Annotated in this window: 106 protein-coding genes and 1 pseudogene (2 of these 107 only partly in view); 42 read left to right on the top strand and 65 right to left on the bottom strand. The window is 75.3% G+C overall.

Annotated features, from left to right (window positions below):
* Together HDA31_RS12235 and HDA31_RS12230 are read right to left on the bottom strand one after the other, a co-directional pair.
* Positions 1–369 carry the 5' portion of an undecaprenyl-diphosphate phosphatase gene (locus HDA31_RS12235; protein WP_178065149.1) on the bottom strand. The gene continues 468 nt to the left of window position 1, outside the view, so the window shows 369 of its 837 coding nt (coding positions 1–369); its start codon is at positions 367–369; the stop codon falls past the left edge of the window.
* Positions 366–1418, bottom strand: coding sequence for an LLM class F420-dependent oxidoreductase (locus HDA31_RS12230; RefSeq protein ID WP_178065148.1), 1053 nt, complete (start codon positions 1416–1418; stop codon positions 366–368). Before HDA31_RS12230 ends, HDA31_RS12235 begins: the two co-directional genes overlap by 4 nt.
* Before the next feature lie 181 nt (positions 1419–1599).
* Between HDA31_RS12230 and HDA31_RS12225 the strand changes: the two genes are divergently transcribed.
* A complete protein-coding gene (locus tag HDA31_RS12225; protein WP_043968769.1) occupies positions 1600–2571 on the top strand; it encodes an aldo/keto reductase in 972 nt (323 codons plus the stop codon).
* A gap of 109 nt (positions 2572–2680) precedes the next feature.
* Positions 2681–2872: a DUF5703 family protein gene (locus HDA31_RS12220; RefSeq protein ID WP_074473406.1), complete on the top strand. Its 192-nt coding sequence runs from the start codon at positions 2681–2683 to the stop codon at positions 2870–2872.
* Between the two features lie 67 nt (positions 2873–2939).
* Here HDA31_RS12220 and HDA31_RS12215 read toward each other — a convergent pair whose 3' ends face one another.
* Together HDA31_RS12215 and HDA31_RS12210 are read right to left on the bottom strand one after the other, a co-directional pair.
* Positions 2940–3620, bottom strand: a complete 681-nt coding sequence (locus HDA31_RS12215) for a hypothetical protein (protein ID WP_178065147.1) — start codon at positions 3618–3620, stop codon at positions 2940–2942.
* A gap of 60 nt (positions 3621–3680) precedes the next feature.
* On the bottom strand, positions 3681–5009 hold the full coding sequence (locus HDA31_RS12210; RefSeq protein ID WP_178065146.1) for a M20/M25/M40 family metallo-hydrolase: 1329 nt from the start codon (positions 5007–5009) through the stop codon (positions 3681–3683).
* A gap of 227 nt (positions 5010–5236) precedes the next feature.
* Between HDA31_RS12210 and HDA31_RS12205 the strand changes: the two genes are divergently transcribed.
* The 3 genes from HDA31_RS12205 (at position 5237) to HDA31_RS12195 (ending at position 7244) form a co-directional block, all read left to right on the top strand.
* Positions 5237–5851 carry a hemerythrin domain-containing protein gene (locus tag HDA31_RS12205; RefSeq protein ID WP_178065145.1) on the top strand — a complete coding sequence of 205 codons (615 nt, stop codon included), beginning with the start codon at positions 5237–5239 and terminating at the stop codon, positions 5849–5851.
* A gap of 123 nt (positions 5852–5974) precedes the next feature.
* Positions 5975–6988, top strand: coding sequence for a LysR family transcriptional regulator (locus HDA31_RS12200; protein ID WP_074473400.1), 1014 nt, complete (start codon positions 5975–5977; stop codon positions 6986–6988).
* A 19-nt stretch (positions 6989–7007) separates the two neighbouring features.
* Positions 7008–7244: a hypothetical protein gene (locus tag HDA31_RS12195; protein ID WP_074473398.1), complete on the top strand. Its 237-nt coding sequence runs from the start codon at positions 7008–7010 to the stop codon at positions 7242–7244.
* Positions 7245–7341: 97 nt separating this feature from the next.
* Here the strand turns inward: HDA31_RS12195 and HDA31_RS12190 are convergent, their stop codons facing one another.
* Genes HDA31_RS12190 through HDA31_RS12180 form a run of 3 tightly spaced genes read right to left on the bottom strand, consistent with a single transcriptional unit; the run spans position 7342 to position 10438 of the window.
* Complete coding sequence (locus tag HDA31_RS12190) at positions 7342–7692, bottom strand: DUF3140 domain-containing protein (RefSeq protein WP_074473396.1); 351 nt, start codon at positions 7690–7692, stop codon at positions 7342–7344.
* The gene (locus HDA31_RS12185; protein ID WP_176734791.1) at positions 7692–7865 is read right to left on the bottom strand and encodes a hypothetical protein; all 174 of its coding nucleotides are present in this window, start codon (positions 7863–7865) and stop codon (positions 7692–7694) included. Before HDA31_RS12185 ends, HDA31_RS12190 begins: the two co-directional genes overlap by 1 nt.
* Positions 7866–7882: 17 nt before the next feature.
* On the bottom strand, positions 7883–10438 hold the full coding sequence (locus HDA31_RS12180; protein WP_178065144.1) for an ATP-dependent Clp protease ATP-binding subunit: 2556 nt from the start codon (positions 10436–10438) through the stop codon (positions 7883–7885).
* A gap of 142 nt (positions 10439–10580) precedes the next feature.
* Between HDA31_RS12180 and HDA31_RS12175 the strand changes: the two genes are divergently transcribed.
* The 5 genes from HDA31_RS12175 (at position 10581) to HDA31_RS12155 (ending at position 15823) form a co-directional block, all read left to right on the top strand.
* Positions 10581–10958: a PIN domain-containing protein gene (locus HDA31_RS12175; protein ID WP_178065143.1), complete on the top strand. Its 378-nt coding sequence runs from the start codon at positions 10581–10583 to the stop codon at positions 10956–10958.
* 210 nt (positions 10959–11168) lie between these two features.
* Positions 11169–11429, top strand: coding sequence for a hypothetical protein (locus HDA31_RS12170; protein ID WP_007076395.1), 261 nt, complete (start codon positions 11169–11171; stop codon positions 11427–11429).
* An 8-nt stretch (positions 11430–11437) separates the two neighbouring features.
* Positions 11438–12484 (top strand): hypothetical protein, encoded by a 1047-nt coding sequence (locus HDA31_RS12165; protein WP_246383905.1) that lies wholly within the window; start codon positions 11438–11440, stop codon positions 12482–12484.
* Positions 12477–15161 carry an FtsK/SpoIIIE domain-containing protein gene (locus HDA31_RS12160; RefSeq protein ID WP_178065142.1) on the top strand — a complete coding sequence of 895 codons (2685 nt, stop codon included), beginning with the start codon at positions 12477–12479 and terminating at the stop codon, positions 15159–15161. Before HDA31_RS12165 ends, HDA31_RS12160 begins: the two co-directional genes overlap by 8 nt.
* Positions 15158–15823, top strand: a complete 666-nt coding sequence (locus HDA31_RS12155) for a hypothetical protein (RefSeq protein WP_178065141.1) — start codon at positions 15158–15160, stop codon at positions 15821–15823. Before HDA31_RS12160 ends, HDA31_RS12155 begins: the two co-directional genes overlap by 4 nt.
* Before the next feature lie 121 nt (positions 15824–15944).
* Here HDA31_RS12155 and HDA31_RS12150 read toward each other — a convergent pair whose 3' ends face one another.
* The 3 genes from HDA31_RS12150 to HDA31_RS12140 form a co-directional block, all read right to left on the bottom strand.
* Entirely contained in the window at positions 15945–17219 is a 1275-nt protein-coding gene (locus HDA31_RS12150) for a cupin domain-containing protein (RefSeq protein WP_178065140.1), read from the bottom strand.
* 9 nt (positions 17220–17228) lie between these two features.
* Positions 17229–17534 (bottom strand): hypothetical protein, encoded by a 306-nt coding sequence (locus HDA31_RS12145; protein WP_074473379.1) that lies wholly within the window; start codon positions 17532–17534, stop codon positions 17229–17231.
* A 156-nt stretch (positions 17535–17690) separates the two neighbouring features.
* Entirely contained in the window at positions 17691–19175 is a 1485-nt protein-coding gene (locus HDA31_RS12140; protein WP_178065139.1) for a glycoside hydrolase family 10 protein, read from the bottom strand.
* A gap of 209 nt (positions 19176–19384) precedes the next feature.
* Here HDA31_RS12140 and HDA31_RS12135 point away from each other — a divergent pair, with 209 nt between their 5' ends.
* Positions 19385–20665 carry an MFS transporter gene (locus HDA31_RS12135; RefSeq protein ID WP_178065138.1) on the top strand — a complete coding sequence of 427 codons (1281 nt, stop codon included), beginning with the start codon at positions 19385–19387 and terminating at the stop codon, positions 20663–20665.
* 64 nt (positions 20666–20729) lie between these two features.
* Here the strand turns inward: HDA31_RS12135 and HDA31_RS12130 are convergent, their stop codons facing one another.
* Positions 20730–21158 (bottom strand): DUF2267 domain-containing protein, encoded by a 429-nt coding sequence (locus HDA31_RS12130; RefSeq protein WP_091284136.1) that lies wholly within the window; start codon positions 21156–21158, stop codon positions 20730–20732.
* Positions 21159–21201: 43 nt separating this feature from the next.
* Positions 21202–21366 carry a hypothetical protein gene (locus tag HDA31_RS12125; RefSeq protein WP_176734790.1) on the bottom strand — a complete coding sequence of 55 codons (165 nt, stop codon included), beginning with the start codon at positions 21364–21366 and terminating at the stop codon, positions 21202–21204.
* A gap of 292 nt (positions 21367–21658) precedes the next feature.
* On the opposite strand from HDA31_RS12125, the gene HDA31_RS12120 reads away from it, so the two are divergent.
* Genes HDA31_RS12120 through HDA31_RS12105 form a run of 4 tightly spaced genes read left to right on the top strand, consistent with a single transcriptional unit; the run spans position 21659 to position 25125 of the window.
* A complete protein-coding gene (locus tag HDA31_RS12120; protein WP_074473371.1) occupies positions 21659–22573 on the top strand; it encodes an ABC transporter ATP-binding protein in 915 nt (304 codons plus the stop codon).
* Positions 22566–23447 carry an ABC transporter permease subunit gene (locus tag HDA31_RS12115; protein ID WP_178065137.1) on the top strand — a complete coding sequence of 294 codons (882 nt, stop codon included), beginning with the start codon at positions 22566–22568 and terminating at the stop codon, positions 23445–23447. Before HDA31_RS12120 ends, HDA31_RS12115 begins: the two co-directional genes overlap by 8 nt.
* Positions 23444–24409, top strand: a complete 966-nt coding sequence (locus tag HDA31_RS12110) for an ABC transporter ATP-binding protein (RefSeq protein WP_178065136.1) — start codon at positions 23444–23446, stop codon at positions 24407–24409. Before HDA31_RS12115 ends, HDA31_RS12110 begins: the two co-directional genes overlap by 4 nt.
* 5 nt (positions 24410–24414) lie before the next feature.
* Positions 24415–25125, top strand: a complete 711-nt coding sequence (locus tag HDA31_RS12105; protein ID WP_074473365.1) for an ABC transporter permease subunit — start codon at positions 24415–24417, stop codon at positions 25123–25125.
* Between the two features lie 436 nt (positions 25126–25561).
* Here the strand turns inward: HDA31_RS12105 and HDA31_RS12100 are convergent, their stop codons facing one another.
* From HDA31_RS12100 to HDA31_RS12065, 8 genes are all read right to left on the bottom strand, one after another.
* Positions 25562–26437, bottom strand: coding sequence for a DUF72 domain-containing protein (locus HDA31_RS12100; protein ID WP_178065135.1), 876 nt, complete (start codon positions 26435–26437; stop codon positions 25562–25564).
* Positions 26438–26487: 50 nt separating this feature from the next.
* The gene (locus HDA31_RS12095) at positions 26488–26886 is read right to left on the bottom strand and encodes a TraR/DksA family transcriptional regulator (RefSeq protein WP_074473357.1); all 399 of its coding nucleotides are present in this window, start codon (positions 26884–26886) and stop codon (positions 26488–26490) included.
* Positions 26887–27106: 220 nt separating this feature from the next.
* A complete protein-coding gene (locus HDA31_RS12090; protein ID WP_178065134.1) occupies positions 27107–27745 on the bottom strand; it encodes a nucleoside/nucleotide kinase family protein in 639 nt (212 codons plus the stop codon).
* Positions 27746–27834: 89 nt separating this feature from the next.
* A complete protein-coding gene (locus tag HDA31_RS12085; RefSeq protein ID WP_074473354.1) occupies positions 27835–28440 on the bottom strand; it encodes a winged helix-turn-helix domain-containing protein in 606 nt (201 codons plus the stop codon).
* Between the two features lie 329 nt (positions 28441–28769).
* The gene (locus tag HDA31_RS12080; RefSeq protein ID WP_178065133.1) at positions 28770–29477 is read right to left on the bottom strand and encodes a winged helix-turn-helix domain-containing protein; all 708 of its coding nucleotides are present in this window, start codon (positions 29475–29477) and stop codon (positions 28770–28772) included.
* Between the two features lie 52 nt (positions 29478–29529).
* Positions 29530–30027, bottom strand: coding sequence for a rhodanese-like domain-containing protein (locus HDA31_RS12075; protein ID WP_178065132.1), 498 nt, complete (start codon positions 30025–30027; stop codon positions 29530–29532).
* Between the two features lie 86 nt (positions 30028–30113).
* Complete coding sequence (locus tag HDA31_RS12070) at positions 30114–30575, bottom strand: cysteine dioxygenase (RefSeq protein WP_178065131.1); 462 nt, start codon at positions 30573–30575, stop codon at positions 30114–30116.
* 112 nt (positions 30576–30687) lie between these two features.
* A complete protein-coding gene (locus HDA31_RS12065) occupies positions 30688–31071 on the bottom strand; it encodes a cupin domain-containing protein (RefSeq protein ID WP_074473346.1) in 384 nt (127 codons plus the stop codon).
* Between the two features lie 93 nt (positions 31072–31164).
* Here HDA31_RS12065 and HDA31_RS12060 point away from each other — a divergent pair, with 93 nt between their 5' ends.
* Positions 31165–32115, top strand: coding sequence for a DUF3500 domain-containing protein (locus HDA31_RS12060; RefSeq protein WP_074473344.1), 951 nt, complete (start codon positions 31165–31167; stop codon positions 32113–32115).
* A gap of 123 nt (positions 32116–32238) precedes the next feature.
* On the opposite strand, the gene HDA31_RS12055 is transcribed toward HDA31_RS12060, so the two are convergent.
* Positions 32239–32973, bottom strand: a complete 735-nt coding sequence (locus tag HDA31_RS12055) for a TetR/AcrR family transcriptional regulator (RefSeq protein ID WP_074473342.1) — start codon at positions 32971–32973, stop codon at positions 32239–32241.
* Positions 32974–33096: 123 nt separating this feature from the next.
* Here HDA31_RS12055 and HDA31_RS12050 point away from each other — a divergent pair, with 123 nt between their 5' ends.
* Positions 33097–34143, top strand: a complete 1047-nt coding sequence (locus HDA31_RS12050; protein WP_178065130.1) for an amidohydrolase family protein — start codon at positions 33097–33099, stop codon at positions 34141–34143.
* Here HDA31_RS12050 and HDA31_RS12045 read toward each other — a convergent pair.
* The 6 genes from HDA31_RS12045 to HDA31_RS12020 all read right to left on the bottom strand — a co-directional run bounded on the left by HDA31_RS12045 (position 34138) and on the right by HDA31_RS12020 (position 40909).
* Positions 34138–34914, bottom strand: coding sequence for a methyltransferase domain-containing protein (locus HDA31_RS12045; RefSeq protein ID WP_178065129.1), 777 nt, complete (start codon positions 34912–34914; stop codon positions 34138–34140). The genes HDA31_RS12050 and HDA31_RS12045 overlap by 6 nt on opposite strands.
* A 43-nt stretch (positions 34915–34957) precedes the next feature.
* Positions 34958–35458, bottom strand: a complete 501-nt coding sequence (locus tag HDA31_RS12040; protein ID WP_074473336.1) for a DUF2231 domain-containing protein — start codon at positions 35456–35458, stop codon at positions 34958–34960.
* A 122-nt stretch (positions 35459–35580) separates the two neighbouring features.
* Entirely contained in the window at positions 35581–36321 is a 741-nt protein-coding gene (locus HDA31_RS12035) for a GAF and ANTAR domain-containing protein (RefSeq protein WP_246383902.1), read from the bottom strand.
* Between the two features lie 143 nt (positions 36322–36464).
* Positions 36465–38759 carry an accessory Sec system translocase SecA2 gene (secA2, locus tag HDA31_RS12030; protein ID WP_074473332.1) on the bottom strand — a complete coding sequence of 765 codons (2295 nt, stop codon included), beginning with the start codon at positions 38757–38759 and terminating at the stop codon, positions 36465–36467.
* A 43-nt stretch (positions 38760–38802) separates the two neighbouring features.
* Positions 38803–39891, bottom strand: a complete 1089-nt coding sequence (locus tag HDA31_RS12025; protein ID WP_178065127.1) for a zinc-binding dehydrogenase — start codon at positions 39889–39891, stop codon at positions 38803–38805.
* Positions 39884–40909: a Gfo/Idh/MocA family protein gene (locus HDA31_RS12020; RefSeq protein WP_178065126.1), complete on the bottom strand. Its 1026-nt coding sequence runs from the start codon at positions 40907–40909 to the stop codon at positions 39884–39886. Before HDA31_RS12020 ends, HDA31_RS12025 begins: the two co-directional genes overlap by 8 nt.
* Before the next feature lie 229 nt (positions 40910–41138).
* On the opposite strand from HDA31_RS12020, the gene HDA31_RS12015 reads away from it, so the two are divergent.
* From HDA31_RS12015 to ctaD, 5 genes are all read left to right on the top strand, one after another.
* On the top strand, positions 41139–42119 hold the full coding sequence (locus HDA31_RS12015) for a glucosyl-3-phosphoglycerate synthase (protein ID WP_246384691.1): 981 nt from the start codon (positions 41139–41141) through the stop codon (positions 42117–42119).
* Complete coding sequence (locus tag HDA31_RS12010; protein WP_178065124.1) at positions 42116–43270, top strand: glycosyltransferase; 1155 nt, start codon at positions 42116–42118, stop codon at positions 43268–43270. Before HDA31_RS12015 ends, HDA31_RS12010 begins: the two co-directional genes overlap by 4 nt.
* 164 nt (positions 43271–43434) lie before the next feature.
* Positions 43435–43887, top strand: coding sequence for a DUF4383 domain-containing protein (locus HDA31_RS12005; protein WP_178067500.1), 453 nt, complete (start codon positions 43435–43437; stop codon positions 43885–43887).
* 100 nt (positions 43888–43987) lie between these two features.
* On the top strand, positions 43988–44719 hold the full coding sequence (locus tag HDA31_RS12000; RefSeq protein ID WP_178065123.1) for an ATP-binding protein: 732 nt from the start codon (positions 43988–43990) through the stop codon (positions 44717–44719).
* Between the two features lie 134 nt (positions 44720–44853).
* Positions 44854–46860, top strand: coding sequence for an aa3-type cytochrome oxidase subunit I (gene ctaD, locus HDA31_RS11995; protein ID WP_178065122.1), 2007 nt, complete (start codon positions 44854–44856; stop codon positions 46858–46860).
* A gap of 79 nt (positions 46861–46939) precedes the next feature.
* On the opposite strand, the gene HDA31_RS11990 is transcribed toward ctaD, so the two are convergent.
* The 4 genes from HDA31_RS11990 to HDA31_RS11975 all read right to left on the bottom strand — a co-directional run bounded on the left by HDA31_RS11990 (position 46940) and on the right by HDA31_RS11975 (position 52595).
* On the bottom strand, positions 46940–47794 hold the full coding sequence (locus HDA31_RS11990; protein WP_074473317.1) for a SigB/SigF/SigG family RNA polymerase sigma factor: 855 nt from the start codon (positions 47792–47794) through the stop codon (positions 46940–46942).
* 285 nt (positions 47795–48079) lie between these two features.
* Complete coding sequence (locus HDA31_RS11985; RefSeq protein ID WP_178067498.1) at positions 48080–49468, bottom strand: hypothetical protein; 1389 nt, start codon at positions 49466–49468, stop codon at positions 48080–48082.
* A 249-nt stretch (positions 49469–49717) separates the two neighbouring features.
* A complete protein-coding gene (locus tag HDA31_RS11980; protein WP_178065121.1) occupies positions 49718–51478 on the bottom strand; it encodes a thiamine pyrophosphate-binding protein in 1761 nt (586 codons plus the stop codon).
* The gene (locus HDA31_RS11975) at positions 51471–52595 is read right to left on the bottom strand and encodes a baeRF2 domain-containing protein (protein WP_074473311.1); all 1125 of its coding nucleotides are present in this window, start codon (positions 52593–52595) and stop codon (positions 51471–51473) included. Before HDA31_RS11975 ends, HDA31_RS11980 begins: the two co-directional genes overlap by 8 nt.
* A gap of 226 nt (positions 52596–52821) precedes the next feature.
* On the opposite strand from HDA31_RS11975, the gene HDA31_RS11970 reads away from it, so the two are divergent.
* Positions 52822–53358 carry a hypothetical protein gene (locus HDA31_RS11970; RefSeq protein WP_074473309.1) on the top strand — a complete coding sequence of 179 codons (537 nt, stop codon included), beginning with the start codon at positions 52822–52824 and terminating at the stop codon, positions 53356–53358.
* 78 nt (positions 53359–53436) lie between these two features.
* Here the strand turns inward: HDA31_RS11970 and HDA31_RS11965 are convergent, their stop codons facing one another.
* Positions 53437–53775 carry a DUF3817 domain-containing protein gene (locus HDA31_RS11965; protein WP_074473307.1) on the bottom strand — a complete coding sequence of 113 codons (339 nt, stop codon included), beginning with the start codon at positions 53773–53775 and terminating at the stop codon, positions 53437–53439.
* A gap of 180 nt (positions 53776–53955) precedes the next feature.
* Between HDA31_RS11965 and HDA31_RS11960 the strand changes: the two genes are divergently transcribed.
* Together HDA31_RS11960 and HDA31_RS11955 are read left to right on the top strand one after the other, a co-directional pair.
* Entirely contained in the window at positions 53956–55434 is a 1479-nt protein-coding gene (locus tag HDA31_RS11960) for a glutamate-cysteine ligase family protein (protein WP_178065120.1), read from the top strand.
* A gap of 327 nt (positions 55435–55761) precedes the next feature.
* Positions 55762–56184 carry an SUKH-4 family immunity protein gene (locus HDA31_RS11955; RefSeq protein WP_219824909.1) on the top strand — a complete coding sequence of 141 codons (423 nt, stop codon included), beginning with the start codon at positions 55762–55764 and terminating at the stop codon, positions 56182–56184.
* A 99-nt stretch (positions 56185–56283) separates the two neighbouring features.
* Here HDA31_RS11955 and HDA31_RS11950 read toward each other — a convergent pair whose 3' ends face one another.
* The 4 genes from HDA31_RS11950 to HDA31_RS11935 all read right to left on the bottom strand — a co-directional run bounded on the left by HDA31_RS11950 (position 56284) and on the right by HDA31_RS11935 (position 60237).
* Entirely contained in the window at positions 56284–56847 is a 564-nt protein-coding gene (locus HDA31_RS11950) for a hypothetical protein (protein ID WP_178065119.1), read from the bottom strand.
* A 177-nt stretch (positions 56848–57024) separates the two neighbouring features.
* Positions 57025–58689 (bottom strand): pentapeptide repeat-containing protein, encoded by a 1665-nt coding sequence (locus tag HDA31_RS11945; RefSeq protein ID WP_178065118.1) that lies wholly within the window; start codon positions 58687–58689, stop codon positions 57025–57027.
* Between the two features lie 221 nt (positions 58690–58910).
* Positions 58911–60086, bottom strand: a complete 1176-nt coding sequence (locus tag HDA31_RS11940; protein WP_178065117.1) for a helix-turn-helix domain-containing protein — start codon at positions 60084–60086, stop codon at positions 58911–58913.
* Entirely contained in the window at positions 60073–60237 is a 165-nt protein-coding gene (locus tag HDA31_RS11935) for a hypothetical protein (protein ID WP_178065116.1), read from the bottom strand. The genes HDA31_RS11940 and HDA31_RS11935 overlap by 14 nt, the downstream gene beginning before the upstream one ends.
* A gap of 390 nt (positions 60238–60627) precedes the next feature.
* Here HDA31_RS11935 and HDA31_RS11930 point away from each other — a divergent pair, with 390 nt between their 5' ends.
* Positions 60628–60864 (top strand): GntR family transcriptional regulator, encoded by a 237-nt coding sequence (locus tag HDA31_RS11930; RefSeq protein ID WP_178065115.1) that lies wholly within the window; start codon positions 60628–60630, stop codon positions 60862–60864.
* 86 nt (positions 60865–60950) lie between these two features.
* Positions 60951–61184, top strand: coding sequence for a GntR family transcriptional regulator (locus HDA31_RS11925; RefSeq protein ID WP_178065114.1), 234 nt, complete (start codon positions 60951–60953; stop codon positions 61182–61184).
* 164 nt (positions 61185–61348) lie between these two features.
* On the opposite strand, the gene HDA31_RS11920 is transcribed toward HDA31_RS11925, so the two are convergent.
* The 4 genes from HDA31_RS11920 to glgX all read right to left on the bottom strand — a co-directional run bounded on the left by HDA31_RS11920 (position 61349) and on the right by glgX (position 68107).
* Positions 61349–61723 (bottom strand): hypothetical protein, encoded by a 375-nt coding sequence (locus HDA31_RS11920; protein WP_178065113.1) that lies wholly within the window; start codon positions 61721–61723, stop codon positions 61349–61351.
* A 171-nt stretch (positions 61724–61894) separates the two neighbouring features.
* Positions 61895–63628, bottom strand: coding sequence for a malto-oligosyltrehalose trehalohydrolase (treZ, locus tag HDA31_RS11915; RefSeq protein WP_178065112.1), 1734 nt, complete (start codon positions 63626–63628; stop codon positions 61895–61897).
* Positions 63625–65982 carry a malto-oligosyltrehalose synthase gene (gene treY, locus HDA31_RS11910; RefSeq protein WP_178065111.1) on the bottom strand — a complete coding sequence of 786 codons (2358 nt, stop codon included), beginning with the start codon at positions 65980–65982 and terminating at the stop codon, positions 63625–63627. The genes treZ and treY overlap by 4 nt, the downstream gene beginning before the upstream one ends.
* 4 nt (positions 65983–65986) lie before the next feature.
* The gene (glgX, locus tag HDA31_RS11905; protein ID WP_178065110.1) at positions 65987–68107 is read right to left on the bottom strand and encodes a glycogen debranching protein GlgX; all 2121 of its coding nucleotides are present in this window, start codon (positions 68105–68107) and stop codon (positions 65987–65989) included.
* A gap of 322 nt (positions 68108–68429) precedes the next feature.
* Here glgX and HDA31_RS11900 point away from each other — a divergent pair, with 322 nt between their 5' ends.
* Complete coding sequence (locus HDA31_RS11900) at positions 68430–69848, top strand: glycosyltransferase family 4 protein (RefSeq protein ID WP_178065109.1); 1419 nt, start codon at positions 68430–68432, stop codon at positions 69846–69848.
* 72 nt (positions 69849–69920) lie between these two features.
* Here the strand turns inward: HDA31_RS11900 and HDA31_RS11895 are convergent, their stop codons facing one another.
* The 4 genes from HDA31_RS11895 to HDA31_RS11880 all read right to left on the bottom strand — a co-directional run bounded on the left by HDA31_RS11895 (position 69921) and on the right by HDA31_RS11880 (position 75095).
* The gene (locus tag HDA31_RS11895; protein WP_178065108.1) at positions 69921–71204 is read right to left on the bottom strand and encodes a citrate synthase; all 1284 of its coding nucleotides are present in this window, start codon (positions 71202–71204) and stop codon (positions 69921–69923) included.
* Positions 71205–71445: 241 nt separating this feature from the next.
* A complete protein-coding gene (locus HDA31_RS11890) occupies positions 71446–73506 on the bottom strand; it encodes a sulfatase-like hydrolase/transferase (protein WP_246383899.1) in 2061 nt (686 codons plus the stop codon).
* Positions 73499–74929, bottom strand: coding sequence for a class I SAM-dependent methyltransferase (locus HDA31_RS11885; protein WP_178065107.1), 1431 nt, complete (start codon positions 74927–74929; stop codon positions 73499–73501). Before HDA31_RS11885 ends, HDA31_RS11890 begins: the two co-directional genes overlap by 8 nt.
* A gap of 16 nt (positions 74930–74945) precedes the next feature.
* Positions 74946–75095, bottom strand: coding sequence for a hypothetical protein (locus HDA31_RS11880; RefSeq protein WP_176734789.1), 150 nt, complete (start codon positions 75093–75095; stop codon positions 74946–74948).
* A 205-nt stretch (positions 75096–75300) separates the two neighbouring features.
* Here HDA31_RS11880 and HDA31_RS11875 point away from each other — a divergent pair, with 205 nt between their 5' ends.
* Positions 75301–75702, top strand: a complete 402-nt coding sequence (locus HDA31_RS11875; RefSeq protein WP_178065106.1) for a VOC family protein — start codon at positions 75301–75303, stop codon at positions 75700–75702.
* Between the two features lie 91 nt (positions 75703–75793).
* Here the strand turns inward: HDA31_RS11875 and HDA31_RS11870 are convergent, their stop codons facing one another.
* The 5 genes from HDA31_RS11870 to HDA31_RS11850 form a co-directional block, all read right to left on the bottom strand.
* Positions 75794–76474: a helix-turn-helix domain-containing protein gene (locus HDA31_RS11870; protein WP_178065105.1), complete on the bottom strand. Its 681-nt coding sequence runs from the start codon at positions 76472–76474 to the stop codon at positions 75794–75796.
* Positions 76475–76580: 106 nt separating this feature from the next.
* On the bottom strand, positions 76581–77870 hold the full coding sequence (locus HDA31_RS11865; RefSeq protein ID WP_178065104.1) for a bifunctional glycosyltransferase family 2/GtrA family protein: 1290 nt from the start codon (positions 77868–77870) through the stop codon (positions 76581–76583).
* Positions 77871–77874: 4 nt separating this feature from the next.
* Complete coding sequence (locus HDA31_RS11860) at positions 77875–80019, bottom strand: ArnT family glycosyltransferase (RefSeq protein WP_178065103.1); 2145 nt, start codon at positions 80017–80019, stop codon at positions 77875–77877.
* A gap of 45 nt (positions 80020–80064) precedes the next feature.
* Complete coding sequence (locus tag HDA31_RS11855; RefSeq protein WP_178065102.1) at positions 80065–81558, bottom strand: sensor histidine kinase; 1494 nt, start codon at positions 81556–81558, stop codon at positions 80065–80067.
* Complete coding sequence (locus tag HDA31_RS11850) at positions 81536–82276, bottom strand: response regulator transcription factor (RefSeq protein WP_141723685.1); 741 nt, start codon at positions 82274–82276, stop codon at positions 81536–81538. The genes HDA31_RS11855 and HDA31_RS11850 overlap by 23 nt, the downstream gene beginning before the upstream one ends.
* A gap of 163 nt (positions 82277–82439) precedes the next feature.
* Between HDA31_RS11850 and HDA31_RS11845 the strand changes: the two genes are divergently transcribed.
* From HDA31_RS11845 to HDA31_RS11830, 4 genes are all read left to right on the top strand, one after another.
* Positions 82440–83273 (top strand): FAD:protein FMN transferase, encoded by an 834-nt coding sequence (locus HDA31_RS11845; protein ID WP_178065101.1) that lies wholly within the window; start codon positions 82440–82442, stop codon positions 83271–83273.
* A 134-nt stretch (positions 83274–83407) separates the two neighbouring features.
* On the top strand, positions 83408–84379 hold the full coding sequence (locus tag HDA31_RS11840) for a serine/threonine-protein kinase (protein WP_178065100.1): 972 nt from the start codon (positions 83408–83410) through the stop codon (positions 84377–84379).
* 11 nt (positions 84380–84390) lie between these two features.
* Positions 84391–84816, top strand: coding sequence for an OsmC family protein (locus HDA31_RS11835; protein WP_074473275.1), 426 nt, complete (start codon positions 84391–84393; stop codon positions 84814–84816).
* A 296-nt stretch (positions 84817–85112) separates the two neighbouring features.
* A complete protein-coding gene (locus tag HDA31_RS11830; protein ID WP_376701379.1) occupies positions 85113–85955 on the top strand; it encodes a hypothetical protein in 843 nt (280 codons plus the stop codon).
* A 6-nt stretch (positions 85956–85961) separates the two neighbouring features.
* On the opposite strand, the gene HDA31_RS11825 is transcribed toward HDA31_RS11830, so the two are convergent.
* From HDA31_RS11825 to HDA31_RS11805, 5 genes are all read right to left on the bottom strand, one after another.
* Positions 85962–86498, bottom strand: coding sequence for an ATPase (locus tag HDA31_RS11825; protein ID WP_178065099.1), 537 nt, complete (start codon positions 86496–86498; stop codon positions 85962–85964).
* A 167-nt stretch (positions 86499–86665) separates the two neighbouring features.
* Positions 86666–87112 carry a response regulator gene (locus tag HDA31_RS11820; protein WP_074473272.1) on the bottom strand — a complete coding sequence of 149 codons (447 nt, stop codon included), beginning with the start codon at positions 87110–87112 and terminating at the stop codon, positions 86666–86668.
* 68 nt (positions 87113–87180) lie between these two features.
* Entirely contained in the window at positions 87181–87528 is a 348-nt protein-coding gene (locus HDA31_RS11815) for an STAS domain-containing protein (protein ID WP_074473270.1), read from the bottom strand.
* A gap of 85 nt (positions 87529–87613) precedes the next feature.
* Positions 87614–88666, bottom strand: a complete 1053-nt coding sequence (locus HDA31_RS11810) for a cobalamin B12-binding domain-containing protein (RefSeq protein WP_178065098.1) — start codon at positions 88664–88666, stop codon at positions 87614–87616.
* A 126-nt stretch (positions 88667–88792) separates the two neighbouring features.
* Positions 88793–90553: a PP2C family protein-serine/threonine phosphatase gene (locus HDA31_RS11805; protein ID WP_178065097.1), complete on the bottom strand. Its 1761-nt coding sequence runs from the start codon at positions 90551–90553 to the stop codon at positions 88793–88795.
* Between the two features lie 224 nt (positions 90554–90777).
* Between HDA31_RS11805 and HDA31_RS11800 the strand changes: the two genes are divergently transcribed.
* The 6 genes and pseudogenes from HDA31_RS11800 to HDA31_RS11775 all read left to right on the top strand — a co-directional run bounded on the left by HDA31_RS11800 (position 90778) and on the right by HDA31_RS11775 (position 95241).
* Positions 90778–91179 (top strand): STAS domain-containing protein, encoded by a 402-nt coding sequence (locus HDA31_RS11800; RefSeq protein WP_246383896.1) that lies wholly within the window; start codon positions 90778–90780, stop codon positions 91177–91179.
* 46 nt (positions 91180–91225) lie between these two features.
* On the top strand, positions 91226–91579 hold the full coding sequence (locus tag HDA31_RS11795) for an STAS domain-containing protein (RefSeq protein ID WP_178065096.1): 354 nt from the start codon (positions 91226–91228) through the stop codon (positions 91577–91579).
* A 124-nt stretch (positions 91580–91703) separates the two neighbouring features.
* A complete protein-coding gene (locus HDA31_RS11790; RefSeq protein ID WP_178065095.1) occupies positions 91704–92351 on the top strand; it encodes a maleylpyruvate isomerase family mycothiol-dependent enzyme in 648 nt (215 codons plus the stop codon).
* A 210-nt stretch (positions 92352–92561) separates the two neighbouring features.
* Positions 92562–93221, top strand: a pseudogene (locus HDA31_RS11785) (DUF2267 domain-containing protein); the annotation flags it as partial.
* Positions 93222–93306: 85 nt separating this feature from the next.
* Positions 93307–94098: a spermidine synthase gene (locus HDA31_RS11780; protein WP_178065093.1), complete on the top strand. Its 792-nt coding sequence runs from the start codon at positions 93307–93309 to the stop codon at positions 94096–94098.
* 108 nt (positions 94099–94206) lie between these two features.
* On the top strand, positions 94207–95241 hold the full coding sequence (locus HDA31_RS11775) for an AI-2E family transporter (RefSeq protein ID WP_178065092.1): 1035 nt from the start codon (positions 94207–94209) through the stop codon (positions 95239–95241).
* 132 nt (positions 95242–95373) lie between these two features.
* On the opposite strand, the gene HDA31_RS11770 is transcribed toward HDA31_RS11775, so the two are convergent.
* A complete protein-coding gene (locus HDA31_RS11770) occupies positions 95374–96675 on the bottom strand; it encodes an NAD(P)/FAD-dependent oxidoreductase (RefSeq protein ID WP_074473257.1) in 1302 nt (433 codons plus the stop codon).
* Between the two features lie 98 nt (positions 96676–96773).
* Positions 96774–98450, bottom strand: coding sequence for an L-lactate permease (locus tag HDA31_RS11765; protein ID WP_178065091.1), 1677 nt, complete (start codon positions 98448–98450; stop codon positions 96774–96776).
* A gap of 163 nt (positions 98451–98613) precedes the next feature.
* Here HDA31_RS11765 and HDA31_RS11760 point away from each other — a divergent pair, with 163 nt between their 5' ends.
* The gene (locus HDA31_RS11760) at positions 98614–99936 is read left to right on the top strand and encodes an FAD-dependent oxidoreductase (protein WP_178065090.1); all 1323 of its coding nucleotides are present in this window, start codon (positions 98614–98616) and stop codon (positions 99934–99936) included.
* Between the two features lie 49 nt (positions 99937–99985).
* Here HDA31_RS11760 and HDA31_RS11755 read toward each other — a convergent pair whose 3' ends face one another.
* The 4 genes from HDA31_RS11755 to HDA31_RS11740 form a co-directional block, all read right to left on the bottom strand.
* Positions 99986–101185, bottom strand: coding sequence for an alpha/beta hydrolase-fold protein (locus HDA31_RS11755; protein ID WP_178065089.1), 1200 nt, complete (start codon positions 101183–101185; stop codon positions 99986–99988).
* A 280-nt stretch (positions 101186–101465) separates the two neighbouring features.
* On the bottom strand, positions 101466–102725 hold the full coding sequence (locus tag HDA31_RS11750; RefSeq protein WP_219824908.1) for a hypothetical protein: 1260 nt from the start codon (positions 102723–102725) through the stop codon (positions 101466–101468).
* The gene (locus HDA31_RS11745; RefSeq protein WP_219824907.1) at positions 102722–103879 is read right to left on the bottom strand and encodes a HesA/MoeB/ThiF family protein; all 1158 of its coding nucleotides are present in this window, start codon (positions 103877–103879) and stop codon (positions 102722–102724) included. Before HDA31_RS11745 ends, HDA31_RS11750 begins: the two co-directional genes overlap by 4 nt.
* Before the next feature lie 149 nt (positions 103880–104028).
* Positions 104029–104904 carry an endonuclease/exonuclease/phosphatase family protein gene (locus tag HDA31_RS11740; RefSeq protein ID WP_178065088.1) on the bottom strand — a complete coding sequence of 292 codons (876 nt, stop codon included), beginning with the start codon at positions 104902–104904 and terminating at the stop codon, positions 104029–104031.
* A 146-nt stretch (positions 104905–105050) separates the two neighbouring features.
* Here HDA31_RS11740 and HDA31_RS11735 point away from each other — a divergent pair, with 146 nt between their 5' ends.
* Positions 105051–106079 (top strand): glycoside hydrolase family 43 protein, encoded by a 1029-nt coding sequence (locus HDA31_RS11735; protein ID WP_178065087.1) that lies wholly within the window; start codon positions 105051–105053, stop codon positions 106077–106079.
* Positions 106080–106182: 103 nt separating this feature from the next.
* On the opposite strand, the gene HDA31_RS11730 is transcribed toward HDA31_RS11735, so the two are convergent.
* The 4 genes from HDA31_RS11730 to HDA31_RS11715 form a co-directional block, all read right to left on the bottom strand.
* Complete coding sequence (locus HDA31_RS11730) at positions 106183–106467, bottom strand: DUF6510 family protein (protein WP_178065086.1); 285 nt, start codon at positions 106465–106467, stop codon at positions 106183–106185.
* 19 nt (positions 106468–106486) lie between these two features.
* The gene (locus HDA31_RS11725; protein ID WP_178065085.1) at positions 106487–107233 is read right to left on the bottom strand and encodes a ferredoxin reductase; all 747 of its coding nucleotides are present in this window, start codon (positions 107231–107233) and stop codon (positions 106487–106489) included.
* Complete coding sequence (locus HDA31_RS11720) at positions 107230–107829, bottom strand: sulfite oxidase-like oxidoreductase (protein WP_178065084.1); 600 nt, start codon at positions 107827–107829, stop codon at positions 107230–107232. The genes HDA31_RS11725 and HDA31_RS11720 overlap by 4 nt, the downstream gene beginning before the upstream one ends.
* A 66-nt stretch (positions 107830–107895) precedes the next feature.
* Entirely contained in the window at positions 107896–108915 is a 1020-nt protein-coding gene (locus HDA31_RS11715) for a TerC/Alx family metal homeostasis membrane protein (protein WP_178065083.1), read from the bottom strand.
* A gap of 258 nt (positions 108916–109173) precedes the next feature.
* Between HDA31_RS11715 and HDA31_RS11710 the strand changes: the two genes are divergently transcribed.
* Complete coding sequence (locus tag HDA31_RS11710; protein ID WP_178065082.1) at positions 109174–110373, top strand: CaiB/BaiF CoA transferase family protein; 1200 nt, start codon at positions 109174–109176, stop codon at positions 110371–110373.
* A 102-nt stretch (positions 110374–110475) separates the two neighbouring features.
* Here the strand turns inward: HDA31_RS11710 and HDA31_RS11705 are convergent, their stop codons facing one another.
* On the bottom strand, positions 110476–110837 hold the 3' portion of the coding sequence (locus HDA31_RS11705) for a DUF2267 domain-containing protein (protein WP_178065081.1). It continues 52 nt past the right edge of the window; only the last 362 of its 414 coding nucleotides appear in the window; its start codon lies off the right edge, out of view; it ends in the stop codon at positions 110476–110478.

The raw sequence follows: 110837 nt of genomic DNA, 5'->3' as shown, positions 1-110837 counted from the left end.
CAGCGTGGTGGCGACCACCCACAGGTTGCGCCCGGCGGTGCGGATCTGGTCCTTGAACAGGAAGCCGAACAGCCCGATCGGGATCGAGCCGACGATGACGTACCAGCCCATCCGGTAGTCGAGGCTGGACCGCACCGAGCGGTCCCAGAGCCCGACGATCCAGGTCCGGGTGATCCGCCAGATGTCCTTGGCGAAGTAGATCAGCACGGCCGCCTCGGTGCCGAGCTGCGTGACGGCGGTGAACGACGCGCCGGCGTCCCGGCCGAAGAAGATCGCCGAGGTGATCCGCAGGTGCCCCGACGAGCTGACCGGGAGGAACTCCGTGAGCCCCTGGACGACGCCCAGGACGATGGCCTCGATCCAGGTCACTCGCCGACCCCGGACATCTCGAGGGCCTCGGCGACGGTGCGCAGCGTCTGCACGCCGCTGTCGCGGTCGGCGACGAAGAGGGTCACCGACAGGGTGGTGACGCCGGCGGCGGCGTACTCGCGCAGCCGCTCGGCGATGCGCTCCTTGGGGCCGAGCAGCGAGGTGCGGTCGATGAACTCCATCGGCACGGCGGCGGCCGCGTCGCGCTGCCGCTTGGCCAGGTAGAGGTCCTGCACCTCGCGGGCGGCGTCGCCGTAGCCCATCCGGGTGGCGAGCTGGTTGTAGAAGTTCTGCTGCCGGCTGCCCATCCCGCCGACGTAGAGGGCCGCGTACCAGCGGACCAGCTCGGCGCAGGTGGCGACGTCGTCGCCGACGACCACCGGCACCGACGGCACGACGTCGAAGCCGGCCAGCTCCTTGCCGGCCTTCGCCCGCCCGGCGGCCACGGCGGCGAGCTGCTCGTCGGCGAACTCGGGGGCGTAGAAGACGGCCAGCCAGCCGTCGGCGATCTCGCCGGCCAGCTCCAGGTTCTTCGGGCCGACGGCGGCGAGGTAGATCGGGACCTGCTCGCGCGGCGGGTGGAAGCCCAGTCGCAGCGCCTTGCCGGGGCCGTCGGGCAGCGGCAGGGTGTAGAACTCGCCGTCGTACGCGACCTCCTTGCGGGCGACGGCGAGCTTGACGATGTCGACGTACTCGCGGGTGCGGGCGAGGGGCTTGGCGAAGCGCACCCCGTGCCAGCCCTCGGAGACCTGGGGGCCGGAGACGCCCAGGCCGAGCCGGAACCGGCCGCCGGAGAGGGCGTCGATGGTCGCCGCCGTCATGGCGGTCATGGCCGGGGTCCGGGCGGGGATCTGCATCACCGCGCTGCCGATGTCGATCCGTTCGGTCTGGCCGGCGATCCAGGCCAGCATGCTCGGCGAGTCGGAGCCGTACGCCTCCGCCGCCCACACCACCGAGTAGCCGAGCCGGTCGGCCTCCTGGGCGAGCGCCAGGTGGTCGGCGGGTGTGCTCCACGCCGTCTGGTATCCGAGACTGAGCCCGAGTCGCACTGGTCCTCCCCCATCGGCGCACCACAGGTCGCATCAGGTTACGCAATGCGGGCGGCCCGGCCGATCACCGGCTCACCCCGAACGCGCCGCGCGGCCGGGGGTGGGTGTCGCCCGGAGGGCGAGCAGGAACTTGACGGGAGCGAGGATATCCGTGGCGGCGGGTTCGAAATAAGGTTCACCCATGCAACAGCGACCGCTCGGCCGAAGCGGGCTGGCGGTTTCCCGGCTCGCGCTCGGCACCATGACCTGGGGCCGGGACACCGACGCCGACGACGCGGCCGCCCAGCTGAAGAGCTTTCTCGACGCGGGCGGCAACCTGGTGGACACCGCCGACGTGTACGGCGACGGTGACGCGGAGTCGGTCATCGGGTCGCTGCTGGGCAGCCTGGTCCCCCGCGACGAGCTGCTGATCGCGACGAAGGCGGGGCTGCGGCCGGGCAGCGGCCGACGCCGGGACGGCTCCCGGGGCCACCTGCTGCGGACCCTGGACGCCTCGCTGCGCCGGCTCGGCACGGACCACGTCGACCTGTGGCAGGTCCACGGGTACGACCCGGACACGCCCCTGGAGGAGACCCTCGCGGCGTTGGATCACGCGGTGGCCAGTGGCCGGGTCCGCTACGTCGGGGTGTCGAACTTCTCGGGCTGGCAGACGGCGCGGGCGGCGGCCTGGCAGGCGGCCTGGCCGGGGCGGGCCCCGGTGGTGGCCGCCCAGGTGGAGTATTCGCTGCTGGAGCGGGGCGTCGAGCGGGAGGTGCTGCCGGCGTGCGCGGCCCTGGGGCTGGGGGTGCTGCCCTGGTCGCCGCTGGGCCGGGGAGTGCTCACCGGCAAGTACCGGCACGGCCGGCCGGCGGACTCGCGGGCCGCGTCGCCGCACTTCGAGCCGTTCGTGGCGACGTATCTGGAGCCACGCTGCTCCAGCATCGTGGAGGCGGTGGCCACGGCGGCCGGGGGGCTGGGCGTGTCGCCGCTGGAGGTGGCGCTCGCGTGGATCCGGGACCGGCCGGGCGTGACGGCGCCGATCCTGGGCGCGCGGACGGTCGGGCAGTTGCTGGGCGCGCTCCAGGTGGAGCGGATGACGCTGCCGGCGGAGATCATCGTCGCGCTCGACGACGTGTCGGCGGTGCCGGTGGGCTATCCCGAACGGGACGGCTGAGCGGGCCCGGCCGGGCCCGGGGCGCGACGGGCCGGGCAGGGCGGGCCGGGCTGGCGGGACGGGCCGGGCGGGGTGGCGGACGGCCGCCGGGCTGGGCAGCATGGAACGCATGGACTACGAATACGCGCCGCTGCGGCTGCCCTCGAACGTCGACCGGCTGACCGCCGCGGCGCAGTTGGCGATCCAGGCCGAGTTCTCCGGGTGGGAGCTGGCCCGGGTGCGGTTGTACCGGGACGGCACGCGGCAGGTGGTGCTGCGTCGCCGCGTGGTCAGCCAGCCGCAGCCCGGCCTGTCGTACTGACCCGGGGCGCGCCGCGCCCGCCGTCCCGGGGCGCGGCCGGCGGGCCGGGCCCCGGGACGAGCCCGGCCTAGTGGCGGTGCCCCGCGTGGTCGTGGCCCGCGTGGTCGTGCTCCTCGTCGGCCGGGTCGAGGAACGGGTGCTCGTCGAGGCGGCCCACGAGGCGGTCGTCGGCGGCCGGCTGGAACGGGCCGACCGGGTCGTCGTCGTCGAAGGACTCCAGGTCGACGGGGGTGCCGACCTCGCTGACCATCACCACCCCGTCGAGCGGTTCCAGCTCCGGCACGTCCAGCGCGGACAGCGATCCGTCGCCGCTCTGGAGCAGCTCCAGCACCGCCTCGCCGACGCCCTCGACGGGGGCGGGCTCGTCCTCCTCGGGGGTGCCCTCGCGGCGGGCTGCCTCGGCGGCCCGGATCAGCGCGGCGACGCTGGGCACCCGGTAGTCGCGGCGCTGACGCACCGAGATGACCCGGGGGTGCGGGTCGGTCGCCTCGACGCCGTCGGCCGCGCCGAAGCGCTCGTCGGCCTCGTCGGGGTCGATGGACTCGACGTCCCACGGCGTGACCTCGCCGAACGCGTCGAGCAGCTGCTCGTCGTAGGCGAACGAGGCGTTGTTCAGGGCGACGTACGCCTGCCAGACGTCGTCGTCGTCGATGCGGCCCTGTGCGGCGCGGACGGCGGCCAGGTGGTGGCGGGCGGCGTCGATCACCCGCTCCAGGGCGGCGTCCAGCTCACCGTGCTGGTCGGTCATGTGCGTTCCCTTCGCGATGGGGGACGATCCGTGCCGGGCGGGATGGGGCGGCGGACACGGTCAGCAATTCCGGAGGAAGCGGTCGAGAACCCGCACGCCGAACTGTAGTCCGTCCACCGGCACCCGCTCGTCGATGCCATGGAACAGGCCGGAGAAGTTGAGGTCGGGCGGCAGCCGCAGCGGGGCGAAGCCGAAGCAGCGGATGCCGAGCTGCGAGAACGCCTTGGCGTCGGTGCCGCCGGAGAGCATGTAGGGCACGGGCCGGGCGCCCGGGTCCTCCGCCCGCAGCGCCGCCGACATGGCCTCGACGAGGTCGCCGTCGAAGGTGGTCTCCAGGGCGGGCTGGCGGTGGATGTACTCGATGGCGATGTCGGGGCCGACCAGCTCGCGCAGTTGCTGTTCGAGGAGCTCGGACTGGCCGGGCAGGCTGCGGCAGTCGATGGTGGCGGTGGCCCGGCCGGGAATGACGTTGTCCTTGTAGCCGGCGGCGAGCCGGGTCGGGTTGGCGGTGTTGCGGATGGTCGCGCCGATGATGTTGGCGATGGGGCCGAGCTTGGCGATGGCCGCCTCCGGGTCCTCGGGGTCGAGTTCGACGCCGAGCAGGTCGGAGACCTCCTCCAGGAAGGCCCGCACGGTGTCGGTGACGACCACGGGGAAGCGGTGCCGGCCGATGCGGGCGACGGCCTCGGCGAGCGCGGTGACGGCGTTGTCGTCGTGCACCATCGAGCCGTGGCCGGGGCGGCCCTTGGCGTGCAGCCGCAGCCAGTCGATGCCCTTCTCGGCGGTCTCGATGAGGTAGAGCCGCTGCGACGCGTCGACGGTGTAGGAGAAGCCGCCGACCTCGCCGATGGCCTCGGTGCAGCCGTCGAAGGCGTCGCGGTGGTGCTGGACGAGGTGGTGCGCCCCGTAGTCGCTGCCGGCCTCCTCGTCGGCGGTGAACGCCAGGACGATGTCGCGGGCGGGCCGGACGCCGGTGCGTTGCCAGTTCCGCACCACGGCGAGCACCATGGCGTCGAAGTCCTTCATGTCGATCGCGCCCCGGCCCCACAGGTAGCCGTCGCGCAGCTCCCCGGAGAACGGGTGCACCGACCACTCGTCGGCGTCGGCGGGGACGACGTCGAGGTGGCCGTGGACGAGCAGCGCGTCCCGGCCGGGGTCGGCGCCGGGGATGCGGGCGACGAGGCTGGCCCGGCCGGGGGCGGACTCGTGGATGCGGGACTCGACGCCCACCTCGGCGAGCTTCTCCGCGACGTACTCCGCGGCGACGCGCTCGCCCGCGCTGGTGGCGTTGTCCCCGGTGTTGGTGGTGTCGATGCGCAGCAGGTCGCGGCAGAGGTCGACGACCTCGGCGGTGGGGTCGGGCGGGGCGGAGGCGGCGTCGCTCGTCATCGGTTCTTCATACCAGCCGGGTCGCACGGGCAGCGCGCCCGGCCGGGCGGCTCCCCGGCCGGGCCGCCCCACCGCCGGCCCGGCCGCCCTGACCCGCCGCCCCTGACCCGCCGCGCGGGCGCGTCGTTTCGCCGGGACGTGGTCTGGGTACCGCCGCTGCCGTCCCGCACCGCTCACCGGGCCGCCTCCTTCCCGCAGCGCGCGCCCGCCCGCCCGAGGAGGGCACCATGACCGTTCCCCTGCCGCCGCTGCCGCCCGTGCCCGGGGAGGGCTACCGGCCCGGCGGGCCGAGCCTGGTCGACCTCGTCGACCGCGAGCACCGGGAGTTGCTCGACCTGGCCGACCGGGTCACCGGCCCGGACGCCGCGGCGCAGCCGCCCGGCAAGGTGGTGGAGGTGCTGACCGCCGTGGTGTCGCGGCACCTGTCGGCGGAGGAGCAGTACCTCTTCCCCGCCGTCCGGGCGGCCGTGCCCGGGGCGGGCGCGGCGGTCGACCGGGAGGTCGGGGCGGCGGTCGAGTTGTCGGCAGCCCTCAAGGCGCTGACCGGGCCGGCGGATCCGGCGCTGGCCGACGTGGCCGACCGGTTGCGCCGGCACGTCGCCGCGACGGCGGCGCTGCTGGCGGCGCTGCGCGAGGTGGCCACCCCCGCCGAGCTGATCCGGCTGGGCAACCGGTGGGAGATCGCCGAGGAGGCCGCGCCGACCCGGCCGCATCCGGGGATGCCGGCGAGCCCGCCGTGGAACCGGATCGTCGAGCCGGCCGTGGGGGTGGTGGACAAGGTCCGCGACGCGGTGACGGGCCGGCCGACGCACGCGTCGGACCTGCTTCCACCCGGAGAATGACCGAATACCGGACGGTTACCACGGTGTCACCGACCGGATACCGGGCGGTCACCATCGGACATCGGTCAACTCCTATCCGCTAGGACCCTTCCATCGATCCTTCCGTGGTCATACCGTCACCGTATGAATCTGGAGCTGAGACACCTGCGGGTGGTCTGCGCCATCGCGGAGACAGGGAGCGTGACGAAGGCGGCGTCGACGCTCGGCCTGGCCCAGCCGGCGCTGACCGCCCAGCTCCAACGCATCGAGCGGGCGCTCGGCGGGCCGCTGTTCGAGCGGGACCGGCGGGGCGCCCGGCCCACCGCGCTCGGCGAGCTGGTGCTGGCCCGGGCCCGGGTGCTGCTGCCGGCCATGCAGGGCCTCCAGGACGAGGCGGCCCGGCTGGCCGGCGCGGGCCCGTCCCCCGCCCGGTACCGCTTCGGCGGGGTGAACAGCCCCATCCTCGGCCGGCTGGTGCACCGGCTCGCCGCCGCGCACCCACAGGCCCAGATCACCACGTACGCCTCCTGGTCCGCCGACGAGCTGGCCCAGCTCGTCGGCGGCGGCCGGTTGGACTACGCGCTGGTCGGGGTCTGCGGCGACGCCGTCCCGCCGGCCGGGTACGGGCTGACCTGGCGGGAGGTGGCGCTGGAGCCGGTGCAGGTGCTGCTGCCCGAGCAGCACCCGCTGTCCGACCACGACGAGGTGCGGCTGGTGGACCTGCGCGCCGAGCAGTGGGTCGCCGCGCCGGGCGACGGCTGCTTCGGCGACTGCTTCGCCGCCGCCTGCGCCCGCGCCGGCTTCACCCCCCGCAAGGTGTACGAGGCCGACGTGCGCGGCTGCATCGACCTGGTGGAGGCCGGCGCGGCGGTGGCCCTGTGCCAGGCCACCTTCCGCCCGGTGCCCGGCCTGGTGACCCGCCGGCTGGCCGGTGCGCCGCTGCGCTGGCGGCTGCTGCTGGGCTGGCACCCGGAATCGGCAGGCGCGAGCTTCGCCGAGGAGGTGCTGGAGGCGGCGGTGGCCGTCTACGACGACTCGCTCGCCACGCACCCCGACTACCTGGCCTGGCTGCTGCGGCACCCCGACTTCGGGGTACGCCGGTCGGCCCCGGCCGGGCCGCTGACCGGGGACGCCGGTTCCGGGGTGCGAACCGCCTGACGGTGGGTATCACGGGCCCATGACCGATGCCCAGCCGACCGCCGACGACCGGGAGACCCTGCGCGGGGCGGCCGCCGCCCACAGCGCCGCCGCCCGGGACGTGGAGGCGTTCCTGCGCCGCCTGCCCGAGGTCCCCGGCCCCGCCGACGTGACCGAGTACGCCACCCTGCTCAGCCGGGAGGAGCGGGCGCGCGGGGAACGCCAGGCCGCCGCCGACGCCGTCGGCCTACAGATCGGCAGCCTGGAATCGGAGTGAGCCCGACCGGGCGAGGCAGCCCCGCCGCCGGTGCCGGCGGCGGGGCCTCGCCGGTCGGGTCCGTCGCGCGCGGGCCCGGCGCGCCGACGACGGGCGGTCAGCGTTCGACGAGGGCGTCGTGGCCCAGGTCCAGCAGGGCGCGCCGCCACTCGTCGTCGGCGACGCCGTCGGCCGGGCGGGCGGCGGTCAGCGACCGGATCCGGTCGACCGCCTCCCGCATCACCTCGATGTCGTCGCGGGTCAGGTCGACCTTGCGCTTGCGCAGCACGGCCAGGATCTGCCGGCCCGGCTCGGGCAGGTCGAGGTCGGGGCCCGCCCCGAACGACTCCGTGCCCGAGCCACGGGTGAGCAGCCAACTACGCAGTTGCTCGGAGGTGACGTTCACCTCGGCGTGGAAGTCCTCCCAGAGCACTTCGACCTCGGGATCGAGTCGCGCCTCGCGTACCATCACGCCTCCTCTGCGGACGGCGGCCCGGACGGCTCCGGGTCGCCGGTGTGGGAACCCAGGCCCTCCGGCGGCACCCGCACCCGCGCGGGGTTGGCCGTCGGCGGCGCCTCGATCGGCTCGCTGCGGTCCGGGTCGGTCCCGGTCTCCCCGGCGGCTTCCTCGGGCTCGGTCATCTGCGGCCTCCGCCCGCTCACCGGGGATGGGACGTCGCGGCGGCGGTGTAGCCCCGGTCGCCGGCGCCCACCTCGAAGGCCAGCGCGCCGTCACGGGCGTCCACGGTGACCCGCTGCCCCGGTGAGACGGCGCTCTCCAGCAGCATCCGGGACAGCCGGTTGTCCACCTCGCGCTGGATCACCCGGCGCAGCGGGCGGGCACCGAACTCCGGCTGGTAGCCGTGCTCAGCGAGCCAGTCGACCCCGGCGACGGTGAACGCGACGTCGATGTCCTGGGCGTGCAGGCGACGGCGGGTCTCCTCCAGCAGCAGCTCGGTGATCTGGCGCAGCTGCTGCTGCTCCAGCCGCCGGAAGATGATCACCTCGTCGATGCGGTTGAGGAACTCCGGGCGAAAGTTCTCCTGGAGCCGGCGCATCAGCCGCTCGCGCAGCTCGTCGCTCTCCCGTTCGGTGCCGGGCTCGCCCGCGCCGAAGCCCACGGCGCGCTGGCTGCCGGTGATCAGCTCCGAGCCCAGGTTGCTCGTCATGATCAGTACGGTGTTCTTGAAGTTCACCGTCCGGCCCTGGCTGTCGGTGAGCCGGCCGTCGTCGAGCACCTGGAGCAGGATGTTGAACACGTCCGGGTGGGCCTTCTCGATCTCGTCGAGCAGCACCACCGCGTACGGGCGGCGGCGCACCGCCTCGGTGAGCTGACCGGCCTCCTCGTAGCCGACGTAGCCGGGGGGCGCGCCGACGAGCCGGGCGACGGCGTGCCGCTCCTGGAACTCGCTCATGTCCAGCCGGATCATCCGGTCGGCCTCGCCGAACAGCGCCTCCGCCAGGGCCCGGCCCAGCTCCGTCTTGCCCACGCCGGTGGGGCCGAGGAAGAGGAAGCTGCCCATCGGCCGGTTCGGGTCGGCCAGCCCGGTGCGGGAGCGGCGCACCGCCTCGGCGACCGCGCCGACCGCGTCGTCCTGGCCGACGACCTTCTGGTGCAGGTGCCCCTCCAGGCGCAGCAGCCGGTCGCGTTCCTCCTCGGTGAGCTGGGCGACCGGGATGCCGGTGGCCCGGGACACCACCTCGGCGATCTCCTGCGGGCCGACGGCGGGGACCTGGGAGCCGCTGCCGTCGTCGCCCTTGGCCCGGCTGATCTGCGCCTCCAGCTCGGCGAGCCGGTCGCGCAGGGCCGACGCCCGCTCGTACTGCTCGTCGGCGACCGCCTGCTCCTTGTCCCGGCGCACCTCGTCGAGCTGCTGCTCCAGCTCCCGCACGTCGGAGGCGGGGGTGCGGGTGCGCAGCCGCACCCGGGCCCCGGCCTGGTCGATCAGGTCGATGGCCTTGTCGGGCAGGTACCGGTCGGTGACATACCGGTCGGACAGCTCGGCGGCGGCGACCAGCGCCTCGTCGGTGAACCGGACCTGGTGGTGGGCCTCGTAGCGGTCCCGCAGGCCGCGCAGGATGGCGACGGTGTCCTCGACGGTGGGCTCGGGCACCAGCACCGGCTGGAACCGGCGGGCGAGCGCGGCGTCCTTCTCGATGCTGCGGCGGTGCTCGTCCAGGGTGGTCGCGCCGATCACCCGCAGCTCGCCGCGGGCCAGCGCCGGCTTGAGCATGTTGGACGCGTCCATGCCGCCCTCGCTGCCCGCCCCGCCCGCGCCGACCAGGGTGTGGATCTCGTCCAGGAAGATGATCAGTTCGTCGCGGTGGGCGCGGATCTCCTCGATGACCTTCTTGAGCCGCTCCTCGAAGTCGCCCCGGTAGCGGGTGCCGGCGACCAGGCCGGCCAGGTCGAGCTGCACCACCCGCTTGCCGATCAGCGTCTGCGGCACGTCGCCGTCGCAGATCCGCTCGGCCAGGCCCTCCACGATCGCGGTCTTGCCGACGCCGGCCTCGCCGATGAGCACCGGGTTGTTCTTCGTCCGCCGGGACAGGATCTCCACGGCCTGCTCGATCTCGGCGGCCCGCCCGATCACCGGGTCGATCTGGTCGTTGCGCGCCAGCTCGGTGAGGTCCTGGCCGTACTGGTCGAGGGTCGGGGTGCCGTGGTCGGGCTTCGCGCCGGACATCGGGCCGCGCTCCGCGCTGGCCGCCTGCAAAGACTCGGGCTGGATCCGGCCGGCCGCCAGCATCCGGCCCGCCGGCGACTCCGGGTTCAGCGGCAGCGCCATCAGGATGTGCTCGGGGCCGATGTAGTTGGCGCCCATCGCGCGGGAGAGCTGGTGGGCGTCGAGCAGCGCCCGCTTCGCGGCCGGGGTCAGCGACAGGTTCGGCGGCACCTCGCCCTGCGGCGCGCTCTCGCCGCGCCCGCCGAGGGCGTTGACCAGGGCGTCCGGGTCGGCGCCGGCCCGACGCACCAGGTCGCGCAGCGCCTCGCGCTGCAACGCCGCCCAGAGCAGGTGGTCGGTGTCGAGGTCGTTGCTGTGCCGCTGCGCCGCCCGGCGGGCCGCGTCGGCCAGCATCTCCCGGGCGTCGGCGGTCATCAGCCGGGTGATGTCGACCCGGTGCGCCGGCCGGCGTCCCCCCTCGCCCCGGCCGAAGTACCGGGCCAGGAACTCGTCCCACGGGTCGGAGCCGAGGTCGCCGGGTCCCATCATCGCTGTCCTCCCGCGGGTCGGGCACGCTCGCCGGTGCGGTCGCCGCCGGCACGGTCGGCGGTGGCTACCCGGCGGTCGGCGCGACAAACGCAGGCGGCGGGGGCGGGCGGGGACGGCCGCACGGCGGTGGCAGGCTGGGAGCATGGAGCCGACGCCGCTGCTGATCGTGGACGCCGCCAACGTGGTGGGTTCGCGCCCCGACGGATGGTGGCGGGACCGGGCCGGTGCCACCGCCCGGCTGCGCGACGCCCTCGTCCCGCTGGCCGACTCCGGGGTGCCGCCGCAGCTCGCCGGCCCGGCGGAGGTGGTGCTGGTGGTGGAGGGAGCCGCGCGGGGCGTGCCCGCGGTGCCGGGCGTGCGGGTGGTCGCCGCCCCCGGGTCCGGCGACGACACGATCGTCGACCTCGTCGGGGCCGCCCCGGGCCGCCGCCGGCTCGTGGTCACCGCCGACCGTGAGCTGCGCTCCCGGGTCGGCGCGCTGGGCGCCGAGGTGCACGGCCCCCGCTGGCTGCCCGCCTGACCCCACCCGGGGCGGGGGACGGCGGGGCGGGAGCGCGGGCAGGGAGTCCTGTCGGTGGGATCGGGTGACGCGCAGGTGAGACAGGTGGGTGGGGTTTGCGCACCTCAGTGACGTAATCGGACAGCCGGGCAGCAACACCGACAGGGCGGATGTTCTCTCCCCACGGGGGATGGGTTGTAATGGAGATCTCCCCGCCCCCAGGAGGTCCCCGTGGCGAGCGTCGCCGAGCTGAAGGCAGCCATCGATGTCGCCCTGCAACAGATCGGTGACGGGCAGACCGCAGTGCAGGCGGCCGGCGAGAAGCTGGCCGAGGCGCAGCAGACCCTCGCCGGGGCGCTGGAGGGCAGCGGGCACGAGACCGTCGAGGCGGCGCAGGCCTCGCTGACCCAGGCCAGCCAGGAGCTCGAGGAGTGCCTCGCGGCCACCCTCGTCGCGGTGGAGCAGGCGCAACTCTACGTCTCGACCCTGTAGGGCCGGGCGTGTCGATCATCGAGGACGTCGGGGCCCAGGTGCGGGCCGCAGCGGAGGAGTTCCCGCTGGCCCAGCTCGCCCTCGCGCTGGAGAAGTTCGGCCAGGCCACGGAGCGGCTGCGTTGGGTGCGGCAGGAGTCGGCCAACCCGATGGGGGTGCCGGAGCTCTCCGCGGCCGTCGAGCACGCCGAGTCCGCCGGGCACGCGCTGCGGGTGGCCCAGGAGCAGTTGTCGGCGTACCTCGCGGCCATCGGCCTGGCCCCCGACGGCGCGCCACCGGCCCGCCCGGCCGGCGACCGGCAGGTGCACGACGCCCCGCGCGACGCGCCGCCCGCCGCCGGCGACGGGCCGCCCCCGGCGCCGGACGACAACCCGGTGCTGCGCCGCTGGTGGGCGGTGCGGGTCGCGGAGCTGACCGGCGGCCGGGAGGGCGCGCCGGACGAGCCGGACGAGCGGATCGGCGACTCCCGGGAGCTGCTGCGCCGGGTCGCCGACGGGGTCCGCGGCGGCGACCGGGAGCGGCTGCACCGCGAGCTGCGCGCCGCGCACGCCGACGTCGGCCTCGGCCTGGCCGCGCTCGCCCCGCCGCTGCTGCGGGAGCTGGCCGGGGAGCTGCTCGGGCACCCGCCCCGCGCCGACGACCTGCCCCGGCTGCGCCGGGAGCTGGACGGCCGGGTGCGCGACCTGCTGCCCGGGCTCCCCCCGCCGGTGCTGGAGACGCTGCTGACCCGGGTCTGCCGGATGCCCCCGCCGCCGCGCGGCAGCGGCGAGGAGCAGCCGCACGCCGCCGACGCCGCCGTCACCGCCGGCGTGGTCACCGCCGTGCTGCTGGACCGCCTCGGCAGGGACCTGCCCCGCGACGAGGGGCAGGCCGGCAGGGAGAACGGGCCCGCGCAGCAGAAGCGCCGCGAGGCCGAGCGCGACGCCTGGGACGAGGCGACCAGGCAACGGGCGGACCGCGAACGCGCCGCCCGGGAGCGGGCCGCGCAGGGCCTGCCTCCCGTGCCGCCCGCACCGCCCACCGGGCGAGCCGCCGGCCGGGGGTCCGATGGCTGACCGCCGCACCCAGCTGGTGACCAGGGTGCGGGGCATGCTCTCCGAGGCGCTGGGCGCCACCCGGCACCGGCTCGCCGACGCCGACGCCGAGCTGGCCGCCGCCCGGGACCGGCTGGCCCGGGTGCAGCGCGCCGCGGCGGCCGTGCCGGCGAAGGTGGGGGCGCAGCGGGACCGGCGGCTCGCCGAGATCGACGCCCGGCACACCGCGCGGATCGCCGAGCTGGCCCGCCGGGCCGTCGACGCCGCCCGCCGGGAGGCGCCGGGCGCGGCCAGCGCCGACTGGGCGCAGTGGACCGCGACGCCGGCCGGTCGCGGCGAGACCCCCGGCGCCGTACGCGTCGGCACGGTGCGCATCCCCGGCGCGGAACCGGTGCCGGCGCTCGTGCCGCTGCTCGACGCCGGGCACGTGCACCTGTCCGGGGCCGGGGCCGACGGCGGGGCGGCCGTGGTGCCGGCGCTGCTGCTGCGCAGCCTGGGCCGGGCCGACCCGGGCGCGGTGCGGCTGTTCGGCTACGACCCGGAGCGTCTCGGGGGCGGCCTGGCCGGTTTCGCCCCGCTGGGCACCGCCGGGCTGCTCACCTTCGTCGGCCCCGGCGGGCTGGGCCGGCTGCTGGACGACCTGGTGGAGCAGATCCGCCGGATCAACGAGACCGTGCTCGCCGGGGAGTACCGCTCGCTGCGGGAGCTGGCCGCCGCGACCGGCCGCCGCCCCGAGCCGTGGCGGGTCGCGGTGCTGCTCGGCGGCGACGAGCTGTCCCGGCACGAGCGCGGCCAGCTCGACCGGGTGGTGCGCACCGGCGCCGCCTGCGGGGTGCACCTGGTCGTCCGCGGCGTGCCGGTGCCGGACGACCCGACGGTGACCCGCGTCGTGGTGGGCCCCGACGGCGCCCGGGTGGGCGTCCCGCCCGGCCTGCCGGTGACCCTGGACCCGCCGCCGCCGGCCACGCTGGTCACCGAGACCTGCCGGCAGGTCGCCGCCCGGGTCAACGCCGGCCCCCCGCCGACCCCGTTCACCGACCTGCTGCCGCCGCCGGAGCAGATGTGGCGGGAGGACTCCTCGACGGGGTTGACCGCGCCCATCGGCGAGGGCCCGCACGGCCGCCCGGTGCTGCTCAATCTCGGCGACTACCCGCCGCACGCGCTGATCGGCGGCCCGTCCGGCACCGGCAAGACCAACCTGATCTTCGCCTGGATCGGGGCGCTGGCCTCCCGCTACTCCCCCGCCGAGCTGGAGTTCTACCTGCTCGACTTCAAGGAGGGGGTGTCCTTCGCCCGGTTCGCCCAGGGTCGGCGGGACCCGAGCTGGCTGCCGCACATGCGGCTGGTCGGGATCAACGTCAACACCGACCGGGAGTTCGGGCTCGCGCTGCTGCGGTTCCTCGCCGAGGAGCTGCGCCGGCGGGCCGACGCGGCGAAGAAGCACGAGGTGACCAAGCTGGCCGAGCTGCGGGCGGTCGACCCGACCGGGCACTGGCCCCGCATCGTCGCCGTGGTCGACGAGTTCCAGGCGTTGTTGGCCGGGCGGGACGTGGTCGCCCGGGAGGCCGCCGACCTGCTGGAGGACCTGGCCCGCCGGGGCCGTTCCCAGGGCATCCACCTGGTGCTGGCCTCGCAGGACGTGCGCGGCATCGAGGCGCTGTGGGGGCGGCCGGCGCTGGTCGCCCAGTTCACCCTGCGCATCGCGCTGCCCAAGGCGCTGCGGATCCTCGCCGAACGCAACGACGCCGCCCAGTCGCTGCCCCGCCACCACGCGGTGGTCAACGCCGAGTCGGGCCTGGTCGAGGGCAACGAGGTGGCGCGCATCCCGTCGGCCAGCGACTGGGACGAGTGGAGCGAGTTGCAGCACCGGCTGTGGCGGATGCGCCCCGCCGACGCGAAGCCCGCCCGCCTCTTCGACGGCGACGCGATCCCCCGGCTCGCCGACGCCCCGGACTTCCGGGCGCTCACCCCGCCCGAGGGCGACGGGACGCCGCGCAGCCCGGTGGCCCTGCTCGGGGAGATCATCGACGTGCAGGCCCGCTCGGCGGCGCTGCGGCTGCCCCGGGCCCCCGGGCGCAACCTCGCCGTGCTGGGCACCCGCGTCGACGAGGCGTGCGCCGTGCTGGACGCCGCCGCCCGGTCGCTGGCCCGCCAGCACCGCCCCGGCGCGGCCCGGTACTCCATCGCCTGCCTCGACCCCGACGCCGACCCGGCCGCCCGGGAGCTCTACGCCGACCTGGCCGACGACGCCGCCTGGTACGACGACGAGACCGTGCCGGAGCTGATGGCCGAGACGGCCGCGGCCCTGGACCGGCCGGGCACCCCCGCCACCCCGCACTACCTGCTGCTGTACGCGGTCGACGCGGCGGCCGGCCGGCTGGCCGCGCGCTCTGGCGGGCGCACCGGGCTGGAGCACCTGCGGCGCATCCTGCACGACGGCCCGGAGCGGCGCACCCACGTGCTGGCCTGGTGGCGCGGCGTGGCCCGGATGCGGGTCGACCTCGGCGGGCCGGCCGCCCGCACCGACCAGATCGGCGCGTGGGTGGCCCTCGACGTGCAGGGCGGCGAGCTGGGCTCGTCGCTCTACCCGGGCTCCGGCGGCCCCGACTGGTATCCCCGGCCGTGGCGGGGGCTCTTCTTCGACCGGGCGGCGCACCGCACCGGGCAGGTCATCATCCCCTACGGACCGTCGGCGTGAACGAACCGGTGACCAGTGAGACGTACGCGGCGCAGGTGCGGCGGCTGGCCGAGCTGACCGACCGGGTGCGCACCCAGCGCGCCGAGGCCCACGCCTGGCACGAGCAGCAGTGCGCCGCCGCCGAACGGGCCGTCGCCGAGGCCGCCGAGCAGCTGCGCGAGGCCGAGCGGGAGGCGGCCGACGCGCGGGAGCTGGTGGAGCGGGTGGACGCCGAGGCGGCCCACCTGTGGCAGCAGCTGCGGGCCCGGCTGGGCTCGGGGGCCCGCCGGCTCGGCGACCCGCCCGGCCCGGCCCGGGACGCCTCGGGCGACCCGCTGCTGCTGCTGCACGGGGTGCGCGGGCTGCTGGACCGCACCCGGCAGCCCGGCGAGCTGCCCGCTTCGGCGAACCCGCTGCTCGCGCTGTGCGGGGTGGTGGGCGCGGCGCTGATGTTCGCGCTCGGCCTGGGCGCGCGGGCGCTGGGGGCCCGCAACGGCGGGGACCTGGCGGTGGGCCTGCCGGTGCTGGCGCTGGTGGTGACCCTGCTCGGCCCGCTGGTCGGGTTGGCCCTGGCCAAGCGGCTCGCCGACCGTCGGCACGCGGTGCTGTCGCCCCGGCCGATCACGGTCGTCCTGGTGGCGGGTGTGGTGACGACCGGCGTGCTGCTGGTCATCGCCCGCTGACCGTTCCTCCCCGCCCACGAGGCTCGCTGTCGCCGCCGCCCCCGGGATCCGCCCCGCGCGCCGCCCGCGTGGTTAGGAAGGGGCCCCTGCTATACCGAAGGCGTTAACAGGGTGCCCTTCCTTACTCCGCAGGGACGGCGATCGCCTCGCGCAGCAGCCGGCGGGCCAGGACGACCCGGTCGGCGTCGTCGTCGAGGCCGGGCAGGTCGCCCACCCGGCTCACCGCGCCGGTGAGCAGCGCGCGCAGCGCCGGCCCGCATCCTGCGGGCAGGGTGAGCACCCGGTCGAACACGCGCAGCGCGACCCTGTCGTCGCCGGCCGGGTCGAGCCGCCAGCGCAGCCCCGGCCGGGCCGCGAGCCGGGTGTCGGCGTCGACGGCGGCGAGCGCGGCGGCCTGGGCGAGGGGCCGGATCGGGGCGGGCCGGGCGGCCGGCCAGGCCCGTTCCCGCAGCCGCGCGGCCACGGCGGCCGGGTCGGCGCGTAGCAGCCAGTCCCGCAGCGCCTCGACGGTCTCGGTCAGCTCCGGCTCGATCGCGTCGGGGTCGGCCACGTCGGTGCCGAACGGCAGGCCGGCGCGCAGCCGGGCGTCGGCGGCGGCGAGGGCGAGCAGCTCCTCGACGATGGCGTACCGGGTCAGCGCCCGGATGCCGACGGTCAGGTGCAGGGAGCTGCTGTCCTGGGCCTGGGCGCTGTGCAGCCAGCCGCGCGGCAGGTAGAGCGCGTCGCCCGGTTCGAGGACCACGTCGAGCGCGGCGGGGCCCTGGGCGGTCGCGGAGACCTCGTCGGCCCGGCCGCCCCACGGCTGGCGTTCGAGGGGGTCGGGCAGCACTGGCGGGTGGATGCGCCAGTGCTTGCGCCCGTCGACCTGGAGCACGAAGACGTCGTGGGTGTCGTAGTGGGTGGCGAAGCCCTGGCTGCCGGCCGGGGTCAGGTAGGCGTTGACCTGCAACGGCTGGGCGAGGGCCGCGCCGAGGTCGCGGGCGAAGTCGATCAGGGCGGGCCAGGTGCGGTGCAGGCCCTGGAGCACCAGGGTCGCGCCGGAGGCGTACAGCTCCAGGATCCGCTCGTCGAGGACCTGGTCGCCGATCTCGGCGCCCGCGCCGCCGCCGCCGGTCCAGCGCGCCGCGGGCACGAGCTGGCCGTCCTTGGCGACGCGCAGGAACGGGGTACGCAGCCCGCGCCGGCTGAGCAGCTCGTCGGCGTCGGCGGGGCTGAGCAGGTCGGCGAAGCCGTCGGCGTTGGGCAGCTCGGCGGCGCGGGACAGCAGCGGCGACCGGCCCCAGTGGGCGGCGGCGAACTTGCCCGGCTCGACGGCGACGCACCGCGCGAGGGCGCGGGCGGCGGCAGACGGGACCGCCGGGCGGCCGTGGCCGCCCGGCGGGTCGGTGATCGTCATCGCGAGGCGTCAGACGGCGCTGCCGTCGGCGCCGCCGTCCTGCTGGCCCGGGGTGGCACCGCCGTCGGCCGGACCCTCGGCGCCACCGTCGGCCCCGCCGTCCTGCTGACCGGGGGTCGCGCCGCCGTCGGCCGGACCCTCGGCACCGCCGTCGGCCCCGCCGTCCTGCTGGCCCGGGGTGGCACCGCCGTCGGCCGGGCCCTCCGCGCCACCGTCGGCCCCGCCGTCCTGCTGACCGGGGGTCGCGCCGCCGTCGGCCGGGCCCTCCAGGCCACCGCCGCTGGTCGTCTGGATGTCGTCGTCGTTGAGTGCCATGCGGTGCTCCCTCGCCAAGTTCCCGCCCCGCCGCGCGGCGGGGGTTCGTCGTGCGACGGGTGGTACCCCCGGCGCGATCTTCTCTAACCACACCGTAGACGGCGCGTCCCGCCGGCACGCCCGGTTTCGCCCGGTGTGCCGGCGGGACGCGGGCGGTCAGCCGTTGGCGCAGACCCTGCCGTTGAACGTGAAGCTGGTGGGCGACGGGTTGGACCCGGTGTGGGTGCCCTGGAAGCCGAAGCTCACCGTGCCGCCGACGGGCACCGCGCCGTTGTAGCTGGCGTTGCGGGCGAGCACCTGGGTGTCGGACTGGCTGACGGTGGCGTTCCAGGCGTTGGTGACCTGTTGGCCGGCGGTGAAGTAGAAGCCGAAGCTCCAGGCGGTGACGGCGTCGGGGCCGTCGTTGCGGATCCGGATCTCGGCGGTGAAGCCGTTGCCCCAGGAGTTCGGCACGTAGGTCACCGTGCAGCTGCCGTTCGGGGCCGGCGTGGTCGGGGCGGGCGTCGTGGGCTCCGGCGTGGTGGGCACGGGGGTGGTCGGCACCGGCGTGGTCGGGGCCGGAGTGGTGGGGTTGGTGCCGCTGCCGAGGGCCTCGGCGACCGCCTGGTACGCGGGCTTCGGGGCGTAGTTGTCGTCCCAGATCAGCGCGGCGCCCTCACCGGGGAAGGTCCCCGGGATCCAGGAGTACTTGTCGGTGATGCCCCACACGGTGACGCCCTGGCACCGGGCCACGGCGAGGCAGATGTTGAAGACCTTCTTGTAGTCGGCGGCCTGCGTGGCCAGCTTCGACGAGTTCGCCGGGGTGGACATCCGGATGTCCAGCTCGGTGACCCGCACGTCGACGCCGAGGTCGGTGAAGCGCTGGAGGTTGGCCTGCATGTCGCCGGGGACCTGGCCGACGATCAGGTGCGCCTGGAAGCCGACGCAGTCGATCGGCACGCCCCGGGACTTGAAGTCCCGGACCAGGTTGTAGATGGCGGTGCTCTTGGCGTTGATGCCGTCGGTGCTGTAGTCGTTGATGCACAGCTTCGCGCCCGGGTCGGCGGCGCGGGCGGCGCGGAACGCCTCCTCGATCCAGCTGTTGCCGATGCGCTGCTGGAGGATGCTGTCGCGGCGTCCGCCGGAGCCGCCGTCGGCGAACGCCTCGTTGACCACGTCCCAGGCGAACACCTTGCCCTTGTAGTGGCCGGCCACCCCGGCGATGTGGTTCTTCATCGCGGCGAGCAGGTCGGACCCGGAGAGGTTCGACGTCCAGCCGGGCATCTGGTTGTGCCAGACGAGGGTGTGGCCGTACACCTTCTTGTTGCTGCCCACGGCGTAGTTGACGACCGCGTCGCCCTGGCCGAAGGAGAACTGGTTGCGGTTCGGCTCGGTGACGGACCACTTCATCGCGTTCTCGGCGACGACGAGGTTGAACTCGGCGTCGGCGATCTGCTTGTACGGGCCCTCGGAGAGCCGGTTGGGGTCCAGGGCGAAGCCGATGTCGCGGCCCTTGGCGTCGGCGAGGCTCCTCAGGCTGGCGGCGGCCTCGGCGGTGCCGGGCTGGGCGATAGCGACGCCCATGGCGAGCGCGCTGGCGGCGGCGAGCAGACCGGCCAGCAGGCCGGACCGGCCGCGCCGGCCGATGTGGTGGATGCGCATGCGTTCCCTGTCCTTCGTACGGGTCGCCAGCCACGGCGACGACGAGACGATGGGAGCGCTCCCGATATCCTGTCAGCATCGACACCCATCGTCAACCGGACGGTGCGCCGCATCCGGGCCCCGGCGGCCGGAACGCCGCGCCACCGCACCCATCTCCCGAATAGCGGGATAATCGTCTCTTATTTCGGGACGGCGGCTAGCCTCGCCCCATGGCCGACTCCCGCCGCTGGGTCATGCTCGGCATCGGCACCGCCGCGCAGACCGCAGGCACCCTCTACCTCTACGGGCTGCCGTTCCTGCTGCCCGCGCTACGCCGCGCCACCGGCCTGCCGCTGTGGGAGCTGGGGCTGCTGGTGGCCTGCCCCAGCCTCGGCATGGTGCTCGCCCTCATCGGCTGGGGCGTCGTCGCCGACCGGCGGGGCGAGCGCCTCGTCATCGGCCTCGGCCTGACCGGCGGGGCCGCGTTCCTGGCCGCCGCCGCCCACGCCGCCGGGCCGGCCCTGTTCGTGCTGCTGACCCTCGCCGGGGCGGCCGGCTCCGCCGTGTACGCCGCCAGCGGCCGGGTGGTGACCGGCTGGTTCGCGCCCGGCGAGCGGGGCCTGGCGATGGGCATCCGGCAGACGTCGCAGCCGCTGGGCGTGGCGGCGGCCTCGGCGGCACTGCCGGTCCTGGCCGACTCCGGCGGCGGCCCCCGGCTGGCGCTGCTGGCCGCCGCCGCGGTCTGCGCGCTGACCGGGATCGTGGCCGCCCTGCTGCTGGTCGACGGGCCACGGCCCGGCACCGGCGTGGCCCCGGCCGCCGCCGGCACGGGCGGTGCGGGCTCGGGCGGTGCGGGCTCGGGCGGAACCGGCACGGGCGGGGCGCGGGTGCCGTCGCCGTACCGGTCACCGACGCTGTGGCGGGTGCACGGGGCGAGTGCCCTGCTGGTCGTGGCGCAGTTCGTCGTCGGCGCGTACGCCCTGGACTACCTCGTCACCGAACGCGGCTGGCCGGTGCGCACCGCCGGGCCGTTGATCGCGGGGGCGCAGCTCGTGGCGGCGGCGACGCGGGTGCTCGCCGGCCGCTGGTCCGACCGGTCCAGCCAGCGGCTACGGCCGCTGCGGATCATCGCCGCCGGCACCGCCGCCGCCCTCGGGGCCCTCGCCGTGGCCGAGGCGCTGCACGCCCCGCCGGCGGCCCCGCTGCTGCTGGTCGCCCTCGTCGCCACGGTCAGCTGGCACGGCGTGGCGTACGCGGCCGTCGCGGACGTGGCCCCCGCGAGCTGGGCGGGCCGGGCCACCAGCGCACAGACCGTGCTGCAGAACGTGGCCGCCACGGCCACCCCGCCGCTGTTCGGGCTGGCGGTGGCGGGGCTGGGCTTCGGGCCGGGGTTCGCCGTCGCCGCCCTGTTCCCGCTCGCCGCCGTGGCGGTGCTGCACGGCCTCACCGTCGACGACCGCCCGCCGACCCGACCGCCCGTCGGCCGGCCCGACCGCCCGGCGCGGGCGTGACCGCCGCTCCCGACAGCGGCCGGCCGGCCGCTGTCGGGAGCGGCCGGCCGACGGTCGGGACCCGTCAGGGAACGAGCTGGGCCAGGTCCCCGGGCATGGTGGAGCGGACGTCCTCCCACTCCCCCTGGGTGACGTGCCGGCGCAGGGTGTCCAGCACCACCTGGACCACGCGCTCCGGGCCGCCCTCGACGTCGTACGGGAAGCCCTGGCGGACCTCGTAGAGGAAGTCGTCGCGGTTCAGCTTGATCGGCACGTCCGACGGCTGCCAGCCGTCGAAGTAGATGCCCCGCAGCAGCACCGGCAACTGCGCGGCGAACTCCACGCTCTCCTGCACCGGCATCCGGTCGCGCAGCAGGTGCAGCACCGTGCGCAGGGCCGCGTACGACTGGTTGCGCTGCTCCTTGGGCCAGCCGTACGCGGCCTCGATGTCCTTCAGGATCAGGTTGGTCTTGTCCAGCGAGCTCTCGAACGCCGAGATCAGCTGCTCAGCCATCTGCCCACCCCCGTAGGTCTGTCGTGTCCGGTGCCGGTGCCCGTCACCGGCGGTCGTCGTCGCGGCGCGGCGGACCGGCCGGGCCGTGCCGCTGCGCGGTGAGGCCCCGGCGGCCCGGCCACGCCCGACCGGGGCGTGGGCCACCGGGTGACCCGACCACGTGCAGCACGCCGCCGCGCCGCCGGACCGTCGTGTCCCGAACCGTCATGCTCCCCACCTTTCGCCCGCCTGCTGCCTGCGCTGTCGCGGCCGTCTCCCGCCGAGCGCCGACGCGGCCGAACCCGCCGCGGCGGCCACGGAACCCGGAGACGCACACGGCCATGCTGCGCCCGGCGGGGATGAGGCCGGCTCACCCGGTCCGGGTGACTTTCCCGCCCGGCGGGGCCCCGGGCCGGCCGGCGTGGCTGCGGGACCCTAGGGGGAGCCGGCCGGGAAGTTCAGGGATCCGCCCGGGGTGGTGCGCCGGCCACAGGCGACCCCCGGTCCCTACGCTGTACGGCGTGACACTCATCGCGACCGAGTCGCTGACCAAGACGTACGGGGGCGCGGTCACGGCATTGGCCGACCTGACCGTCGCGGTCGAACCGGGGATCATCGGGCTGGTCGGCGCGAACGGCGCCGGCAAATCCACCCTGATCAAGATCCTGCTCGGCCTCCTCACCCCGACCAGCGGCCGGGCCCGGGTGCTCGGCCTCGACCCGACCACGGACTCCGCCCGGGTCCGCGCCCGGGTCGGCTACATGCCCGAACACGACGCGCTGCCGCCCGACCTCTCCGCCGCGGAACTGGTCACCCACCTGGGCCGGGTCAGCGGCCTGCCGCGTACGGTCGCCCGGGAGCGGGCCTCCGAGGCGCTGCGCCACGTCGGCCTCTACGAGGAGCGCTACCGGCCCGTCGGCGGCTACTCCACGGGCATGAAGCAGCGGGTGAAGCTGGCCCAGGCCCTCGTGCACGACCCCGACCTGCTGCTGCTCGACGAGCCGACCAACGGCCTCGACCCCGCCGGCCGGGACGCGATGCTGACGCTGGTGCACCGCATCGGCACCGAGTTCGGCATCTCCGTGCTGGTCTGTTCGCACCTGCTGGGCGAGGTGGAGCGGATCTGCGACACCCTCGTCGCCATCGACGGCGGGCGGCTGCTGCGCGCCGACCACATCTCCGCCATGACCTCCGCCACCGACGTGCTCGCCGTGGAGGTCAGCGAGGGCACCGAGGAGCTGGCCGCCCGGCTGGGCGCGCTCGGCCTGCCGGTGCGCCGGGACGGCCGGCTGCTGCTCGTCGAGCTCGTCGACGACGCCACCTACGACCTGATCCTCGGCGCGGTCGCCGAGCTGGACCTGCCGCTGCACCGGCTGGACCAGCGCCGGCACCGGGTGGCCGAACTCTTCGCCACGAGGGAGCCCAGCCATGCCTGAGCCGACCGGCGTCATCCACGACATCGGCTACCAGCGGTACACCGGCCCCCGGCTCGGCCGCCGGGCCGTCTTCGGCGCGCTCTACCTGCACGGCCTGCGGACGGCGTTCGGGCTGGGGCGCAGCGCGAAGGCCAAGATCTTCCCGTGGCTGGTGGTCGGCATCGTCACGGCGGTCGCCGCCGCCCTCACCGCCATCCGCGCCCAGATCGGCGAGGCGGTGATGACGTACGCCCAGTTCGCCGACAACATGAGCTGGCTGGTCATCTTCTTCGTCGCGGTGGCCGCGCCCGAGCTGGTCTCCCGTGACCTGCGCAGCGGGGTGCTGCCGCTCTACTTCTCCCGGCCGCTGCCGCGCGCGGACTACCCGCTGGCCAAGCTGCTGGCGCTGGCGACCGCGCTCTGGCTGCTGCTCGGCGGGCCGCAGCTCGTGATGTTCCTCGGCGCGGCCTTCAGCACCGGCGACGGCATGGGCGGCGTCGCCGACGAGCTGCTCGACCTGCTGCCGAGCCTGCTCTACGCCGGGCTGTGGGCGACGGTCTTCGCCTCGGTCGGGCTGCTCGTCGCCTCCCTCACCGGCAAGCGGGCGTTCGCGGCCGGTGGGATCGTGGCCGTGTTCCTGATGACCACGCCGATCGTCGGCACCCTGTCGGTCATGCCCTCCCGGACGGTCAACGAGCTGGCCTTCCTCGCCTCGCCGTCGACGCTGGTCGGCGGCGTGGGCTCCTGGGCGCTCGGCGACCTGCTGGTCACCGAGGACCAGCAGGGCGTCCCGGTCGGCGGCTTCGGCCCCGTCTACGCGGTCGTCGCCGTGCTGCTCGTGGCCGGCTGCGTCGCCCTGCTGCTGCGTCGATACCGGAAGGTGGCCGCCCGATGACCACGACCAGCGCCGCCCCGCCGGCGGCGGCACCCACGGCCGACCCCGGCACCCTCGACCTCGACCTCGCGGGCGTCTCCCGCTGGTACGGCAACGTGGTGGCCGTCAACGACGTCAGCATGCGCCTCGGCCCCGGGGTCACCGGGCTGCTCGGCCCCAACGGCGCGGGCAAGACGACCCTGCTGCACATGATGGCGGGCTTCCTGGCCCCGTCGCGCGGGATGGTGACCCTCGGCGGGCGGCCCACCTGGCGCAACCCCGAGGTCTACCGCCGGCTCGGCCTGGTCAGCGAGCGGGAGGCGGTGCACACCTTCCTCACCGCGTACGAGTTCGTGCTGGCCAGCGCGAAGCTGCACCGGCTCGCGGACCCGGCCGCCGCGGCCCGCCGGGCGATCGCCCTGGTGGAGCTGGAGGGCGCGCAGGACCGCCGGATCGGCACCTACTCCAAGGGCATGCGGCAGCGCGCCCGGGTGGCCGCCGCGCTGGTGCACGAGCCGCAGGTGCTGCTGCTCGACGAGCCGTTCAACGGGATGGACCCCCGGCAGCGGCTGCACATGATGGAGCTGCTGCACCGCCTCGGCTACGCCGGCCGCACCATCCTGTTCAGCTCGCACATCCTGGAGGAGGTCGAGCAGGTCTCCGGGACGGTCCAGGTGATGGTCGCCGGCCGGCTGGCCGCCTCCGGTGACTTCCGCACCATCCGACGGCTGATGACCAACCGGCCGCACGTGTTCACCGTGCGCTCCACCGACGACCGGGCGCTCGCCGTGGCGCTGATGGCCGAGGCGTCGGTGGCGGGCGTCGAGCTTGGCCGCGCCGGGTTGACGGTGCGCGCCGGCGACTACGGCGCGTTCACCCGCGCGCTGCCGAAGATCGCCCTGCGGGAGGGCGTCCGGGTGCGCCAACTGGTGCCCGAGGACGAGTCCCTGGAGAGCGTCTTCTCCTACCTGGTGGAGGCCTGAACCCCATGTCTACCGTTTCCTGGCTCACCCTGCGCGGGCTGTTCGGGCGTCGCCGCTTCCTCCTGCTGCTGCCGCTGCCCGTCGTGCTGGTCCTCCTGGCGGTGCTCTCCCGGTCGCTCGGGGTCGCCCCGCGCGACTGGGGCCCGCCGGTGCTGGTCGGCCTCGGCCTGGCCGTGGTCCTTCCGGTCATCGCCCTGATCGTCGGCACCGGTGTGCTCGGCGCCGAGATCGACGACGGCACGGTCGTGCACATCCTGACCAAACCGCTGCCCCGCTGGCAGATCGTGCTGCCCAAGCTGGCGGTGGCCACCGCCGTCACCGGCATCACCGTCGCCGTGCCGATCTTCGCCGCCGGCCTGCTGGCCGACTCCGCCCGGCTCGGCCTGGCGCTCGCCGCCGCCTCCGCGGTCGGCGCGCTGGCGTACTCCGCGCTGTTCCTGGCGCTCAGCCTGCTCACCCGCCGGCCGGTGCTGCTCGGCCTGGTCTACGTGCTGATCTGGGAGGGCCTGCTCGGCAGCGTCGTGAGCGGCACCCGGGTGCTCTCCATCCAGCAGTACGTGATCGCCCTCGCCGACCGGATCGCGCCCACCGAGCTGCTGCTGGGCGACGTCTCGGTGCCGGTGGCGGCGGTGATGAGCGTGCTGATCAGCGTGGGCTTCACCGCGCTGGCGATCGACCGGCTCCGCTCGTTCAGCGTGGCCGGCGAGACGAGCTGACCCCGGCCCCGTCAGGGGCGGCCGCGCCGGTTGCGGGGGCGACCTCCGGGGCCGGCGCGGCGGGCGTGGGTCGCAACGGCATGCGCCAGGTGGACATCGTCCGGGCCACCGGCTACACCCGCGAGAGGGTCAGACAGATCCTCCGGGCCGGCGGCGTCGAGGCGGGCTGACCCGACTCAGGCCCCCTGCCCGCAGGTGCCCTTCAAGGCTACGGCGACGAGCCGGGGCGAATCTTGGAAGATTTCGGCCCCTGGAGGGGCCATCCGCTTCCAAGATCTCCTACTCGCGGCGGGGCGGCGTGGCGGCGACGCAGGGGCGGGGCGGGACAGCACGGAAGATCGTGCTCGATCGCGGAAAGAGTGGCCTCCAAGACAAGGTGTTTCCTGATTGAGCACGATCTTGCATGCCCGGGTCCGCCGCAGCACACCAGCCGGCGTCAGGGGCCGGCGGCCAGGAGGGACTGGAGTCGCTGGCCGTTGCGCTGCGCGTAGTCGCGGTAGCAGTTGTTCATGAGCACGTGCGTCTCCCGCGCCTCGTCGGCGAGCGTGCGCAGCTTCGGGGCCCAGGCGCGCAGCTCCCGGTCGGAGTAGTCGTAGCCGAACTTCTCGTGGATGTCCCTGCTGGTCCACCTGGCACTGTGGCCGTGGAAGCGGACCACGGCCAGGTCGGCGGTCGCCGCCAGCACCGGCGGCACCGACGAGCGGTGGCCCTGCGGCATGTCCACGCAGACGTACGCCAGCTCGTGCTCGCGCAGGAAGCCGAGCGTCTCGTCGCGGTTGTCCCCGGCGAACCAGGAGGCGTGGCGGAACTCGAACACCGGCCGCAGGGGCGCGCACCGGCGGGCCACCTCCAGCAGGTACTGCTTGTTGTCCCGCTTGATGGTGAACCACGGCGGGAACTGGAACAGCAGCGCGCCGAGCCGGCCCGCCTCGACGAGCGGGTCGAGGGCGGACAGGAACCGGGTCCACACCTCCTCGTACGCCTGCGCGGGCAGGTCGCCGGGGTAGACGTTGCGCTTGTCGGTGTCGGGCCGCAGGTCCTTGTAGAGCGCCGAGACCCGCGTCGGGTGCCCGGTCAGCAGGCTGAACGCCTTGACGTTGAAGGTGAACCCGGCCGGGGTGCGCTCGGCCCACAGCCGCGCCGTGCGTTCGGCCGGCGGCGAGTAGTAGGTGGCGTCGACCTCGACCAGCGGGAACTGCCTCGCGTAGTAGGACAGCCGCCGCTCCGGGGTGTCCGCCGTCTGCGGATACCAGCCGGAGTCGAGCAGGGTCCGGTCGGTCCAGGACGCGGTGCCCACCCGGATCTCACCCATGGGCGGCGCGCACCGCGTCCACTACCGACCGGCGACCGGAGGGGTCCGCCTCAGGCGGCCCGCCGCTCCCGGCTCTGCTTGCAGGTGACGCAGGCGGTGGCGGAGGGGAAGATCTCCAGCCGCTCCACCGGGATCGGGGCCGAGCAGCCCTCACAGAAGCCGTAGGTGCCCTCGTCGAGCCGGCCCAGGGCACGCTCGAACTGGGCCCGGCGGTCGAGGATGGTGCGCAGCAGCGACTGCGCGGTGTCCCGCTCGGCCGTCTTGGTGCCGCTGTCGGCCTGGTCGTCGCCGGCGGTGTCGCCGACCTCCACCAGGCGCAGCACCTGGCTCTGGAGCACCGCCTGCTCGTACTCGGCGGAGAGCTCGTCGTAGCGAGCCCGCAGGGACGCCCGGATCTGGTCGGTGTCCGCCTGCGATCGGCCGGTGGCTACCGTGTCGTGGACGAGCATCGCTGCCTGCCTTTCCTGGCTGGTGCGCCGGGGTGGGGCCCGGCCCGGTCGCTGCGTGACGCGGGTGGAGATCACTCGCGCTCTGTGAGCCGGGCGATTACCCCGCGTTCGGTCGCGCCAAACCACCGATTTTCCGGAGCCTCCGGCCCGCGGCCCGAGGCCGTGCGGCCCGAGGCCGTGCGGCCCGAGGCCGTGCGGCCCGAGGCCGTGCGGCCCGGTGTCACCGGCCGTCGTCCGGCTCCACGAGGGCGGGGCGGCGGGGGTCGTCGACGCGGACCACCACGTCGGCGAAGCTGGCCGGGGCGACCTCCTCGGCGTAGCGGGCGAAGGCCGGCAGGGTCCACTGCCGTGCGGGGTCGGTGCGCCGGGCCAGGGCGGCCGGGGAGAGCTCCAGGTGCACGGCGAGGTCGACGGGGAGCCCGCCGCCGAGCAGGAGCGCCCCGCTGACCAGGACGACGCCGTGGGGCGGCAGCGTGACGTAGCCGGCCCGACTGGCCCGGTCGGTGCGGGGGTCCCAGAGGGAGGGAAGGATCCGGCCCGAGCCGCCGGGCCCCGCCGGGTCGAGGACCTCGCGGCGCAGGCCGGGCTCGTCGACCCAGCCCTCGTAGTAGGCGTCGGGGTTGGTCCGCCCGTACTCCAGCCGGACGGAGGCCGGACGCAGGAAGTCCTCGGCCCGCACGTGCAGCACCGGGCGGCCGAGGGCGCGCAGCGGGTCGACCAGCGCGGCGGCCAGTTCGTCGGGGGCCGCCGCCGGGGCGCCGTCGACCGCGACGCGGAGCCGGCCGGGCGGGTCGGCGGCGACGAGCCGCTCGGCCAGCTCGGCGACGAGCCGCTCGGGGGTGATGGGGCGCACGCGCATCCGACCATCGTGCCCGGTCGCCGGGGCGCGACGCGGGCCGGGCGGGTGGGGCCGGGCGGGAGGGCCGGCCGGCCCGGCCGGTGGGGCCGTCAGCCGCTGCGGTCGATGGTCACCCGGGCGTCGTCGGCGAGCCGGTAGCCGACGCCGTAGACGGTGGTGACCAGCGGCACGTCGACGCCGACCTTGCCGCGCAGCCGGCGCACGTGCACGTCGACGGTGCGGACCCCGGCGTGTTCGTAGCCCCAGACGGCGTTGAGCAGTTGCAGCCGGGTGAACACCCGCCGGGGGTGGGCGACCAGGTGCAGCAGGAGGTCGAACTCCAGCCGGGTCAGGGGCAGCGGCTCGTTGTCGCGCAGCACCGACCGGGACGACGCCAGGATGTGCAGCGCCGGGATGGTCGGGGCCAGGGGGCGGGGCGGCGTGCGCCCGGCGGGCACCTGGTCGGGTCGCCGGTCGGGGGCGGGGCCGGCGGTGACGACGCCCTCGCCCCGCTCCAGCATCTCCCGCGCCGCGTCGAGGAGCCGACGGGCCGCGGGCGTCAGGGTCTCCTCGGCCACCAGGGGGATGCTGAGGGTCACGGTGAGCACGGGCGTGGTGCCGTTGACGGGACGGCGCTGGCCGCCGGGGGGTCGACCGGGAACCGCGGGTTGGGACGTATGCCATCCGGCGCGCGGCGATGCGGGGCTGACCGACATGGTCCTCCTTGGCTGGTCCGGGTATCTCCCCACGGCCCGGGACGCCGCTGCATCGATGCTTCCCGGCGCCCACCTGGCGGTCAAGGGGCGGCTACGTTGCATGAATGTGACAATTGACGAACACATCGGAGCCGGATGCTCGCTCTGCGTACGAGGCCTGATGATTACAGCAGAGTCGCCATGATCGTGGGATACGGGGGGTACCCGGACGGCCCATCGATCGCGGTCCGGGCGCAGGATGACCGGCCAGGCGGCGCGGGCGTCCGACACGCGGACGCGGCGCACCCCGAGGACGGGGTGCGCCGCGTCGCCGACGGCACGGCGGCGTCTCAGCGGTGCGGGTCGACGCTGACCCGCGCCTCGTCGGCGAGCCGGTAGCCGACGCCGTAGACGGTGGTGACCACCGGGGTGCCGAGGCCGAGCTTCGCGCGCAGCCGGCGGACGTGGACGTCGACGGTGCGGGCGATGGCGTGCTCGTAGCCCCAGACGTTGCTGAGCAGCTGCGTCCGGGTGAAGACCCGGCGGGGGTTCTCCGCCAGGAAGTGCAGCAGGTCGAACTCGATGCGGGTCAGCGGGACGACCCGCGGGCCCTGCCGCACCACCCGCGAGGCGGCCAGGATGCGCACCTCCTCGGGGTCCTCGGGGGGCGGCGGGGCGGCGGCCGGGACCCGGGGCACGACCGGCTGCGGCCCGGCCGGGTCGGCCTGGGCCGACCGGAACTCGACCGGGCTGGGCCGGCGCTCCGCCGGGGCCCACGGCTGCGGCGCGCGGAGGTCCGGCTCCGCGGGGCCCGCCAGCAGCGTGCCCTCGCCCGACTCCGCCAGCTCCCTCAGCAGCTCGACCAGGCGGGCGAGGCGCGGCGTCAGCTGGCCGGGGGCGAGCTCGACGGTGACGGTCAGTGTCGGTACGGACCGGGCGTGTCCCGGCGGCGGGACCCGGTCGACCCGGCCCGCGGGCGCGCGGTCGGCGCGGTACTGGGGGGCCCGGTCGGCCCGGCCGGGCGGGTGGGGGCGCGAGGAGATGGCGACGGCGGACATGGTGCCTCCTGGGATGGCGGGGCCGGCCGCCGCGTCCGGTGGGGCGCGGCGGTCAGTGGTGCGCCCGGCCGGCGGTCACCGGCGGCGCGACGGACGGGGAACGGGGCGGGGGCGTGGGGCCGAGCGTGGGCAGGCCGGCGATGCGCCAGGCGGCGAAGCCGCCGACGACGTCGGTGGCGCGGCGCAGGCCGATGTCCTGGAGCGCGGCGGCGGCGAGCGAGGAGGTGTAGCCCTCCTGGCACAGCACCACCACGGGCACGTCGTAGCCGACGGCCTGGGGCAGCCGGGCCGCGCACCGGGGGTCGAAGCGCCATTCGAGGACGTTGCGCTCGATCGCCAGGGCGCCGGGCACCGTGCCGTGCGCGGCGCGTTGCGCGGCCGGCCGGATGTCGACCAGCAGCGCGCCCTCCCGGCACGCCAGGTGCGCCTGCTCGGGGTCGAGCCGCCGCAGCCGGGTGCGCGCCTCGGCGAGGATCTCGTCGATGCCCCGGGAGCCGGGGGGCGGCACGGGAAGGGGACAGCCCTGGGCGGGGGCGGGGTGGTGCGGCATTGTCGGGTCCTTCCAGGGACGCCGGGCGGTCGTCCGCCCGGTCGGGGTCGTCGGGGTCGTCGGAGCCGGGGACGCCGTCAAGGGTGTCACCACGCGACGCCGGCCTCGGCGACCTCGGCCGCCCGCAGCCGGCCGTCGACGAGGCGGTAGCGGGTCATCCGGGTCAGCGCGGGGCGGTAGACGTGCACACTCACCGCCGGTTGGTCGCCGCGGTTGGTGACCACGTGCACGTGGCGGACGCCGAAGCGGCGGCCGGCGCCGGCGGCGAGGCGGTGCGGGCGCAGCCGTCCGCCGCTGACGGTCTCCTCGGTGAGGACGCCGTCCACGACCAGGAAGGCCCCGGAGGAGCCGCCGTGGTCGTGCAGGTCGGTGCCCTGGCCGGGGAGCCAGCTCAGCGCCCAGACCTCGTGGTCGGCGGCGGCCGCGAGGCGCGCGTACCAGCGCTGTGTGGGGTCGAAGCGCAGCGGCACCGGCCAGCCGGCCGGGTCGGCCGCCCACCGGGCGGCGACGGCGAGCAGGTCGGACTCGGGACGGCGGCTGACTACCATGCGGACCTCACGGGATCGGGCGGAGCGTGCCCGGACAGCATAGAAGGTAAAGCCTATAGGTTTAGTAGGTAATACCACATGCTGGGAGGCGACCGGTGGACCCGCGCACGGCTCAGCGGCGCACCGGCGGGGCCACCCGGTAGCCCGGCACCGACGGCCAGCGCACCGTCAGCAGCACCGACTCGCGCTCGGCGTACCAGGAGTGGTCCACGCCCCGCCCCCACACCACGTAGTCACCCGGCTCGGCGAGCAGCACCGTGCGATCCGGCAGCTCGACCCGGAAGCGGCCGCCGCTGACCAGCACCAGCAGCGCCGTGCGCCGTTCGCCGGTGGCCCACCGGGAGCGGGCCTCCCCCGCCGCGTGCACGCCCCACTTCACCTCCACGTCGCCGCTGTGCCGCGGATCGCCCGCCGGCATGAAGTGCCCCAGCAGCCAGCCGCCCTCCCGGGGGCCGTCCACGTCCGCCCTGCCCACGTACACCCTGTCGTCGCCCATCGCCCCTCCCGCACCGGCCCGGCAAGCTACCAGGCGGCGCGCCGACCCCGCCCGCGGCACCCTGACCGCGCGCCGCCGGGGTATACAGGGTCGGTGGACGATCCCCTGCCCCGACAGATGCGCGCGGCCGGCGCCGCGTTGCTCGGCGCGTTGGACGGGCCGGCGCGGGACCGCGCCAGCCACCGGTTCGACGACGACGCGGCCCGACGGTGGCTGGAGTACCGTCCCCGGCCGCGCCCCGGGGTCTGCCTGGCCGACCTGGACCGGGCGGGCCGCAAGGCCGCGCACCGGCTGCTGGCCACGGCGCTGAGCCCCGCGGCGTACGCGCAGGCGATGGCCGTGGTGGCGCTGGAGGAGGTGCTCGACCGGGCCGAGGGCTGGCGGCGCGGGCGGCACAGCGGCGACTACTGGGTGGCGGTCTTCGGCGACCCGGGCCGCGACGACCGGTGGGCCTGGCGGTTCGAGGGGCACCACCTGTCGGTGAGCATGACCGTGGTCGACGACCGGGTCTCCCCCGCCCCCGTCTTCCTCGGCGCGAACCCGGCCGCCGTCCGGCACGCCGGGCACCCGGTGTCCCGGCCGCTCGGGGTCGAGGAGGACCTGGGCCGGGCCCTGCTCGACGCCATCGGCCCGGCGGGACGGGCGGCGGCGATCGTCGCCGACGAGGCGCCCGCCGACATCGTCAGCGCCACCCGCCCGCGCGTCGCCGGGCAGATCGCGCCGCTGGGGGTGGCCGCCGACCGGCTCGGCCCCACCGGCCGGGCCCTGCTCGACCAGCTCGTCGCCGTGTACCTGGACCGGCTGCCGCCGCAGCTCGCCGCCCGGGAGGCCCGCCGGCTCGCCGGCGGGGCGCTGCACTTCGCCTGGGCCGGTCCCACCGGGCCCGGGCAGCGCCACTACTACCGGGTGCAGGGCGACGACCTGCTGATCGAGTACGACAACACCGCCGACGACGGCAACCACGCCCACACCGTGCTGCGCCGCCCGGCCAGCGACTTCGGCGCGGACGTGCTCGCCGCCCACCACGCCGAGGCGCACGACTGACCGGAGATGCCCGCGGACCGCGAGGGCGGGAAGCTGGCGGCTGCGGGTGGGCACGTCAGTCGGCCCCTGGAGCACCTCAGCGACGGCACCCGGGGAGGTTCCGCGCGAGGCCCTGCCGCGGGCTCACGTCGCGGTGGATGCTTCGAACGCCCGTATGCAGCGTTCGATCCACTCGGTCAGCAGCCCGCGTTCCTGGGCGGTGAGCGGGGTGAGGTCGCCGACGACCGCACCGATCCGGACCAGGGCCGCCAGCGTGTCCTGCCGGGGGTCAACGCCAGCGGGACGGAGGTCGCTGATCGCCGCGAGCACGGCGCCGAAGACGACATCGGCGAGGCCATGGTCGCGAACATCGGAGGATTGGGCGAGGAGCGCGAGGACCGTCCCGCTGCCGGTCGCGTGGATCATGTCGACTGCTCGCCGTTCGCTGACGACGAGGAGCCCTGCGGAGGCCATCCGGGCGACGTGCCGACGCAGGACCTGGATGCCGTCGATGGTCGCCGGGGAGGGGTCCGCGTTCGGGTGGACGCTCAGCATCACGTACAGCTCGGGGTTCGACAGCCCGAAGTCGATGTGCCGCTGCCAGGCCGCGCGGAGCGCGCCGACGGGGTCCAGGTCGTCGTCGAGGTCGGCGGCCTTCGCGGAGGCGTAGTCCCGCATGACCGACTCGGCGACCGCTTCGACCAGGCCGTCCTTGTCGCCGAAGAGGCGATAGATCGTGGGTGCCTGCACGCCCGCCCGCTCCGCGACGGCCCGGGTCGTGACGGCCCGTGCGCCGCCCTCGCTGAGCAGTTGCGCAGCGGCTTCGACGATCTTGGCGCGGACCACGTCGCGCCCGGAGCTGGTGTCGACCTTCCTCACGTTAGCAACGATAACAGATGTGTTGATTCAGCGTTAGGACCACTGATACGGTTCCATCGTTTTCAACGGAAACATTATGACGGGCTGGGCGGTGGTGCCGCCACCCGGGAAGGACGGCACCACATGTCAGGCAGAATCAGGATCGTCGCTCTCGAAGAGCACGTCGCACTCCCCGCCAACCTGGAGGGATGGGTCAGGGGCGGCATCCCGACGAACCCGCACCTGGGCTACGGAGACGACCCCTTTGCCCGTCGGCTGCGCAGCCTCGGCGAGGAACGCATCGCCGACATGGACAACCAGGGCGTCGACGTCGCCGTGCTGTCCCTCAACTCACCCGGCGTGCAGAACCTCAGGCCCGCGGACTCCGTCGCGGTCGCGCGCGAGGCCAACGAACAACTGGCCGCCGCGGTTGCAGAACACCCGGACCGCTTCCAGGCGTGGGCGGCCGTCCCCACCCCGGACCCCGTCGCAGCCGTCCACGAGTTGGAGTACGCGGTCACCAAGCTGGGTCTGCGGGGCGCGATGCTGTACGGACGCACCGGCGAGGACCTGGCCGACCACCCCGCCTTTGACGACCTCTACGCGGCGGCGGAACGCCTACGCGTGCCGCTGCACTTCCACCCGCAGACGCCCACCCGAACCGTCGTCGCCGCCTACTACTCCGGCCTCGGGGCGGCCGGCATGGGGCTGGCGACAGCCGGGCTCGGCTGGTACTACGACCTGGGCGTGCAGTACCTGCGCATGATCTTCTCAGGAGTGTTCGACCGCCACCCCGACCTGCAGATCGTGGCCGGCCACTGGGGCGAGCTCGTGCTCTTCTACCTCGACCACACCGGAATCCTCGCCCACAACGCCAAGCTCCAACGACCCCTGCTCGACTACTTCAAGCACAACTTCTGGATCGCCGGCAGCGGCACCGTCAGCGAGCGGTACCTGCGCTGGACGGCGGAGATCGTCGGCACCGAACGCATGGTCTACTCCACCGACTACCCCTACACGTTCGGCACCCGACCCGGCGGGTTCCCGTTCCTCGACACCAGCAACGGGGTCGCACGCTCCTTCCTGGTGGACGCGCCGTTCACCCACGAGGAGAAGATCGCTATCGGCTCGGGCAACTGGGAGCGCCTGACCGGGCACCTCGACACCCCCGCCGCGACAGCGCTCTCATGACCTGACGGCGAGCTTCGGCCGGACCGCCTCGATCAGGAACCGGCGGGCGTGGGCCACGAACGGCCCGTCGGCCTCGATCCGGTCGTGCAGGCGGGCGAGCTGCGGCCGGAAGCCCTCGACGGTGAACCCGGGCACCGTCCAGACCACCTTGCGCAGGAAGTAGACCACCGCCGCGATGTCGTGGAAGACCGTGCGCAGGCTCGCCTCGCGCAGGTCGAGCACCCGCAGCCCGGCCGCCTCGGCGGCGGCGACGGCCTGGCCGGGAAGCTGCCGCCGAGGCGGAGGCAGCGGGCCCAGCATCGCCTCGCTCAGCTCCCGGACGGTGCCGCCGCGGATCTGCTGGGACAGGAACGTCCCGCCGGGCCGCAGCACCCGGGCGACCTCGTCCCAGCGGGTGCGCACGGGGTGCCGGCTCACCACGAGGTCCAGGGTGGCGTCGCCCACCGGCAGGCCGCCGCCCTCGGCGACCTGGAGCACCGTCGCGCCGACCGGGCGCAGGTGACGCCGGGCCACCTCCACGTTGGGCGGCCACGCCTCGGTGGCCAGCAGGACCCGGGGCGGGCGGGGCACCTCGGCGAGGACCTCCCCGCCGCCGGTGTCGACGTCCAGCGCCGCGTCGGCCCGGGCCATCCGGTCGGCCACGAGGCGGGCGTAGCCCCACGGCGGCCGCTCCTCGCTGGCCCGCCCGTGCAGCCAGGAGAAGTCCCAGCCCTGCACGGGCACGGACGCGCCCTCGGCGACCAGCTCCTCGAATCCCCGCTTTCCGCTCATGGGCGGATAGCATCGCCGCGCCCGGCCGCCGGGACAACCGGTTTCAGGCGCGGGGCCGGACGATCTCCACGGTGGAGCCCGCCACCGGGCCCAGCGCGTCGAGGGTGCCCGCCTCGGCGCGCCCGGACTCGAACTGCCGCATCAGGCGGGCGCCGAGCCACACCCCGGCCCCGCCCAGCCCGAGGGCGACCAGCTCGGCGGCGAGCATGACGCCCGTCGCGCCGCGCTGCGGCGAGTGCGCCCGGATCAGGCAGGTCAGCAGGAACAGCGCGGCCATCGCCGCGTTGACCAGGTTGAAGGTGATCTTCAGGCGGCGGGTCGGGTCGCCCGCGGCGTCCCACAGGTCGACCATCCCCGCGACGGTGGACAGCGCGGCGGCCACCAGGGCGGCGACGGACGTCCAGTAGCCGACCTCGCCGAGGAAGGCGGGCCCCCCGACCACGTCGGCCAGGTCGAAGACGGTGGCGCTGACGAAGAGCCCGAACGGGAACGTCACCAGCATCGGTTGGATGGGATGCCCGTGCACCCGCAGTCGGCTCTCCATCGTGGCCCTCCCCTGGTCGCGTCAGCTCACCGGTCCAGGGTGCTACCCGCCGGCCGCCGCAGGGAAACGGCCGTCGGATCGCCGACAGACCGGTGGCCGGCGCGCCGGCCCGCCCGGCCCGGCTAGCCCTCCCGGGGGCGGGCGACCGTGGCCACCAGGCGTTCGGCGACCTCGCGCAGCGGGATGGCCAGCGACCTCGCCGCGCTGCGGAGCACCTCCAGGGCCTCCGGGGCGGGGCAGCCGCGCTGGGTCATGATGACGCCGATCGCCTGCCCGACCACCCCCTCGCCGAGCAGGGCCGCGTGCCGCTCGCTGGCCTCGGCGGCCCACCGCTCCCGGTTCCGGACGGCGGCCAGCAGCAGCCCGGCGTGCTCGGCGAGGAGCATCGCCGTGAGCTGGTGCCGGGTGGTCAACGCGTCCGGCGTCGAGGCGTAGAGGTTGATCGCCCCGATGACCTGCTCGTCGACGTCGACCGGCGCGGAGATGACGCCGCGCACCCCCACCCGCCGGGCCCGGGCCGTCCAGTCCGGCCAGCGCGACTCCCGCCCGAGGTCCTCGGCGAGGACCATCTCGCGGCGGTGGATGGCGCTCAGCGCCGGCGTGTCCGGGCCGTCGCTCAGGTCGTCCAGGCCGGCGAGGGCCGGGTCGGAGGCGGCCACCCCGGCCGGCTCGCCGGCCCGCAGCGCCGTGAAGCCGCACCAGGCGACCCCGGCGACGGCCGCCTGGGCGATCCCGACCAACCGGACGAGCGCCGTGTCGAAATCCGTCACCGCGATCAGGCCGGCGGTGAGCTCCCGCAGCAGCGCCGCCGTCTCCAGCACGCTCAGGGTCTCGGTGCCGGCGACCCGCGTCTCCAGGTTCACCGGGCCACTGCCCCCGCCGGGAACGCCGGCCGGCGACGCCCCGTGCCGCCCCTGCGCTGTCTCATCGTCTGTGCTCTCCCGATTCATTCGACGCGCGCTAGTACCCCCGGCAAGCCGGGTCGAAACGGCCGAAAAGTAGCACCTCAGCGCGGGGCGGCGCTGAGTCGACGCCCCACCGAGGCGATGAGCCGGTCCAGCTCCGAGCCGAACGGGTTGTCGTGGACGAGGTACGTCCACGTCGCCGACGGCCGCACCAGCGTCGAGGCGTCCGGCTCCCAGTCCTCGTCGAACTCGGTCTCGTCGAACGTGGCGATGGTGCGCGCCTCGATCTCCGGCACCAGCGCGTTGAACGCCGGCACCGCCGCCCGGTGGAACTCGTCGAGCGGGTCGAGCCGGCCCAGCGCGCGCAGGTGCACGCCCTCGCGCACCTCGGACAGCTCGGCGAGGTGCTCGGCCCACAGCCGGTCGAGGTGGAACAGGGCGATCGACCGGGCCGCCCGGGCCAGCAGGTCCTCGTCCATCTCCTCGGCCTTCTCCGGCACCCGCTCCAGCAGCATCAGCGCGGCGATGTCGCTGGTCAGCAGCCGCTCCCGCCGCTCGGCGAGGGCCTTGCGCTGCTGCTCGATCACCACGCTGTAGCGCCACGTGTTGCGGTGGATCTCGTGGTTGACGCCCTCGGCGACCCGCTGGGCGTGCTCCACGGCATAGTCGACCTGCGGGTCGGTGACCAGGCCGTCGGCGTTCATCCGGGGCGACGCCGGGATGGCGTCTCCGGCGTGCCGGACCACGAGGTCGTCCTCCAGGCTGACGAAGAACACCGACCCGCCCGGGTCGCCCTGCCGGCCGGCCCGGCCGCGCAGCTGGTCGTCGACGCGGCGGCTGTCGTGCCGGCCGCTGCCGATGACGTAGAGGCCACCCAGCTCGGCGACCCGCTCCGCGTCGGCCGAGTCGCTGCCGCCGAGCCGGATGTCGACGCCCCGCCCGGCCATCTGGGTGGAGACGGTGACCGCGCCGTACGCGCCGGCCTCGGCGATGATCGCCGCCTCGTCGTCGTCGTTCTTGGCGTTGAGCACCACGCACGGCACCCCGGCGGCCTCCAGCCCGACGGCGAGCTGCTCGGACTCCTTGACGTCGAGGGTGCCGACCAGCACCGGCCGGCCCTTGTCGTGGCAGCGCCTGATCTCGTCGACCAGCGCCTCGTCCTTCTCGGCCCGGGTGGCGTAGATGCGGTCCGGCTCGTCCTCGCGCACGCAGGGGGTGTTCGGCGGGATCACCGCCACCTCCAGGCCGAAGAACTCGCGCAGCTGGTCGCCGACCAGCACCGCCGTGGCGGTCATGCCGCACACCTTCGGGTAGAGCGCGATGTACGCCTGCACGGCGATCGTGCCCAGCACCTCGCCCTCGGCGGTGGCGTCGAGCCCCTCCTTCGCCTCCACGGCCGCCTGGAGGCCGTCGGGCCAGCGGCGGCGCTGGGCCACCCGGCCGCGCATCTCGTCGATCAGCTCCACGGAGCCGTCCCGCACGATGTAGTCGACGTCGCGGTGCAGCAGGGCGTACGCGTGCAGGGCCACGTTGACGGCGGAGAGCTGCCCGACGTGCTCGGTGTCGTAGAGGTCGATGCCGCCGAGCTTGGCCTCCACGGCCGCCAGGCCGGCGGAGGTGAACGCGACGCTGCGGCCATCCTCGGCGACCGTGAAGTGCTTGCCCTTGCGCAGGCCGCGCACCAGCGCCGCGGCGGCGTGCACCGGGTCCTGCTCGCCGCCGACCGCGCCCGCGAGGACCATCGGCACCCGGGCCTCGTCGATCAGGATGGAGTCGGCCTCGTCGACGATCGCCGTGCGCAGCGCCGGCTGGACCCGGTCGTCGAGGTCGGTGACGAGCTGGTCGCGCAGGTAGTCGAAGCCGGCCTCGCTGACCGAGACGTAGGTGACGTCGCAGGCGTAGGCGTCGCGGCGCTCCTGCGGGGTGGACGCCTCGTTGACCCAGCCGACGCTCAGCCCGAGCAGCGCGTAGACCGGCTCCATCCAGCGCGCGTCGCGGCGGGCCAGGTAGTCGTTGACGGTGAGCACGTGCACCGGGCCGTTGCCGAGCCGGACGTGCCCGTACGCGGCGATCGCGGCGGTCAGGGTCTTGCCCTCACCGGTGGCCATCTCGGCGACCTTGCCGGAGAGCAGGGCCATCGCGCCGAGCAACTGCACGTCGTACGGCCGCTGGTCCAGCCCGCGCCGGGCGGCCTCGCGGCCGATCGCGCAGATCTCCTCGTAGCCCGTGGCGGAGCCGGCGGCCTCGGTGAGCTCGGCGTCGGTCAGCGCCGACAGCTCCTCCTCACGGGCCTCGATGGCCGGCAGCAACTTCTCCAGCGGGCCCAGGTCGACCGTGGTGCCCGGGCGCTGGAGGAACCGACGGAACCTGCTCTTCAACCGTTGCGACACACCCATGAGCCGCAACGGTACGCGACCCGGGCCCGATCGTGCGGCCCGGTCAGCCGGTCAACACCACCTGCAACTCCTGTCGCCGGCGTTCGGCCAGGTCGGTGAGCAGCTCCGGGGCCTGGTCGAAGGGCACCACCGCCGACACGAGACGCGTGCGGATCCGGTCACCGTACGCCCGCAGCAGGTCGACGGTCTCGGCCGACAGCCGCTCCCGGTCCCAGGTCGGGGCGAGCCCGCGCGGCACCCGCCCGATCTGGGCACAGCGCAGCGACAGCCCGTTGTGGTGGAACTCCTCGCCGAGGCGGACGGCGTCCGCGCCCCCCTGGTAGAAGGCCAGGTCGATCACGACGCCCTGGGGGCGCAGCAGGCGCAGGGCGAGCTGCAACGCCCACGCCTGGCCCCGGCACTGGAAGACGACGTCGGCGCCCCGGTCGCCCGGGGCGTGGTGCCACCGGGTCTTCAGCACCACGGCCGGGTCGTCGGCGTCCGGGTCGAGGGTCGCCAGCCCGAGCGCCTCGGCGACCGCCCGCCGCTGCGGGGTGGGGTCGAGCACCACCACCGACGCCGCGCCGTGGTGGCGGGCGAACAGGGCGGTGAGCAGGGCCACCACGCCGCCGCCGACCACCGCGACCCGGCGGCCGGCGACGCCGTCGCCGAGGGAGCGCACGTCGGTGCCGCGCAGGTCGGCGGCGGCGTGCAGCAGCCCGTTGGCGCAGATCGGGCCCATGTGCGCGACGTAGACGCCGAGCAGGGGGTCGAGGTCGTCGGGCAGCGGCACGAACCGCTCGGTGAGCGGGTCGGCGACGTGGGAGGTGCGGTGGCCGTAGGTCATCGCACCGACCGTGCCGACGGCGACGGCCGGCGTGCGGCTGTCCACCACCCGCCCCACCTGCATGTAGCCGAGCCGGGTCACCGGGTACGGGCTGCCCGCCCCGCCCGGCTGGAACAGCCCCAGGCCGGCGTTCCAGGTGGCGTGGAGGTAGGGGTTGGTGCCCTTGACGAAGCTGAGCTCGGTGCCGGCGGAGACCCCGCTGTAGAGGGTCCGCACCCGGAAGGTGCCGTCGCGCAGCTCGTCGGCGTCCTGCTCGACCAGCTCGACCCGCCCCGGGCCGCTGACCACCACCACCCGGTCACGCATCGACGCCCACCGGCGTCGTGGCCGGCACCGGCACGCGGGGGGCCGCGGCGGGACCGGTCGGCAGGGACACCGGTCGCCCGGTGCGGGCGCTCTCGGCGATCGCGAGGGCCAGCCGCTGGGTGCGCAGCGCCTCGGCGTACGGGACCCGCACGTCGTCGCCGACCCCCCGGACCGCGTCGACGAAGGCCCGGTCGACGGCGACGCGGGCCCCGTCGGGGCTGGCCGGCAGGTGCCGCTCGCCGTCGGCGTCGCGGACGGTGAGGCCGTCCTCGGTCAGGCTCAGGGCGAGGCCGTCGGCCAGCACCTCCAGCCCGGCCCGGTGCTTCCAGCCCAGGACGCAGGCGGCGGAGACGGTGCCCACCGCCCCGCTGGCGAAGCGCAGGGCGGCGGTGGTCACCGAGTCGATGTCGGCGTCGTCGACGGGCGGCGGGGCACCGTCGCCGTACGCGGTCACCTCCGTCACCTCACCGGCGAGCACCCGCATCAGGTCGAGCACGTGCGCGGCCTGCTCGACCACGGGGCCGCCGGAGCGGTCCCGCCGCGCCCACCAGGCGACCGGGGGCACCCTGTCCAGCCACGCGCCGCCGACCATCCGCACCGGCCGGTCGGCGAGCAGCTCGCGCGCCCGCTGCACCACGTGCAGGTACCGCCAGTGGTGGCCCACGCCGGTGAGCAGCCCGCGCCGGGCCACCAGGTCGGCGATCCGCTCGGCGGTGTCCAGGTCCACCGCGACGGGCTTCTCCACGAACATGGGCACCCCGGCGGCGATCACCGCCTCCTCCACCGACCCGTGCGCGAAGGGCGGCACGCAGACGTACACCGCGTCGGGGCCGGCGGCGAGCAGCTCGCCGACGTCGGGGAACGTCCGCGCCCCGTGCGCGTCGGCCAGGGCGGTCGCGGCGTCGCGCGCCACGTCGGTCACGCCGAGGAGCTCGACGTCGTCGAAGCCGGCCAGCACCCGGGCGTGGCGCTGCGCCACCCCGCCGGCCCCGACCAGTCCCACCCGGCATCCGCGCATCGGCACGTCCCTTCGCCACGCTTTCGCCTTCCGCGCGACGGACACTGCCCGGTGGGCGCGCAATCAAACGTTCACCTGCCCAAAACCGGTGGGGGCGCGGCCCGTGATCAAGCTGTTAGCGACAATCCGGTTAGCGCGCGGGCGGGATTGGGAATCCCGTACTCCGCGTCTTCCACCACGATCTGGGGGTGCGTCAGTGCGGGATGCAGAGGCGAGTGTGACACCGGTGGTGGAGGCATGGGCGACATACCGGACCAGTTCGGCGGCCGAGTGGACGTCGCGGCGGCTGCTGCGCGCCAAGGGCGACAGCCGGGTCAGCGTGGTCCTGCCGGCGCGTAACGAGGAGGCGACGGTCGGCGCGATCGTGTCGACCATCCGCGAGCACCTGATGGACCGGGTGGCCCTGGTCGACGAGCTGATCGTGGTCGACTCCCGGTCGACCGACCGGACCGCGCAGGTGGCCCGGGCCGCCGGCGCGGAGGTCGTCGGCCAGGACGAGATGACGCGGGGGCTGCCCCGGCTGACCGGCAAGGGCGACGCGCTGTGGGCCGGGCTGGCGGCGGCCGAGGGCGACGTGGTCGCGTTCGTCGACGCCGACCTGCACGAGTTCCGCCCGCACTTCGTCACCGGCCTGATCGGGCCGCTGCTGACCGACCCGACGGTCGACTTCGTCAAGGGGTTCTACCACCGGCCGCTGGTGGGGACGGCCAGCGTGGAGGCCGACGGGGGCGGCCGGGTCACCGAGCTGATGGCCCGCCCCCTGCTCAACCTGTTCTGGCCGGAGCTGGCCGGCTTCGTCCAGCCCCTCGCGGGCGAGTACGCCGGCCGCCGCGACGTGCTGGAGCGGGTGCCGTTCGTCTCCGGCTACGGGGTGGAGACGGCGATGCTGATCGACCTGCTCGACCTGCTCGGCCTGGACGCGTTGGCCCAGGTGGACCTGGGCGAGCGCCGGCACCGGCACCAGGACACGGCGGCGCTGGGCCGGATGTCGGCGCAGATCATGCTGACCGCCTGGTCCCGGTTGCAGCGGCGGGGCTGGGCCAACCCCGACGCCGTGCCGGCCGCCCTGCTGACCCAGTTCCGGCGGGGCGGCTCCGACGCGCTGCCGAACCTCGACCGGGAGATCGTCGTCAGCGACGTCTCGGTCGAGGAGCGCCCGCCCCTGGCGGAGCTGCGGCACCGGGTGCCCCGGCGTCGGGTGCCCGCATGAGCCTCACCGTCCTGATGAACGCCGGCCCGTGGCTGTCCGTGCCGCCGCCCGGCTACGGCGGGATCGAGAACGTGATCGCCACCCTCGTGCCGGAGCTGCGCAGGTTGGGCGTGCGGGTGGTCCTCGCCTCCGTGGAGAGCAGCACCCTGCCCGTCGACGAGAAGATCGCGGTCTTCGGCGACGGCCAGTTCCCCGCGCTGCAACGGCCGTACAACCAGGTCTGCGGCATCTCCCAGGCGCACCTGGGCGGCGTGGTGCGCGCGCTGCACGCCCGCGACGACATCGACCTGGTGCACGACCATGTGGAGGCCGTCGGCCTGGCCACCCTCGCGGCCATGGGCCCGCAGGGCCCGCCGGTGCTGCACACCCTGCACTGGGACCTGGCCAAGCACCCCGACCTGTACGGCAACCTCGACGGCGGCGACCGGGTGCGGGTCAACGGGGTCTCCGCCGCACAGCTGGCCCGCGCGCCCCGGGCGCTGCGGGAGCACTCGGTCGGCCACGTGCACCTGTCCACCCCGCTCGCGGTCGACGCCGACCGGCGGCCCCGGCCGGACAAGGGCGACCACCTGGTCATCCTGGGCCGGATCAACCCGGGCAAGGGCCAGGACGTCGGCGCGCGGCTGGCGCGGCGGGTCGGCGTGCCGCTGGTGCTCGCCGGTCCGGTCGGGCCGTACCACCGGCCGCAGGACCTGGCCGCGGCGGGCGACGAGGCCCGGCAGAACCCGGACGTGCGGTTCTTCTACGACGAGGTGGCCCCGCACGTCGACGGCGACCTGGTCCGCTGGGTCGGCACGGTCGCCGGGCGGGACCGCGACGACCTGCTGGCCGGGGCCCGCGCCGCGCTGTTCCCGCTGCGCTGGGAGGAACCCGGCGGCACGGCCGTGGTCGAGTCCCTGGCGCTGGGCACCCCGGTCGTGGCGACGGCCCGCGGCTGCCTGCCGGAGCTGATCGAGCACGGCCGCACCGGGCTGCTCACCGCCGACGAGGACGAGCTGGCCGACCTGCTGCTGGCCGCGAGCGTGCTCGACGGCGACGAGTGCCGCCGGGAGGCGGCGACCCGGTTCACCCCGGCGGTGATGGCGCGCGCGTACGTCGGGCTGTACGAGAGGGTTCGGCAGACCGCGACCCGCCCCCTGCAACCCGCCTGACGCCGGAGCAAGGAAGGGCACCCTGTTCACGCTTCCGGTAGCGCAGGGGCCCCCTGTCAACACCGCGGCCGCCCGATCCGCGCGTTTGCGCTGGGCGGCGGCGGGAACCCGCGGCCCGGCCGGGCTCTTCACCCGGCGGTGAGGAGGTCGTGGTGGCCGGTCCGATGGCCCACGCGCGGGCCCGACGCAACCCGGCCGACGGCCGGGCGCCGGTGCGGCGCGCCGCCGCGACCGTCGGCGTGGTCTTCCTCCTGGTCGGGCTGCTCGGCTTCGTCCCGGGGGTCACCACCGACTTCGGCGACCTGCGCTTCGCCGGGCACGGCTCCGGGGCGAAGCTGTTCGGGGTGTTCCAGGTCTCCGTCCTGCACAACGCCGTGCACCTGGCCTTCGGGCTGGCCGGCCTGGCGCTGTCGCGCACCTGGGCCGGGGCGCGGACGTTCCTGATCGGCGGCGGGGCGGTCTACCTCGTGCTGTGGCTCTACGGCCTGGTCGTCGACCACGGCAGCGGCGCCAACTTCATCCCCGTCAACGACGCCGACAACTGGCTGCACCTGCTCCTCGGCGCCGGCATGATCGCGCTGGGCGTGCTCACCACGCGTGACCGCCGACGCCGCTGACCGCGCCCGCCGTCCCGCTGCACCCGTCAGCAGTCCCGTTTCGCCCGGCGTCGCGCCGGGTACGTCCGGGTCACCCCGAGACGGAAACGAGGACCGCGCAATGCCGAGCCGGATCACCTGCGAGGTCCGCGACGAGTCGCCGGTGACCGTCGTACGCGTCGCCGGCGCGCTCGACCTGGCGACCATGCGGACGGTGCACCGGGTGCTCGACCGCTGCCTCACCGCCCAGCCGGACGCGCTGGTGGTAGACCTCCACGACCTCACCGTGCGTGACGGGCTCGCGTTGTCGGTCTTCGCCGCCGCGGCCCGCCGGGCGGCCGGTTGGCCGGCGGTGCCCGTCGTGCTCTGCGCGCCACCGGCGCGCGCGGCGAGCTGGCTGACCGGGTCGGCAGCGTGCCGGGGGCTGCCGGTGCAGCGGGACTGCGCCGAGGCGGCCCGGACGGCGGGGGCGGCCGCCGCGCCCCGGCTGCGGATGCGCCTGGAGCCGGTGGCGGGCGCGTGCCGGCGGGCCCGGGAGCTGGTCGCCGACGCGTGCGGCCGGTGGCACCTGCCGGACCTGGTCGGCCCCGCCTCGGTGGTGCTCAGCGAGCTGGTCGGCAACGTGGTACGACATGCGGGCACCCCGATGCAGGTCACGCTGACCCTGCGCCGGCCGTACCTGCAGGTGGCCGTCGCCGACGGCAGCCGGGCCGCGGCGCGGGCGGCGACCCGGACGGACCTGCGGGCCGAGGGCGGCCGGGGCCTGCTGCTGGTGCGGGAGCTGACCCAGCGCTGGGGCAGCGCGCCGGTGGTCGACGGCAAGGTGGTCTGGGCGATGCTGCCCGCCACCTGAGGCGACTGTGCCGGCGGCCGTCGACCCGCGTCGCCCGCGAATTGACCGAAATTACCGCTCTCGCCTGGTTACATAGGGAGAGGGGCGGGTAGGCACGCCCGTCCCTTTCTGTCGCCACCGACGGGGTGAGAAGCATGCCCAAGCGGGTAACCACGGAGCCTGCCCGAGACCGGGGGCCCGCGATCCTCGCGCCGGCCCGCTTCGGCGGCTTTCCCGGCCCGGTCCGCCCGGCGCTGCCCGGCGCGAAGCTGATCAAGCTGCTCGGGACGACAGACGCCAAGCAGATCGGCCTGCTCTACCTGGTCACCTCGTTCGTCTTCTTCCTCATCGGCGGGGTGCTGGCCCTGCTGCTGCGGGCCGAGCTGGCCCGGCCGCGCCTACAGTTCCTCTCCCCGGAGCAGTACAACCAGGCGTTCACCATGCACGGCACGATCATGCTGCTGCTGTTCGCGACGCCGCTGGTGTTCGCGTTCGGCAACTACATCGTCCCGTTGCAGATCGGCGCGCCGGACGTGGCGTTCCCCCGGCTCAACGCCTTCGCGTACTGGCTCTACCTGTTCGGCGGGACCATGGTCGTCGGCGGCTACGCCACCCCGGGCGGGGCCGCCGACTTCGGCTGGACGGCGTACACGCCGCTGAGCCGGATGGAGCACTCCCCCGGCATCGGCGGAAACCTGTGGATCGTCGGCCTGGCCGTCTCCGGTCTCGGCACCATCCTCGGCGCGGTCAACCTGATCACCACCACCCTGACCCTGCGCGCCCCCGGCATGACCATGTTCCGGATGCCGATCTTCACCTGGAACATGCTGCTCACCAGCGTCCTGGTGATCCTGGTCTTCCCGCTGCTGGCCGCCGCCCTGTTCGCCCTGGCCGCCGACCGGCTGCTCGACGCGCACGTGTTCGACCCGACCACCGGCGGCCCGATGCTGTGGCAGCACCTGTTCTGGTTCTTCGGCCATCCCGAGGTCTACATCGTGGCGTTGCCGTTCTTCGGCATCATCACCGAGATCATCCCGGTCTTCTCCCGCAAGCCGATCTTCGGCTACACCGGGCTGGTGCTGGCCACGGTCGCGATCACCGTGCTGTCGATGAGCGTCTGGGCGCACCACATGTTCGCCACCGGCCAGGTGCTGCTGCCGTTCTTCAGCATCCTGAGCTACCTGATCGCGGTGCCCACCGGGGTGAAGTTCTTCAACTGGATCGGCACCATGTGGAAGGGGCAGCTCACCTTCGAGACGCCGATGCTCTTCGCCGTCGGCTTCCTGGTCACGTTCCTGCTCGGCGGGCTCACCGGGGTCCTGCTGGCCAGCCCGCCGGTCGACTTCCACGTCACCGACTCGTACTTCGTGGTGGCGCACTTCCACTACGTGCTGTTCGGCACCATCGTCTTCGCCGCGTTCGGCGGGGTCTACTTCTGGTTCCCGAAGATGACCGGGCGGTTGCTCGACGAGCGGCTGGGCAAGCTGCACTTCTGGACGATGTTCGTCGGCTTCCACGCCACGTTCCTGGTGCAGCACTGGCTCGGCGCCGAGGGCATGCCCCGCCGGTACGCCGACTACCTGCCCGGTGACGGCTTCACCACGCTCAACATGATCTCCACGGTCGGGTCGTTCGTGCTCGGCGCGTCCACGTTGTTCTTCATCTACAACGTGTGGAAGTCCTGGCGGTACGGGGCGATGGTGACGGTCGACGACCCGTGGGGCTTCGGCAACTCGCTGGAGTGGGCCACGACCTGCCCGCCCCCGCTGCGCAACTTCGACCGGATGCCCCGGATCCGCTCCGAGCGCCCCGCATTCGACGCCAAGTACGGCCGCCTCGTCGCCGACCTGGGCCGGGACCTGCCGCAGCGGACCACGAAGCCGCCGCAGAGCCTCGCCGAGGAGCTGCACCACGAGCGGCACCTGCCCGAGTCGCCGGCGGCCGAGGGCGCGCACGGCGCCCGCGAGGCCGTCGCGTACCAGCCGGCGCCGCAGTCGGGCGCGCGGCCGGTGGACGTGCCGGAGCCGGAAGAGGTCCGCCGGCCCAGCTTCGACGAGTCCGACGCCCCGGAGCCGGGCGGGCCGGACGCGATGGATCGGGCCCCGCAGGAGAACGAACGGTGGCGCCACCCGCACAGCCGCGGCGACTCGACGGAGCGCTGAGCCCGCCCCAAGCGAAGGGGTGGTGTGAGAAGGGCCCCCTCTCTACCTCAGGCGTTAAGAGGGGGCCCTTCCTTGCGCCTCAGCCGCGCTTGGTCACCGGTTCCGTCTCGGCCGGGCCGTTCTGCCACGGCGGCGGGGCGTCGGCCAGCATCGCCTGCCGCAGCCAGGTCAGCGCCCGCGACAGCAGCCGGGAGACGTGCATCTGGGAGATGCCGAACCGGGCGGCGATCTCGGCCTGGGTCTGGTTGCCGTAGAAGCGCATGGCCAGGATCCGCCGCTCCCGCCAGGGCAGCCGGTGCAGCAGCCCGCTGACGGTCACCCGGTCGTCGACGGACTCCAGCGCGTTGTCGCTCTCGCCGACCAGGTCGCCGAACTCGGCGGAGCTCTCCCCGCCGACGGGCGCGTTGAGCGAGGCCGGGCTGTAGCCGGCCGCCGACTCCAGCGCCGCGAGGATCTCCTCCTGCGGGGTCTCCAGCCGCTCGGCCAGCTCGGCGACGGTGGGGGCCCGGGACAGCTCGCTGGTCAGCGCGGCGGTGGCCTGGCCCACCTCCAGGATCAGGTCGCGCAGCCGGCGGGGCACGTGCACCCCCCACGTCCGGTCCCGGAAGTGGCGTTTGATCTCGCCGACGATGGTGATCGCCGCGTACGCGGTGAACGAGCCCCGCTCCGGGTCGTACCGGTCGACCGCGTTGACCAGCCCGAGGCGGGCCACCTGCTCCAGGTCCTCCAGCGGCTCGCCCCGCCCCCGGTAGCGGCGGGCGAGCCGCCCGGCGAACGGCAACGCGAAGCGCACCAGGTCGTCGCGGGCCTCCTGCCGCCGCTCGGGGGGCAGGCCCTCGATCCGCGCCGCGTACGCCAGCGCCGCCGCGTCGAGATCCTCCAGCCCCCGGTCGGTGGGGGGTGGTGCCGTGGTCGTGCTGGGTTGTCCGAACATCCGCGCCTCCCTCAGGAAGGTCCCCCGCCCGGGTCGGGAAACCGGACGTGCGCGTGGTCGAGCCACGCACCGGGCCGGAAGTGGGTCACATGACGGGATCCGTCGAGGAGCGGCGACGGCGGGCTGCGCAGCCTGGCCGGGCCGGGCCGTCGCAGCCAGCGGTGTTCCCGCTCCGTAGGTACTCAATCACGCCGGCCCGGGTTCGCGAGGATGTTTCGGCCGGTCGGTGCGGGCGACTGCGGCGCGCCGGTGGCGCAGCGGCCGGCGGCCCGGCGGACGGACCGGTCAGCCGACCACCAGGCCCTGCCGGGCGCCGCCGACCCGGAACGCCTCGACGGCGGTCGCGGCGGGCAGCGGCGGCGGGGCCGGCAGGTCGTACGGCTGGGCGCGGAGCACCTCGGTGGCCCGGCGGGTCGGCACCGCCGCGACCGGGTAGCCCCGGGCGGCGGTGCGGTCCAGGGCCCGGCGGCGGCGGCCGAACGCGGCCACGGCCAGCCACTGCGGCAGGCCCGCGAGGGCCGGCGAGCGCATCCCGGGCGACTCCGGGAGCACGTCCACGGAGCTGAACGGCTCGCTGCCGGCCAGCCACCACTCGGCGGCGTCGACGCTGCGCCGGGTGGCGTTCTCGCACCAGTACGGCACCAGCCCCGCCCGCACCACCTGCCACGGGTCGAGCAGCCGCCCGCACTCCACCACGAGGCGGTCGCCCGTCTTGCCGGCCCGCCGCAGCCATCCCCGGTACAGGTCGGCCACGGCGGCGCTGAGCGCCTCCGGCCGGGGCACGAGCACCCGGTGCACCCCGTTCCCGCGCCGCCCGGCCCAGTCCCGGACGGCGAGCTCGAAGCCGGGCTCCACGCCGTGCTCGGCGTATCCCAGCGGGCAGGAGACCGCCGGGGGCTGCCAGCGGGCCCCGTCGCCGCCGACGGAGCGGAGCACCTGGCGCAGGGCGTGCGAGTCCGGGTCGAAGTCCACCGGGTCCAGGCCGCTGGCCGGGGAGCCGGCCTGGAAGCTGTGCCCCCGCCCGGCGTCGTACACCGGCCAGGTGCGGGCGTCGCGCAGCAGCAGCACCGGGCCGTCGGGCGCGAGGCGGTCGGCGAGGAACCGGGCGTACGCCGCCGGCAGCGACTGCCAGCGCACCAGGAGGGAGACGGTCGCCCCGGACAACGGGCCCCGGCTGGCCGGGCAGTGCACCTGGCGCACGTGCACGTCCGGGTTGCCGGCCAGCAGCCGGCCGGCGAGCGCGGCGCCGTGGTCGAGGGCGGCGGCGGGCCGGTCCACCGCGCCGCCGCTCCAGTGCACCGTCGTCTCGAACGCGGCCGGCAGCCAGGGCACCCCGAGGGCGACCGCCAGGTGCACGGCCGCGCCGTGCGGCGACCCGAGCACCACGCCCGGGTAGCACCGGCGCGGGTACTGGTCGACGATCCACCGGGCGACCCGCTCGGCGTCGACCTCGGCCGCCTGCGCGGGGGTGAGGGCGACCCGTCCGGCCGCCCGCGCCGCCGCGCCGCGGCGCACCGGCTCGGGGGCCCCGGTGAAGCGGGACGGCGCGCCCGGGTTCCGCAGGTCGGCGCAGTCCTCCCCGCGCAGCGCCCGCACCGCCGCGGCGACCATGATCCGGGCCGTGCTGCCCGCCGTCATCACCCGGTCGCCGGCAAGTCCGGCCCCGTCCGCCATGAGGTCCCGGCGCGCCGTGTGCGTCGGTCCGGACCCGCCTCGTTCGCTCACCACGCGGCCCGGCTTCCCGTCCCGATGGGGTCTAAACGGGGCGTCCGCCACCGCGCGTGCCCGCTGGGCGGGTCGTCCGGAGCCGGGACCACGGGTCGCCGTCCGGCGCGCGAACGCCGGGCGGCGCGGCGGCCTCCGGCATCCCGGGAACCGCCACGCCGCCCGGCGTGCCGTCGGTCGCGCGCGTGGCCCGGCGGGCTACACGAGGTCCTCCGCCTCGACGGCGACCCGGTTGTCGAGCATCCGACCGCGCACCCGCCGGGCCGCCTCGCCGTCGGCGAAGAGGCCGCGCAGGTCCGCCAGGGCCGGCTCCGGGGGGCGCAGCGCCACGGTCGGGTCGACCACGGCCTCCAGCACGCTCGGCCGGTCCGCCGCGAGGACCTCGTCCCAGGCCGCGCCGATCAGCTCCGGCCGGTCCACCCGGACCCCGTGCAGGCCGAGCAGGCGGGCCCAGCCGGCATACGGGACGTCGGGACGCCGGTCGGCCACCCCGGACGGCGGGCGGCCGTCGCCCACGCCCGAGTTGTCGCGGTTGTTGAGCACCAGCACGACCAGCCGGGGATCCGGCCACTCCCGCCAGTGGTGGGCCACCGTGATCAGCTCGGCCAGCCCGTTGAGCTGCATCGCGCCGTCGCCGGCGAGGGCGAGCACCGGCCGGTCGGGGCGGGCGAGCTTCGCCGCCACCGCGTACGGCAGGGCGCAGCCGGCCGACCCGAGGGTGCCGCAGAGGTGGGCGGTGACGCCGGGCGGCAGCTCCAGATGCCGGGCGTACCAGTAGACGATCGAGCCCACGTCGACGGCGACGGCCGCCTCCCGGGGCAGCCGGGCGGAGAGTTCGCGCAGCACGAGCTGCGGGTTGACCGGCCCGGCGGGCTCGGCGGCGCGGGCCGCCGCCGCCCGACGCCACCGGTCCACCGATGCCTCCACCGTCTCCCGCCATGCCCGCCGCGGCCGGTCCGGGACGCGCGCCAGCAGGGCCCGCAGCGTCTCGGTGGCGTCGCCGACCAGCGGCACGTCCACCGGGTACCGGTTGCCGATCCGCCGGCCGTCGATGTCGATCTGGACGGTGCGGACCTGGCCGGGCAGCGGGTAGTAGTCGGTCCACGGGTCGTTGGTGCCGACCAGCAGCAGGGTGTCGCAGCCGCCCATGAGCTGCGCCGCCGCGGTGGTGCCCACCTCGCCGAGCACGCCGGCGTGGAAGGGCAGCCGCTCGTCGAGCACCGGCTTGCCGAGCAGGCTGGCGGCCACCCCCGCGCCGAGCCGGTCGGCCAGCGCCACGATCTCGGCGGCCGCGCCGTGCCCGCCCTGCCCGACCAGGATCGCGACCCGGTCGCCGATGCCGAGCAGGGAGGCGGCGGCGGCCAGGTCGGCGTCGTGCGGCAGCACCCGCGCCAGCGGCTCCCCCGGCGTCGCCGACACGACGCCGGCGAACTGCGGGACCAGGTCGGGCACCGGGGCGACCTGCACCGCGCGGGGCAGCACCACGCAGGTCGGGCTGCGGGTGGCGGCGGCGGTGCGGAACGCCTGGTCCAGCACGGCCGGCACCTGGCCCGGGGTGCGCCCGTAGCGGACGAACTGGTTGCAGACGTCGCCGAAGAGGCGGCTCAGGCCGATCTCCTCGTGGGCCCCGCCGAGCGGGCCGTCGATGTCCTCGCCGACGATCGCCACCACCGGCTTGCTGTCCAGCTTGGCGTCGTACAGGCCGTTGAGCAGGTGCACCGCGCTGGGGCCCTGGGTGGCCAGGCAGACGCCGATCTCGCCGGTGAACTTGGCGTGCCCGCTGGCCATGAACGAGGCCGTCTCCTCGTGCCGGGCGGGGACGAACGCGGGGTCCCCGCCCGCGCGGTCGAGGGCGGCGACGACCGGGGCGACGGCGGGGCCCGGGCACCCGAAGGCGCGCGGCACCCGCCACGCCCGCAGCCGCTCCACCACCAGGTCGGCGACCGTACGCTCAGCCATGTGAGCGGCCGGGCGTGGCGGCGTCGACGTAGCGCAGCACCGCGCCCACCCCGTCGGTCAGCTCGGGCGCCTCGTCCGGCGCGAGCACGGTCAGCTCCGCGTCGGTGCCGACGAGCGCCCGCACCAGGGCCGCGTCGGCGCGTACCCGCCGGGGGTCGGCCACCGCGACGGCGGTGAGCTGGCCCGCGTCGGTGGCGATGTCGGTCGGCTCGGGGCCGACCCAGAGCTGGGCCGTCGACGACGGGTCGTCCACGATCAGCATCGTGTCGACCTGGTTGCGGCGCAGCGCCGACACGACGGCGTCCAGGCCCGCCCCGACGTCCTCCTGGACGCCGAAGCGGTCCAGCGCGGCGGTGACCCGCTGGTCGGCCACCTCGGCGATGGTCTGCACGGTGACGTCGTCCATCAGCGCCGGGTCCGCCCCGGCGTGCCGCGACCCGGCGTCGGTGCGCACCAGCACGTCCTGCCAGCGTTCCGGAAGCTGGGCGGCGATCATGCCGGTGGCCCGCACGTCGCCGGCGACCACCACCACCTCCGCGCCGACCTTCTCGGCCAGCTCCACGGTGGCCGCCGCCGCGTCGCCGGCGTTGTGGTGCCAGGCCTCCACGGCGGCCCGCTGGTAGCGCGAGTGCGACCAGCCGCCCGCGTTGACGCGGCGCAGCGGGAAGTCCTCCCGGCCGGTGACGTGGGCGCGGCGCGGCACCCCGCCGGCGCTGACGGCCACGGCGTCCGCGCCCCTGCGGTCGGCCAGCACCCGCACCCAGGCGACCTGCTCGCCGCGCTGGGCGAGCAACGGCATGGTGTGCGGCAGCTCCGACACGGTCGCCAGGTCCCGCAGCGGCGGGGCGGACAGGTACTCGGTGAGCACCGCCCGGCCCCGGGTGGCGAAGACGGCGATGCCGTAGTCGCCCGGCATCGGGTCGTGGCCGCGGACGACGCGTTCGACGGCGTCCACGGTCGGCGCGTCGGCGCCCTGCTCCAGCAGTCGCCCCTCGATGGCCCGCCACCGCAGGTCCAGCGCGGGGCGGGCGTCGTGGGTGTCCCGGGAGGCGTCCAGGTAGACCGAGCACCACGGCCCGGGACGGTCGTAGAGCGGACGCAGGAAGGACAGCTGCATGCTCGACCCCTTTCCGGCTCGGCCCCCCGCTTACCCGCGCCGGTCGCCTTGTCACCTGGCCCGGTCGCCTGGCCTGCTGCTCCCGCCGGCGTCCGGCGTCGGCTCCCGCCGCCGCGACCCGCCACGAACATGACTCGCGTTCATTCATGTCGTTCGGCCGCCCCGGCGGATACGATCGGTGTAGCGAATCGGACTCTCCGTGGTGAACGACTCTCGGTGGTGGACAATGGACGGCGACCTCGACTACCGGCGGATCGCCCGCCCGACGCAGCGGATCGTCACCGGCCGCGTCGTCCGGTTGCTCGACGGCTACCCGCGTGAGCTGAAGATCGGCCAGCCCGTGCTCGTCGCCGTGGTGACGGCCGCCAGCGTGATGGGGCTGCTGCTGCTGGCGTTCCGTTCGCTGCTGTCCAGCGGCGGTGGCGGCGCCCGGCGCACCTGGAAGGAGCTGCGCAAGGGGCCGGAGTTCCTGGTCACCCCGCTGCGGCTGCGCGACTCCAACGACCAGCTGTGCGAGGTGGAGCTGCACGGGCACCTGGCGCAGAGCGCGCTGCACCCGGCCGACTGGGTGCAGATCACCCTCAAGCCGCAGGATCCCGACCTGCCGCCGCGCGTCGAGCAGATCGTCAACCTCACCACCGGGCAGCTCCTGCGCCCCCGCCACGCCACCCTGTGGAGCCACCTCGGGCCGCCGCTGCTGCTCCAGGCCGTCCTGGGGGCGCTGCTGGTCCTCGTGATCGGCGCGGCGATCCTGCTCACCTGAGCGTGCGCCGCCAACGGGAGGCGCGCCGGTCCTGCTCGCCTGAGCCCCGCGCCGCCCGACGGGAAGCGCGCCGGGCGGTCAGCCGACCGGGGTACGGGGGCGCTCCGGGGCCGGCGCGGTGCGCAGCATGCCCCGGCGGGCCGCCCAGCGCTCGAAGACCAGGGTGGCGAACGGCGGCACCGAACAGGCCAGCGCCACGAGGGTCGGCCACGCCCGCCACCGGTGCAGCCGCGCGACGGCCAGCACCAGCACGCCGTACGCGACGAACAGGCCGCCGTGGATCGGGCCGAAGATCTTCACGCCGATCTCGTTGCCCGGCGGGCCGTACTTGACGGCCATGCCGACCAGCAGGGCCAGCCAGGAGCACGCCTCGGCGACCGCCGCCGCGACGAACAGCTTCGTGATCTTCTCGCGCATCGTCTCCCCCACCGGTTGCCGGCCATGCTAACCAGCCCGCCCGACGGCCCGGCCGACCGGGAGGCGGAGGCGACGGGGATCACGCGGGCCACAGGTGGGTACGTAGAGGGACCTTCGGGTCTTCCCCGGGCCGCCGCCGCGTGCGAGGTTGGGGGAACCAACGGTGACAGGGCGGTGACCATGGGCGAGGAAGTCGCGGCGCGCACCTTCAGTCGGGAGGACCGGGCGCGCTATCGGGAGAAGGTGCACCGGTGCCTGGACGTCTTCGCCGAGATGCTCCGGGAGTCCCGCTTCGACGTGGAACGGCCGATGACCGGCCTGGAGATCGAGCTGAACCTGGTCGACGACGGGTCCCTGCCGGCGATGCGCAACGCCGACGTGCTCGCCGCGATCGCCGACCCGAGCTTCCAGACCGAGCTGGGTCAGTTCAACGTGGAGATCAACGTCGCGCCGCGCCGGCTGGCCGGCACGGGCACCGCCGCGTTCGAGGAACACGTGCGGGCCAGCCTCAACGCCGCCGAGACCAAGGCCCGGGACGTCGGCGCGCACATGGTCATGATCGGCATCCTGCCGACGCTGCGCCCGGAGCACCTGACCGCCGAGACGCTGTCGGCCAACCCGCGCTACAAGCTGCTCAACGAGCAGATCTTCGCCGCGCGCGGCGAGGACCTGCGGATCTCCATCAGCGGGGTGGAGCGGCTCGCGGTCACCGCCGACACCATCACCCCGGAGGCGGCCTGCACCAGCACCCAGTTCCACCTCCAGGTCAGCCCCACGCAGTTCGCCGACCACTGGAACGCCGCCCAGGCCGTCGCCGGCATCCAGGTGGCCCTCGGCGCGAACTCGCCGCTGCTGTTCGGCCGGGAACTGTGGCGCGAGACCCGCATCCCGCTGTTCCAGCAGGCCACCGACACCCGGGCGGAAGAGATCAAGGCCCAGGGGGTACGCCCACGGGTGTGGTTCGGCGAACGCTGGATCACCAGCGTGTTCGACCTGTTCGAGGAGAACGTGCGCTACTTCCCCGCCCTCCTGCCGGTGTGCGACCCGGAGGACCCGGCCGAGGCCCTGGCCCGGGGCGACGTGCCGAAGCTCGCCGAGCTGCGGCTGCACAACGGCACCGTCTACCGCTGGAACCGGCCGGTGTACGACGTCCACAAGGGCCGGCCCCACCTGCGGGTGGAGAACCGGGTGCTGCCCGCCGGCCCCACCGTGCTCGACACCGTCGCCAACGGCGCGTTCTACTTCGGGCTGGTCCGGGCCCTCGCCGAGTCGGACCGGCCACTGTGGTCGCAGATGTCCTTCAGCGCCGCCGAGGAAAACTTCAACGCCTGCGCCCGGCACGGCATCGACGCCCAGGTCTTCTGGCCCGGCCTCGGCTACCTGCCGGTCACCGAGCTGGTGCTGCGCCGGCTGCTGCCACTGGCCCACCACGGCCTCGACCGGTGGGGGCTCGACCCGGCCGAGCGGGACCGGCTGCTCGGGATCATCGAGCAGCGCTGCCTCACCGGGCGCAACGGCGCGACCTGGCAGGTGGAGACCCTGCACCGGCTGGAGTCCGCCGACCACCTGGACCGGCCCGAGGCGCTGCGCGAGGTCGTCCGCCACTACGTGGAGCTGATGCACAGCAACCGCCCCGTCCACGAGTGGCCGATCCCCTGACCGGCCGGGCCCGGGCCCGGAGCCCCGCCTGGCGGGCCCGGGACCAGGCCCAGAGCCCCGCCCGGCGGGCCCGGGACCAGGCCCAGAGCCCCGCCCGGCGGGCCCGGGACCAGGCCCAGAGCCCCGCCCGGCGGGCCCGGGACCAGGCCCAGAGCCCCGCCCGGCGGGCCCGGGACCAGGCCCAGAGCCCCGCCCGGCGGGCCCGGGACCAGGCCCAGAGCCCCGCCCGGCGGGCCCGGGACCAGGCCCAGAGCCCCGCCCGGCGGGCCCGGGACCAGGCCCAGAGCCCCGCCCGGCGGGCCCGACGGCCGGGGCTAGGGTGGGGCGGTGCCGAACACCGACGCGGCGATCGACGTCGCCCTCGCCCGGCTGCGGTCCCTCGGGGAGCAGCTTCCCTACCCCGGGGACTGGCTCCCGGCCGCCCGCGCCGACTCGACCGGGGTCGTCCTCGCCGAGGACGAGGGGCTGTCCCGCCTCGTCGTCGACCCGGCCACGGGTGCCGTCTCCCTCGTCGACGACGACGGATCCGAGCCGGTGAACTCCACCCTCGCCGCGCTCGTCGCCTGCGCGGAGGCGTACCTGGCCGCCCGTGCGGAGGCCCACGCGCTGCCCGACGACGCCGACGACGACCTCGAGGCGGTCGGCGAGCGGCTCACCGACCGGTTCCGGCAGCTCGACCCGGCGTCGGTGGACCACGAGAACCGCTTCTGGTCGGTGGCCGCCGAGGAACTCGGCTACGGGATGACCTGACGGGTCGGCCCTCCCCGGTGGCGACGGGCTGGCCGGCGTCGGTCGGCGCTTCGGCGGCCTGACGGCGCGGGCGATTCGAAGGGGCGGTGCCTCCGGCGGCTACGCCCCGGGCACGTCGACCATCGGTTCGTACCGGTCGCCGGCGCCGCTGACCGGGCGGTAGTCCTCGTCGGCCGCCAGGCGGTGCAGCGCCTCCAGCAGCCCGTCGGCCTCCGGCAGGTCGAGCGCCTGCCGCAGCCGCGCCCGTTCCGCGTCCAGCTCCGGCCAGTCCTCGCGGATCTCCTCGTCGGTGCGGGCCAGCCACTCCCGCAGCCGCGCGCCGCCGTCGTCACCGTACGGGACGCTCGTCGCGTCGTGGATGCTGGAGAGCCCGACGACGAGGGCGAGGGCGGCGCGCAGGTCGGTCGCGATCAGCCCGCCCTCCCCCTCCGAGCCGACGTACAGCACGGGCCGGGTGACTCCGTCGCCCACCAGCATGAACGCCCCACCCGAGGCGTCGCCGGCGATCATCTCCAGGGGCTCGCCGCCGGGCAGGTGCACCGCCTCCGGCGGCCCGTCGGCCGCCCGGTCCAGGTCGAAGTCGAACCGGCGCAGCAGGTCGACGATCCACGCCTCGCCGGCGATCCGCCCCAGCAACAGCCCCTCGCCCCGATCACCCGTCACACCGAGAAGATACCCACCCCGTCCCCGCCCCCCGGCCCGCCCCGGCCAGCCCCGGCCAACCCCCGCGATCTTGCACTTGTGGCCCCCGTTTCGCCCGTTATAGCCGTTATGCGGGGGCCGCAAGTGCAAGATCGCGGAGGACGGGGGTGCGGGCGGGGCGCGGGCGGGGCGCGGGGGTCAGGACGGGGTGGGGGTGGGGAGGTCGTGGGGGGTGTGGAAGGCCACCCCGGCGAGGATCTCCGCCGGGGCGCGGAACCTGTCGAGGCGCGCGCCCGCGAACGTGGCCGCGCCGTGGAAGGAGGCGCGCCCCTCCGGGCCGCCGAGGCGGAACGCCGCGCCCTGGAACGTGGCCCCGTCGAAGCGGGTGACCCCGTGGAACTGGGCGGCCGTGAAGTCGGCGTGGTCCACCACGCAGCCGCTGAGGTCGAGGTCGACCAGGGTCGCGCCGCACAGCGACAGGCTCATGCCCGCCCAGTGCACCGCCCCCGAAGCCGACCCGCCCGGTTCGCCCGGTTCGCCCAGCCCACCCGGTTCGTTCGGCCCGCCCCGCTCGCCCAGCCCACCCGGTCCGGGGCGCAGGCGGGCGGCGAGGAGTCGCTGGGCGGCGCGGCGCAGCTCCACCTCGCCGGCCTGCGCGGCGGTCAGGTCGCCGGCCACGGGGAACGGCAGCGGGGCACGCAGGTAGCCGCAGACGGCGTCCACGACCCGTTGGCGCAGCTCCGGTCGCGCATCGCCCAACTCGCCGAGGACGCGCAGACCGACCCGCCGCACGTCGGGATCGGGGTCGGCGAGCTGGCGGGCGTACGGCGCGACGGAGCCGTCGGGCACGAGCACCGCGCCGCCCGGGGCGGCCGAACCCTCCGGAGCGGCCGACGCGGCGGCCAGTTCCTCCGCCCTGACCAGCCCGTTCGCGCCGTCTGGGGCGGGGCCCGGCGTCCAGCCGAGGGGCCAGCACACCGGCTCGTCGTCGGCCGAGCCGGCCCACCGGGCTGCGGTGAGGTCCACGGCCGGCTGGTCCAGGTGCACCGGCCCGCCGAACCACGCCCCGCCGAAGGTCGCCTCCGCGCCGAAGCGCGCGTGGTAGAACCAGGCCGGGCCGGCGAAGCGGGCCCGACGGAACGACACCGGGCCGACGAAGCGGGCCCCGTCGCCGCCTTCGGTCCACTCCTGGTAGTCGCCCATCAGCACCGCGACGGGCCAGCCGGGGTCGTCCTCGTTCGGCTCGTCCCACTCGGCGGGCCGGACCTCCTCGATGGTGTCCCAGGCCGGGTCGTCCTCCCAGAGCTCCTCCTCGCCCCGCCCGAACCAGGCCATCCCGCCGAAGTCAGCGCCCGCGAAGCTGGCCGGCCCCCGGAACCGGACCCGCCCGAACACGGCGTCGGCGGCGAAGCGGGCCCCGTCGAAGCGGGCCCCGTCGTGGAAGAGCGCGCGGGCGAAGATCGCCTCGCCGGCGAACCGGGCCCCGTCGAACGAGGTCGCCCCGATGAACCGGGCGTCGTCGAACCGGGCCCCGGCCAGCTCGCAGCCGCCGAAGTCGGCGTCGACGAGGGTCGCCCCGGCCAGGTCGACGCCGACCGCCGGCACGCCCGCGTCGGGCCGGAGCAGTCCGGCAAGGACCCGGACCGCCGCCCGCCGCCCGCCGGCCTCAAGGCCCGCAGGACCGTCAGCCGGCGTACGCAGGTATCCGCACACGGCGTCTGCGGCGTCCTGCCGCAGGGCGGGGTGGGCCGCGCCGAGGTGCGCCAGCCGCCGCAGGGCGGTCTCCCGCTGCGCGCCCGCCGCCGCCAGGACCTGCCGGCCGGCCGCCCGGCACTCCTCGGCAGCCGTCGCATCGTCCACCACGTGACCCCCTCCGCGCCCGGTGGCCGCCACGCACACCGGCCCCGCCGCTGGGCCGGCCCCGACGCGCCGGCGCAGGATAGCCGCAACGGCCGACACCGGCGGGGGCACCGGGGAATCGGGACCTGCGCCCCGCCCGTCGGCACACGGCCGGGTCGAGAGTCGATGTCGGGCGAAGATCGTGCTCGATCAGGGAAAGAGCGGAGGCCACCGGGCTTCGGCGGTCACCGGGACAGGCCGACCAGCGTCGCCAGCCGCGCCACGCCGGCCGGCGCCGGGCGCGCCGACGCCACCTCGGCGAGCACCGTACGCGCCACCGGCCGGCACCGGACCTCGGCCGGCGCGACGCCGTCCGCGTCAACCAGCGCCCGCCCGGCCCCACCCGGGTCGCCAACCTGGAGGTACGCCCGCGCGGCGTCCACCAGGTACGCCGCGCGGTGCTCGGCGGGCAGCAGCCGCCACGCGTCCCGCCGTACCACCTGCTCGTGCCGGACCACGGCCGCCCGGGCCTCGCCCAGCTCGACCGCCGCCACCACCTCGGCCAGTTCGACGACGACCGGCCCGAAGCCGGTGCGGTGCGGGTCATCGGCGGCGACCCGGGCGGCGACCTCGGCGGCCCGGGCGGTCAGCTCCCCGGCGCGGTGCGCGTCGCCGCAGCCGGCGGCGGCGAGCGCGGCCTGGAGCAGCAGCGTCCCGTGCACCGCCGGCCCCTCCGGTGACGTCTCCGGCCCGGGCGGAGGCGCGGGCGCGATGCGGTGCGCGGCGGCCAGCGCCGCCACCAGCGCCAGCCGGTCGTAGCCGAGCGCGCGCAGCGCCTGGGCTGCCGAGATGGTCGCCGCCCCGGCCAGCACGCGGTCGCCGCCGGCCGCGGCCACCGCCCGGTCGGCGGCCAGCCAGCCGAGGTCGGCCTCGCCGAGCTTCACCAGCACCGACGACGCGATCCGGTACGCCTGCACCAGCAGCTCCGGCTCCGCCGCCCGCACACCCTGTGCGGCGTGCAGCAGCCTCGGCAGCAGGCGAATCACCTGGTCATACCGCGCGTGCTGGAACGTCAGCCAGGCGTGCCCCACGTGCCGACCCGTCTCCGCCACGGACCCCGTCGGGTGCGGCACGTCGTAGCGGGCGAGGGCCGCCCGGATCCCGTCGACCCCGTCCAGCCGGCCGGCCCCGGTCGACGGCAGCGGGCGGCGCTCGCCGAGCAGCACCAGCGGGTCGACCCGCAGCACCTCGGCGACCTCCTGGATCACCGCATACCGGTCCAGCGCGCGCACGCCCCGCTCGACCTTGTCCACCCAGCTCTTCGACCGGCCGAGCCGGTCGGCGAGCATCTGCTGGGTCAGCCGCCGCCGCGCCCGCCAGCGGGCAACCCGACGACCGATCGGCTCGTCACCGCTGGTCACGCCGCCACCGCCGGTCGGGGACCGCCCGCGTGGTCTCCTCCACGGGTACGCGCTCCGCCTCGGCCAGGGCGAGCAGTCGCTGCCTGGCCGCCTCCCGCTCGGCCTCCTCGATCCGCTCTCCCCAGCTCACCGTAGGTTCGTCACCACGCATGGGTGCCTCCGTCAGGGCGGCGCATCAGGGGCTTCGATGGCGGCAGATCACGCTGCGGGGCTTCCGCCTCTAACGATGACTCTGGTCGCCTCTGCGGGGGCACCACGGCCCACCTCTGGTTGCGACCCTCACGTGCCTGCCCCAGCGGCAAGGGTTGGTCTCGCCGCGCCCGTAGGGCGTCGCCCGACTGCCCTTTGACGCTCGGTGCACCTGCCACGTGGTCAACGGGCCTACCGGGGCGCTGGTACCACTTCCATCTGGGCATACCGCTCCTTGCTGAGCATCCATCCTGGCGCAGCCCACTCTACTAGCAGAGTAGACAGAGTTATCACTGCTGAAAGAAGTGACATACTGGACATGGTCATCGGTGCACACTGATCTACTAGGGTGATGAGCGGCTACATCCCGACCTTCCGAGTCGTCATCAACGACATCAGGAAGTCGATAGCTTCGGGGCAACTCAAGGAGGGAGACAAGCTCCCCTCCCTGCCAGAACTCGCAGAAAAGTACGATTGCTCCATCGGAACGGTAAGACGCGCGATCGAGCATCTTCAAATCACCGGCGAACTTCAGGGCCGACAAGGTAAGGGGACTTACGTAACCGGAAAAATGCCGGAGGCCTCCTGACCTCCTCGTCTCAATACGACGGCGCGCACCGGCAGGGCGACCGACCGAACAGGGTCCACAAAGCCGCCCGCGCTAAGGTCCGGCACATGGTTGACGAGATGTCCCCGCTGGCGTTCAACGTGCAGCCGGCAGTCCTCCTCGCCAAGGAGCTCGAGGCAGGAAGGCTGAATCCCCGCCAGCCGCTGCCGAGCGAGAGCCATCTTCAACAGCAGTACGGCGGGAGCCGGGGAACCGTACGGGCCGCCATCCGGGCGCTCCGAGATCGCGGCATGGTCGTGACATTCACCGGACGCGGCAACTATGTCGTCGATCGCCCCTGAGTGCCAGGGCAGGCGATGTTCGCCTCACCGCCCGTGGGATTCCATGATCTTCCACTGACGCCGTCGCGGCTGCCACCGACGAGCCGTAGTGCGCGCACGAAGACCCACGCCACCTCGCCACCCAGAAGGAGAGCGTGGCGCGCGAGAGACTGCTCGCGACACTCCTACCGCGCAAGCGGTACGTCTTTTTCAGTAGTGAACTTCCCGACGCAGGCCAGCAGCTCTCGTGCCTCCAGATCGAAGGCGGCGAGGAGCCAGCCCCGCTCACTGCCGACGCGGAACAGACCCACCTCCCGGCCCCGATGACCGCTCATCACCTCCATAAAGGAGTCGATGCCGACCACCTCGATCCCGGCCTCGCCGGCGGTAATGCGGCGCCCGAAATAGATGTAGTAGATCGACTCCCCCGGCATCACCGTGACCTGCACCTCGGCTGGCACCGATTCGGCTCCGACGACGTGGGCGATCAGATCGGCCAACCTCCGGTCGGGGGTCCGGTGGTTTCGGAACATCGCCAGAACCGACGCTTGATCCAACATTCGGCTCCACTCCCCACGTTGACGGCCGTCGGGCCCCGGACAACCAACCCGGCAGGACTGATCGTTGCGGGAGCCGCACCGAGCATGATCGTTTGTTGTTGACCGGCAACTCCTCCGGCGTGTCGTGCCGGTGAGCAGCAGACGATCACGGCGCCTCCCCCACCACGGCGGCTACAGGGCGACCACCGCCGCCGATTCCGGGGGGAGCTCGATGCGGTCGCGGGTGACCGAGACGCCCTCCTCCGTGGTCAGCAGCACCCGGCGCGCCACCCCCGGCAGGGTGATCCGCTGCGGCCGGCCGGCCAGGTTCGCCACCACCATCCGCTCGCCCCGGCGCATCACCAGGAACTGGTCGCCGTGCCGCACGTCGACGGCGTCGAGCCGGGGGTCGGACAGGTCGGGGTCGCTCTTGCGCAGGGCGATGAGCCGCCGGTAGAACTCGTGCATCCGGCGGTGTTCGGGCTTGTCCAGCTCGGCCCAGTCGAGCCGGGAGCGCACGAACGTCTGCCGGTCCTGCGGGTCCGGCACGTCGCCGGGCGGCCAGCCGTGCGCGGCGAACTCGCGCCTGCGGCCGGCGGCCACGGCGGTGGCCAGCTCCGGCTCGGGGTGGCTGGTGAAGAACTGCCACGGGGTGCTGGCCGCCCACTCCTCCCCCATGAACAGCATCGGGGTGAACGGGCCGGTGAGCAGCAGCGTCGCGCCGACGCGCAGCAGCGCCGGGGACAGCGTCGCGGAGATCCGGTCGCCGGTGGCCCGGTTGCCGATCTGGTCGTGGTTCTGCAGGTACGCCACGAAGCGGTGCCCCGGCACGCGCTGCCGGTCGACGGGCCGGCCGTGGCTGCGCTGGCGGAAGCTGGACCAGGTGCCGGCGTGGAAGAACCCGCCGGTCAGCACCTGCGCCAGGCACTCCAGCGAGCCGAAGTCGGCGTAGTAGCCCTGCCGTTCCCCGGTGAGCAGGGTGTGCAGGGCGTGGTGGGCGTCGTCGTTCCACTGGGCGTGCAGGCCGTACCCGCCGGCCTCGCGGGGCGTGACCAGCCGCGGGTCGTTGAGGTCGGACTCGGCGATCAGCGACAGCGGCCGGCCGAGCCGGGTCGACAGTGCCTCCACCGCGACCGCGATCTCCTCCAGCAGGTGGGTGGCGCGGGTGTCGGGCATGGCGTGCACGGCGTCGAGGCGCAGGCCGTCGACGTGGTAGTCGCGCAGCCACATCACGATGCTGTCGACGATGTAGCGGCGCACCTCGTCGGAGTGCGGGCCGTCGAGGTTGACGGTGCGGCCCCAGGTGTTGCTCCGCTCGGTCAGGTACGGCGCGAACATCGGCGCGTAGGCCCCGGAGGGCCCGAAATGGTTGTAGACGACGTCGAGGATCACCCCCAGCCCCTTGGCGTGGGCGGCGTCGACGAACCGTTTCAGCCCGTCCGGGCCGCCGTACGGTTCGTGCGGGGCGAACCAGCAGACCCCGTCGTACCCCCAGTTGTGCTCGCCGTTGAAGGCGTTGACCGGCAGCAGCTCGACCAGGTCGACGCCGAGGTCGACGAGGTGGTCGAGGCGCTCGATCGCCGCGTCGAAGGTGCCCTCGGGGGTGAAGGTGCCGATGTGCAGCTCGTAGAGGATGCTGCCGGGCAGTTGCCGGCCGGTCCAGCCGGCGTCGCCCCAGCGGTGGGCGGCGTGGTCGTAGCGGCGGCTCGGCCCGTGCACCCCGGCGGGCTGCCAGGGCGAGCGCGGGTCGGGCAGGGCCCGGTCGTCGTCGCCGAGGACGAACGCGTAGTCGGTGCCGGGGCCCGCGCCGGGCACCTCGACCCGCCACCAGCCGCCCGGCTCGGGGCGCATCTCGTGGTCGGCGTCGCCGGCCAGCCGCAGCCGGACCCGGGCGGCCTCGGGCGCCCACACGGTGAATTCGGTCATGCGGCAGCCTCCACGGAGTCGGCGGGTGCGAGGAGGGCGACGGGGAGAGTGTCGAGCAGATCGTCCAGCAGCAGCTCACTGCCACTGTAGACCCGCCCGGTGAACACGTCGGTAACAGTGTGGCCGCCGAGCGACAGCCGGGTGCCCCGCCAGCCGCCGGCGCGGGCCAGCCGCAGCGGCAGCCGGGTGGCCACGGCGACCGCCCCGGCGCGGTGCGGCCCGCCGGGAGAAGAGCCGCCCCGGTCGGCGGCTCCCCGGTCGAAGGCGACGACGTGGGCGGCGGCGGGGCCGTGCGCGGGCACCGGGCGGTAGCCGGCGAACAGCTCCGGGTGGTCGCGGCGCAGCCGCAGCGTCCGCGACACCACGAGCAGCTTCGCCGCGCCGGAGGCGTCCACCGCTGGCCGGGCGCCGGCGTCGAGCCGGGCCAGCTTCTCCCGGCGTACGCCGAAGTCGACCGGGCGGCGGTTGTCGGGGTCGACGAGGGAGTTGTCCCACAGCTCGGTGCCCTGGTAGGTGTCGGGCACCCCGGGCATGGCGAGCTGGACGAGCTTCTGCCCCAGCGAGTTGGACCAGCCGGCGGGGGTGATCTCGGCGGCGAACGCGGTCAGCTCGGCGTGCAGCTCCGGGTCGTCGTACATGCGGTCGACCAGGGCGTGCATGGCGCGCTCGAAGCCGGGGTCGGGGTCGGCCCAGCTGGTGGCCACCGACGCCTCCCGGGCGGCCTTCTCGGCGTACGCGTGCAGCCGCTCCCGCTCGATGGGCCACGCGCCGACGGCGGTCTGCCAGAGCAGGTGGGCGAACGCCGGATCGGGCAGCGGCGCCGCGGCGGTCCACCGGGTGACCCGCTCGGCCCAGCGCCCGGGCAGCTCGGAGAGCACGGCGAGGCGGGCCCGGACGTCCTCGCCGCGCTTGGTGTCGTGGGTGGAGAGGGTGGTCATGGCCGCCGGCCAGCGCACCTGCCGGGCGGCGGCGAACCGGTGGAACTCGGCCGGCGGGGTGCCGAAGTGGGCGGGGCTGCCGCCGACCTCGTTGAGGGCGACGAACCGGCTCCACCGGTAGTAGGCGGTGTCCTCGACGCCCTTGGCCATCACCGCGCCGGAGAGCTGCGGGAAGCGTACGCCCAGCTCGTCGTCGGGGTCGCGGAGCCGGCGGGTGACCGCGTCGAGGGCGGGGGCCAGGTCGGGGCGGCGGCGGCCGGCCTCGGCGCGGGCGGCGGCGAGGTGGCGGGCCCCGTGCGGCGGGTAGCCCCGGTAGACGGGGAAGCAGGCGGCCAGCTCCGCCAGGGCGGCGCGGGCGGAGTCGGGGGCGAGCTCGGGGGCGAGGGCGGCGAGCCGGGTCAGCTCGGCGGCGAGCAGCCGGGTGGCGGCCTCCAGCTTGGTGGCGTGGGTGAGGTCCTGCCAGGAGGTGTGCCGGCCGGTGAGCCGGGCGTCGAGGGCGGTGAAGTCGGCCTCGGCGGCACCGTCGACGAAGAGGCCGCCGACGGCGGCGAGGGCGTCGTAGCCGGTGGTGCCGTCGACCGGCCAGTCGGGCAGCTCCTCGCCGTACTCCAGGATCTTCTCCACCAGCAGCCACGCCTGCGGCGCGTCGGCGCGCAGCCGGGCCAGGTAGCCGGCGGGGTCGCGCAGCCCGTCGGGGTGGTCGACGCGGATGCCGTCGACGTCGCCGGCCGCCGCCCACCGCAGGACCTCGGCGTGGGTGGCGGCGAAGACCTCCGGGTCCTCCACGCGCAGGCCGGCGAGGTCGGCGACGGCGAAGAACCGGCGGTACGTCAGCTCGCGGTCGCCGCGCCGCCAGGAGACCAGCTCGTAGTGCTGCTGGTCGTGCACCTGCCGGGGGCTGCCGTCGCCGGTGCCGTCGGCGATCGGGAAGCGGTGCTCGTGGTAGCGCAGCTCCCCGTCGGCGATGGTGAGGTCGTCGAGGGCGTCGGGGGTGTCGGCGAGCACGGGCAGCAGCAGCCGGCCCCGGTCCCAGTCGATGTCGAACCAGCGCGCGTACGCCGAGTCGCGGCCCCGGCGCAGCACGTCCCACCAGGCGGGGTTGGCCGCCGGCCGGGCCACCCCGGCGTGGTTGGGCACGATGTCGACGACGAGGCCGAGCCCGGCGGCGCGCAGCGCCCGCACCAGCCGCACCCGGGCGGCCTCCCCGCCCAGCTCGGGGTTGACCGCCCGGTGGTCGACGACGTCGTAGCCGTGCTGCGAGCCGGGGGTCGCGGTGAGCAGCGGGGCGCTGTAGAGGTGGGTGACGCCGAGGTCGGCCAGGTAGCCGGTGAGGCCGGCGGTCGTGTCGAGGTCGAAGCCGGGGCGGACCTGCACCCGGTAGGTCGAGGCGACGGGAATGCGGGGAGTGTCGGGCATCGGCTCAGACCGTCCTCTCCAGGACCACGAGGCAGCGGTCGGGCACGCAGATGGTGCCGCCCGCCTCGACGAGGGTCGGCTTCTCCGGGTCCGGGTCCGCGGTGCTGATCACCTGTTCCCAGCGCTGGCCGAACTCCTCCCCCGGCAGGGTGAAGTCGAGCGGGGCGTCGTGGGCGTTGAAGCAGAGCACGAAGGACGAGTCGTGGTGGCGCTGGCCGAACTGGCCGCGTTCGCGGATGCCGTCGCCGTTGACGAACAGGGCCACCGAGCGGCCGAAGTCGTTGCCCCAGTCCTCGCCGGTCATCTCCCGGCCGTCGGGGGTGTACCAGGCCAGGTCGGGCAGCCCCGAGCCGGCGGCCCGGCCGCCGACGGGCAGGCCGGTGAAGAAGCGGCGGCGGCGGAACACCTGGTGGCGGTGGCGGAAGTCGACCAGCCGCCGGACGAAGTCCAGCAGCGGCTCGTCGGCACCGCCCCAGTCGACCCAGGCCAGCTCGCTGTCCTGGCAGTAGGCGTTGTTGTTGCCGCGCTGGGTGCGGCCCAGCTCGTCGCCGTGGCCGATCATCGGCACGCCCTGGGAGAGGATCAGGGTGGCCAGGAAGTTGCGCCGCTGCCGCTGCCGCAGGGCCAGCACGCCGGGGTCGTCGGTCTCCCCCTCGACGCCGCAGTTCCAGGACCGGTTGTGGCCCTCGCCGTCGCGGTTGTCCTCGCCGTTGGCCTCGTTGTGCTTGTCGTTGTACGACACGAGGTCGTTGAGGGTGAACCCGTCGTGGCAGGTGACGAAGTTGATGCTGTGGAACGGGCGGCGGCCGTCGTCCTGGTAGAGGTCGGCGGAGCCGGAGATGCGGGAGGCGAACTCGGCGAGGGTGGCGGGCTCGCCGCGCCAGAAGTCGCGCACCGTGTCGCGGTACTTTCCGTTCCACTCGGTCCACAGCGGCGGGAAGTTGCCCACCTGGTAGCCGCCGGGGCCGACGTCCCACGGCTCGGCGATGAGCTTGACCTGGCTGACCACCGGGTCCTGCTGGACCACCTCGAAGAAGGTGGACAGCCGGTCGACCTCGTAGAACTCGCGGGCGAGGGTCGCGGCGAGGTCGAACCGGAAGCCGTCGACGTGCATCTCGGTGACCCAGTAGCGCAGCGAGTCCATGATCAGTTGCAGGGAGTGGGGGCTGCGCACGTTGAGGCTGTTGCCGGTGCCGGTGTAGTCGACGAAGTAGCGCCGGTTCTCCTCGGAGAGGCGGTAGTAGCTGGGGTTGTCGACGCCCTTGAAGCTCAGCGTCGGGCCGAGGTGGTTGCCCTCGGCGGTGTGGTTGTAGACCACGTCGAGGATGACCTCGATGCCGGCGGCGTGCAGCGTCTTGACCATGCCCCGGAACTCCTGCACCTGCTGGCCGAGGCCGCCGAGGGCCGCGTAGCCGTGGTGGGGGGCGAAGAAGCCGATCGTGTTGTAGCCCCAGTAGTTGCGCAACCCCAGGTCGGCGAGCCGGTGGTCGTGCACGAACTGGTGCACCGGCATCAGCTCCACGGCGGTGACCCCGAGCCGCTGGAAGTATTCGATCATCACCGGGGAGGCGATGGCCGCGTACGTGCCGCGCAGCTCCTCCGGGATGTCGGGGTGGCGCATGGTCAGGCCCCGCACGTGCGCCTCGTAGATCACCGAGTGGTGGTACGGGGTGCGCGGCGGCCGGTCGTTGCCCCAGTCGAAGTACGGGTTCACCACCACCGACTTGGGCATGAACGGGGCCGAGTCGGTCTCCGACATCCGGTCCTCGTCGCCGCCCACCTCGTAGTCGTAGACGGCCGGGTGCCACTCGACGTCGCCGTCGACGGCCTTAGCGTACGGGTCGAGCAGCAGCTTGTGGGGGTTGCAGCGGATGCCGTTCGCCGGGTCCCACGGGCCGTGGACCCGGTAGCCGTAGCGCTGCCCCGGCTCGATGCCCGGGATGTAACAGTGCCAGACGTACGCGTCGACCTCACGCAGCTCGACGCGGCGTTCCGCGCCGGTGTCCCACTCGTCGAACAGGCAGAGCTCGACGCGCTCGGCCACCTCGGAGAAGATCGCGAAGTTGGTGCCCATCCCGTCGTGGGTGGCCCCCAGCGGGTACCGCTCGCCCGGCCAGACCTGCATGTCGCTCCTCAGCCCATGATGATGATCGCCCCGGACGGGGCCGTGCCCGCCGGGTGCGCACGCCGCTAATGCCCCGCCGCCGGTCGGCCCAATCCACCCGTTGGTGCCGTAACCGATTCCGCCCGCCTGATGCCGACTGGACCTTTGGGTGGTGTCCGTCACCTTGGGCCCTCTCAGGATGCGGTTCGGGCCCGGATGCCCTTTCCTTGATGCGGGGGCGTGCGGAGGCGCGCGTTCCCGCTCGGCCCTCGGCCACCCCACCTTGCCCTGTCACGCCGCCATCGTTGCCGGCGCGTTCCACCCTGCACGGACGGAGTTCGATGTGACGACCCTGCGGGCCGGCGAGCAGACCGCCACCGCCACGGACCGGCTCTGCCGGCCCAGCACCACCTCACGGTCCCAGACCCCGCAGCCTGCGCTCCCGCAGCCCGTCGGCTCCGGGGTGCCCCCGCAGACCCGCCGCATCCTCATGCTCTCCTGGGAGTACCCGCCGGTGCTCGTCGGCGGCCTCGGCCGCCACGTGCACGCCCTCTCCGTCGCCCTCGCCGCCGCCGGCCACGAGGTCACCGTCGTCACCCGCCACGCCGACGGCGCGCCCCTGGAGGAGTACGCCGACGGCGTCCGCGTCCTGCGCGCCGCCGAGGACCCGGTCGCCTTCCCCCTGGCCACCGGCAGCCTCCTCGCCTGGACCATGGCCTTCAACCACACCCTCACCCGCGCCGCCCTGCGCGCCACCGAATCCGGCAGCTACGACGTCGTCCACGCCCACGACTGGCTCGTCGCGCACACCGCGATGACGCTGCGGGACCACCTCGACGTGCCGCTGGTCAGCACGATCCACGCCACGGAGGCGGGCCGGCACCAGGGCTGGCTGCCGCAGGAGATGAACCGCACCATCCACGGCGTCGAGCAGTGGCTGAGCTCCGAGTCCAACCGGGTCATCGTCTGCTCGGGCTACATGCGCGACGAGGTCGGCGCGCTGTTCGACGTGCCGGCCGCACGGGTCGACGTGGTGCCCAACGGGGTCGAGCCGCACCGCTGGAAGGTGCCGACGTCGGCGGTCGCCTCGGCGCGGGCCCGGTTCGCCGGGGACGGCCCGCTGGTCACCTTCGCCGGCCGGCTGGTCTACGAGAAGGGCGTGCAGCACCTGCTCGCCGGGCTGCCCCGGCTGCGGGAGCGGCACCCCGGGCTGCGCGCGGTGATCGTCGGCGACGGGCCGTACAAGCCGGCGCTGGAGGCCGAGGTGCACCGGCTCGGCCTCGGCGGCACGGTCAGCATGCCGGGCTTCCTCGGCGGCACCGACCTGCCCGCCGTGATGGCCGCCTCGGACTGCTTCGCGGTGCCGAGCATCTACGAGCCGTTCGGCATGGTCGCCCTGGAGGGGGCGGCGGCCGGCGCGCCCCTGGCGGTCGCCTCGACGGGCGGCCTGGCCGAGATCGTCGAGCCGGGCGTGACCGGGATGACGTTCGCCCCGCAGGACCCGGCGGGGCTGACCGAGGCGGTGCACGCCCTGCTGTCGGACACCGAACGCGCCCGGGCGCTGGCCCGCCGGGCCCGGAGGATGGTCCACGAGCAGTACGGCTGGGCCGCCATCGCGCGCCGCACGGCCGACGCGTACGCCTCGGCGATCGCCAAGGCCCCGGCGTTCACCGCCGAGCGCGCCGAGCGGCGGATGAGCGGGGGCGACGCCCCGCGGCGGGTCGCCGAGGGCAACCTGCTCGCCGCCGCCGGCCTGCGCTGAGGCGCAAGGAAGGGCCCCCTGTTAACGCATTCTGCATAGCAGGGGGCCCTTCTTAACAGCGCACGGGGCGCGTCAGCGGTCGGCGGGCCGCTCGTACGCGCGCTCCGGGTAACCGGTGTAGAGCTGCCGCGGGCGGCCGATCTTGGTCTCCGGGTCACCGAGCATCTCGCGGTACTGGGCGATCCAGCCGGGCAGCCGGCCGAGGGCGAACAGCACGGTGAACATCTTCGTCGGGAAGCCCATGGCCTTGTAGATCAGGCCGGTGTAGAAGTCCACGTTCGGGTAGAGCCGGCGGGACACGAAGAAGTCGTCCGCGAGGGCGATCTCCTCCAGCTGCATCGCGATGTCCAGCAGCGGGTCCGGCTTGGCCATCCGGCCGAGGACGTCCTGCGCGGCCTTCTTCACGATCGCGGCCCGGGGGTCGTAGTTCTTGTAGACCCGGTGGCCGAAGCCCATCAGCTTCACGCCGTCCTGCCGGTCCTTGACCTTGCGGACGAAGGACTGCACGTCGCCGCCGTCGAGCTGGATCTTCTCCAGCATCTCCAGCACGGCCTGGTTGGCGCCGCCGTGCAGCGGGCCGAACAGGGCGTTCACCCCGGCCGAGACCGAGGCGAAGAGGTTGGCGTTGCTGGAGCCGACCAGCCGCACGGTCGACGTGGAGCAGTTCTGCTCGTGGTCGGCGTGCAGGATGAACAGCATGTCCAGCACCTTGGCCATGACCGGGTCGACCTCGTACGGCTCCGCCGGCACGCCGAACGTCATCCGCAGGAAGTTCTCCACGTAGCCCAGGGAGTTGTCCGGGTACAGCAGCGGCTGCCCGATCGACTTCTTGTAGGCGTACGAGGCGATGGTGGGGACCTTCGCCATCAGCCGGACGGTGGACATCTCGACGTGGTCGGCGTCGAACGGGTCGAGGCTGTCCTGGTAGAAGGTCGAGATGGCGCTGACGGCCGAGGAGAGCACGGCCATCGGGTGCGCGTCGCGGGGGAAGCCGTCGAAGAAGCGACGCATCTCCTCGTGCAGCAGGGAGTGCCGCCGGATCCGCTCGCTGAACTCGTCGAGCTGCTGCTGGCCGGGCAGCTCACCGTAGATGAGCAGGTACGAGACCTCCAGGAAGGAGGACTTCTCGGCCAGCTGCTCGATCGGGTAGCCCCGGTACCGCAGGATGCCCGCGTCGCCGTCGATGTAGGTGATCGCGGAGGAGCAGGCCGCGGTGTTCACGAAACCGGGATCGTACGTGGTCATCCCGGTTTCCTTGAGGAGCTTGCTCACGCCGATGCCGGCGGGGCCCTCGACCGCCGACTGCACCGGCATCGACAGCTGCCCACCGGGGTGATCGAGCTTGACTTCCGTCATGTGTTCCTCGCTTCGCCGGCAGATCTACGTTGAAATTGCCTTCGCTTTTACCGTAAACACGGTTGCGGGGACACCGCCCGTCGTGGTTCCGCAGGTGAGGTATGCGTCACCCGATTCCCGGCAGGTGGGCCCGGAAACCCGGGGGCCGGGGACCGACCTCGAACGGGGCCAATGTGACAAAAGGCCCCCGATCGCGCACGAAGCGTGACCGGGGGCCCGGTGGGCAGCGGGGACGAAACTCTCAGGAAATACTCAGGTGACGCAGCTCGCCGTCCGGGCCGATCCGGTAGAGGTCCACGCGGTTGTCCCCGGCGCGGAACAGCCGGTCGTCGGTGAGGAAGGCCGCGAACCGGCGGCCACCGGGATCCGGCGGCACCACCGGGACGACCGCCCCGATCCGCCTGTTGACGGCGACGGCGAGCAGCGTGCCGTCGGGTACCGAGGCTCCGACCGTGCCCCAGACCAGGGCCGGCAGCTCGCCGGTGTCCGGGTCGACGGCGCGGAAGGCGGCGAGGTCGGCGACCCGCGCCGACCCGCCGGCCGGGCGTTCGCCCACGGTCGTGCCGACCAGCGGGTGCGGCTTCGGCAGCGGCGGCGGCGCGGGCACCCCGCCGGTGATCGTGACCGGTTCCCCCGGCCGGTCGTAGAAGCGCTTGTCGGCGCGACCGCGCGGGGCCTGCCGGGCCGAGCTCCCGTCGACCCGCCAGGGGATCCGCACGTGCGCGTAGTCGGCGATCGTGGGCAGCAGGTCGACGTGCTCCCAGTTGCGGTCGTCGACCCGGCCGGCGCGCTGCCCGGGCTCCTTGACGAACATCGGCACCCAGGCCACCTGCCCGGCCGCCGCGCGGATCGCGCCCAGCCCCCGCCCCTGGGCCCCGTTGTCGAAGCTGACCCCGTGGTCGGCGGTGACCACCAGCAGGGCCCGGTCGTAGAGGCCGGTGGCGCGCAGCGTGCGCAGCGTCTCGCCGATCAGCCGGTCGGTGTACTCCAGTTGGGCCAGGTGCCGCCGCCGGGCCAGCTCGACCCAGCCCGCGCCGTCGTTGGGCAGGTCCTCCGGGGCGGCGTAGCGGGCCCCCGAGGGCAGGAACTGCCACGGCGCGTGCGGCATCAGCAGGTGCAGGAAGTGCAGGGTGGGCCGGTCGCTGGGGCGCAGCCCGGCCAGGAAGCTGGCGAACCGGGCCGGCTGGTTGGCGTTCAGCCGGTCCCAGCGGAACTTCGGGTCGGCGGGGACGGGCTCGGCGGCGTCCAGGCCCGCCTCGGCGGCGGTCTGCTCGCGGTAGGACTCCTCCGGGTCGACGTGGCTGTCGACCGGGGCGGCGACCTGGCCCAGCAGCTTCCCGCTCTCCCGGACCAGGGTGCCGATCCCCTGCCGGGGGCTGGCCGGCTGGTCGCAGCGGCTGGGCGGGCAGAGCCGGGTGATGCTCTCCTCGGCCCGGATGTCGTACAGGCCGCCGAGGGCGGTGAACAGGTTGTCGGGGTACTGCGAGTAGTGCGGGGCGACCGGCTTCGCCGGGTAGCGGCCGGTGAGCATGGCCGGCAGCGCGTACGGCGTCCAGCCGCTCACCCCGGTGGCGTCGCGGTACCAGGTGGAGCCGCCGGCCAGCTCGGCGAAGTGCGGGTAGCGGGCGGCGTCGATCCGCCCGTCGGGGCCGAGCAGGGAGACCAGGGGCAGCTCGTCGAGGATCAGCATGACCACCGGCGGGCGCCCGCCCGGGGCGGCCACCCCGGCCGCGCCGGCGTCGCCCCGCGGCAGCACCACCGCCGAGGCCGGCGAGGCGAACAGGAACAGCGCCACGAAGGCCGCGGGCCCGGCCGAGGCCACCCGCAGCGCCAGGCCCGGCCCGCGCCACCGCCGGTGTGCCGCCGCCCCGGCCGCGCCGGCCAGCACGGCGACGACCAGCAGCGGTACGCCCCGCAGCGGCGTGCCGTGCCGGCCCACCTGCACGGCGAGGGCGGCCAGCAGCAGGCCGACGAGCACCGTGTGCACGGCCGAACGGGCGGCCCGCCCCGCCAGCCGGCTCGCCGCCCCGAGCAGCGCCAGCGCCAGCGTGGGCACGGCGGCGATCAGCGCGACCAGGGCCAGGGTCTCGCCGCGGGTGGCCCGGTGGAACAGGAAGAAGTCGGGGCTGCGGCCCAGCACGTCGAGCATCGGCTGGGTGACCACCAGCCCGACCAGGGCCGTGACCTCCAGCAGTCGGCGCAGCTCGGCCCGCCAGCCGGAGGGCCCGGTGGGGCGGCCCGGGGTCGCCTCGGCGGTGGGCGGCGCGGGGGCGGCCGGGGGCGCGACGGTCGCGTCAACCACCCGTCACCGCCTGGTAGAGCGTCCGGGTGCCGCCGGGCAGCTCGACCCGCCGCTCGACGCGGCACCGGGTGGCGAGCAGCCGGGCGAACTCGTCGGGCCGGTAGTCGGGGAAGAGGCCGGCCGGCTTGTTGGCCAGCAGCCGCCGGGCCATCGGGTCCTCGGGGTGGACGAACTCGACCACCAGCCGGCCGCCGGGGACGCAGGCGTCGGCGAGCTGGTCGACGACCTGCGCCAGCGGCACGTTGCGCCCGATCGCCAGGTGGTGCACGACGGCGAGGGCCAGCACCAGGTCGGCCCGCGCCCGGGTGGCGAACGCGGCCCGTTCGACGCCCCGCCAGCCGCCGCCGGGCGACGGGTCGGCCAGGTCCAGCACCAGCGGCAGCACCCGCCGCTGCTCCTCGGCGCGCAGCGCCGCGTACAGCTCGTCGACCACGGCCGGGTCCTGCTCGACGGCAACGACGTAGCCGGCGTAGCGGGCGGCGAGGCGGGCGTACCGGCCGTCGTTGGCACCCAGGTCGAGCACCAGGCCGGGCGGCGTGCCGGCGGTCAGCGCCAGCTCGACGAAGCGTTCCTTCGCGGCGCGGTCGGCGGCGGAGTAGCTGCACGTGCGCTGGTAGTCGGCCCAGTGGCTGCGCGCCTGGCGGGGGCGCAACCGGCGGACGAGCTTCTCGATCCGGCGGACGGCGGCCAGCGCCAACTCCCGGGAGAACCCGGCGCCGCGCAGTTGCTCGCGCACCTCGCCGGTGGCGGCGTCGGCGTTGCGCTGCTGCATGGCCGAGTGCAGGTGCACGTGGGTGGGCACGCCGGGCAGCAGCCGCCGGGCGCCGGTGAACAGCCGGCGCATCTGCTCCGCGGGGATCCCGTCGACCTGGGCCCGCAGCCAGGGCTGGAAGTCCACGCCGAGGTGCGCGGTGAGCAGCAGCGGGTAGAGCATGGTCTGGCAGAACTGCCGGTAGCCGGCCCAGGGTTCGCCGTCGCGGGCCGGCTCGAACGAGCCGACGTCGATGAAGACCGGCGCGACGCCGCGCCACTGGAGGTTGTAGGCCGAGCCGTCCTTGGTGGTGAAGCCGGCGGTCAGCGCGGCGCGCAGGATCTCCAGGTGCAGCAGGGCCGCGTCGCGGAGCATGCCGAACGACCACTCGTACGGGTGGGAGACGAACGGGATGCGTTCGTGACGCAGCACGGCGGCCCACTGCCCGCCGGCCCCGGCGGCGAACCTGGCCGGTTCGACGGGCTCGGTGCCGCAGACCTTGCCGGCCGCCAGCAGCGGCGGGAAGAAGTCGCTGGCGGACAGGGCCCGCCAGTCCCGGGCCGCCCGGGCGTCGAGGCCGCGCAGCACCTCACCGTCGGCGTAGAAGACGCGGTTGGCCGGGTCGCGGAACGAGCCCGGGTCGACCCGGACGTCGGTGTGCGGGACGGTCATCGCCGGTGCGCCCCGCTCAGGAGCGGTCGGTGCGCTGGCGGCGGTACCGGGCCGTCAACCGACGCCAGTAGAGCTTCGCGGCCACCGCCACTCCGGCCACCCCGCCGACCACCGCCTGCACGATCAGGCTGCCGGATCCCGCATCCAGGTAGGCCAGGTGCATCACGGCCGCTCCTTCCCCTCGCCGTCTCGGAGCCGACCCCGGGCACCCGCCAATCTGGGGTGTTCATGCCCAAAAGCCGGACTTGTCTCATTGCTACCGTACGCGACGCCCGGCCCCGTCGAGGCCACACCGGCCACTCCGGCGCCGATCGGCGCGCTGTCCGATCCGTTCAAGACGCCCACGTCGCCCCGGCCGTACGGTCGGCGGTATGACACCTCACTTCGACCTCGTCGGCACGACCGTCGCCGACATGGCCCGCACCCTCGACTTCTACCGCCGCCTGGGGCTGGACATCCCGGCCGGCGCGGAGGCCGAGCCGCACGTGGAGGTCACGTTGGACAACGGGCTGCGGCTGGCCTGGGACACGGTGGCGACGATCCGTTCCTTCGACCCGGGCTGGACGCCGCCGACCGGCTCGCCCCGGATGAGCCTGGCGTTCCGGTGCGCCGACCCGGCGGAGGTGGACCGCCGCTGGGCCGAGCTGACCGGGGCCGGGTTCCACGGCCACCTGCCGCCGTGGGACGCGGTCTGGGGCCAGCGGTACGCCGTCCTGCACGACCCCGAGGGCAACGGGGTGGACCTGTTCGCCCCGCTGCCGACGGCCGGCTGACCGGGCCGCCGCGCGCCGACGGCTGCGCGGGCCGGGGTAGCACGGCCGGGGCGGGGCGGAGCCGGACCCAAGCGGGGCGGGCCGGGGCGGCTCAGCCGCGCAGCAGGACGGCGGGCGGGACGCCGGCCAGGTCGCGCACGTCCCGGCTCAGGTGGGCCTGATCGGCGTAGCCGCCGACCGCGGCCACCTCGGCCAGCGGCGTGCCGGCCCGGGCCAGGGCGAGCGCCCGGCGCATCCGCAGGATGCGGGCAAGGGTCTTCGGGCCGTACCCGAACAGGGTCCGGCAGCGTCGGTGCAGCGCCCGGGGGGTCAGGCCGACCTCGGCGGCGGCCTCGGCGACCGGCCGCCCGGCGCCGAGCAGCCCGGCGACGCGCGCGCCCAGCGGGTCGGGTCCGCCGGCCGCGGCGAGCCGGTCGGCGACGAGCGCCGCCAGCCCGACGCCGGTGGGCCGCCCGCCCAACCGCTCGGCGGCCTCCCGGGCGGCCCGGCCCCACAACGACTCCAGCGGCACCCGGGCGTCGCGCAACGCGTCGGCGGGGACGCCGAAGACCGCCGGGCCGACGCCGGGCGGCAGCCGCAGCCCCAGCCACCGCTCCCCCGGCGCGGAGACGCTCAGGTGCGCCGTGCGGTCAGGGCCGGCGACCAGCAGCCCGGCGCGGCTGGACCAGAGCAGGTCGAGGCAGCCGTCGGGCAGCACCCGGCTCGGGGCGCCGTCGCTGGTGGCGGTCCACAGCACCGCGCCGGGCAGGGCCGCCGGCCGTTCCTGGTACATCCGCCCCAGCATGCCACGCCGCCGCCCCACCCCTGTCGCCGTGCCGCCGCCCGACGACCTGCGGCTCCTGCGCTGCTCACCCGGACGCGCGCCGGCCGGGTCCGCGTCAGGGCCCGGTGCCGTGGACGCGTTCCTGGCGCGCGGTGGCCGCCCCGGTGTCCGGCGACGACGGCCGGCGGTGGTGCATCGCGGCGCGCAGCAGCACGAAGCGCAGGGCCGTGGCCGCCAGGTTGGCCGCCACCAGCACCGTGAGCTCGACCGCGCGGGGCGGCACCGCCGCGACGGCGTGCAGGGCCGCCAGGGCGCCGCTGGTCAGCGCCAGGCCCAGGCCGAACGCCAGCAGGCCCTGCACGTGGTGGCGGCCGGCGTGCCGGCCCCCGCTGATGCCGAAGGTCAGCCGCCGGTTCGCCGCCGTGTTCGCCACGGCCGTCACCAGCAACGCCGTCAGGTTCGCCCACTGGGGGCCGAGCGCTCCCCGGGTGGCGACGAAGAGCACGAGGTACGCCAGCGTGCTCGCCACCCCCACCGCGGCGAACCGGACGAGCTGGCGGGGCAGCCCGACGGGCACCCGCGCCGGCGGCGCGGCGAGGGGGGCCCGGCCGAGCTGCGCGCGCAGCTCCGCCAGGGGCAGCGTCCCGGTCAGCAGGGCCCGGCCCAGCCGCCCGATGCCCCGCAGGTCGGCCAGGGCGGTGGCGACGATGTCCACCCGGCTGTCCGGGTCGTCCACCCAGTCGACCGGCACCTCGTGGATGCGCAGCCCGGCCCGCTGCGCCAGCACCAGCAGCTCGGTGTCGAAGAACCACCCGGTGTCGCGCACCAGCGGCAGCAGCCCGGCGGCCACGTCCGCGCGGATCGCCTTGAACCCGCACTGGGCGTCGGAGAAGCTCACCGCGAGGGTGCCGCGCAGCAGCAGGTTGTAGCCGCGCGAGATGACCTCCCGCTTCGCACCCCGCACGACCCGGGAGGTGCGGGCCAGCCGGGTGCCGATCGCCAGGTCGGAGTGGCCGGAGATGAGCGGCGCGACCAGCGGCAGCAGCGCGGCCAGGTCGGTGGAGAGGTCCACGTCCATGTACGCCAGGACCGGCGCGTCCGACGCCGACCAGGCCGCCCGCAACGCCCGGCCGCGACCCTTGGCGTCCAGGTGCCGCACCGTGACCTGCGGCAGCTCGGCGGCGAGGGCGTCGGCCACGGCCAGGGTGCCGTCGGTGCTGGCGTTGTCGGCGACGGTGATCCGGAACGGGTACGGGAAGTGCGCGGTGAGGTGCGCGTGCAGCCGCCGCACGCAGGGCCCGAGGTCGGCTTCCTCGTTGTGGACGGGGATCACCACGTCGAGCACCGCGGGCGGGGCGGCGACGCGGGCGTCCACGGTGGGGCGCGGCTCGGTGGATGCGGTCATCGGTTCAGCCCTCCTGTCCGGTGGTCAGGTCGTAGACGGTGACGCCGTCGACGGTCGTCGCCTCGAACGTCTCGGCGACCCAGGTGGCGATCTCCTGCGAGGCGGAGCTGCCGCCGTTGGCGCGGAACCCGCTGCCGCCGACGAAGTAGTGGATCTTCCCTTCGGCCACGTACCGCTGGAACTGCGCGAGCGTCGGGGACGGGTCGCTGCCGTTGAACCCGCCGATCGACATGACCGGTTCGCCCGTGGCGAGCTGGTAGCCGGAGGCGTTCTGGGAGCCGATGGTGGCCGCCACCCAGGTGTAGTCGACGGCGTTGGCCTCCAGCAGGGCGCGCAGCTCGGCGCTGGGCTCCCGGGAGTCGAGCAGGCCACCCATGCCGCCGCCGGCGGCGCGACCCTCGCCGGCTACGGCGGGCAGCTGCCCGCCGTCGCGCCCCTGGCCACCGCCGATCTGGCCCCGGCCGCCGTTCTGGCCTTGGCCGCCGCCGGGGAAGCCCGGGAACTGACCGCCCGGTCCCTGGGTACCGCCGGGGAAGGCGGGAGGCTGGCCGCCCGGCGCGTGCTGGCCGCCGTCGCGCATCCGGCCACCGCCGGGGAAGCCGCCCCGGCCCGGGCCGGAGCCGCCCTCCACCGCAGGGCCGGCGCTGGGGATCGACCCGGTGTGCGGGGTCGCGGCGGTCTGGATCGAGTACGCCACCGGGCCGGCGAGCGCCGCCGTCGCGCCCAGCGCCATGAGCACCGGCACGGCCCGGCGGGCCAGCCGGTCGGCGACGACCAGCAGCACCGCCGCGGCCAGGCCGCCGGCCAGCACTGCCGTGCGCAGCCAGGGGTACCAGTCGGGGCTGCGGCCGAGCAACCGCCACGACCACCAGGCGGTGACGGCGAGGGCCGCGGCCAGGGTGACGGTCGCCGCGAGCGCCTGCCAGCGGGGCACGCCCGCCGTCCGGCGCTGCCACAGCAGGGTGACGCCGATGCCGACGAGCGCGCCCACGGCCGGGGCCAGCGCCACCGAGTAGTACGCGTGGAAGATCCCGGACATGAAGCTGAAGACGACGCCGGTGACCAGGAGCCAGCCGCCCCACAGCAGCAGCCCGGCCCGCCTGCGGTCGGTGCGCGCCGCCCGCCCGGCCAGCAGCAGGCCGGCGACCAGCAGGATCAGCGCGGCCGGCAGCAGCCAGGAGATCTGTCCGCCGTTCTCGGTGTCGAACAGCCGGCCGAGCCCGGTCTGTCCGGACGCCGGCCCGCGCCCGCCGACGCTGCCCTCCTCCGCGCCGGTGATCCGGCCCAGCCCGTTGTAGCCGAGGGTCAGCTCCAGGATGCTGTTGCCCTGCGAGCCGCCGACGTACGGGCGGGCGCTGGCGGGCACCAGCTCGACGATCGCCACCCACCAGCCGGCGGCCAGCACGACGCCGAGGCCGGCGGCCAGCACCTGCCGTACCCGCCGCCAGAAGCCGGTGGGCGCGGCCAGCAGGTACACCCCCGCGAAGACCGGGATCACCAGGAACGCCTGGAGCATCTTGGTGAGGAAGCCGAAGCCGACCAACGCTCCCGCGAGGACGATCCACCGGGTGCTGGCGGTCTCCACCGCCCGGACGGTGGCGTACGCGGCGCCGATCAGCAGCAGCACGAGCAGGGCGTCGGGGTTGTTGAAGCGGAACATCAGCGTCGCCACCGGGGTGACGGCGAGGACCGCGCCGGCGATCAGGCCGGCCGCCGGGCCGTGCCAGCGGCGGACGGTGGCGAACAGCACGCCGACGGAGGCGACGCCGAGCAGGGCCTGCGGGACGAGGATCGCCCAGCTGTTCAGGCCGAAGACGCGCACCGACAGCGCCATCAGCCACAGCGACGCCGGGGTCTTGTCGACGGTGATCGAGTTCGCCGCGTCCGACGAGCCGTAGAAGAACGCCTTCCAGCTCTGCGAGCCGGCCTGGGCGGCGGCCGAGTAGAACGAGTTGGCCCAGCCGGACGCGCCCAGCCCCCACAGGTAGAGCAGCGCGGTGGCCAGCAGCAGGGCCGCCAGCGCCGGGCGTACCCAGGCGGGGTTGGGCCGCCCGCGCGCCGGCGGGCCGGCATCGGCCGTGGCGGCCGTCGGCGTGGGGCCGGTCGGCGCCGGCGCGGGCAGGGTCAGCAGGCTCTCTGTCTTGTCCATGCCGGCCACTCTGCGCGACCCCACTGGCGACGGGCCGTGGGCGGCCTATGCGGTGGCTGTGGGGTCCGTGAACGCCGGCAACACGACGGTGAACGTCGTGCGACCGGGGCGGCTGGACACCTCGACCCGGCCGTGGTGGGCGTCCACCACGGCGGCCACGATGGCCAGCCCCAGGCCGGTGCTGCCGTGGGCGCGCGAGCGGGAGCTGTCGCCCCGGGCGAAGCGTTCGAAGACCTCGCCCTGCAGTTCGGGCGGGATGCCGGGGCCGTCGTCGGTGACGGTGAGCGCGACCCCGTCGGGCTCGGCGGCGAGCCGGGCGGTGACGGTCGTGCCGGGCGGGGTGTGCACCCGGGCGTTGGCCAGCAGGTTCGCCACCACCTGGTGCAGCCGGGCGGCGTCGCCCGGCACCAGCAGCTCCGCCTCGGGCAGGTCGAGCTGCCAGCGGTGCTCGGGGCCGGCGACGTGGGCGTCGCTGACCGCGTCGACGACGAGGACGGTCAGGTCCACCGGCTCGACGGCGAGGGGCCGGCCGGAGTCGAGCCGGGCCAGCAGCAGCAGGTCGTCGACGAGGCTGGTCATCCGGGTGCTCTCCGACTCGACCCGGCGCAGCGCGTGCGCCACGTCCGGCGGGACGCGGTCGCGGCCCCGGCGGGCGACCTCGGCGTAGCCCCGGATGGCGGCGAGGGGGGTGCGCAGCTCGTGGCTGGCGTCGGCGACGAACTGGCGTACCCGCGTCTCGCTGGCCTGCCGGGCGGCGAGCGCGGCGGCGACGTGCCCGAGCATCCGGTTGAGCGCGCCGCCGACCTGGCCGACCTCGGTGCGCGGGTCGGTGTCGGCGGCCGGCACCCGCACCGACAGGGCCACCTCGCCCCGGTCCAGGGGCAGCTCGGTGACGCGGGTGGCGGTGGCGGCGACCCGGCGCAGCGGGCGCAGGGTGGCCTGGACGATGAGCGCGCCGAGGCTGCCGGCGACGAGCAGGCCGGCGGCGGCGACGCCGGCCTGGGCCAGCACCATCCACCAGACCGTCTCCTCGACGCCCGCCAGCGGCAGGGCGAAGACCAGGGTCTGCCCGTCGACGTACTGGCGGGCCATCGCCCGGTAGTCACCCCGCTCGCCGAGGTCGACGGTGCGGGGGCGGCCGTCGGGCGTGAGCCCGGCCAGCGGGGCGGCCGCGTCGGTGGCGAGCTGCTCGGTCGCGCCGGCCACGGTGCGGGTGCTCGCCGACTGGATGCGGCCGTCGACGACCCGGGCGGCGATCGAGCCGTCCGGGAGGCCGGGCGGCAGCTCGACGGGACGCTGCGACGACGGGGGCGGGTTGGTGAACCACGGTGGCCGGTCCCCGCCGCGCCGACGCTGGTCGAAGGTGAGCTGGTCGTCGACCTGGGCGATCAGGAAGTGGTGCAGCGCCACCGTGGTCAGCGCGCCGATGCCGACGCTGACGAAGGCGAGCAGCGCCACCACGGTCACCACCAGCCGGGTGCGCAGGGACCAGCCGGCCAGCCAGCGGCGCGCCCGGTCAGTCCGCGGGTTTGAGGACATACCCCGCGCCGCGCAGCGTGTGGATCATCGGCGCCCGCCCGACGTCGATCTTCTTCCGCAGGTACGAGATGTAGAGCTCGACGACGTTGGCCTGCCCGCCGAAGTCGTAGTTCCAGACGTGGTCGAGGATCTGCGCCTTGCTCAGCACCCGGCGGGGGTTGCGCATGAGGTAGCGCAGCAGCTCGAACTCGGTGGCCGTGAGGGTGATCAACTGGTCGCCGCGGCGCACCTCGTGGCTGTCCTCGTCGAGGCTGAGGTCGCCGACGGTCAGCACGGCGTCCTCCCGGGTGGCGATCGCGAAGCCCGAGCGGCGCAGCAGCGCCCGCAGGCGGGCGATCACCTCCTCCAGGCTGAACGGCTTGGTGACGTAGTCGTCGCCGCCGACGGTGAGCCCGGCGATGCGCTCCTCCACCGCGTCGCGGGCGGTGAGGAAGAGCACCGGCACGGTCGGGGTGTGCTCGCGCAGCCGGCGCAGCACCTGGAAGCCGTCGAGGTCGGGCAGCATCACGTCGAGCACCACCGCGTCGGGTTGGAACTGGCGGGCGGTGCTCAGCGCCGCCATCCCGTTGCCGGCGGTGCGGACCTGCCAGCCCTCGTAGCGCAGGGCCATGGAGAGCAGGTCGGTGAGCGTGGGCTCGTCGTCGACCACCAGCACCCGGACGGGTTCGCCGTCCGGTCGGCGCAGCTCGATGCGGCCCTGCGCGGCCTGCCCCTCCATGACCATGCCCCCCATCGTGGGCACGCCCGCTGTGCCCCACCCCAGCAGATCCTGTGTAGCAGCTGTGCGACTCGGCCGGGGCCCGATCGGGGCCCGCCGGCGCACAGCACGGGCACAGCGGCGCCCCAACCCCGGTCCAGCCAGGGTCGGCAGGCTGCTCGGCATGGACAGGGAACCGGGCCACACCTGGGAGAGCCGCTGGACGCACCGGGGACGGCCGGTGCGGGTGGCGGCGACCGACCGGCACGCGCTGCCGGCGGCCCGCCGGGAGCTGACACTGCTGCTGGCCGGCCTGCGTCGCGGCGAGGCCGCGCTGGGCCGGGCGCTGCGGGCCGCCGGCCGGCCGGTGCCGGTCGGCCCGCTGCTGCGGGACCTCGTCGGCGTCGCGCTCGACGCGGCCGAGGCCAGCGACGGGGCGGTGGACCCCACGGTCGAGGCGGCCCGGCTGCGCCGCCGACCCTCGCCGGGGCTGGTGCCCGCCTGCGGTGGCGGCGCGCCGGCCGGGCCGCCCCCGGTGGCGAACTGGCGGGCGGTGACGCTCGCCGGGGACCTGCTGGCCCTGCCGCCGACCCTGCCGCTGGGCCTGGCCGCCACGGCGACCGCCCAGCTCGCGCGGCGCTCCGCGCACCGGGTCGCGGCCCGCACCGGCGCGGGGGTGCTGGTCGGCGTCGGGAACCGGGTCGCCGTCGCCGGCCCCGCCCCGGCGGACGGCTGGCCGGTCGCCACCGGCGGGCGGATCGTCGCGCTCACCGGCGGTGGCCTGGCCACGGCCGACGTGCGGGTCGACGGTGGCGTGCTGGACCCCCGCACGGGCGCGCCGCCGGTCTCGCCGTGGGCGTCGGTCACGGTGGTCGCCCCGGACGCGGTCCGCGCCGCGACGCTCGCCGTCGGGGCGCTCGCCCACGGCCCGCACGGCCCGGACTGGCTCGCCGAGCGGATCGGCGACGGTGCCGCCTACCCGACGCCGGGCCGCGCGACGGCGGTCCTGGTCCGTTGACGGGGCGGCCGGCGGCCGGGGCGGTTCCCGCCGGGGCGACACCCCCGGCGGTTTGCCCAGCTCGGGAGCCGGGTATCGGGGCAGGCAGCGCCGCCGGCGACGGGCGGCGTCGGGCGAGCGACGAGGAGCGGTCGATGAGGACGCTGGACGGGCGGTACCAGCTCGAACAGCGCATCGGCGTCGGCGGGATGTCCGAGGTGTGGCGGGCCCACGACGCCGTGCTGGACCGGCCGGTCGCGGTGAAGCTCATCTCCCCCGGGCACGACGAGGTCCCGGTCGAGCGGATCCGGGCCGAGGCCCGCTCGGCGGCCCGGCTGGTGCACCCGAACGTGGCCAGCGTGCACGACTTCGGCACGGCCCCGGCCCTGTTGGGCCGGCCGGCGCCGTACATCGTGATGGAGCTGGCCGAGGGCGAGACCCTGGCGGCGCACCTGCGCGCCGGGCCGCTGGACTGGCGCATCGCGGTCCGCGTCTGCGCCGAGATCGCCGCGGCGCTGGCCGCCGCCCACGCGCACGGGATCGTCCACCGGGACGTGAAGCCGGCCAACGTCATCCTCACCCCGTGCGGGGTGAAGGTCCTGGACTTCGGCATCGCCACCCCGGCCGGCGCGCCGGACGAGACGCCGGCCGGCATCGTGGTGGGCACCCCCGCCTACCTGGCTCCCGAGCAGCTCGACCGGCAGCCGGCCACCCCGGCCGCCGACATGTACGCCCTCGGGGTGCTGCTGCACTACTGCCTCGCCGGGCGGCTGCCGTACCCGGCCGACAGCACCAGCGAGCTGCTGGGGGCGCGCCGCCGGCGACCGGCCGAGCCGCTGCCGCCGATCGACGGCCTGCCGGCGGAGGTGGCCGGGCTGTGCCGGCAGCTGATGGCCGACGATCCGGCGCGGCGGCCGAGCAGCCTGATGGCGGCGCTGCTGCTGGCCGAGGCGGTCGACGCCCGGGTGTACGTGCCGATGCTCGCCACGGTCCCGCCGAGGCAGCGCGGCGACGCCGGGGTGTCCCCGTGGACCCGGGAGGCGGCGGCCGAGGCGACCCAGGCGGCGACGGTGGGCGGGCGCCCCGGTTTCGCCGGACGCGCGTCGGGTAGCCGGGCGGGTGACTGAGGGGGGACGTCATGCCGGATCCGAGTTCCTGGCTGCACGAGGCCACCGCCACCGCCGAGGGCGGCCACGTCCGCACCGACGACGGCGGGCTGTCCACCGCGCTGGCCTCCCCGCTGGCGCCGCACTGCACGGGGCTGACGCCGGAGCAGCTGCTGGCGGCGGCGTTCGCGTCCTGCCTGCACCACGCCGCGGTGGAGGCGGCCGGGCAGATCACCGACGAGGCGCACACGGTGCAGGTGCGCGCGGAGGCGAGGCTGGGGCGCGACGACGACGGGCGCTACCGCGCCGACGTGCACGCCTCGATCTCCTCCGCCGGGCTGAGCCGGCAGCAGCTCGCCGAGCTGGTCGCGTACGCCGACCGGTTGTGGCCGTTCTCCAGTGGCGACAACAGCCGGCACCGGCTGACGGTCACGCCCGCCGACAACGGGCGCGGCTGACCACGGGCGCGAACGCCGGGTGCCGCGCCGGTCGCCCCGGGTGGACTCGCCCGGTCGGGCATCGGCCCATCGCCCGAACGCCCGAGCCGGGCGTCGCCAGGCGACCGCGCGGCACACCCGCCGACCCCATCCCTTTCCCTGCACTGAATCGGTAATACCGCAAATAAGCCATTGGCGGTGTCTATCCGGGTTTCGGACCTTCTCGGCGTGCTCGTCCGAGTGGAGAACCGCAAAATGTGACGCATGCCACCAACCACCCCGGTGGCAGGGCGCGGTCGACTATCTAGCCTCGGCGGGTGCGTCCCTACGACTTCGCCGAACCGCAGCAGGCCCACGACCGACCGGGTGGCCGACCGGCCGACACCGCCCCCACCGAACGGGTGGCGGGCCGGCACCGGCGTCCCGAGCCGCCCCGGCGCACGCTGCTGAGGTCCACGCCGGTGCGTGCGGCGCTGGTCACCGGGGTGAGCTGCTGCCTCGGCGTCGCCGCGTTCGCCGGGGCCCGCCAGGCCGACGACCCCGCGGAGCCGGTCCAGGACGCCCTCGCCGACCGGGCCGCGGCCGCCGCCGAGGCCGAGCAGCGCGCCTCCCGCTCCCTCGACCGCTCCCCGGCGGCCCCGGTGACCGTCCCGCCCAGCCCGACGGCGAAGCCCAGCCCGAGCGCCACCCGCAAGCCGAAGCCGAAGCCCGTCAGGCCGGCGCGCCCCCGGCCCGTCGCCGGGCTCAACCAGCTCCAGATGGACAACGCGAAGACCATCGTCGACGTGGGCCGGGACATGAAGCTGCCCCGCCGGGGCCTCGTCGTCGCGGTGGCCACCGCCATGCAGGAGAGCAACCTGCACAACCTGGCCAGCGACGTGCTCCCCGAGTCCGCGAACTACCCGCACCAGGGCAGCGGCTCCGACCACGACTCGGTCGGGCTGTTCCAGCAGCGCCCGAGCAGCGGCTGGGGCACCGTGCGGGACCTGATGCGCCCCGCGTACGCGGCCCGCGCCTTCTACGAGGCACTGCTGGAGGTGCCCGGCTGGGAGGAGATGAGCGTGACCGCCGCCGCCCAGGCCGTGCAGATCTCGGCCTTCCCCGACGCGTACGCGCAGCACGAGGAGCGGGCCACCACGGTCGTGGCGGCGCTGACCTGAGCCGGCTCAGGCGACCCGGCTGCCCCAGTCGCCCGGGGGCTCGACGTCGAGGCCGGCGGCGACCCGGGTCGTCGGCACCCCGGCGCTCGGCACCGCCGCCGCGGCCGTGGGCGTGTCCGCCGCCACGACCGGCCCGGCGAGGATCCCGTCCACCCGGGCCTCGCGGCGACGGCGCGCGGCCAGGGCCGCCTCGAAGTCCCGGCGGGCGCTCAGCGCATCGGCATACACCTGCTCGCGCACGCGCCGGGCCTCCTCGCGGGCCGCGTCCAGCTCGAACCGGGCCTGCGCCAGGATCTCGGCGGCCTCCCGCTCGACGTCGCCCAGCGCCGCCCGCGCGCCGTCGGCCCCGGCGGCCAGCTCGGGCCGATGCTCGACCAGCTCGCACAGGCGGGTCGCCTCGTCCCGGAACCGGTCCCAGTCCCGGCCCGCCCCCGCCGCGCCCTCCGCGCACGCCGCCAGCCGGCTCAACCGGACCGCGAGCTGATCGAGACAGGCGTCGACCTGCCGCCGGTCGTAGCCGAACTCCACGACGGAGAACCTCATGCTGTCGCCCCCCAGGCCGCCGGTGTTTCTTCCCCACCTGAGATCCTCGGCGGCGCGGGCGGGCGACGCGGGCGTTCGGGAAAAATGTTCAGCATCCGAGCGGCGACGCCCCGAGCGGGCGTCGGCCCGGGGGTGCGGGGTGGGGCGTCAGCCCGGGGCGCGGGCCGTCAGACCCGCTTGGGCAGCACCACGACACGGCCGAAGAACTCGTCGATGCGGCGCACCACGTCGTTGAAGTCGTCCAGGTCGATCGGCTTGGTCACGTACGCGTTGGCCTGGAGGGTGTAGCTGCCCACGATGTCGGTGTCGGCGTTGGAGGTGGTGAGCACCACGATCGGGATGGTCCGCAGGTCGTCGTCCTGCTTGACCTCGCCGAGCACCTGCCGCCCGTCCATCCGGGGCATGTTCAGGTCGAGCAGGATCACGTCCGGCCGGTGGGCCTCGGTGTGCCGGCCGGTCCGACGCAGGAACTCCATCGCCTCCTGGCCGTCGCTGACCACGTCGATCACCTTGTCGACGTCGGAGTCGGCGAGGGCCTCCTCGATCATCAGGACGTCGCCCGGGTCGTCGTCGACCACGAGGATACGGACGGGGCCGGGGGTGCTTCCAGCCATGGGAACCTGCCTCGGATTGACACGGACGGCGACCTCGCGATCGCCTGCTGGCGGGGAAATCTAGCCCATCACGGAGCGGACCGCGCCGTCGGGTGGCCCGTGTCGGGAGGGTAGCCCAGCACCTCCGCCAGCCCTGTCAACCGCAGCACCCGCTCGACCCGGCCGGTCGCGCCGGTGACCCGCAACCACCCGCCCCGGGCGGTGGCCCGGTTGTCGCCCCGGACGAAGGCGGCGATGCCGGTGGAGTCGCAGAAGGTCAGCTCGGCGAGGTCGACCAACAGGTGCCGTTCCCCCTGCTCGGTGAGCCGGTCGAGCACCGCCGTGAGCTCCGGCGCGGTGCTCATGTCGAGCTCGCCGGCGAGTCGCAGGAACGCCCCGCCGCCGTCCCGCTGGGCGTACGTGACGGTGAACGTCAACGTGGTCCCTCTCGCTTCACCGCAGCCGAATGCTTGCAGTGGAGCAAGTATAAGCAGGGTTGCGCCGGACCCCGGCAGGCCGTGGTCACCGCGCCGAGGCCCCGGCCCGCTGGTCGAGCAGCGTCAGCCCGGCGCCCAGGAATCCCGCCGCGCGCGGGAAGTCCCGCAGCGCACCCGCGAAGTGGCCGAGGGTGAGGGCGATCGCCCCGGCGGGCACCCCCCGACTGACCAGGATGCCGGTCAGCCACTCGACGAACTCGGTGAACAGCGTGCCGTCGTCGACGAAGACGGCGGCGGCGAGGAAGTCCACGATGTGGCCGAGGTCGCTGACGGTCGAGTCGAGCTGGACCGCGTCGTACTCGCGTACCCCCGGCACCCGCCCCGCACGCAGGTCGGCCAGGGCGCTGTCGATCAGCGCGGCCCGCCGCTTGACGAGGCTCGGGTACTCGTCGTCGGCGAGGTGGGCCAGGTCGGCCGGGGGGACCCGGCGCAGGGCCCGCTCGTCGGCGACCAGGTCGGCGGCCCCCGGCGCGTCGGGCGCCCACGCCACCCCGAGCCGGCGGGCCCACCGCCCGTCCCCGCCGAAGCCGCGCCCGCCGACCACCACCGGCACGTCGGAGCGGCGGCACGCCTCGACCATGCGGTGCGCGTGCGGCAGCCGCATCGGCAACGCGCAGGCCAACGCCACGGCGTGCGCGTCGTGCCGGTGCAGGTACGACACCAGGTGCGCCGCCGGGACGCTGGCCCCGAGGAACGTGACCTGCCAGCCGCGCAGCCGCAGCACCTCGGCGACCAGCCGGGGCGGCAGGGAGTGCCACTCGCCGTCCATACAGGCCACCACGATCCGGCCCCGGGTGGGACGCGGGTCGACCCGGGCCGCGACGGCCGCCACCACCCGCTCGCTGATGTGGGTGGCCGCGTGCTCCTGGGCGACGCTCCACGCGTTGCTCGCCCACCGCAGGCCCACCTCGACCTGCGCGGGCGCCACCAGCTCCAGCAGCACCCGTTCGGCCGGCACCCCGGCGTCGACCAGCCCGAGGGCGGTCTCGATCGCCGCGTACTCGTCGGCGGACTCCAACGCCAGCAGGAAGCCGGGACAGGCGTCGGCCGGAGAGCCGACGGCGGCGGGGACGGTCACGCGGTGCTCTCCTTCGGTCGGCTGGCCGGCGGGCTGGATGGCGGTCGGGCGGGGGCGGTGGGCCGGGGCGGCGGTGGGGCGGGGGCGGTCGGGCGAGGTGACGATGCGGCCGGGGCGGCGGGGCGCTCAGGGGCGTGGGCGGGTGGTCTCAGGCAGCGTCGGCACCGCGTGCAGGTGCCGGGCCGGGCGGCTCTGCGGCCCGGTCGCCCGCAGCGCGAGCACCGCTATGTCGTCGTGGTCGCCGTGGGCCAGCCAGTCGCAGGTCACCTGCTCCACGCGTTCGGCCAGGGCCGGGGCGGGCATCCGGTGGCAGCCGCCGAGCGCGTGCAGCAGCCGGTCGGCGCCGAACTGCTCGTCGCCGCGCCGGCCGCCCCGGGCCTCGGTCACCCCGTCGCTGTAGAGCAGGCACGTCTCGCCCGGCGCCAGCTCGACGGTCACCTCCCCGATGCGCGGGTCGGGCACCACCCCGATCAACATGCCCCTCAGGGCGACCGTCTCCACCTCGCCGGAGGAGCGCAGCACCAGCGGCGGCAGGTGGCCGCCGCCGGACATGGCCAGGGTCAGGCCGCCGTCGCGCCGGGGGCGCACCACCCCGAGCACCATGGTCGCGAAGCGGCCCTGCCCGTGCGCCAGGGTGGTCTCCAGGAGCGCGTCGTTGAGCAGCCGCAGCAGCCGGGCGGGGTGCGACTCCACCCGGTGCAGCGCCTGTAGGCACTGGCGCAGCTGGCCGGTGAAGACGGCCGCCTCGACGCCCTTGCCGGAGACGTCGCCGAGGAAGAACACCGCGCCGCCGTCGGGCAGCCGGTGTGAACCGTAGAAGTCGCCGCCGATGCGCAGCCCCGCCTGCGCCGGCCGGTAGGCCGTGCCCCACTGCACGCCGGGCACCTCGGCCGGCTCCACCGGCAGCAGGCTGGCCTGGAGGGTGTCGGCGACCTCGGCCTGGTCGCGGTAGAGCACGGCGGTGGTGAGCGCCGCGCCCGCCCGGGCCGCGAACGCGCGGACCAGGTCGACGTCGGCCTCGTCGTAGTAGCGGGCCGAGCGCCGGGCGACGAGCAGCGCGCCCGCCGGCAGGTCCCGGCCGGGCAGCGGCACCACGCGCACGCTCACGTCGACGGCGTCCAGGCCGGGCAGCCAGCCCGCCTCGACCGCCTGCTCGACCAGCCAGTCCAGCGTGTGCGGCTCGCCGCCGGCGAGCCCCTCGTCGATGGCCGCCGGCAGGTCGACGGCGTCGAGCACGCCGCTGTCCACGCTCGGCGTCTCGTCGTCGGTCCGGGCGGCCCGCCACCAGCGGGCCCGGCCGGAGCGCGGGGCGAGCACCAGCACGGCCACCTCGGCGATGGCCGGCACGGCGAGCCGGACCACGGCCGCGGCCGCCCGGTCGGGGTGCAGCGGGTTGCCGAGCTTCTCCCCCACCACGGCCAGGAAGGCCGAGCGGGCCCGCTCGGCCAGCAGCGCGTCGGCCCGGGTGACGCTCTCGGTGACGTCCTCGACGTAGTGGCAGCTCCGGGCGGCGGACAGCGGCACCTCGCGGACGCGCAGCCGGCGGCCCCGGTGGCCGAACTCGCCACCGACCGGCGGCGTACGCAGGCCCGCCACCCCGGACGCGGCGAGCAGCTCGCCGACGGTCACCTCGGGCAGCAGCCGCTCGGCGACCGGGCTCAGCTGGCGCACCACGCCGTCGGCGTCGCAGACGATCAGGCCCTCGCGGAAGTGCTCGACGACCTCCGCCCAGTCGGGCGCGGGCGGCCCCCGGTCGGGGGCCAGGGGCGGCAGCGCGGCGGGCGGACGCACCGGAACGTCGGCGGACCAAGCCGGAGCCCGGGCGGCACTCGGCGTGGAGATCCGTCCGTCGCCCGGGTCCCAGTCCCTGACGTCGGCAGCAGTCACCAGCTGAGCCCCACTCCCTCTCGACACCCGGCCGACACCCGCGGGCTGCCGGAAACGGCGTATGTGGTCCAATCTCCTCACCCCACCCTACGCCGGTCCGCCGGCACCGCCACCCCACGCTGCCCTGAGCTGCCGAATCGCTCTCGACAGGCGGCATCGGCCGGGGATTGTTACGATCCGAGACGAACCTGCCCCGACCGGCAGCCCTGCGGAAAGGCGTGATCGTGGCACCCCAGGGGAGGAAACCCGAGGCGACCCCGCTGACCATGTCCGTCGATGCGAGCGATCCCGGCGCGCCCCTCATCCGGGTCGGCGGTGACCTCGCCTTCACCACCGCCGCGCCGCTGCGGCACGAGGTGGACCGGCAGCTCGCCGAGCGTCCGCCGGTGCTCGTGCTCGACTTCGCCGACCTGCAGTTCATCGACAGCACCGGGCTGTCGGTGATCGTGCACGCCTGGCGGGAGGGGCAGCAGAGCGGCACCATCCTGCGGCTGCGCTCGACGCCCCGCTTCCTGGCGACCATCCTCGACATGACCGGCGTCACCGGGCTGCTCGCCCGCCCGCTGCCCGGCGGCGAGCAGTCCGCCGGAGCGTCCGGTGCGCACCGGTCGGCGGCGTCCGCCTGAAACCCCCCGGCGTTTGTCGATCACCGTAGGCTGGGAACATGGAGACATGCCAGCCCCGCTGTTGACCATCGAGGTGAGCCGGCTCGCCGCCGGGCGCGCCCGGCTTCGGCTGGCCGGCGAGCTGGACTACGACACCGCGCCGGAGCTGGTGGAGGCCGCCGAGGGGGTGCGCCGCGACGGCTGCGCCGAGCTGGAGATCGACCTCGGCGGGATCACCCTCTGCGACTCCTCCGGCCTGAGCGCGCTCGTGGTGATCCACCGCAACGGCACCGGGCCGGTCCGGTTGACCGGCACGAGCGGCCAGCTGCAACAGCTGCTCGACCGCACGGGCCTCGCCGAGGTGCTCGCCACCGGGCATGGCTCGTCAGCCGCCGCCGACGCCGCGAGCGGCACGGGCTGACGCACTTTCTTGATCACCGGGGCCGGGCGAGGCGGGACAGGCACGAGGCAGGGCGGTCGCGATCAGTTTGGCATCGGCGCGGAGTCTTCCCTGAAGCCGACTGGCCCGTGATCCCGGAGGTTCCATGTCTGACACCCTGGCCCGAGAGGCCCTGTGGGCCCTCGCGCACGCCGAGCGTGCCGCGCTCGCCGACGATCTCGCCGCGCTCGACGCGGCGCAGTGGGCCTCCCGGTCGCTGTGCGATCGATGGACGGTGGAGGAGGTGGTCGCCCACCTCACGGCAGCGGCGAGCGTCGGCCGGGCACGCTGGGTGGCCAGTGTGCTGGGCGCCCGGTTCGACTTCGATCGGCACAACGACCGACGCCTGGCCGAGCACCGGGGCGCCGGCCCGGCCGAGACCCTGGCGCGGTTCCGGCGGGTCGTCGACAGCACCACGTCCACCTTCGGCCCGACGCAGGCGTGGCTCGGTGAGGTGATCGTGCACGCCCAGGACATCCGGCGTCCCCTCGGCCTCGACCGTACGCCGCGGGTCGAGGCCGTCACACCCGTCGCCCGGTGTTACGCCCGACGGGACTTCACCGTCGCCGGGCGCAGCGCCATCGAAGGGCTGCGGGTCGAGGCGACCGACGGGCCCTTCGCCACCGGTACCGGGCCGCTGGTCAGCGGCACCACGCTGGCGTTGACCATGGCGATGGCCGGCCGGGCCGCGTACTGCGACGACCTCACCGGGCCCGGCGTGACCACCCTGCGGACACGATGCGTCACCGCCTGAGGCCGAATCGATCGGCATGTGGGCCACAAGGGGGCGGAGCCGGCGTGTGGGGCGGTCCGCGCGCCGCCCGGTTTCGCCGCCCCTGGGTTCCGTATCCACCGCTGCCCGGAGCTGGCGGTTCCGGGGCCGTTTCGGGTCCGACCGGGCCGGGAACGCGACCGCCGAGACAGGAGACGGAGACAGCGGACCGGAGAAGGAGCGAGGTGTGTCATGCGCAAGCAGATGGAGGGGGACAACCAGCGCCGCCGGGCACTCGCACGTCAGGCCCGGGAGCGCGGCCGCCAGGCCAGCGAGACCGGTGCGAGCCTGAGCGCCTCCAAGCAGCTCACCCACCTTGACCAGGGCAAGAGGGCCGGGCCGCCGCCGGCGGGACGGCACAAGCCGGACAGCACCCGGGGCGGTCCCGCGCCGCCGCCCACCACTCGGCCCCGGCCCGAGCGTGGCCCCGGCGCGACGCCGCGGACCGAGCGTGGCCCCGGCGCGACGCCGGCGACGACCGGGATCGGCTACCGGGAGCTGGTCGACGACGTGGGCCGTCGGGCAGGTGTCGACTTCGACACGGCGAAGGTCGCGGCCGAGGCGACGGTGCTCGCCCTGGCCTGGGCGCTGGACCAGGGGGCGCGGGAGCGGCTGCTCCAGGCGGTGCCCGTGAAGCTGCACGACGTGGTGCCCGTCGACGGCATCGAACGCCACCGGGACCTGCCGGGCTTCGTCGGCGAGGTCGCCCGGATCAGCGGGCGTACCCCGGAACAGGCCCGGCGGCAGGCGGAGGCGACGCTCGCCGCGCTGGCCGACCACGACGGCGACCTCGTCGCCGCGCTGCACGTACCGGACGGGCTGCGCGACCTGCTCGGCCCGACGGCCGGCGGTTGAGCGCGCGGGCCGGCGGGCCCTCGCGCCCGCCGGCCCGGCCGGCGGCTTCGGTGCCGGTGTGCCCGCCGGCTACGGTGCCGGGATGCACTCCGCCGCCGACGGGCCGCAACTCGTGACCGACCCGGCCCGCCGCACCGGGCGCACCCTGCTCGCCGGGGGCGTCGCCCAGTCCTACGTCGACGTCGCCGACCCCCGCCACCTGCACTTCGAGTACGTCCGCCGGATGGCCGCCGTGGTCGATCTCGCCGCGCCGCCCGGCGCACCGGTCGACGCGCTGCACCTCGGCGGGGGCGCGCTGACCCTGCCCCGCTACGTCGGGGCGACCCGGCCCGGCTCGGCCCAGCTGGTGGTGGAGCGCGATCCGGCCGTCGTCGAGCTGGTCCGCCGGGAACTTCCCGCGCCACCGCCGGGGGTACGCGTCGACGTCGCCGACGCCCGCGCGGCGGTGCAGGCGGCCCCGGCGCAGGCGTACGACCTGGTCCTCACCGACGTCTACCGGGCCGCCCGGATGCCGGGGCACGTGGCCAGCGTCGAGTTCGCCGCCGAGGCCGCCCGGGTGCTGCGCCCCGACGGGATCCTCCTGGTCAACGTCACCGACCTGCCGCCGCTGGTGTTCACCCGCGCCCGGGTGGCCACCCTGCGGGCCGCGTTCGCCGACGTCTGCCTGCTCGCCGACCGGCGGATGCTGCGCGGGCGGCGCTACGGGAACCTGGTGCTCGCCGCCGCGCGCCGGCCGGGCCGGCTGCCGGTGGGCCGGCTGGCGACGCGCGCGGCCCGCGACCCGGTGCCGGGGCAGGTGCTGCACGGCGCGGCCCTCGACCGGTTCGTCGCCGGGGCGCGTCCGGGCACGGACACGTCCCTCGGCGTCGGGTGACCGAGACCCGGGTGGCGGGCAAGGGCTGCCGGGCGGAACGGGGCAGCACGGTGCGAAGCGGACGCCGGGTCCGGGTTTCCGGAGCGCCGGCCGGGGTAGCCGCGCCCGATGAGGAACGCCGAGGACCGGGCGACCGCCCGGCGGGCGGCCATCGTCATCGGCCTGGTGCTGGCGACCCTGGTCGTGCTGGCCCTGGCCTGGGCCACCCGGCGGGTGCTGACCTGGACGGTCGTCGCCGTCTTCTTCGCCATCGCGCTGAAACCGCCCGTCGACGCCCTGCAGCGCCGCCTCGTACGCCGTCGCACGGTGGCCACGCTGCTGGTCTTCGTGGCCGCGTTCGGCCTGCTCGCCGCGCTGGTGGCGGGAATCGTCCTGCCGCTGCTGGACGAGCTGGGGCGCGCGGCCGACCGGGCGCCGGACGTGCTGCGGGAGACCCGGGCCGGCCGGGGGCCGTTCGGCGAGGCGCTCGAACGGCTGCGGCTGCGGCAGTACGTGGTGGGCCACTCGGCGCAGGTGCAGCAGTACGGCAACCGGCTGCGCGATCCCACGGTGGGGCTGGTCCGCAGCGTGCTGGAGACCCTCGCCGGGCTGGTCACCGTGGTCGTGCTGGCGTACCTGATGGTGCTGGAGGCCCCGAAGATGATCTCGGCGGGGCTGGGGTGGCTCGGCGACGGGCCCGCGTCGCGGGCGCGCCGGGTCGGTTGGGGCGTCTCCCGGGTGGTCACCGGCTACCTGAGCGGGAACCTGCTGATCAGCGTGATCTGCGGGGCGTTGACGTTCCTGGTGCTCGTCCTGACCGGGGTGCCGTTCGCCGGGGTGATCGCGCTGCTGGTGGCGGTCGCCGACCTGGTGCCGCTGGTGGGCGCGACCATCGGCGCCGTCCTCGCCGGGGGCGCCGGCTTCCTGCACTCCCCCACCGCCGGCATCGTGGTGCTGGTCTTCTTCGTGGTCTACCAGCAGGTGGAGAACCACCTGCTGCAACCGCTGATCATGTCGCGGGCGGTCCGGTTGAACCCGCTCACCGTCCTGGTCAGCGTGCTGTTCGCGGCGGAGCTGGCCGGGCTGGCCGGCGCGCTGCTGGCCATCCCCGTCGTCGGCGTGGGGCAGGTGCTGCTGCGCGAGTTCGCCCCGCGCCGGGGTTAGGTGCAAGCAGGGGTGGGTGCAAGGAAGGGCCCCTTGTTAACGCTTTCGGTAGAGAAGGGGCCCCTTCTCACGGCCGAGCCCGCGCCCGGCCGCCGGCGAACGGGCGCGGCGCGAACGGGCGCGGGCGGTCCGTCAGCGGCGGTAGGCCGGAACCTCCGGCGACGAGCTCTCCAGCGGCACCGCGTTGGCCGGCACCAGGCCGAGCTGCACCGCCGGGCGGGGCAGGGCGGCGTCGAGCAGCCAGTCCGCCCCGACCCGGGCCCGGTTGCCCGGCATCGCCAGCAGGTGGTAGCCCCGGGTGACGGCCTTGGCCGGCAGGCCGGCCAGCGAGACCTTCAGCGGGTTCGCCGCCGCGTCCCTGCCGCCGAGGTCGACCACCCAGCCCAGGTCGTGATGCTTGTACGGGCGACGCCGGCCCTGCCCGTAGGAGGCCGCGATGTTGTGGGCCACCAGCCTGCCCTGCCGCTGGGCGTGCTGGGCCGTCATCGTGCAGATCTTCCCGGGCTGCGTCAGGTCGGGCACCGCCGCCGCGTCCCCGCAGGCGTACACCTCGGGGAAGCCGGGCACGGTGAGGTACTCGTCCACCACGAGCCGGCCCTTCTCGGTACGCAGGCCCAGCTCGGCGACGAACGGGTCGGGGCGCACGCCGACGCACCAAACGAGGCTGCACGTGGGCACGTACTCCCCGTCGGTGAGCATCACCCCGTCGGGGGTGGCCTCCGACACGGAGACGCCCATTCGCACGTCGACGCCGCGCCGCCGCAGCACCCGGTCGGCGGTGCGGGACATCCGCTCGTCGAGCTCCGGCAGCACCCGGGGGGCCACGTCGAGCAGCATCCAGCGGGGCCGGACGTCGAGGTGCGGCCGCTGGGCGACCAGCCGGTCGGTGAACAACTGCCCGTGGGCGGCGACCTCCGTGCCGGTGTAGCCGGCGCCGACGACCACGAACGTGGTGCGCGCCCGCTGCTCGGCGGGGTCGTCGGTCAGCTCCGCCAGCTCGATCTGGCGGACCACGTGGTCGTGCAGGTAGAGCGCCTCGGGCAGGCCGCGGAACCCGTGGGCGTACTCGGTCACGCCGGGGATGGGCAGCAGCTTGTTGACGCTGCCGACGGCGAGCACCAGCCGGTCGTACGCGAGCCGGCCGCCGTCGCCCTCCGGCATCCGGTAGCCGACCCAGCGGTTCTGCAGGTCGACCCGGTCGGCCTCGCCGACGACCACCCGCACCCCGTCGAGGGTGCCGCTGAGCGGCACGCTGAGCCGCCCGGGTTCGACCACGCCGGCGGCCACCTCGGGCAGCAGCGGCAGGTAGAGGAAGTAGTCGGTCGAGTTCAGCAGCACGATCTCGGCCTTGTTGCGGGCGGTCCGGCTCAACGTCTTCGCCGCGTGGTAACCGGCGAATCCGGCCCCCACGATCACCACACGAGGTTTCGTCATGACGGGTGCCGTTCCCGCCCTGGCCGGGGACAAACGTGCCGGGACGCACCGTCGGGCACCGGGAGCCGGCCGGGCGACGGTCGACGCGGACGACGCCGTCAGGGCACCATCCAGGACAGCAGCGGCGTGGCCTGAAGCCCCACCAGCAGGCACATCAGGGCGAGCAGCAGCACGCTCCAGCCGAACATCCGGCGGAACAGGTCGCCCTCCCGGCCGGTGAGGCCGACGGCCGCGGCGGCGATGGTGAGGTTCTGCAGGCTGATCATCTTTCCCAGTGTGCCGCCGGAGGCGTTGGCGGCGGCGAGCAGGACCGGGTCGAGGCCGGCCCGCTGCGCCGCCGCGACCTGGAGCGCGCCGAACAGCGAGTTCGACGACGTGTCCGAGCCGGTCAGGGCGACTCCGAGCCAGCCGAGGACGGGGGCCAGGACGGCGAACAGGGTGCCCGCGCCGGCCATCCAGACGCCGAGGGTGGCGATCTGCCCGGACGCGTTCATCGTGAACGACAGCGCCAGCAGGCCGACCACCGTCAGCACGGCCCAGCGCAGCTCGTACAGGGTGCGCCCGTAGAGCCGCCCGGCCTCGCGCGGGGAGACCCGCAGCAGCGCCATCGTGACCAGGCCGGCCACCAGCAGCAGCGAGCCGGGCGCGGCGAGCCAGGCGAAGCGGAAGGTCGACAGGGGCGACGGGGCGCCGGCGGCGGTGAGCACGTGCAGGCCGGGCCAGGAGACGGCGAGCGTGCCGGCGTCCAGCAGGCGCTTGACGGCCGGCACCTGGGAGACGGCGAAGACCGCCACGATGGTGACGTAGGGCGCGTACGCCAGCCACGCCCGGCCGGGCGCCGACGTGCCGCCCTCCGGCGGGCCCTGCGGCGACCCGGCGGGCCCCGCTCCGCCCGCCGGCGACGCGGCGGACCCCGACGACGCGGCGCGCTCTGGCGGGCCGTCACCGGCCGGTGCGGGCACCGGCCGGCGGGCCCGGCGGGTGACGAGCAGCAGGACGCCCGCCCCCGCGAAGGCGGCGACGATGTCGGCGAGCGCGGCCGTCAGGAAGTTCGTGGTGGCGAACTGGGCCAGCGCGAACGCGACGCCGCAGGCCAGCGCCGGACGCCACAGCTCCCGCAGCCCCCGGCGGCCGTCGACGACGAGGAGCAGCACCAGCGGGACGAGGACCGCCACCACGGGGACCTGCCGGCCGGCCATCATGCCCAGCTCCGTCGCGGGCAGCCCGGTCACCCCGGAAAGGGTGGTGATCGGCAGCCCGAGCGGCCCGAACGCGGCCGGCACCGTGTTGGCGACCAGCGCCACGGTGGCCGCCCGGACCGGGGTGAACCCGAGGGCCAGCAGCATGACCGTGGTGACGGCCACCGGCGTGCCCTGGCCGGCGAGCGCCTCCAGCAGCGACCCGAAGCAGAACGCGATCACCATGGCCTGCACGCGTCGGTCGTCGCTGATCCGGGCGAAGCCGCGCCGCAGCGTGTCGAAGTGTCCCGTGTGCACGGTCATCCGGTAGATCCAGATCGCCGTGCCGAACGTCCACACCAGGGGGAAGATCGCGAACGTCGCGCCCTGCCCGGCGGCCAGCAGCGTCTGCGCCAGCGGCATCCGCCACAGCGCCCACGCCAGGACGACCGCCACGGCCAGCGCGCCGAACGCCGCCACCCAGGCGCGGGTACGCGCGACCCCGAGCAGGAGGAACAGGGTGAGCAGGGGCAGCGCGGCGCAGGCGGCGCTCAGCGCGAGCGAGCCGGCCACCGGTTGCAGGGGCTGCTGGTACATCGAGACCACCTCGGGTGCGACGCCCCCCGGTCCCGGCGGCGTGGAGTTGGGCTCATCCCATCCAAGATCCGCGCACGCCGCTTCTTCGAGGTTGCCCTGCCGCCGGGCCGGTTGCGCAAGCTCGAAGAGGACGGCTCCGCCCCGGGCCGGCTACCGTCGCGGCATGAGCCGAGCGGGCACCGCCGTGGTGCTGGGCGCGAGCATGGCCGGGCTGATCGCCGCCCGGGTGCTCAGCGACGCGTACGACAGCGTCACGCTCGTCGACCGCGACGCGCTGCCCGACGCCGTCGCGCACCGGCGCGGGGTGCCCCAGTCGCGGCAACTGCACGTGCTGCTGGCCCGGGGCCGGGCGGCGCTCGACGAGCTGTTCGACGGCCTCAGCGACGAGCTGCACGCCGCCGGCGCGCCGCTGGTCGACCTCAACGGGCAGGTGCACTGGTGCAACGACGGCCACCTGATGCGCCGGTCCGCGTCCGACCTGGTCGGGGTGGGCGTGAGCCGCCCCCTGCTGGAGCGCACGGTGCGGGCCCGGGTGGAGCGGCTGGCCAACGTCCACTTCCGCCCGCCCGCGGAGGCGACCGCCCTGTGCGCCTCCGACGACCGCCGCCGGATCACCGGGGTCCTGCTGACGCCGCGCGGCGGGGCGGCGTACCGGCTCGACGCCGACCTGGTGGTCGACGCCTGCGGCCGGGCGTCGCGCAGCCCGGCGTGGCTGGCCGCGCTCGGCTACCCGGCCCCGGTCGAGCAGCGGGTCACCGTCGACGTCACCTACGTCACCCGCACCTACGAGCGCGACCCCCGCCACCTCGACGGCCTACTCGGCGCGTTGACCAACGCCGTACCGGGACGCCCGCGCACCGGCATCGTCGCCGCCCAGGAGGACGGCCGCTTCGCGGTGGCGCTGAGCGGGGTGCTCGGCGAGCAGCCGCCGCTGGACGACGAGGGCTACGCCCGGTTCGCCGAGTCGCTGGGCCAGCCGCTGATCAGCCAGGTGGTGCGCGAGGCCGTCCCGGTGGGCGGGCCGGCGCTGATGCGCTACCCGGCGAGCGTGCGGCGGCGTTACGAGCGGCTGCGCCGCTTCCCCGACGGGTTCCTGGTGTTCGGCGACGCCCTGTGCAGCTTCAACCCCGTCTACGGTCAGGGCATGACGGTCGCGGCCGGCGAGGGCCTGCTGCTGCGGCGGCTGCTGGCCGGCGACCGACGCCGGTTGCGGCGACGGTTCTTCCGGGGCGCCGGCCAGCTCATCGACGGGCCGTGGTCCATCGCGGTCGGCACGGACCTGCGGTTCCCCGGGGTCGCCGGGCGGCGCACGCCGCGGGTCCGGCTCATCAACGCGTACGTGCACCGGCTGCACGCGGCGGCGCGCACCGACGCGGTCCTGGGCACCGCGTTCCTGCGGGTGCTCAACCTCGTCGACCCGCCGCACCGGCTGCTGCGGCCGGCGATCGTGGCCCGGGTGCTGCGGGGCGGCACCCGGACCGGGTGAACGTCGGACCGGTGGGCGTCGGACCGGGTGGGCGTCGGACCGGTGGGCGTCAGGGGCCGCCGAGGACGGCGAGCAGCCCCTCGGCGAAGGTGCGCCGCCAGTTGACGTAGTCGTGCCCGCCCCGGTATTCCGCGTAGGTCACCTGGTGGCCGCGGGCGACCAGCAGATCCCGGAAGCGGCGGTTGACGGAGAGCTGGTCGACCTGCTCGGGGCGGGGCCAGGTGTTCTCCCGGTCCCCCACGTCCAGGTAGAACCGCACGGGCGCGGCGGGCCACCCGGCGTACGCGCGGGTCAGCCACTCCCGCTCGCCGGGCCGCGTCGACGCGGGCCACCAGAAGCTGCCCGACTGGGCGATCACCGCGCCGAACGCGCCGGGGGCGGCCAGCGCCACGTACGCGGCGGCGAGCCCGCCCAGCGACGAGCCCGCGATGACCCGCCGGGCGGGGTCGTCGGTGACCGCCCAGCGCCGCCGGGCCCAGGGCAGCAGCTCCCGGGTGACGAACGCGCGCAGCGCGGCCGACGGGCGCAGCTCGGTCATCCGGCGCGCCCCGCTGGGGGCCGAGACGAACAGCGCCAGGGTCGGCGGGATCCGCCCGGCGGCGATCAGGTTGTCCAGCGTCGCGGGCACCCGCAGCAGCGCCCGGGACAGGTAGCCGTCGAAGACCACCAGCAGCGGCAGCGGCCCGGTGGCCGGGACCGCCGGCCGGTAGACCGCGACGCGGCGGCGGCCGCCCCAGGCGGCGGTGCGCACGCCGGTGGTCAGCACGGTCCCCCGGGGCACGCCGGGGTGGTGCCGGATCCAGGGCTCGTCGGGGGCCTTCGGCAGCTCCAGCAGGGACGTCCACAGCTCCCGGTCGTTGGGGTCGGCGGGGTCGGCGGGCAGCCGGAACGGGTGGTGGTTGAACACGTCGAGGTGGGTGGGGCCCCGGCCGGTGGCGTCGGTCGGCAGCTCCGGCGAGCCGTGCCGCAGGAAGTAGATGGTGCGCAGGTCGACCGGAAGCCGCTGCGAGCCGTGCCACAGGTCGGTGCCCGGGACGCGGCGCAACGCCAGGTCGATGCCCCAGCCGGTGGTGGTCTGGGCCGCCTCCCCCCGCCACAGGAAGGTCACCAGGGCGCTGTCGCCGTCGACCTGCTCGATCAGGGGCGTGCCCCGGGCGGCGACCTCCCGCCAGAAGTCGGCGAGCGCCTGTGTGCCGCCGGCGCGCAGGTCGTGCAGCAGGCGGGCGATGCGTGGGCTGGTCTCCGGCACGGCTGGTCCCTGTCTCGTCGATCGGGTCGGAGGGGCGGGATGGTGGGGCGAGGTGGTGGTGGGGGTGGTGGGGCGAGGTGGATCAGGGTGGTGGGGGCCGACGCCCGGGGCGGGGTGGGCGCGGCGGCGGGGCGGCCGACGGCAGCCGTGGCCGCCGCGCCGCCGACACCGGCACGCCGGCGGCGCGCCGGCCGGGCCCCGGCTCAGTTGCCGCTGGGGTTGCTCGCACTGGTCGTCTCCACCTTGTCCAGCTTCCGAATGACGATCTGCTCCACGCCGCTCACCTCCCTCCCGTCGACTGGTGGCCGGCCGGCCCCGCCACGGGCACGGCACGGCGGGCGCGGCGAAGGGTGCGCAGCCGCCGACCGTGCCGCCGCCACCACGCCCAGCACCACACCGCCCAGGAGCCGCCGAGCACGGCGGCGGTGACGGCGGCGTCGAACCGGTCGACCGGGTCGCCGCCCGGGCGCAGGCCGCCGGCGGCGTCGGCGAGCAGCGCCAGGGTGAACGGCACGGTGACGGTGGCGGCCACGGCGAGGCAGGCGGCGGTGCCGACGACCAGCAGCAACGCGTACCAGCGGACGGCCCGGCGTTCCCGGGCGGGCAGCGCCAGGCTCGGGTCGCGGCCCGGCCGGCGGGCCGCCCGCCGCAGCCACCACCGGGCGTACGCGGCGCCGTCGGCGTAGAGGTTGCGCGCGCCCGCGACGTCCTGCAGGACGAAGTAGACGTCGGTGCGCATGAAGACGAGGAACTGCACCGGCAGCGGCAGCACGGCGAGCAGCAGCACCACGGCGGCGGCCCGGTCGACCTCGCCGCCCGGCGCGGCGGCGGCCCGCACGAGCACGGCCACGGACGCGACGACGACGTTGACGGCCATGCCGGAGAGGTAGACGGTGAGCCGGGCCGACCGGGGCGCGGCCCAGATGCCGCTCACGTCGGTCTGCGCGACCAGGAACTGCAGCCGGGTGCCCAGGCCCAGCCGGCCCGGCACCCCGTGGGCCCGCGCGGTCAGCAGGTGCGCCAGCTCGTGCAGCAGGATGATCGACCAGGCGACGGCCGCGTTGCCGGCCAGCACGAGGCTGGCGTGCGGGCTCCACAGCAGGTCGCGGTGGCCCGGCAGGACGTCGGGGGTGAGCAGCGTCGTCACCACGGCGGCCACGGTCACCGCCAGGGCCGCGACGGCGACGGGGCGGGCGACCAGCCACCGCACGTGCCGTGGGCGCAGCCGGGGCAGCGTCGGCGCGGGCACCGGCGCGCCGGGCAGCGGCCGGCCGTCGACGGCGGCGACGAAGCCCAGCCCGACCAGGTCGCGGACGAACCCGGCGACGTCGACGGCGCGTCCCCGCTCGGCGCGCAGCCGCCGGTGGGTCTCGTCGACGCTGTGCCCCGACCCGAGCAGCCGCAGGGCGGCCGCCGCGATCTCGGGCACGGCGACGAAGTCGCCGGTCTCGACCCGCCCGACGATCCACTCGTCGCCGTCGGGGCGGACGCGCAGCTCGTGCAGCAGGACCCGGCAGGAGCCGGCCACCTCGACGCTCACCGGCGCGGCGCCCGGCCGGTGGCGACCACCGCGTCGACCGCTTCGCCGCCGCAGCCGGCCGGGCAGCGTGGGTGCGGCGGGTGGGCGATGAGGAAGTGCTGGTCGGCGGCGACGAGGTTGATCCCCTGGAGCTGCCCGGGGCGCACGGCCGGCACGCCGGTGAGCAGCGCCGACGCCAGGTGGGCGGCGAGGTGGCCGGAGAGCCCGGCGGAGGCGGCGCTGACCGCGCTGCTGCTCTCCCGCTCCACCGTGTACTCGGCGGCCGGGTCGTCGCGGCGGCGCTTGTCGTGCTCGGCCAGCCAGAAGCACTCGTAGCAGGGGCCGAGCCCGGGCAGGTAGGCCGCCGCCGTCACCACCGGCCCGTGGTAGCCGGCGTCGACCCACGGGGTGCCGGTGTCCAGGCAGACCCGGTTGGCCCAGGCCCGGATGGCGCCCGGCCGGTCGGCGCAGAGCACCAGCACGTCGCGGTCGGCGACCAGCCGCCGCAGGTCGGCCGCCCCGCGTACCTCCGCCTGCTCGCCGGTGACGTCGATGTCGGAGTTGAGCCGGCGCAGCCGGGCGACGGCGACGTCCGCCTTGGGCCGGCCGATGTCGTCCTCGACGTACACGGTCTGGCGGTTGAGGTTGGACAGCTCGACCACGTCGGGGTCGACGCAGTGCAGCCGCCCCACGCCGCTCGCGGCGAGGGCGAGCGCGACGGCCCCGCCGGTGCCGCCGAGCCCGACGACGACGGCCCGGGCCCGCTTCAGGGCGACCTGCGGCTCCCAGGAGGAGGCGCGCGGGACCAGGTCGATCCACCGGTGGAAGCGGCGGCTGCGGTCGTAGCGCTCGCGGTCCCGGTCGGTGAGCTCCGGCGGGTCGGGGGCCGCCGCGTCGGCGAGGTAGCCGGCGGCGGCGAACTGGTCCAGCGCGGCGCGCACCGCCCGCGCCGACTCGGTGGGGTGCGCGGCGAGGACCCGCGCGACGATCTCCTCGGCGCTGCGCGTGCCGTCGGCGGCGCGCAGCGTCGTCCAGATCGCGCCGGTGGTGTCGAGCACCTCGGCGGCGATGCCGTAGACCGAGCCGCCGATGCGGATCCGCCCGCCGGGCAGCCGGTGCAGGCCGTGCTCGGGCTTCACCTGCGGATACCACCCGGACGTGATGAGTGAAGCCATCGATCCTCGCCCCCGTACGGCAGATCGCTGTCTTGGCGATCAGCCTGGCGGACGGCGGTGACGAAAGCAACACCCCGTGTCCGAACGGTGACCCGGGCGGCGCGCGCCGGCCCGGGCCGGCACTCGACGCCGGGCCCGCAGGTCGGCTCCTACAGGGCGATGGAGAAGTGCGCGACGACGCCGTTGTGGTCGGAGTTGGTCCCGCCGACGATGTCGTAGTCGTTCAGCCACATCTCCCGGTACTCCTCGAGGCGCTTCCAGAAGTAGATGTAGTCGATGTGCCGGTTGCCGTGCGTCCCGTTGCCCTTCTCGCCGAGGAGGTTGTAGCAGGATCGCAGGTTGGGCAGGTCGTTGGCCTCGAAGACCTTCCACGGGAACTTCTCGTACCCGTAGGCCCGGTCGGCGCTGAAGTCGACGTTGAGGTCGCCGCTGACGATGACCTGCCCCTGGTCCTTCTTCACGGCGGCCAGGTTCTTGAGGTCCTGGAACTGCTTCTCGGCGCACCTGGTGCGCGGCAGGTCCTCCGGGCGGCCGTTCTCCTCGATGCTGGCGTTGGCGTGCGCATTGATGTGGAACACGCTGCGGCCGCTCTGCTTGTGCCGGTACCGGACCCAGTTGTTGTAGCGGGCCGGCGGCGCCTCGCCCGGCCCGTTGGTGTCGCACACGAAGACCGAGTCCTTGTCGAGCACGTCGAACATGCTCTTGCGGGCCAACAGCGCCTCCCCGGCGGCCTGCGTCGGCTCGGGCGCGTACAGCCACCAACCGTTCGCGGCGGCCCAGTCCTGCAGGTACGCCTTCCGGCCGCCCACCTCGTTGAGGCCGACCAGGTCCGCCTTCGAGGTGATCAGTTGCAGGTCCTCGACGAACTGGGCCTGGGTCAGCTCGTAGAGGATGTTCAACGTCGCCACCCTGAAGGTCGCGTTCGCCGCGGCTGCCGGGGGCGCGGGCAGCAGACCGGCCACCAGCACGACCGAGCCGACCAGAGCACCCGCGCCGCGGGCCAACCACCGTCCTGCGCTCCGCATCGACGCTTCCCCCTCGCTGCCGTTCCGGACGGGACGTCGCGCGCGACGCCGACGCCGTTCCGGACGTAGACACTAACGGGCAAAGAAGTCATCATCATGAATACCTAGGCACCGTTTCGGCGCGTCCCGTCCCCCGAAGGAGTGCGGTGTCTCCACGAAGGACCTGGCGACCGCTGCTGGCCGCCGCCGTCGCTGCCGCGCTCAGCCTGGTCGGCGGTGGTGCCACGCCGGCCACGGCAGCCGCCCCGCAACCCGTCTACGCCCCGCCGGGGGGCGTCGCCGACCCGGGGGTCGTGCAGCACGACGGGAACTTCTTCGTCTTCGCCACCGGCAGCCGGGCCCCGGCATACCGGGGGGACACCGCGTCGGGTCCCTGGGTCGATCTCGGCGCGGTGCTCCGGACGCTGCCCGGCTGGGCGGCGAGCGGGGCGGTCTGGGCACCGGACGCGGTCCGCACCCCCGCCGGCTGGGTCCTCTACTACTCGGCTCCGGCGAAGGACCTGGACGGGCAGCGGTGCATCGGCGTCGCGAGGTCCACCGCCATCGGCGGCCCGTACGATCCGGTCGGCGACACCCCGCTGGTCTGTCCGGGTAGCGCGCACGGCGCGGACGACGCGGTGCCGGGTCGGCCGGTGTCCGCCGCCGGCGTCATCGATCCGGCGCCGTTCCAGGACGCCGAGGGCCGCCGTTTCCTGCTGTACAAGACGCAGCAGACGCCCTCGTCGATCCGGATGCTGCGGGTCGACGACGCCGGAACCGGCTGGTTGGGCAACCCCAGCGGCGAGCTGGTCCGCAGCGACGGCATCATCGAGAACCCGCAGCTGCGCCAGCGCGGCTCCACCTTCGTGCTGTTCGCGTCCCGGTACGGCTACGACAACTGCAGCTACGCCACCGTCTACCTCACCTCCACCGACAAGTGGGACTTCCACGGCAAGGCCCAGAGTTCGCTGCTCACCACCGCCGGCACCGGCATCTGCGGCCCGGGCGGGGCCGACGTCGTGCCGGCACTGGTCGACGACGAGCAACGGATCTTCCTGCACGGCTGGGTCTGCGGCGGCACCGCCCCGTGCCGACAGCAGCCCGACGGCTCGCTTCCCGCCGACGCCCGCCGCGCGCTGTACGCGGCGGTGTTCCGGTGGGACGGCGCCACCCCCCGCGTCGGCGCGTTCCTCTGAGCGCCGCCGCGCGACCGGCCGGCCCGCGGGCGCGCACCGGCCGGACCGTGTCCGCGCGACCGGCCGGACCGCGGGCGCGGCGGACGACGCCGGGACCGGGGCGTCAGCGCGGGCGGGGGTCGGGCGGCAGCGGCACCTGGAGGAAGGTGGTGCCGCGCAGGTCGAGCCACGCCCGGTCGGGCCCGCGCACCAGGCGCAGCATCACCTCCGCGCAGGCCGGGCAGCGGGCCACCAGGCCGGGGGCGTGGGAGTAGACCCGCAGGCCCGCCATCGGACCGGTCGCGCCGCACGACGCGCAGCGCCCGGTGGCCGCGCTGACGTCCACCGCGAAGACCTCCCGCAGCGGGCCGTCGAGCATGTTGCCGTCCAGGTAGGACTGTTCGGTCATGGGGTCTCCTCGTCGGCGGTCAGCCGGTGGGGCCGAAGCGTTCGGTGCGGACCCGACGCGGCGGGTGGCCCAGCCCCACCAGCAGGTCCGCCACCGTCTCCACGAACCCGGTCGGGCCGCAGACGTAGCACAGCGGCTCCAGCTCGGCCGGCCAGCCGTGGGTGTTCACGTCGGCCAGCCCGATCCGGTGCGGCTCGCCCCGCCAGCCGTCGGGGGCGGCCCGGGTGTAGACGTACGCCACGTCGAGGCCCTGGTCGTCGCGGGCCCGGCGACGCAGCTCGTCGGCGTAGATCACGTCGGCCGGGGTCCGCGCGGAGTAGACCAGCCGGAACGGGGCCCGGCTGCCGGCGGCGCGGCGCGCGCGGACCATCGCCATCAGCGGCACCACGCCCGAGCCGCCGGCGACCAGCAGCACCGGCGCGGTCTCGGCGGGCCGCCACACGAACCACCCGCCGACCGGGCCGCGCACCTCCACCGGGTCACCGGGCGCCCAGGTGTCGATCAGGTACGGCGAGACCTCCCCGTCGGGCACGCGCTGCACGGTGAGCGCGACGCGGTCGCCCTCGGCGGGCCCGGCGAGGGAGTACGACCGGGCGGCCTGGTAGCCGTCGGAGGCGGTGAGCCGCACGTCGACGTGCTGGCCGGGCAGGTGGCCTGGCCAGCCGGGGACGTCGAGCACGAGGGTCTGCGCGGTCGGCGTCTCGGTGCGGCGCTCGACGAGCCGGGCCACCCGCCAGCCCAGCGGGGCGGCCAGCGGGGCGCTCAATCGCCGGCGTAGCGCTGCTCGCGCCACGGGTCGCCGTAGTCGTGGTAGCCGGCGGTCTCCCAGAAGCCGGGGGTGTCGGTGCCGCCGAGGCGGATGCCGCGCACCCACTTGGCGGACTTCCACAGGTAGAGGTGCGGCACCAACAGCCGGGCCGGCCCGCCGTGCTCGGCGGGCAGGTCCCGGCCGTCGTAGCCGTGCACCACCCAGGCGCGTCCGCCGCGCAGGTCGGCCAGCGGCAGGTTCGTGGTGTAGCCGCCGTAGGAGTGGGCCAGCGCGTACGCCGCGTCGGTGTCGACGCCGTCGAGCAGCACGTCGAGCGAGACGCCCTGCCAGGTGGTGCCGAGCTTGGACCACCGGGTGACGCAGTGGATGTCGACGGTGGGGGTCTCCTGCGGCAGGGTGGTGAACTCGGCCCACGTCCAGCGGTGTTCCGCGCCGGTCTCGGTGGTGACGACGAACTCCCAGGCGTCCGGCCGCACCCGCGGCGTCGGGCCGGCGGAGAGCACCGGGAAGTCCTCGGTGAGGTATTGCCCGGGCGGCAGGGCCGGCCCCGCCGAGCGGCGTCGGCCCTGGAAGCCTGGCGAGACGATTCCCACCCGTCAGTCGTACCACCTGTGGGCGCGCGTCGGTACCGTTCGCCCGGACCGACGCGCGCCGTGCGGTCAGTGCCGGCCGGCGACGACCTCCTTGTCGCCCGGGGACGCGTTGCGGGTGGCCCGGAGGCTGGTGAGCGTGACGATCACCAGCACGCCGATGATCACGCCGAGCGAGGCCAGGGTCGGGATCTCCGGCACGCCGGACCAGATGCCGTGCGCCCAGTGCAGGCCGAGCTTGACGCCGATGAAGGCGAGGATGATCGCCAGGCCGTAGCTGAGGTGCACGAGCCGGCTGAGCGCGGCGTGCAGCACGAAGTAGAGCGCCCGCAGCCCGAGCAGCGCGAAGGCGTTGGTGGCGAAGACCAGGTACGGGTCCTCGGTGATGCCGTAGACGGCCGGCACCGAGTCGACGGCGAAGACCACGTCGGTGGCGAGCACCGCGACCACCACGAGCGCGAGGGGGGTGAGCGCCCGGCGGCCGCCCTGCCGGACGGTCATCCTCGGGCCCTGGTACTCGTCGACGACCGGCATGAACCTGCGCAGCAGCTTCACCGACCGCATCTTGTTGATGTCCACCTCCTGCTCGTGCCCGGAGAGGGCGTCGCGGAGCAGCTTGACGGCGGTGGCGATCAGGATGATGGCGAAGATCAGGAAGGCGAAGTCCAGGGTCTGCAACGCCGCCGCGCCGAGGGCGATGAAGACGGCGCGCAGCACCAGCGCACCGGCGATGCCGTAGAGCAGCACCCGCTGGGCGAGCACGGCCGGCACCGCGAACGCGGCCAGCAGCAGCATGAAGACGAAGAGGTTGTCGACCGAGAGCGACTTCTCCACCAGGTAGCCGGTGAGGTATTCCACGCCCTGCTGGGAGCCGTAGCGCGACCAGATCCACGCGCCGAAGGCGAGCGGGAGGGCGACGTAGAACGCCGACCAGCCGAGCGCCTCCCGGATCGACACCTCGTGGGGGCGGCGGGTGACGAGGAAGTCCAGCACGAGCAGCGCGAGCACCCCGGCGATGGTGACCGCCCAGAGGGTGGGCGTGCCGATGGAGGACAGCGCGCCGGCAGCAAGAAGGGATGATTCGGTCATATGGGTCTCCTCGAACACCGTGTCATGTTCGAGGTCTCCTTCACCCACGAAACCGTGGGCAACCACCCGAGGCGCGCCCCGGGCACGCCGTACTGACCGGAATGGTTCGTGGGAAGTACTCCCCTCGTGGGACCAGGTTAGGTCAGCTCCGGGCGACTCGCCAAGCCGGCACCGACCTGTCACCAGGGGTGATGCTCCGGTGGCGGGCGGTCCGGCCGGCCCTGTCCCCCGAGGCCCGCCCGCGCCTATGGTGTCCCGGTGAGCGAGCGCGCGCACCACCCCGACGCGGGTCCGGCGGCCGACGGCCCGGTCGGCCCCCTCACCGGGGTACGCGTGGTCGAACTGGCCGGCATCGGGCCCGGGCCGTTCGCCGCGATGATGCTGGCCGACCTGGGCGCGGACGTGATCCGGGTGGACCGGGCCACCGACGTCGACCCGGCCGCCTTCGGCACCCTGCACCCGGACCTGCTCAACCGGGGCCGCCGCTCCGTCGCCGTGGACCTCAAGTCGCCCGGGGGCCGGGAGGCGGCGCGGGCCCTGATCGGCGGCGCGGACGCGCTGATCGAGGGCTTCCGCCCCGGGGTGACCGAACGCCTGGGCCTCGGCCCCGCCGACTGCCTCGCCGCCAACCCCCGCCTGGTCTACGGGCGGATGACCGGCTGGGGGCAGGACGGCCCGCTCGCCCCGTACGCGGGGCACGACATCGACTACCTGGCGCTGACCGGGGCGCTGCACGGCATCGGCCGGGCCGGCGAGCGCCCGGTGCCGCCGATGAACCTGCTCGGCGACTTCGGCGGGGGCGGGATGATGCTGGCCCTGGGCGTCGTCGCCGCCCTGTACGCCGTCAGCGCCGGCGCGCCGGGGCAGGTCGTCGACGCGGCCATCGTGGACGGCGTGTCGGTGCTCTCCACGATGATCCACTCGCTGCGCGGGGCCGGCAGGTGGCAGGACCCGCGCGGGGTGAACCTGCTCGACGGCGGCGCGCCGTTCTACGACACGTACGAGTGCGCCGACGGCCGGCACCTCGCGGTCGGCGCCCTGGAGCCCCGCTTCTACGACGAGCTGGTCCGCCGCACCGGGTTCCCGCTGCCCGGCGACGACGCGCCGGAGCGCGCCGACCCGGCGAACTGGCCCGCCCTGCGGGCCGCCTGGGCGCGGCTGTTCCGCACCCGCACCCGCGACGAGTGGACGGCCCTGCTCGGCGACTCGGACGCCTGCGTCGCGCCGGTGCTCGACTGGGCGGAGGCCCCGCGGCATCCGCACCTGGCGGCCCGGCGGGTGTTCGTGGAGCACGCCGGGGCGACCCAGCCGGCCCCGGCGCCCCGGTTCTCCGGCACGCCGACGGCGCTGCGCCGGCCGCCCCCGCACCCCGGCGAGCACACCGACGAGGTCCTGGCGGAGGCCGGCCTCGCCGCCGACCGGATCGCCGCCCTACGCGCCGCCGGCGCGATCGCCTGAGGCGCAAGGAAGGGCCCCCTGTTAACGCATTCTGTTGTACAGGGGACCCCTGCTAACCCGCCGCGGCGGCCCACCGGCGGCCAGCCCCGCCGGGGTGGCCGGTCAGGGTCGGCGCGGGGCCGCCGCGCCCGGGGCGAGCGCCGGCTCCACCATGTCCCGGTAGTCGCGCGGCATCTGCACCACGATGTCGTCGAACTCCCCGCCGGTCACCGCCTCGCGCAGGGTGGTGAACACCGCCCGGACGGCGTCCCGGGCGGCCCGCTCGTCGAGCCCGGCCCGCTGGCCGACCCGGGCGACGAACTCGGCCGCGCCGAACCGGTCGGCGGCCTCGGTGTCCGGGCCGGGCCGCAGGACCAGCTGCAACGGCCTCGGCAGCTGCGCCGCGAGGTCGAGCACCTCGCCGCCGGTCAGCCGCTCGGCGAGCGTCTCCAGCGTGGCCCGGGTCAGCTCGACGGCCCGCTCGC

The organism is Micromonospora carbonacea, assembly GCF_014205165.1.
In the GTDB taxonomy this organism is placed as follows: domain Bacteria; phylum Actinomycetota; class Actinomycetes; order Mycobacteriales; family Micromonosporaceae; genus Micromonospora; species Micromonospora carbonacea.
The sequence above is the reverse complement of the archived record's forward strand: the minus strand, read 5'-3'. Positions and strand labels throughout refer to the sequence as shown.

Coding starts and splice junctions, on each gene's coding strand:
- HDA31_RS12090 (WP_178065134.1), bottom strand. CDS start 27,745: ATGCGCGTGCGCCCCATCACCCCCGAGCGGCTCGTCGCCGAGCTGGCC.
- HDA31_RS12220 (WP_074473406.1), top strand. CDS start 2,681: ATGGACTACGAATACGCGCCGCTGCGGCTGCCCTCGAACGTCGACCGG.
- HDA31_RS12140 (WP_178065139.1), bottom strand. CDS start 19,175: ATGCGCATCCACCACATCGGCCGGCGCGGCCGGTCCGGCCTGCTGGCC.
- HDA31_RS12200 (WP_074473400.1), top strand. CDS start 5,975: ATGAATCTGGAGCTGAGACACCTGCGGGTGGTCTGCGCCATCGCGGAG.
- treZ (WP_178065112.1), bottom strand. CDS start 63,628: ATGACCGAATTCACCGTGTGGGCGCCCGAGGCCGCCCGGGTCCGGCTG.
- HDA31_RS11875 (WP_178065106.1), top strand. CDS start 75,301: ATGACACCTCACTTCGACCTCGTCGGCACGACCGTCGCCGACATGGCC.
- HDA31_RS12150 (WP_178065140.1), bottom strand. CDS start 17,219: ATGACGATCACCGACCCGCCGGGCGGCCACGGCCGCCCGGCGGTCCCG.
- HDA31_RS11715 (WP_178065083.1), bottom strand. CDS start 108,915: ATGACCGAATCATCCCTTCTTGCTGCCGGCGCGCTGTCCTCCATCGGC.
- HDA31_RS11935 (WP_178065116.1), bottom strand. CDS start 60,237: ATGCGTGGTGACGAACCTACGGTGAGCTGGGGAGAGCGGATCGAGGAG.
- HDA31_RS11770 (WP_074473257.1), bottom strand. CDS start 96,675: ATGACGAAACCTCGTGTGGTGATCGTGGGGGCCGGATTCGCCGGTTAC.
- HDA31_RS12000 (WP_178065123.1), top strand. CDS start 43,988: ATGCCGAGCCGGATCACCTGCGAGGTCCGCGACGAGTCGCCGGTGACC.
- HDA31_RS12175 (WP_178065143.1), top strand. CDS start 10,581: ATGGAGCCGACGCCGCTGCTGATCGTGGACGCCGCCAACGTGGTGGGT.
- HDA31_RS12065 (WP_074473346.1), bottom strand. CDS start 31,071: ATGGGCGACGACAGGGTGTACGTGGGCAGGGCGGACGTGGACGGCCCC.
- HDA31_RS12225 (WP_043968769.1), top strand. CDS start 1,600: ATGCAACAGCGACCGCTCGGCCGAAGCGGGCTGGCGGTTTCCCGGCTC.
- HDA31_RS12010 (WP_178065124.1), top strand. CDS start 42,116: ATGAGCCTCACCGTCCTGATGAACGCCGGCCCGTGGCTGTCCGTGCCG.
- HDA31_RS11885 (WP_178065107.1), bottom strand. CDS start 74,929: ATGACCGTCCCGCACACCGACGTCCGGGTCGACCCGGGCTCGTTCCGC.
- HDA31_RS11850 (WP_141723685.1), bottom strand. CDS start 82,276: ATGGAGGGGCAGGCCGCGCAGGGCCGCATCGAGCTGCGCCGACCGGAC.
- HDA31_RS11790 (WP_178065095.1), top strand. CDS start 91,704: ATGTCTGACACCCTGGCCCGAGAGGCCCTGTGGGCCCTCGCGCACGCC.
- HDA31_RS11920 (WP_178065113.1), bottom strand. CDS start 61,723: ATGTTGGATCAAGCGTCGGTTCTGGCGATGTTCCGAAACCACCGGACC.
- HDA31_RS12125 (WP_176734790.1), bottom strand. CDS start 21,366: ATGACGGTTCGGGACACGACGGTCCGGCGGCGCGGCGGCGTGCTGCAC.
- HDA31_RS11870 (WP_178065105.1), bottom strand. CDS start 76,474: ATGTACCAGGAACGGCCGGCGGCCCTGCCCGGCGCGGTGCTGTGGACC.
- HDA31_RS11775 (WP_178065092.1), top strand. CDS start 94,207: ATGAGGAACGCCGAGGACCGGGCGACCGCCCGGCGGGCGGCCATCGTC.
- treY (WP_178065111.1), bottom strand. CDS start 65,982: ATGCCCGACACTCCCCGCATTCCCGTCGCCTCGACCTACCGGGTGCAG.
- HDA31_RS11780 (WP_178065093.1), top strand. CDS start 93,307: ATGCACTCCGCCGCCGACGGGCCGCAACTCGTGACCGACCCGGCCCGC.
- HDA31_RS12070 (WP_178065131.1), bottom strand. CDS start 30,575: ATGGTAGTCAGCCGCCGTCCCGAGTCCGACCTGCTCGCCGTCGCCGCC.
- HDA31_RS12110 (WP_178065136.1), top strand. CDS start 23,444: ATGACCACGACCAGCGCCGCCCCGCCGGCGGCGGCACCCACGGCCGAC.
- HDA31_RS11930 (WP_178065115.1), top strand. CDS start 60,628: ATGAGCGGCTACATCCCGACCTTCCGAGTCGTCATCAACGACATCAGG.
- HDA31_RS12195 (WP_074473398.1), top strand. CDS start 7,008: ATGACCGATGCCCAGCCGACCGCCGACGACCGGGAGACCCTGCGCGGG.
- HDA31_RS11970 (WP_074473309.1), top strand. CDS start 52,822: ATGGACGGCGACCTCGACTACCGGCGGATCGCCCGCCCGACGCAGCGG.
- HDA31_RS11855 (WP_178065102.1), bottom strand. CDS start 81,558: ATGTCCTCAAACCCGCGGACTGACCGGGCGCGCCGCTGGCTGGCCGGC.
- HDA31_RS12085 (WP_074473354.1), bottom strand. CDS start 28,440: ATGTCGGTCAGCCCCGCATCGCCGCGCGCCGGATGGCATACGTCCCAA.
- HDA31_RS11895 (WP_178065108.1), bottom strand. CDS start 71,204: ATGACGGAAGTCAAGCTCGATCACCCCGGTGGGCAGCTGTCGATGCCG.
- HDA31_RS11740 (WP_178065088.1), bottom strand. CDS start 104,904: ATGCGGAGCGCAGGACGGTGGTTGGCCCGCGGCGCGGGTGCTCTGGTC.
- HDA31_RS11865 (WP_178065104.1), bottom strand. CDS start 77,870: ATGACCGCATCCACCGAGCCGCGCCCCACCGTGGACGCCCGCGTCGCC.
- HDA31_RS12095 (WP_074473357.1), bottom strand. CDS start 26,886: ATGCTCGTCCACGACACGGTAGCCACCGGCCGATCGCAGGCGGACACC.
- HDA31_RS11760 (WP_178065090.1), top strand. CDS start 98,614: ATGAGCCGAGCGGGCACCGCCGTGGTGCTGGGCGCGAGCATGGCCGGG.
- HDA31_RS12180 (WP_178065144.1), bottom strand. CDS start 10,438: ATGATGGGACCCGGCGACCTCGGCTCCGACCCGTGGGACGAGTTCCTG.
- HDA31_RS11840 (WP_178065100.1), top strand. CDS start 83,408: ATGAGGACGCTGGACGGGCGGTACCAGCTCGAACAGCGCATCGGCGTC.
- HDA31_RS12020 (WP_178065126.1), bottom strand. CDS start 40,909: ATGCGCGGATGCCGGGTGGGACTGGTCGGGGCCGGCGGGGTGGCGCAG.
- HDA31_RS11730 (WP_178065086.1), bottom strand. CDS start 106,467: ATGACCGAACAGTCCTACCTGGACGGCAACATGCTCGACGGCCCGCTG.
- HDA31_RS11845 (WP_178065101.1), top strand. CDS start 82,440: ATGGACAGGGAACCGGGCCACACCTGGGAGAGCCGCTGGACGCACCGG.
- HDA31_RS12160 (WP_178065142.1), top strand. CDS start 12,477: ATGGCTGACCGCCGCACCCAGCTGGTGACCAGGGTGCGGGGCATGCTC.
- secA2 (WP_074473332.1), bottom strand. CDS start 38,759: ATGGGTGTGTCGCAACGGTTGAAGAGCAGGTTCCGTCGGTTCCTCCAG.
- HDA31_RS11745 (WP_219824907.1), bottom strand. CDS start 103,879: ATGGCTTCACTCATCACGTCCGGGTGGTATCCGCAGGTGAAGCCCGAG.
- HDA31_RS12050 (WP_178065130.1), top strand. CDS start 33,097: ATGTCAGGCAGAATCAGGATCGTCGCTCTCGAAGAGCACGTCGCACTC.
- HDA31_RS12145 (WP_074473379.1), bottom strand. CDS start 17,534: ATGGCACTCAACGACGACGACATCCAGACGACCAGCGGCGGTGGCCTG.
- HDA31_RS12215 (WP_178065147.1), bottom strand. CDS start 3,620: ATGACCGACCAGCACGGTGAGCTGGACGCCGCCCTGGAGCGGGTGATC.
- HDA31_RS12130 (WP_091284136.1), bottom strand. CDS start 21,158: ATGGCTGAGCAGCTGATCTCGGCGTTCGAGAGCTCGCTGGACAAGACC.
- HDA31_RS12025 (WP_178065127.1), bottom strand. CDS start 39,891: ATGCGTGACCGGGTGGTGGTGGTCAGCGGCCCGGGGCGGGTCGAGCTG.
- HDA31_RS12115 (WP_178065137.1), top strand. CDS start 22,566: ATGCCTGAGCCGACCGGCGTCATCCACGACATCGGCTACCAGCGGTAC.
- HDA31_RS11765 (WP_178065091.1), bottom strand. CDS start 98,450: ATGTACCAGCAGCCCCTGCAACCGGTGGCCGGCTCGCTCGCGCTGAGC.
- HDA31_RS11795 (WP_178065096.1), top strand. CDS start 91,226: ATGCCAGCCCCGCTGTTGACCATCGAGGTGAGCCGGCTCGCCGCCGGG.
- HDA31_RS12135 (WP_178065138.1), top strand. CDS start 19,385: ATGGCCGACTCCCGCCGCTGGGTCATGCTCGGCATCGGCACCGCCGCG.
- HDA31_RS12005 (WP_178067500.1), top strand. CDS start 43,435: ATGGCCCACGCGCGGGCCCGACGCAACCCGGCCGACGGCCGGGCGCCG.
- HDA31_RS11820 (WP_074473272.1), bottom strand. CDS start 87,112: ATGGCTGGAAGCACCCCCGGCCCCGTCCGTATCCTCGTGGTCGACGAC.
- HDA31_RS11860 (WP_178065103.1), bottom strand. CDS start 80,019: ATGGACAAGACAGAGAGCCTGCTGACCCTGCCCGCGCCGGCGCCGACC.
- HDA31_RS11985 (WP_178067498.1), bottom strand. CDS start 49,468: ATGGCGGACGGGGCCGGACTTGCCGGCGACCGGGTGATGACGGCGGGC.
- ctaD (WP_178065122.1), top strand. CDS start 44,854: ATGCCCAAGCGGGTAACCACGGAGCCTGCCCGAGACCGGGGGCCCGCG.
- HDA31_RS12040 (WP_074473336.1), bottom strand. CDS start 35,458: ATGGAGAGCCGACTGCGGGTGCACGGGCATCCCATCCAACCGATGCTG.
- HDA31_RS12080 (WP_178065133.1), bottom strand. CDS start 29,477: ATGTCCGCCGTCGCCATCTCCTCGCGCCCCCACCCGCCCGGCCGGGCC.
- HDA31_RS11825 (WP_178065099.1), bottom strand. CDS start 86,498: ATGAGGTTCTCCGTCGTGGAGTTCGGCTACGACCGGCGGCAGGTCGAC.
- glgX (WP_178065110.1), bottom strand. CDS start 68,107: ATGCAGGTCTGGCCGGGCGAGCGGTACCCGCTGGGGGCCACCCACGAC.
- HDA31_RS11975 (WP_074473311.1), bottom strand. CDS start 52,595: ATGCAGCTGTCCTTCCTGCGTCCGCTCTACGACCGTCCCGGGCCGTGG.
- HDA31_RS12205 (WP_178065145.1), top strand. CDS start 5,237: ATGACCGTTCCCCTGCCGCCGCTGCCGCCCGTGCCCGGGGAGGGCTAC.
- HDA31_RS12100 (WP_178065135.1), bottom strand. CDS start 26,437: ATGGGTGAGATCCGGGTGGGCACCGCGTCCTGGACCGACCGGACCCTG.
- HDA31_RS11835 (WP_074473275.1), top strand. CDS start 84,391: ATGCCGGATCCGAGTTCCTGGCTGCACGAGGCCACCGCCACCGCCGAG.
- HDA31_RS12190 (WP_074473396.1), bottom strand. CDS start 7,692: ATGGTACGCGAGGCGCGACTCGATCCCGAGGTCGAAGTGCTCTGGGAG.
- HDA31_RS11990 (WP_074473317.1), bottom strand. CDS start 47,794: ATGTTCGGACAACCCAGCACGACCACGGCACCACCCCCCACCGACCGG.
- HDA31_RS12185 (WP_176734791.1), bottom strand. CDS start 7,865: ATGACCGAGCCCGAGGAAGCCGCCGGGGAGACCGGGACCGACCCGGAC.
- HDA31_RS11965 (WP_074473307.1), bottom strand. CDS start 53,775: ATGCGCGAGAAGATCACGAAGCTGTTCGTCGCGGCGGCGGTCGCCGAG.
- HDA31_RS12105 (WP_074473365.1), top strand. CDS start 24,415: ATGTCTACCGTTTCCTGGCTCACCCTGCGCGGGCTGTTCGGGCGTCGC.
- HDA31_RS11980 (WP_178065121.1), bottom strand. CDS start 51,478: ATGGCTGAGCGTACGGTCGCCGACCTGGTGGTGGAGCGGCTGCGGGCG.
- HDA31_RS12045 (WP_178065129.1), bottom strand. CDS start 34,914: ATGAGCGGAAAGCGGGGATTCGAGGAGCTGGTCGCCGAGGGCGCGTCC.
- HDA31_RS12210 (WP_178065146.1), bottom strand. CDS start 5,009: ATGACGAGCGACGCCGCCTCCGCCCCGCCCGACCCCACCGCCGAGGTC.
- HDA31_RS11960 (WP_178065120.1), top strand. CDS start 53,956: ATGGGCGAGGAAGTCGCGGCGCGCACCTTCAGTCGGGAGGACCGGGCG.
- HDA31_RS11925 (WP_178065114.1), top strand. CDS start 60,951: ATGGTTGACGAGATGTCCCCGCTGGCGTTCAACGTGCAGCCGGCAGTC.
- HDA31_RS12075 (WP_178065132.1), bottom strand. CDS start 30,027: ATGCCGCACCACCCCGCCCCCGCCCAGGGCTGTCCCCTTCCCGTGCCG.